This is a genomic window from Flavobacterium sp. AK-345 (assembly GCF_058310175.1).
On the sequence record NZ_JBZEER010000007.1, the window covers coordinates 115,343 to 230,685 of the forward strand.

At 32.5% G+C, this 115,343-nt stretch carries 103 protein-coding genes, 2 tRNA genes and 1 pseudogene (1 of these 106 cut by a window edge); 42 read left to right on the top strand and 64 right to left on the bottom strand.

The annotated features are described in order from the left end of the window. From mutL to AC4FQ3_RS14205, 3 genes are all read right to left on the bottom strand, one after another. Positions 1–1,917 carry the 5' portion of a DNA mismatch repair endonuclease MutL gene (mutL, locus tag AC4FQ3_RS14195; protein WP_491182256.1) on the bottom strand. 15 nt of this gene lie to the left of the window's left edge, so the window shows 1,917 of its 1,932 coding nt (coding positions 1–1,917); it begins with the start codon at positions 1,915–1,917; its stop codon lies beyond the left edge, outside the window. Between the two features lie 214 nt (positions 1,918–2,131). Further along, on the bottom strand, positions 2,132–2,704 hold the full coding sequence (gene ribH / locus AC4FQ3_RS14200) for a 6,7-dimethyl-8-ribityllumazine synthase (RefSeq protein WP_042566020.1): 573 nt from the start codon (positions 2,702–2,704) through the stop codon (positions 2,132–2,134). An 84-nt stretch (positions 2,705–2,788) separates the two neighbouring features. Then, the gene (locus AC4FQ3_RS14205; RefSeq protein WP_042566019.1) at positions 2,789–3,568 is read right to left on the bottom strand and encodes a tetratricopeptide repeat protein; all 780 of its coding nucleotides are present in this window, start codon (positions 3,566–3,568) and stop codon (positions 2,789–2,791) included. A gap of 399 nt (positions 3,569–3,967) precedes the next feature. Here AC4FQ3_RS14205 and recF point away from each other — a divergent pair, with 399 nt between their 5' ends. The 13 genes from recF to AC4FQ3_RS14270 all read left to right on the top strand — a co-directional run bounded on the left by recF (position 3,968) and on the right by AC4FQ3_RS14270 (position 14,755). Next, entirely contained in the window at positions 3,968–5,047 is a 1,080-nt protein-coding gene (gene recF, locus AC4FQ3_RS14210) for a DNA replication/repair protein RecF (RefSeq protein WP_463459923.1), read from the top strand. Positions 5,048–5,233: 186 nt separating this feature from the next. Continuing rightward, positions 5,234–5,911 (top strand): DUF2461 domain-containing protein, encoded by a 678-nt coding sequence (locus AC4FQ3_RS14215; RefSeq protein ID WP_491182257.1) that lies wholly within the window; start codon positions 5,234–5,236, stop codon positions 5,909–5,911. A gap of 158 nt (positions 5,912–6,069) precedes the next feature. After that, positions 6,070–7,125, top strand: coding sequence for a glycosyltransferase (locus AC4FQ3_RS14220; protein WP_491182258.1), 1,056 nt, complete (start codon positions 6,070–6,072; stop codon positions 7,123–7,125). Positions 7,126–7,179: 54 nt separating this feature from the next. Then, complete coding sequence (locus tag AC4FQ3_RS14225) at positions 7,180–7,989, top strand: hypothetical protein (protein ID WP_491182259.1); 810 nt, start codon at positions 7,180–7,182, stop codon at positions 7,987–7,989. Between the two features lie 95 nt (positions 7,990–8,084). Then, on the top strand, positions 8,085–9,098 hold the full coding sequence (murB, locus tag AC4FQ3_RS14230; protein WP_491182260.1) for a UDP-N-acetylmuramate dehydrogenase: 1,014 nt from the start codon (positions 8,085–8,087) through the stop codon (positions 9,096–9,098). A 27-nt stretch (positions 9,099–9,125) separates the two neighbouring features. Continuing rightward, entirely contained in the window at positions 9,126–9,629 is a 504-nt protein-coding gene (locus AC4FQ3_RS14235) for a hypothetical protein (protein WP_491182261.1), read from the top strand. Between the two features lie 4 nt (positions 9,630–9,633). Next, a complete protein-coding gene (locus tag AC4FQ3_RS14240) occupies positions 9,634–10,089 on the top strand; it encodes a GNAT family N-acetyltransferase (RefSeq protein WP_491182262.1) in 456 nt (151 codons plus the stop codon). A gap of 12 nt (positions 10,090–10,101) precedes the next feature. After that, positions 10,102–10,716, top strand: coding sequence for an FMN-binding negative transcriptional regulator (locus tag AC4FQ3_RS14245; RefSeq protein WP_491182263.1), 615 nt, complete (start codon positions 10,102–10,104; stop codon positions 10,714–10,716). 83 nt (positions 10,717–10,799) lie between these two features. Beyond that, on the top strand, positions 10,800–11,903 hold the full coding sequence (locus AC4FQ3_RS14250; protein ID WP_042566010.1) for a glycosyltransferase: 1,104 nt from the start codon (positions 10,800–10,802) through the stop codon (positions 11,901–11,903). After that, the gene (locus tag AC4FQ3_RS14255) at positions 11,894–12,445 is read left to right on the top strand and encodes an RNA polymerase sigma factor (RefSeq protein ID WP_042566009.1); all 552 of its coding nucleotides are present in this window, start codon (positions 11,894–11,896) and stop codon (positions 12,443–12,445) included. The genes AC4FQ3_RS14250 and AC4FQ3_RS14255 overlap by 10 nt, the downstream gene beginning before the upstream one ends. 157 nt (positions 12,446–12,602) lie before the next feature. After that, positions 12,603–13,427: an energy transducer TonB gene (locus AC4FQ3_RS14260; protein WP_491182264.1), complete on the top strand. Its 825-nt coding sequence runs from the start codon at positions 12,603–12,605 to the stop codon at positions 13,425–13,427. A gap of 145 nt (positions 13,428–13,572) precedes the next feature. Continuing rightward, on the top strand, positions 13,573–14,304 hold the full coding sequence (locus AC4FQ3_RS14265; protein ID WP_491182265.1) for a DUF4184 family protein: 732 nt from the start codon (positions 13,573–13,575) through the stop codon (positions 14,302–14,304). Positions 14,305–14,374: 70 nt separating this feature from the next. After that, the gene (locus AC4FQ3_RS14270) at positions 14,375–14,755 is read left to right on the top strand and encodes a PH domain-containing protein (protein WP_491182266.1); all 381 of its coding nucleotides are present in this window, start codon (positions 14,375–14,377) and stop codon (positions 14,753–14,755) included. 68 nt (positions 14,756–14,823) lie between these two features. Here AC4FQ3_RS14270 and AC4FQ3_RS14275 read toward each other — a convergent pair whose 3' ends face one another. After that, positions 14,824–15,693: a M48 family metalloprotease gene (locus AC4FQ3_RS14275; protein WP_491182267.1), complete on the bottom strand. Its 870-nt coding sequence runs from the start codon at positions 15,691–15,693 to the stop codon at positions 14,824–14,826. Positions 15,694–16,025: 332 nt separating this feature from the next. Here AC4FQ3_RS14275 and lipA point away from each other — a divergent pair, with 332 nt between their 5' ends. The 3 genes from lipA (at position 16,026) to AC4FQ3_RS14290 (ending at position 20,179) form a co-directional block, all read left to right on the top strand. Then, positions 16,026–16,892, top strand: coding sequence for a lipoyl synthase (gene lipA, locus AC4FQ3_RS14280; protein ID WP_042566004.1), 867 nt, complete (start codon positions 16,026–16,028; stop codon positions 16,890–16,892). A gap of 91 nt (positions 16,893–16,983) precedes the next feature. Continuing rightward, positions 16,984–17,982: a type I glyceraldehyde-3-phosphate dehydrogenase gene (gene gap / locus AC4FQ3_RS14285; protein ID WP_491182268.1), complete on the top strand. Its 999-nt coding sequence runs from the start codon at positions 16,984–16,986 to the stop codon at positions 17,980–17,982. Positions 17,983–18,007: 25 nt separating this feature from the next. After that, on the top strand, positions 18,008–20,179 hold the full coding sequence (locus AC4FQ3_RS14290; protein WP_491182269.1) for a tetratricopeptide repeat-containing hybrid sensor histidine kinase/response regulator: 2,172 nt from the start codon (positions 18,008–18,010) through the stop codon (positions 20,177–20,179). A 33-nt stretch (positions 20,180–20,212) separates the two neighbouring features. Here AC4FQ3_RS14290 and lpxK read toward each other — a convergent pair whose 3' ends face one another. From lpxK to AC4FQ3_RS14305, 3 genes are read right to left on the bottom strand one after another with little or no spacing between them, the layout of a single operon-like run. Then, positions 20,213–21,244: a tetraacyldisaccharide 4'-kinase gene (gene lpxK / locus AC4FQ3_RS14295; protein ID WP_491182270.1), complete on the bottom strand. Its 1,032-nt coding sequence runs from the start codon at positions 21,242–21,244 to the stop codon at positions 20,213–20,215. A 4-nt stretch (positions 21,245–21,248) separates the two neighbouring features. Then, positions 21,249–21,530, bottom strand: coding sequence for a Txe/YoeB family addiction module toxin (locus AC4FQ3_RS14300; RefSeq protein WP_302093441.1), 282 nt, complete (start codon positions 21,528–21,530; stop codon positions 21,249–21,251). Beyond that, positions 21,506–21,748 carry a DUF2683 family protein gene (locus tag AC4FQ3_RS14305; RefSeq protein WP_302093442.1) on the bottom strand — a complete coding sequence of 81 codons (243 nt, stop codon included), beginning with the start codon at positions 21,746–21,748 and terminating at the stop codon, positions 21,506–21,508. Before AC4FQ3_RS14305 ends, AC4FQ3_RS14300 begins: the two co-directional genes overlap by 25 nt. 193 nt (positions 21,749–21,941) lie before the next feature. On the opposite strand from AC4FQ3_RS14305, the gene AC4FQ3_RS14310 reads away from it, so the two are divergent. From AC4FQ3_RS14310 to AC4FQ3_RS14320, 3 genes are all read left to right on the top strand, one after another. Then, the gene (locus tag AC4FQ3_RS14310; RefSeq protein ID WP_491182271.1) at positions 21,942–23,036 is read left to right on the top strand and encodes a Nif3-like dinuclear metal center hexameric protein; all 1,095 of its coding nucleotides are present in this window, start codon (positions 21,942–21,944) and stop codon (positions 23,034–23,036) included. Positions 23,037–23,039: 3 nt separating this feature from the next. Further along, positions 23,040–23,819: a zinc ribbon domain-containing protein gene (locus AC4FQ3_RS14315; RefSeq protein WP_026982834.1), complete on the top strand. Its 780-nt coding sequence runs from the start codon at positions 23,040–23,042 to the stop codon at positions 23,817–23,819. Positions 23,820–23,998: 179 nt separating this feature from the next. Continuing rightward, positions 23,999–24,850, top strand: a complete 852-nt coding sequence (locus AC4FQ3_RS14320; RefSeq protein ID WP_491182272.1) for an alpha/beta fold hydrolase — start codon at positions 23,999–24,001, stop codon at positions 24,848–24,850. Between the two features lie 119 nt (positions 24,851–24,969). Here the strand turns inward: AC4FQ3_RS14320 and AC4FQ3_RS14325 are convergent, their stop codons facing one another. After that, positions 24,970–25,650 carry an ArsR/SmtB family transcription factor gene (locus AC4FQ3_RS14325; protein WP_491182273.1) on the bottom strand — a complete coding sequence of 227 codons (681 nt, stop codon included), beginning with the start codon at positions 25,648–25,650 and terminating at the stop codon, positions 24,970–24,972. Between the two features lie 75 nt (positions 25,651–25,725). Here AC4FQ3_RS14325 and AC4FQ3_RS14330 point away from each other — a divergent pair, with 75 nt between their 5' ends. The 3 genes and pseudogenes from AC4FQ3_RS14330 to rluF all read left to right on the top strand — a co-directional run bounded on the left by AC4FQ3_RS14330 (position 25,726) and on the right by rluF (position 28,241). Next, positions 25,726–26,880: a cytochrome P450 gene (locus AC4FQ3_RS14330; protein WP_491182274.1), complete on the top strand. Its 1,155-nt coding sequence runs from the start codon at positions 25,726–25,728 to the stop codon at positions 26,878–26,880. 45 nt (positions 26,881–26,925) lie between these two features. Further along, positions 26,926–27,234: pseudogene (locus AC4FQ3_RS14335) on the top strand (antibiotic biosynthesis monooxygenase family protein); the annotation flags it as partial. A 194-nt stretch (positions 27,235–27,428) separates the two neighbouring features. Beyond that, on the top strand, positions 27,429–28,241 hold the full coding sequence (rluF, locus tag AC4FQ3_RS14340) for a 23S rRNA pseudouridine(2604) synthase RluF (RefSeq protein WP_073396112.1): 813 nt from the start codon (positions 27,429–27,431) through the stop codon (positions 28,239–28,241). Between the two features lie 64 nt (positions 28,242–28,305). On the opposite strand, the gene AC4FQ3_RS14345 is transcribed toward rluF, so the two are convergent. The 16 genes from AC4FQ3_RS14345 to AC4FQ3_RS14420 all read right to left on the bottom strand — a co-directional run bounded on the left by AC4FQ3_RS14345 (position 28,306) and on the right by AC4FQ3_RS14420 (position 47,798). After that, positions 28,306–29,406: a glycosyl hydrolase family 18 protein gene (locus tag AC4FQ3_RS14345; protein WP_491182275.1), complete on the bottom strand. Its 1,101-nt coding sequence runs from the start codon at positions 29,404–29,406 to the stop codon at positions 28,306–28,308. Between the two features lie 97 nt (positions 29,407–29,503). Beyond that, on the bottom strand, positions 29,504–29,848 hold the full coding sequence (locus AC4FQ3_RS14350; protein ID WP_042565995.1) for a mannan-binding lectin: 345 nt from the start codon (positions 29,846–29,848) through the stop codon (positions 29,504–29,506). Positions 29,849–30,171: 323 nt separating this feature from the next. Continuing rightward, complete coding sequence (locus tag AC4FQ3_RS14355) at positions 30,172–30,918, bottom strand: LytR/AlgR family response regulator transcription factor (protein ID WP_491182276.1); 747 nt, start codon at positions 30,916–30,918, stop codon at positions 30,172–30,174. Next, positions 30,911–32,449, bottom strand: a complete 1,539-nt coding sequence (locus AC4FQ3_RS14360) for an ATP-binding protein (RefSeq protein WP_491182277.1) — start codon at positions 32,447–32,449, stop codon at positions 30,911–30,913. Before AC4FQ3_RS14360 ends, AC4FQ3_RS14355 begins: the two co-directional genes overlap by 8 nt. Before the next feature lie 222 nt (positions 32,450–32,671). Next, the gene (locus AC4FQ3_RS14365) at positions 32,672–33,178 is read right to left on the bottom strand and encodes a hypothetical protein (RefSeq protein ID WP_491182278.1); all 507 of its coding nucleotides are present in this window, start codon (positions 33,176–33,178) and stop codon (positions 32,672–32,674) included. 256 nt (positions 33,179–33,434) lie between these two features. Next, positions 33,435–34,823, bottom strand: a complete 1,389-nt coding sequence (locus AC4FQ3_RS14370; protein ID WP_491182279.1) for a DUF4153 domain-containing protein — start codon at positions 34,821–34,823, stop codon at positions 33,435–33,437. Between the two features lie 52 nt (positions 34,824–34,875). After that, on the bottom strand, positions 34,876–35,172 hold the full coding sequence (locus AC4FQ3_RS14375) for a winged helix-turn-helix domain-containing protein (RefSeq protein WP_042565991.1): 297 nt from the start codon (positions 35,170–35,172) through the stop codon (positions 34,876–34,878). 4 nt (positions 35,173–35,176) lie between these two features. After that, a complete protein-coding gene (locus tag AC4FQ3_RS14380) occupies positions 35,177–35,791 on the bottom strand; it encodes a hypothetical protein (RefSeq protein ID WP_073396094.1) in 615 nt (204 codons plus the stop codon). A gap of 538 nt (positions 35,792–36,329) precedes the next feature. Next, positions 36,330–37,256 carry a magnesium transporter CorA family protein gene (locus tag AC4FQ3_RS14385; protein ID WP_073396091.1) on the bottom strand — a complete coding sequence of 309 codons (927 nt, stop codon included), beginning with the start codon at positions 37,254–37,256 and terminating at the stop codon, positions 36,330–36,332. 394 nt (positions 37,257–37,650) lie between these two features. Then, complete coding sequence (locus tag AC4FQ3_RS14390) at positions 37,651–38,535, bottom strand: bifunctional 5,10-methylenetetrahydrofolate dehydrogenase/5,10-methenyltetrahydrofolate cyclohydrolase (protein WP_491182280.1); 885 nt, start codon at positions 38,533–38,535, stop codon at positions 37,651–37,653. A 124-nt stretch (positions 38,536–38,659) separates the two neighbouring features. Then, complete coding sequence (ffh, locus tag AC4FQ3_RS14395) at positions 38,660–40,012, bottom strand: signal recognition particle protein (protein WP_042565987.1); 1,353 nt, start codon at positions 40,010–40,012, stop codon at positions 38,660–38,662. Positions 40,013–40,266: 254 nt separating this feature from the next. Continuing rightward, on the bottom strand, positions 40,267–41,946 hold the full coding sequence (locus tag AC4FQ3_RS14400; protein WP_491182281.1) for an MBOAT family O-acyltransferase: 1,680 nt from the start codon (positions 41,944–41,946) through the stop codon (positions 40,267–40,269). A gap of 1 nt (position 41,947) precedes the next feature. After that, a complete protein-coding gene (locus AC4FQ3_RS14405; protein ID WP_491182282.1) occupies positions 41,948–43,279 on the bottom strand; it encodes a GDSL-type esterase/lipase family protein in 1,332 nt (443 codons plus the stop codon). Positions 43,280–43,361: 82 nt separating this feature from the next. Further along, complete coding sequence (locus tag AC4FQ3_RS14410; protein WP_491182283.1) at positions 43,362–44,843, bottom strand: SGNH/GDSL hydrolase family protein; 1,482 nt, start codon at positions 44,841–44,843, stop codon at positions 43,362–43,364. 235 nt (positions 44,844–45,078) lie between these two features. Continuing rightward, positions 45,079–45,705: an HmuY family protein gene (locus tag AC4FQ3_RS14415; RefSeq protein ID WP_042565982.1), complete on the bottom strand. Its 627-nt coding sequence runs from the start codon at positions 45,703–45,705 to the stop codon at positions 45,079–45,081. 26 nt (positions 45,706–45,731) lie between these two features. Next, positions 45,732–47,798 (bottom strand): TonB-dependent receptor plug domain-containing protein, encoded by a 2,067-nt coding sequence (locus AC4FQ3_RS14420; protein ID WP_491182284.1) that lies wholly within the window; start codon positions 47,796–47,798, stop codon positions 45,732–45,734. Between the two features lie 104 nt (positions 47,799–47,902). On the opposite strand from AC4FQ3_RS14420, the gene AC4FQ3_RS14425 reads away from it, so the two are divergent. After that, on the top strand, positions 47,903–48,805 hold the full coding sequence (locus AC4FQ3_RS14425; protein WP_073396073.1) for a DUF6607 family protein: 903 nt from the start codon (positions 47,903–47,905) through the stop codon (positions 48,803–48,805). 100 nt (positions 48,806–48,905) lie between these two features. Here AC4FQ3_RS14425 and AC4FQ3_RS14430 read toward each other — a convergent pair whose 3' ends face one another. The 7 genes from AC4FQ3_RS14430 to argS all read right to left on the bottom strand — a co-directional run bounded on the left by AC4FQ3_RS14430 (position 48,906) and on the right by argS (position 62,114). Beyond that, positions 48,906–49,391 carry a lipid-binding protein gene (locus AC4FQ3_RS14430; RefSeq protein ID WP_491182285.1) on the bottom strand — a complete coding sequence of 162 codons (486 nt, stop codon included), beginning with the start codon at positions 49,389–49,391 and terminating at the stop codon, positions 48,906–48,908. Between the two features lie 10 nt (positions 49,392–49,401). After that, a complete protein-coding gene (locus AC4FQ3_RS14435; RefSeq protein WP_491182286.1) occupies positions 49,402–50,037 on the bottom strand; it encodes a DUF5011 domain-containing protein in 636 nt (211 codons plus the stop codon). 12 nt (positions 50,038–50,049) lie between these two features. After that, positions 50,050–51,477: a SusD/RagB family nutrient-binding outer membrane lipoprotein gene (locus AC4FQ3_RS14440; protein ID WP_491182287.1), complete on the bottom strand. Its 1,428-nt coding sequence runs from the start codon at positions 51,475–51,477 to the stop codon at positions 50,050–50,052. Positions 51,478–51,491: 14 nt separating this feature from the next. Continuing rightward, positions 51,492–54,692, bottom strand: coding sequence for a SusC/RagA family TonB-linked outer membrane protein (locus AC4FQ3_RS14445; protein ID WP_491182288.1), 3,201 nt, complete (start codon positions 54,690–54,692; stop codon positions 51,492–51,494). Between the two features lie 567 nt (positions 54,693–55,259). After that, the gene (locus AC4FQ3_RS14450) at positions 55,260–56,708 is read right to left on the bottom strand and encodes a RagB/SusD family nutrient uptake outer membrane protein (RefSeq protein ID WP_042565978.1); all 1,449 of its coding nucleotides are present in this window, start codon (positions 56,706–56,708) and stop codon (positions 55,260–55,262) included. 4 nt (positions 56,709–56,712) lie between these two features. Beyond that, positions 56,713–59,901: a SusC/RagA family TonB-linked outer membrane protein gene (locus AC4FQ3_RS14455; protein ID WP_491182289.1), complete on the bottom strand. Its 3,189-nt coding sequence runs from the start codon at positions 59,899–59,901 to the stop codon at positions 56,713–56,715. 434 nt (positions 59,902–60,335) lie between these two features. Continuing rightward, a complete protein-coding gene (gene argS / locus AC4FQ3_RS14460) occupies positions 60,336–62,114 on the bottom strand; it encodes an arginine--tRNA ligase (protein ID WP_471732752.1) in 1,779 nt (592 codons plus the stop codon). Positions 62,115–62,427: 313 nt separating this feature from the next. Here argS and AC4FQ3_RS14465 point away from each other — a divergent pair, with 313 nt between their 5' ends. After that, positions 62,428–64,842 carry a TonB-dependent receptor gene (locus AC4FQ3_RS14465; protein WP_073396054.1) on the top strand — a complete coding sequence of 805 codons (2,415 nt, stop codon included), beginning with the start codon at positions 62,428–62,430 and terminating at the stop codon, positions 64,840–64,842. A 93-nt stretch (positions 64,843–64,935) separates the two neighbouring features. On the opposite strand, the gene AC4FQ3_RS14470 is transcribed toward AC4FQ3_RS14465, so the two are convergent. The 6 genes from AC4FQ3_RS14470 to AC4FQ3_RS14495 form a co-directional block, all read right to left on the bottom strand. Further along, positions 64,936–65,607: a copper homeostasis protein CutC gene (locus tag AC4FQ3_RS14470; protein ID WP_491182290.1), complete on the bottom strand. Its 672-nt coding sequence runs from the start codon at positions 65,605–65,607 to the stop codon at positions 64,936–64,938. Positions 65,608–65,709: 102 nt separating this feature from the next. After that, a complete protein-coding gene (locus tag AC4FQ3_RS14475) occupies positions 65,710–66,033 on the bottom strand; it encodes a GIY-YIG nuclease family protein (RefSeq protein WP_491182291.1) in 324 nt (107 codons plus the stop codon). A 405-nt stretch (positions 66,034–66,438) separates the two neighbouring features. Beyond that, entirely contained in the window at positions 66,439–67,446 is a 1,008-nt protein-coding gene (locus AC4FQ3_RS14480) for a 3-oxoacyl-ACP synthase III family protein (protein WP_042565974.1), read from the bottom strand. Positions 67,447–67,666: 220 nt separating this feature from the next. Next, positions 67,667–68,617 (bottom strand): ABC transporter ATP-binding protein, encoded by a 951-nt coding sequence (locus AC4FQ3_RS14485; protein ID WP_042565973.1) that lies wholly within the window; start codon positions 68,615–68,617, stop codon positions 67,667–67,669. 102 nt (positions 68,618–68,719) lie between these two features. Beyond that, positions 68,720–69,415 (bottom strand): YiaD family glycine zipper/OmpA-like lipoprotein, encoded by a 696-nt coding sequence (locus tag AC4FQ3_RS14490; protein WP_042565972.1) that lies wholly within the window; start codon positions 69,413–69,415, stop codon positions 68,720–68,722. 18 nt (positions 69,416–69,433) lie between these two features. Then, positions 69,434–69,934 carry a lipocalin family protein gene (locus AC4FQ3_RS14495; RefSeq protein WP_463459888.1) on the bottom strand — a complete coding sequence of 167 codons (501 nt, stop codon included), beginning with the start codon at positions 69,932–69,934 and terminating at the stop codon, positions 69,434–69,436. A gap of 201 nt (positions 69,935–70,135) precedes the next feature. Between AC4FQ3_RS14495 and htpG the strand changes: the two genes are divergently transcribed. From htpG to AC4FQ3_RS14525, 6 genes are all read left to right on the top strand, one after another. Further along, positions 70,136–72,019: a molecular chaperone HtpG gene (gene htpG, locus AC4FQ3_RS14500; protein WP_491182292.1), complete on the top strand. Its 1,884-nt coding sequence runs from the start codon at positions 70,136–70,138 to the stop codon at positions 72,017–72,019. 207 nt (positions 72,020–72,226) lie between these two features. After that, positions 72,227–73,492, top strand: a complete 1,266-nt coding sequence (locus AC4FQ3_RS14505; protein WP_491182293.1) for a patatin-like phospholipase family protein — start codon at positions 72,227–72,229, stop codon at positions 73,490–73,492. A gap of 86 nt (positions 73,493–73,578) precedes the next feature. After that, complete coding sequence (locus tag AC4FQ3_RS14510; protein WP_491182294.1) at positions 73,579–74,829, top strand: hypothetical protein; 1,251 nt, start codon at positions 73,579–73,581, stop codon at positions 74,827–74,829. Between the two features lie 123 nt (positions 74,830–74,952). After that, complete coding sequence (locus AC4FQ3_RS14515) at positions 74,953–75,774, top strand: hypothetical protein (protein WP_491182295.1); 822 nt, start codon at positions 74,953–74,955, stop codon at positions 75,772–75,774. Positions 75,775–75,907: 133 nt separating this feature from the next. Next, positions 75,908–76,624, top strand: coding sequence for a DUF4369 domain-containing protein (locus tag AC4FQ3_RS14520; protein WP_042565967.1), 717 nt, complete (start codon positions 75,908–75,910; stop codon positions 76,622–76,624). A gap of 229 nt (positions 76,625–76,853) precedes the next feature. After that, complete coding sequence (locus AC4FQ3_RS14525; RefSeq protein WP_491182296.1) at positions 76,854–78,113, top strand: hydroxymethylglutaryl-CoA reductase; 1,260 nt, start codon at positions 76,854–76,856, stop codon at positions 78,111–78,113. A 31-nt stretch (positions 78,114–78,144) separates the two neighbouring features. Here the strand turns inward: AC4FQ3_RS14525 and AC4FQ3_RS14530 are convergent, their stop codons facing one another. From AC4FQ3_RS14530 to idi, 8 genes are all read right to left on the bottom strand, one after another. After that, on the bottom strand, positions 78,145–78,492 hold the full coding sequence (locus AC4FQ3_RS14530; protein ID WP_124020476.1) for a hypothetical protein: 348 nt from the start codon (positions 78,490–78,492) through the stop codon (positions 78,145–78,147). A gap of 109 nt (positions 78,493–78,601) precedes the next feature. Beyond that, positions 78,602–78,675, bottom strand: a tRNA-Thr gene (locus tag AC4FQ3_RS14535). Positions 78,676–78,777: 102 nt separating this feature from the next. After that, positions 78,778–78,851, bottom strand: a tRNA-Thr gene (locus AC4FQ3_RS14540). Positions 78,852–78,929: 78 nt separating this feature from the next. Continuing rightward, positions 78,930–79,196, bottom strand: a complete 267-nt coding sequence (locus tag AC4FQ3_RS14545; RefSeq protein ID WP_026982865.1) for a hypothetical protein — start codon at positions 79,194–79,196, stop codon at positions 78,930–78,932. Positions 79,197–79,253: 57 nt separating this feature from the next. Continuing rightward, entirely contained in the window at positions 79,254–80,222 is a 969-nt protein-coding gene (locus AC4FQ3_RS14550; RefSeq protein WP_491182297.1) for a type I phosphomannose isomerase catalytic subunit, read from the bottom strand. Positions 80,223–80,278: 56 nt separating this feature from the next. After that, complete coding sequence (locus AC4FQ3_RS14555) at positions 80,279–80,737, bottom strand: peroxiredoxin (protein ID WP_073396035.1); 459 nt, start codon at positions 80,735–80,737, stop codon at positions 80,279–80,281. A gap of 3 nt (positions 80,738–80,740) precedes the next feature. Continuing rightward, a complete protein-coding gene (locus tag AC4FQ3_RS14560) occupies positions 80,741–81,151 on the bottom strand; it encodes a 6-carboxytetrahydropterin synthase (protein WP_491182298.1) in 411 nt (136 codons plus the stop codon). Positions 81,152–81,170: 19 nt separating this feature from the next. After that, the gene (idi, locus tag AC4FQ3_RS14565; protein WP_073396032.1) at positions 81,171–81,698 is read right to left on the bottom strand and encodes an isopentenyl-diphosphate Delta-isomerase; all 528 of its coding nucleotides are present in this window, start codon (positions 81,696–81,698) and stop codon (positions 81,171–81,173) included. A 296-nt stretch (positions 81,699–81,994) separates the two neighbouring features. Between idi and msrB the strand changes: the two genes are divergently transcribed. Continuing rightward, complete coding sequence (msrB, locus tag AC4FQ3_RS14570) at positions 81,995–82,555, top strand: peptide-methionine (R)-S-oxide reductase MsrB (protein ID WP_318801031.1); 561 nt, start codon at positions 81,995–81,997, stop codon at positions 82,553–82,555. Positions 82,556–82,563: 8 nt separating this feature from the next. Further along, positions 82,564–83,178: a peptide-methionine (S)-S-oxide reductase MsrA gene (gene msrA, locus AC4FQ3_RS14575; RefSeq protein ID WP_042565959.1), complete on the top strand. Its 615-nt coding sequence runs from the start codon at positions 82,564–82,566 to the stop codon at positions 83,176–83,178. Between the two features lie 61 nt (positions 83,179–83,239). On the opposite strand, the gene AC4FQ3_RS14580 is transcribed toward msrA, so the two are convergent. Further along, complete coding sequence (locus AC4FQ3_RS14580; protein ID WP_491182299.1) at positions 83,240–83,674, bottom strand: META domain-containing protein; 435 nt, start codon at positions 83,672–83,674, stop codon at positions 83,240–83,242. Positions 83,675–83,936: 262 nt separating this feature from the next. On the opposite strand from AC4FQ3_RS14580, the gene AC4FQ3_RS14585 reads away from it, so the two are divergent. Continuing rightward, the gene (locus AC4FQ3_RS14585; RefSeq protein ID WP_491182300.1) at positions 83,937–85,343 is read left to right on the top strand and encodes an aminopeptidase P N-terminal domain-containing protein; all 1,407 of its coding nucleotides are present in this window, start codon (positions 83,937–83,939) and stop codon (positions 85,341–85,343) included. 229 nt (positions 85,344–85,572) lie between these two features. Beyond that, positions 85,573–86,532, top strand: a complete 960-nt coding sequence (locus AC4FQ3_RS14590; protein WP_491182301.1) for a quinone oxidoreductase family protein — start codon at positions 85,573–85,575, stop codon at positions 86,530–86,532. 97 nt (positions 86,533–86,629) lie between these two features. Here the strand turns inward: AC4FQ3_RS14590 and AC4FQ3_RS14595 are convergent, their stop codons facing one another. Both AC4FQ3_RS14595 and AC4FQ3_RS14600 read right to left on the bottom strand, forming a co-directional pair. Beyond that, positions 86,630–87,721 (bottom strand): DUF6630 family protein, encoded by a 1,092-nt coding sequence (locus AC4FQ3_RS14595; RefSeq protein ID WP_491182302.1) that lies wholly within the window; start codon positions 87,719–87,721, stop codon positions 86,630–86,632. 9 nt (positions 87,722–87,730) lie between these two features. Then, on the bottom strand, positions 87,731–89,290 hold the full coding sequence (locus tag AC4FQ3_RS14600; protein WP_491182303.1) for an NAD(P)/FAD-dependent oxidoreductase: 1,560 nt from the start codon (positions 89,288–89,290) through the stop codon (positions 87,731–87,733). A gap of 252 nt (positions 89,291–89,542) precedes the next feature. Between AC4FQ3_RS14600 and AC4FQ3_RS14605 the strand changes: the two genes are divergently transcribed. Continuing rightward, positions 89,543–89,782: a hypothetical protein gene (locus AC4FQ3_RS14605; RefSeq protein ID WP_042565953.1), complete on the top strand. Its 240-nt coding sequence runs from the start codon at positions 89,543–89,545 to the stop codon at positions 89,780–89,782. A gap of 138 nt (positions 89,783–89,920) precedes the next feature. On the opposite strand, the gene recQ is transcribed toward AC4FQ3_RS14605, so the two are convergent. Further along, positions 89,921–92,116, bottom strand: a complete 2,196-nt coding sequence (recQ, locus tag AC4FQ3_RS14610; RefSeq protein ID WP_491182304.1) for a DNA helicase RecQ — start codon at positions 92,114–92,116, stop codon at positions 89,921–89,923. An 87-nt stretch (positions 92,117–92,203) separates the two neighbouring features. On the opposite strand from recQ, the gene AC4FQ3_RS14615 reads away from it, so the two are divergent. The 5 genes from AC4FQ3_RS14615 (at position 92,204) to AC4FQ3_RS14635 (ending at position 95,569) form a co-directional block, all read left to right on the top strand. Further along, positions 92,204–93,169: a KpsF/GutQ family sugar-phosphate isomerase gene (locus AC4FQ3_RS14615; protein WP_302093490.1), complete on the top strand. Its 966-nt coding sequence runs from the start codon at positions 92,204–92,206 to the stop codon at positions 93,167–93,169. Continuing rightward, positions 93,169–93,984 (top strand): twin-arginine translocase subunit TatC, encoded by an 816-nt coding sequence (gene tatC, locus AC4FQ3_RS14620; RefSeq protein WP_042565950.1) that lies wholly within the window; start codon positions 93,169–93,171, stop codon positions 93,982–93,984. The genes AC4FQ3_RS14615 and tatC overlap by 1 nt, the downstream gene beginning before the upstream one ends. Next, positions 93,977–94,330 (top strand): carboxymuconolactone decarboxylase family protein, encoded by a 354-nt coding sequence (locus AC4FQ3_RS14625; protein WP_007803834.1) that lies wholly within the window; start codon positions 93,977–93,979, stop codon positions 94,328–94,330. Before tatC ends, AC4FQ3_RS14625 begins: the two co-directional genes overlap by 8 nt. Before the next feature lie 197 nt (positions 94,331–94,527). Next, on the top strand, positions 94,528–95,268 hold the full coding sequence (lptB, locus tag AC4FQ3_RS14630; protein WP_029272155.1) for an LPS export ABC transporter ATP-binding protein: 741 nt from the start codon (positions 94,528–94,530) through the stop codon (positions 95,266–95,268). 79 nt (positions 95,269–95,347) lie between these two features. Continuing rightward, on the top strand, positions 95,348–95,569 hold the full coding sequence (locus AC4FQ3_RS14635) for a DUF5808 domain-containing protein (protein WP_491182305.1): 222 nt from the start codon (positions 95,348–95,350) through the stop codon (positions 95,567–95,569). Between the two features lie 30 nt (positions 95,570–95,599). On the opposite strand, the gene AC4FQ3_RS14640 is transcribed toward AC4FQ3_RS14635, so the two are convergent. Both AC4FQ3_RS14640 and AC4FQ3_RS14645 read right to left on the bottom strand, forming a co-directional pair. Next, the gene (locus AC4FQ3_RS14640) at positions 95,600–96,457 is read right to left on the bottom strand and encodes a glycoside hydrolase family 25 protein (RefSeq protein WP_491182306.1); all 858 of its coding nucleotides are present in this window, start codon (positions 96,455–96,457) and stop codon (positions 95,600–95,602) included. Between the two features lie 9 nt (positions 96,458–96,466). Then, positions 96,467–97,177, bottom strand: a complete 711-nt coding sequence (locus AC4FQ3_RS14645; protein WP_491182307.1) for a CDP-alcohol phosphatidyltransferase family protein — start codon at positions 97,175–97,177, stop codon at positions 96,467–96,469. Positions 97,178–97,434: 257 nt separating this feature from the next. On the opposite strand from AC4FQ3_RS14645, the gene AC4FQ3_RS14650 reads away from it, so the two are divergent. Continuing rightward, positions 97,435–98,499, top strand: coding sequence for a putative type IX sorting system protein PorV2 (locus tag AC4FQ3_RS14650; RefSeq protein WP_491182308.1), 1,065 nt, complete (start codon positions 97,435–97,437; stop codon positions 98,497–98,499). A 37-nt stretch (positions 98,500–98,536) separates the two neighbouring features. Beyond that, positions 98,537–99,673: a lipoprotein N-acyltransferase Lnb domain-containing protein gene (locus tag AC4FQ3_RS14655; RefSeq protein WP_491182309.1), complete on the top strand. Its 1,137-nt coding sequence runs from the start codon at positions 98,537–98,539 to the stop codon at positions 99,671–99,673. Here AC4FQ3_RS14655 and AC4FQ3_RS14660 read toward each other — a convergent pair whose 3' ends face one another. The 13 genes from AC4FQ3_RS14660 to AC4FQ3_RS14720 form a co-directional block, all read right to left on the bottom strand. Continuing rightward, the gene (locus AC4FQ3_RS14660) at positions 99,674–101,068 is read right to left on the bottom strand and encodes an exopolysaccharide biosynthesis polyprenyl glycosylphosphotransferase (RefSeq protein WP_073395989.1); all 1,395 of its coding nucleotides are present in this window, start codon (positions 101,066–101,068) and stop codon (positions 99,674–99,676) included. Positions 101,069–101,139: 71 nt separating this feature from the next. Beyond that, the gene (locus AC4FQ3_RS14665; protein WP_491182310.1) at positions 101,140–102,480 is read right to left on the bottom strand and encodes an O-antigen ligase family protein; all 1,341 of its coding nucleotides are present in this window, start codon (positions 102,478–102,480) and stop codon (positions 101,140–101,142) included. Positions 102,481–102,498: 18 nt separating this feature from the next. Further along, positions 102,499–103,587, bottom strand: coding sequence for a glycosyltransferase (locus AC4FQ3_RS14670; protein WP_491182311.1), 1,089 nt, complete (start codon positions 103,585–103,587; stop codon positions 102,499–102,501). Continuing rightward, positions 103,584–104,702 (bottom strand): glycosyltransferase family 4 protein, encoded by a 1,119-nt coding sequence (locus tag AC4FQ3_RS14675; RefSeq protein WP_491182312.1) that lies wholly within the window; start codon positions 104,700–104,702, stop codon positions 103,584–103,586. Before AC4FQ3_RS14675 ends, AC4FQ3_RS14670 begins: the two co-directional genes overlap by 4 nt. Before the next feature lie 2 nt (positions 104,703–104,704). Next, positions 104,705–105,688, bottom strand: coding sequence for a glycosyltransferase (locus AC4FQ3_RS14680; RefSeq protein ID WP_491182313.1), 984 nt, complete (start codon positions 105,686–105,688; stop codon positions 104,705–104,707). Beyond that, positions 105,685–106,686, bottom strand: coding sequence for a glycosyltransferase family 2 protein (locus tag AC4FQ3_RS14685; RefSeq protein WP_491182314.1), 1,002 nt, complete (start codon positions 106,684–106,686; stop codon positions 105,685–105,687). The genes AC4FQ3_RS14680 and AC4FQ3_RS14685 overlap by 4 nt, the downstream gene beginning before the upstream one ends. Next, complete coding sequence (locus AC4FQ3_RS14690) at positions 106,683–108,227, bottom strand: glycosyltransferase family 2 protein (RefSeq protein ID WP_491182315.1); 1,545 nt, start codon at positions 108,225–108,227, stop codon at positions 106,683–106,685. Before AC4FQ3_RS14690 ends, AC4FQ3_RS14685 begins: the two co-directional genes overlap by 4 nt. Beyond that, positions 108,227–109,399, bottom strand: a complete 1,173-nt coding sequence (locus AC4FQ3_RS14695) for a glycosyltransferase family 4 protein (RefSeq protein WP_491182316.1) — start codon at positions 109,397–109,399, stop codon at positions 108,227–108,229. The genes AC4FQ3_RS14690 and AC4FQ3_RS14695 overlap by 1 nt, the downstream gene beginning before the upstream one ends. Before the next feature lies 1 nt (position 109,400). Further along, positions 109,401–110,711, bottom strand: coding sequence for an alpha-1,2-fucosyltransferase (locus AC4FQ3_RS14700; RefSeq protein WP_491182317.1), 1,311 nt, complete (start codon positions 110,709–110,711; stop codon positions 109,401–109,403). A 24-nt stretch (positions 110,712–110,735) separates the two neighbouring features. Next, the gene (locus AC4FQ3_RS14705) at positions 110,736–111,617 is read right to left on the bottom strand and encodes a hypothetical protein (protein ID WP_491182318.1); all 882 of its coding nucleotides are present in this window, start codon (positions 111,615–111,617) and stop codon (positions 110,736–110,738) included. Positions 111,618–111,623: 6 nt separating this feature from the next. Beyond that, a complete protein-coding gene (locus tag AC4FQ3_RS14710) occupies positions 111,624–112,505 on the bottom strand; it encodes a hypothetical protein (protein ID WP_491182319.1) in 882 nt (293 codons plus the stop codon). Next, positions 112,505–113,938 (bottom strand): MBOAT family O-acyltransferase, encoded by a 1,434-nt coding sequence (locus tag AC4FQ3_RS14715; RefSeq protein ID WP_491182320.1) that lies wholly within the window; start codon positions 113,936–113,938, stop codon positions 112,505–112,507. Before AC4FQ3_RS14715 ends, AC4FQ3_RS14710 begins: the two co-directional genes overlap by 1 nt. Before the next feature lies 1 nt (position 113,939). Continuing rightward, entirely contained in the window at positions 113,940–115,337 is a 1,398-nt protein-coding gene (locus AC4FQ3_RS14720; protein WP_491182321.1) for a glycosyltransferase family protein, read from the bottom strand. Positions 115,338–115,343: the final 6 nt, after the last annotated feature.

The window sequence follows — 115,343 nt, forward strand, 5'->3', positions numbered from 1 at the left end:
TTTATCTATATCTTCCACACGCATTGTGATGAAAGTTGGTTTTTGAAAAGGTGAAATATTTGGATCTTTACAGGCAAACAATCCGTTTACTAAATTATCCTGTTCTTTTTCGGTTAAATAAGATCCGGTTTTAACTGCTAAACTTTTCGCCATCGACTTGGCAATTGTATCATTTTGGCTGTAACTGCTTGCCGGGATTCCGTCTTGCAAATCACTTAATAATTGTTCGATTACCATCGAAACTTCACTTTCTGTAATATTAACCGGAATTCCGGAAATCACGATATGGTCTGTTTGTGCTTGTTCAAAAACAAAACCTGTTGTTTCAAGAGAAGGTTTCAATTCTTCGATTAATGTCATTTCATCTGAAGAATAAAATAAATCTAACGGAAATAACAATTGCTGGCTTGAAGCCTGATTTACGGTCATGTTCAACAAGAATTGTTCGTACAAAATACGTTGATGTGCTCGTTGCTGATCAACGATTACCATTCCTGATTTTATTGGCGAAACAATATATTTTTTATGAATTTGATAGGTTTTCTGAGTCGCTTGTTCTACTTCATCGTCATTAAATAAAGAAGATGTTACTTCTTCATTTTCAAAATTAAAAGGCGAACTTTCTATGCTTTCTACACTTCCTGTATCTAAACCAACATATAAACTTTCCCAACTTGCCGTTGGTTCTACTCTTTTTGAATATCCTGAATAAGAATTGGAACCTGAACCTGAACTATAACCTGAACCTGAATTATAACCTGATCCCGATCCTGAACTTGCTTTAGAGTAATGCTGATTTGTTTTATCATCTGTAAATGGATTAAAAGTTCCATCGACCTGAATAGTAGGTGTTTCAGCTTCTAAATCTTTATAATGATATGGCGTATCTAAATTCGAATCGCGATCAAAATCTAAAACAGGCGCCACATTAAACTGACCTAAACTATGTTTAATCGATGCTCTTAAAATGGCATATAAAGCCTGTTCATCATCAAACTTAATTTCAGTTTTTGTTGGATGAATGTTGATATCAATTGTGTTTGGCGGGACTTGTAAATACAAGAAATAACTTGGCTGCGAGCCATCTTTCAAAAGTCCGTCGTAAGCCGCCATAACTGCATGATGCAGATAACCGCTTTTAATGAAACGATCGTTTACAAAAAAGAATTGTTCTCCCCTGTTTTTCTTGGCGAATTCAGGTTTGCAAACAAATCCCTGAACGTTTATAATTTCTGTATCTTCACTTACAGGAACCAGTTTTTCATTGGTTTTACCAGACATTATCCCAACAATTCGCTGGCGATAACCCGCGGCAGGCAAATTATACATTTCGCTGCCGTTATGATAAAAAGTAAAATGAATATTTGGATGCGCTAATGCTACACGCTGAAATTCATCCATAACATGTCGAAACTCAACTGTATCTGACTTTAAGAAATTACGACGGGCGGGAATATTAAAAAATAGATTTTTAACGGCGAATGAAGTCCCTTTTGGCAAAACTGCCACTTCCTGAGAGACAAATTTACTTCCTTCGATAATAATATGCGTACCAAGTTCGTCCTGATCTTGTTTGGTTTTCATTTCCATATGGGCAATTGCCGCAATAGATGCGAGAGCTTCTCCGCGAAAACCTTTTGTACATAAGGAGAATAAATCTTCGGCCTGACGAATTTTTGAGGTTGCATGGCGTTCAAAACACAAACGCGCATCGGTCACACTCATACCTTTACCATTATCGATAACCTGAACCAAAGATTTACCAGCATCTTTAATAATTAACTTAATGTCGGTTGCATTGGCATCAACAGCATTTTCGAGCAATTCTTTGACTACCGAAGCGGGTCTTTGAACCACCTCTCCAGCGGCAATTTGATTAGCAACGTGATCAGGAAGTAATTGGATAATACTCGACATTAAAAAATTTGGGTTTAAGGTTTATGCTTTGATTTTATTATATTGTAAAAATCTCAGATTGATACTATTAATTTATTTCTGGTTTTAAAATCCAAGGTCTACAAATTTAATGAATTTCTATTGGGTTTTAGAACTTCATCAGTCATAAAAAAAACAAAAAACCTATACTATTTTTACACAGTATAGGTTTTAATATTTTTAAAACAATTGTGTTTTATTCTTTATCTATTTTTCTAGGAGTTTCCTCTATTTGAATCGCGCCAGAAGTTAACAACGGCTGATTAAATGGATGCGACATAGAAGCTTGTTGACGAATGTACGCCATTTTTATTGCTGCGATTGCAGCCTCGGTTCCTTTGTTTCCGTGAATACCTCCACTTCTATCAATAGATTGCTGGATATTATTATCTGTTAATACACAAAAAATAACGGGAATATCTGTTTGAACATTCAAATCTTTAATTCCTTGTGTAACACCTTCGCAAACAAAATCAAAATGTTTGGTTTGTCCCTGAATTACACATCCAATCACAATTACGGCATCAACATTTTGTGTTTGCAACATTTTTTTTGCGCCGTAAATCAGTTCAAAACTTCCCGGAACATTCCAACGAATGATTTGTGTTGCGGGAACTTCGCAGTCAATCAACGCATCAAAAGCGCCATTGTAAAGTCCTTCAGTTATGTTTTCATTCCACTCAGAAACAACAATCCCAAATCGAAAGTCTTTCGCATTTGGGATTGTGTTTTTATCGTATTCTGATAAATTTTTATTTTCAGTAGCCATCTTTTATATTTAAGATTTTAGAATTTTGATTTCAGATTGTAAAAATACAAATCTAAAATCTAAAATCTGAACTCTACAATAAATTTATTGTGCTAATCCGATCAATGCATCAACAGAAGCAGCTTCCGGAGTTGTATCGTAGTTTTCTTTAATATCTGTTAAATATTTTAAAGCGTCTTCTTTTTGACCTAAAGCAATAGCTGTTTTACCGGCTTTTAATAAGAAACGAGGTGTTGTAAAATCGTTTTTATTAGACTCAGCAGCTTTTACGTAATAGTCAAGAGCTTCTTTTTGTTGATTTTTTTGAGAGTAAGCATCTCCAATTGCACCTTTTGCCAAAGCACTTAAAATTAAATCTTCAGATTTAAAATCGCCTAAATATTTAATTGCCTCGTCAAATTTACCAGTATTTAAATAAGCCATACCAGCATAATAGTTCGCTAAGTTACCAGCATCTGTTCCAGAATATTCTTCAGCGATTTTAATGAATCCGAATTTACCTTCAGAACCATTTAAAGCTAATTTATATAATGAATCGCTTGCCACACCGTCAGTCGCTTTTTGGAAATTTTGTTGAGCAACAAACATTTCGTTTGCAGCTTCATCTTGCTTAGGAGCTTCGATAAATTTTTGGTAAGCCAAATATCCAATAGTAGCAACTGCAATACCAGCAACTAAACCAATAATGATTTTTTGATTTTTAGCAACCCAATCCTCAGTTTTTGAAGCAGTTTCATCTAATTTTGAAAAAACACCAGCTGTTGTACTGTCTTTTTCATCAATAATTACCTGTGTTTCTTCATTTACTTCTTTAACTTCCTTTTCTTTTGGTGCTTTATATCCTCTTTTATTGTAAGTAGCCATTTAAAATTAATTTAGTGAACGGCAAAAATAAAATTTTTATTGAAACTGAAGTAAAAAAAATCAATTTTATATCTATTTAATATAAAATATTTTAGATAATCTCCGTTTTTTTCTTATCAATCTCGAAATAATAAAAACTAACACATTAAAAATGAATATTTTAAACACAATTTTCAACGATTTGAATGATCCTTTTTTCACTTTTCAAAATAGACTTTTTATTACCTCAGAATATTATTTCGCTATAGATTTTTAAGATTATCGCAGATTAAGCGTTTAAAGAATTAAATTTGCCTGACAAATCCTTTTTAATAATTTAATTCGTAGCAGAAAAACGTAATTAAAAAGAGAAATACTCATTATTAAACATCAAATTCTATCTTAGAATTCCTTTAAAAAATGCATTTAAACAAAATTTCTTTATTCAATTATAAAAATTTCTCCGAGGCAAGTTTTGATTTTGACATCAAGATCAACTGTTTTGTTGGAAAAAACGGAATTGGTAAAACTAATGTACTTGATGCTATTTATCATTTAGCTTATGGAAAAAGCTATTTTAATCCGCTTGCAGTGCAAAACATCAAACATGGTGAAGAGTTTTTTGTAATTGATGCCGAACTGGAAAAAAACGGCAGAACAGAACAAATTGTCTGCAGTTTAAAAAAAGGCCAGAAGAAAATTTTAAAAAGAAACGGGAAGGCTTACGATAAATTTTCTGATCATATTGGGTTTGTTCCACTAGTAATTATTTCTCCGGCAGATCGTGATTTAATTATTGAAGGAAGTGAAACACGCCGTAAATTTATGGACAGCGTGATTTCACAATTAGATTCGACTTACTTGCATCAGCTTATTCAATATCAAAAAATAATTGCGCAGCGAAATGCTTTATTAAAGTATTTTGCACTAAATCACGTTTTCGATAACGACACCTTATCTATATATAACGAGCAACTTGATGGTTTTGGAAAATCTATTTTTGAAAAGAGAAAAGATTTTCTGGAACAATTTATACCTATATTTAATACACATCATCAGGCAATAACAGGATCTGAAGAAACAGTGCAATTGGTCTATGAAAGTCATTTGTATGAAAAAGACCTGTTGACCATTTTACAGGAAAACATTAACAAGGATCGTGCATTACATTATACAAGTGCAGGAATTCACAAAGATGATTTATCGTTTGAAATTGATTCTCATCCGATAAAAAAATTCGGATCGCAAGGTCAGCAAAAATCGTTTTTAATTGCTTTAAAGCTCGCTCAATTTGAATTCCTGAAAAAACAAAGCGGTGTAAAACCACTTTTGCTTTTTGATGATATTTTTGACAAACTTGACGAAACCCGCGTTTCTAAAATTATCGAAATGGTAAACAGCGAAACTTTCGGACAGCTTTTTATTTCTGATACACATCCGGAACGCACCGAAGCTATCGTAAAATCAACACATCAGAGTTATAAAATATTTAATTTGTAATTTTTTTGTTTGCCACGAATTACAACTAATTTTCACGAATTAAAGCTTTGACAAAGTTTAAAACTTTGTCAACGCTACAACAATAAGTAATTTGAAAATTAGTGTGAATTCGTGAAATTCGTGGCGAAAAAAATCATTAATTTAGCTCCAAATAAAACTTAAAAACAACTGCAATAAATACCGAATATGCTAACGAAAGAATCATTGCAATTTTTAGACGATTTAAAGAAAAACAATAATAGAGAGTGGTTTCAGGATCAAAAAAAACGATACGAAATCTTCAAAAAAGATTACCATCAATTGGTAAGTGATTTTTTGGACGTGATGAAACCTTTGGATCCTTCTTTAGAATTACTGGAAGTTAAAAATTGTACTTTCAGAATCAATCGTGACATTCGGTTTTCTAAAGATAAATCTCCTTACAAAGCACATTTAGGCGTTTGGATGTCGTCTGGCGCAAAAGGTGCTAATCGTTCAGGATATTATGTACATATTGAAAAAGGTGCAAGTTTTATTGCCGGTGGATTTTATTCTCCAGAATCTGAAGATTTGAAAAAAGTCCGCAAAGAAATTGCTTTTTTTCATGATGATCTTGAAGCTATTCTGACTGATAAAAACTTCAAAAAAGAATTTGGAAGTTTGGATATAAATGAAAACAATTCTCTTAAAAGTATGCCGCGTGGTTACGAAAAAGACCATCCTGCAATTGAGTTTTTAAAATTGAAAAGTTTTACTGCGACACAAAAATATGACATCAGCGAAGTGACTAAAAAAGATTTCGTTGCCAAAATGAGTCAAAAACTAATTGCTTTAAAACCTTTAAACGAATTCATCAATCGCGCTTTAGAAACGGATGAATTTTAATTTTATCTGCCACAGATTTCACAGATTAAAGTGATTCATGGTTGAAGTTGCCACGAATTACACTAATTTACACGAATTTAATTAGTGAAAATTAGTGTAATTCGTGGCGAAATAAAAATCATTTTAATCTGTGAAATCTGTGGCAAAAAACCAATTCAATGAAAAGAAAAATACTTTTTCTGGGAGAATCTTATCGTGCCGATGCTATAACCTGGATGAAAGGTTTAAAGGAATTTGGCGATTTTGAAATTATAACCTGGGAACTCAAAACACCAAATAATTCAAAATTGAATCGTTTTAAACGTATTGCAGAATACCTCTTCTCTCCCATTTCGATTCGGAAAATCATTCGACAAGAAAAACCGGATATGGTTATTGCAGAAAGAACTACAAGTTATGGTTTTCTTGCCGCGCTATCAGGATCTAAAACTATTGCCATTGCACAACAAGGCCGAACTGATTTATGGCCGGAAACCTCTGTTTTCTATCCGTTTAAAAAATTCATTCAGAAATATGCTTTCAAAAAAGCGCATTTAATTCACGCCTGGGGTCCGGTTATGACGATTTCCATGAAAGAAATTGGCGTTGATATGAATAAAGTTTTAGTTATCCCGAAGGGAATTGACTTAACCCTTTTTTCTCCGTCCTTAAATAATTCAAATAAAATAGAAGCCATTGTAACGCGTTCGTTGCAACCGGAATATCGTCATGATTCTATTTTAAAAGCTTTTGCCATTTTACACCAAAAAGGAATTGATTTTTCGTTGACCATTGTTGGCGATGGAACCAGATTGCAGTTTTTGAAAGATTTAGCCAAAGAATTACAAATCGAAAATAAAGTAATTTTTACGGGAAGGATCCCAAATACTGATCTTCCTAAATTGTTACAACAATCAAATATTTACATCAGTATGCCTATAACCGAAGGCGTTTCGGCATCATTGTTTGAAGCAATGGCTTGTAATTGTTATCCTGTAGTTTCTGATATTCCGGGAAATCAAAGCTGGATCAAACATCGTGAAAATGGACAATTAATCGAAATTGATAATATCGAAATGCTTGCAGAAGAATTGGTTTGGTCTTTTGAAAATGTCGAATCTCGAAATAATGCGATTTTAGAGAATAGAAAATTTGTGGAAGAGAATGCGAACTATGATATTAATATGAAGGTTATTGCGGATAAGTATCATGAGATGTTGGATTCTCGAATCTAAGAGTAAAAAATCAAAAGAGATTATTGAAAAAAAATAGGAAAATTTAATTAAAAAATGGAAAAAATAACTGACGAATTAAAAACAAACCTTATCAATATTAACAACGAATTCAAGAACAAATTAAAATTACCCATATTTATAACATATTCGATAGTTCTAATTATCTTTAATTGGGATATTTTATTCTATTTAGGATTTGAAAATGACATTGCATTAAAGAAAATTCAATATGTAAAGTTAAATTTTATCACACAAAATTTTGAACGAATCTGGAAACCGATATTATATGCTCTCACATATTCTATTTTATTTCCCTTTTTGCAAGTCCTAATTAATCAAATAGTTCAGGTTTTTAAACGATACAATAATAAAATTATCAGAAAAGAAGAACTTGATAATGCTATTCATAATTTTAATGTACAACAACAACTAACGGGTCAACAAAGCTTACAACAACTGCAAAATAGAATTGATCAATTAATTTTAGAAAAAGATCAGCTAATCTCTACAAATAAAGACTTAATTGAACAGCTTAAAAATGATTCTAATGAATTACTTGATAGCAATTCAATTTTCAATTCAGAATATGAAAAAACTGCAAAAAAACTATTTACTGAAATCAATGAACTGGATAACGAAGAAAAATCAACTTTTCTTGAACTAATTAATTTCCTAGAAAGCTATAGGGATACATTTTCGATAAAAACATTTTTGTCTAGAACAAGTTATCCACAGCATGCCGAAAAAACAAAAGAAATTCTTTTAAAATACAACTTGATTGAAAATGCCTTAAATGGTTCTTTTAAAATAAGCACATTTGGAATAAAATTTATTCAGTTTTTCAAATCTAATTATATCAAGTAAGATTTCAATATTAAAACACTATTGGAAAATAAATAAAACTCAACCAAATAAATTATAATCCTTACTTTTGAATCAGATTATAAAGCCTTTTATGTATGGAAATCCAATCCAATTTTTCTTTAAAAAACTATAATACTTTTGGCATCGAAGCCAAAGCCAGACAATTTGTTGCCGTTCATTCAGTTACTGAATTAAAAACTATTTTAGAAGAAAACAAAAATGAGAAAAAGTTTATTCTTGGCGGAGGAAGCAATATGCTTTTAACCAAGGATATTGATGCATTGGTGATTCACATTGACTTAAAAGGCAAAAAGATCGTTAAAGAAGATGATGATTTTGTTTGGGTCGAAAGTCAGGCTGGCGAAACATGGCACGATTTCGTTATTTATACTATCGAAAACAATTTTGGCGGCTTAGAAAACATGTCATTGATTCCGGGAAATGTCGGCACTACTCCTGTTCAGAACATTGGTGCATACGGAACTGAAATAAAGGACACTTTTGTTTCGTGCGAAGCCATGAATATTGAAACTCAGGAAATGAAAACTTTCACAAACCCTGAATGTAATTTTGGATATCGAGAAAGCATCTTTAAAAATGAAGTCAAAGACCAATATATTATTACATCGGTAATTTATAAACTAACAAAACGCAATCATAAAATTAATACTTCTTACGGAGATATTACAGCTGAATTGGCTAAAAACAATGTTACAACTCCAACTTTAAAAGATGTGAGTAATGCTGTAATTGCTATCAGGCAAAGTAAATTACCCGATCCGAAAGAATTAGGAAACAGTGGAAGTTTCTTTAAAAACCCGATTTTACTGAAATCTGATTTTGAAAAAATTCACCAGAAATTTCCAGAAATGAAATATTATGAAGTTTCTGAAACCGAAGTAAAAGTTCCGGCTGGCTGGTTAATTGAGCAGGCTGGTTTTAAAGGAAAACGTTTTGGTGATGCCGGTGTGCACAAAAATCAGGCTTTGGTTTTAGTAAATTATGGAAATGCAACTGGTCAGGAAATTTTAGCCGTTTCAAAAGATGTTCAAAAAACCGTTTTTGAAACATTCGGTATTCATATTGAGGCCGAAGTGAATGTTATCTAAAGCTGGATTTTATCCATTAATTTCTAAATGAAAAAACTTAACTTCAGAGTAATTCTATTTCAAATAATTGGAATAATTTTCCTTATTCATGGCATATTGCAATTAAGATTTTACACCGTAGCTGAAAAGTTTATTTGTGCCACAAATTATTTTCAAAATAAAGAATTAGAATGCTGGAATAGATTATTCCCTAAAAAAGAAGATGTTATTAGTTTTTGGCCGAGTATTTATATCTGGATATTTTTAGGTTTTTTGCTTGGAATTTTTATAGCTTCTTTCCTTAATTGGAGAAACAGATTTTCATCACTAAACACAATTTTAGTCGCAATAGTGATGTACATTATTATGAGATTTAAATTTTTCAGAAAAGGAATATTATCCCGTTTATTTGATTCTTTCTTATCCGCATTTTCAGATGATTCTGCCACCCAATTTATCGTTGGCGGAATTATTTTTACTTTAATTGGCGTTACGATTTTATGGTTAAGTGTAAAACCAAATTTATTTAATTCCAGAAAAGATTTAATTTAAATATATGACAGAAACCATTTCCATAAAAATCACAAATCCAAATGAAAAAGTTGCAGCAATTATAGACGAATTGTCTGCAAATCTTTATCTTCGTTTTGGAAGCGATGGAAAGGATTCTTTTACCGACTGGCAACAAAATAATTCAAAATATATTTTTGTAGTAGCCGAAATAAACAATGAAATTGTGGGTTGCGGAGCGATTAGACCAATTTCTGAAACTGTTGGAGAAGTAAAAAGGATGTATTCTAAATATCCCCGAAAGAAAATTGGTAAAACAATTTTAGCTTTTTTAGAAGATATAGCCTCAAAAAGTGGTTATGAGGAATTAATTTTAGAAACGAGAATAAAAAATACTGAAGCTACACAGTTTTACGAAAAACAAAATTATAAAGTAATTCCAAATTACGGAAAATATAAAGATCGACCAGAAGCTATTTGTTTCAGAAAATCTTTAAAATAAAACTCACTAAAGATGTATACACCAGACTTATACAAAAACGAAGACCCGGAATCAATCAGAACCTTTTTGAAAGAAAATAGTTTTGGAATTCTGATCAATCAAACAAACGGAAAATTATGCGCCACACATATTCCGATAGAACTTGAAATTAATGCCGATGGAAAAGAAATTCTGCAAGGACATATTTCTAAACTCAACCCGCAAGCTGAAGGTTTTGCCGAAAATGATCAGGTTTTGGCTGTTTTTTCAGGTGCTCATGGTTATATTTCTTCATCTTGGTACGATCACGAAAATGTACCAACATGGAACTACATAGCCGTACATGTTTACGGGCGAATCAAAATTGTAGACGAAACAGCTACAATAGAACAACTTAAAAAATTAGTTGATAAATATGAGGCGGGTTCTGAAAATCCGGTTCGTGTTGAAGATTTATCAGCAAAAACAATGCGTGAGGCCAGAGGAATCTTTGGTTTTGAGATTGAAATTGATGAAATTCAGGCTACAAAAAAGCTATCACAAAACAGAGATGACCACAATTATAAAAATATAATTTCTGAATTAGAAAAAACTAAAAACCCTCAATCTGTCGCTCTTGCAGCCGAAATGTCAAAATGCCGAAAGTAAATAGCTTTTAATCATTGAAAATTAGGAATTCATAAGTACATTTGCATCGCAGATTCAAAAATTAAAAAGACAATTAAATTCAAATGCTTATATATATATTTTACTTTTTTATTGCTATAGTTATTATACAACTTTTTTATTATTTAGGTATTTTTGGAAAATTCGCTTTTAGCAAACCACAAAATATTAAGCAACAAAACATTCCTGTTTCAGTTATTGTTTGTGCAAAAAACGAAGAGGAGAATGTAAAAAAATACATTCCGTTATTAGCTGAGCAAAATTATCCTGATTTTGAAATTGTTTTAATCGACGATGCTTCAAGCGACGAAACGCTGGAAGTTTTTGAAGAGTTTGAAAAACAATATTCAAACATTCGTTTGGTTAAAGTGCAAAACAATGAAGCCTTTTGGGGCAACAAAAAATATGCTCTAACATTAGGAATCAAAGCTTCTAAAAAAGACTACTTATTATTTACTGACGCTGATTGTTATCCAACTTCAAAAGAATGGATTACAGCAATGACTTCACAATTTACCGAAGAAAAAACTATTATTTTAGGTTATGGAGGGTATGAAAAGGAACGTTCTTTATTGAATAAAATTATTCGATTTGAAACGGTTCTTACGGCAGTACAATATTTTTCATGGGCAAAAGCAGGATTACCATATATGGGAGTTGGCCGAAATTTAGCGTATAAAAAAGAAGAATTTTTTAATGTAAATGGCTTTATCGAACACATTCAGGTTCGTTCTGGCGATGATGATTTATTTGTAAATCAGGCAGCAAACAAAGCAAACACTACAATTGCTTATAATCCTGAAGGTTTTACTTATTCGAGACCTAAACAATCCTATAGCGAGTGGTTTATTCAAAAAAGAAGACACGTTACTACGGCAAATCATTACAAGTTTTTTGATAAAATTCAATTGTCATTATTTTACAGTTCACAATTATTTTTCTTCTTATTAGTTATAGTATTATTGTCTTTCCAATTTCAATGGATTGCTGTATTGGCTCTATTGGCGACACGTTATACAATTGCGTGGATCGTAATGGGATTTTCTGCCGGAAAATTAAGAGAAAGAGATCTTAAAATTTGGTTTCCTGTTGTAGAAATGGTGCTTATATTCACACAAATTAATATCTTTATAACTAATATCTTTTCAAAACCTGTACATTGGAAATAAATTCTAAAATAGAAAAAGCAAAAAAAGGCGATCAGATCGCCTTTACTTTTTTATTAGATTTTTATTGGAATGAAGTGTACAGTTTTATGTTAAAACGTACAGAAAACGAAACTACTGCAGAAGATATTACAATCGAAACTTTCTCAAAAGCTTTTGACAAAATTGGATCTTACAATTCTGAATTTCAATTTAATACCTGGTTAATTGCCATCGCAAAAAATGTCTATATTGATTTACTGCGAAAAAAGAAAACCAGCCTTTTTGTTGAAATTACAGATGCTGAAGATCAACAAGCCTACAACATTGCAGACACTACTCCATCTGCAGAAGATGCTCTGATAAAAGAGCAAAATCTATCGCGTTTACTACAATGTATTAAAGAACTGAAACCACATTATCAGGAAGTAATTCAATTGCGTTACTTTCAGGAAATGACATATCAGGAAATTGCGCTCAAAATTAATGAGCCTTTAAGCAATGTAAAAGTGAAATTACTTCGAGCTAAAAAATTATTAGCAGAAATCATCGAACGTAATAGATAATTTATTATCTTTAGATAAAGAATAAAAAATCCTCTTATTTATTCTTAAAACATTATCAATTTAACAAAAAAGTTCTTTAATTTTCCGTTCTTAGTTACACACTAATTCCATTTGGCTTATGATTTGATGTTTACTTAACCTTAAAATCCAATTAACTATGTCTAAATCCAGTATCTACGAATCCAAGTGGACCAATCTTGTTTTCGAAAACAAAAACAAAGAGTACGGAGCGTATCAATTACGCCAGGAGAATCCCAAAACAACTATTACAGCACTTTTTATGGCACTGCTATTAATAGCAGGATTAGGAAGCGTATCGATGCTGATTAGTAAATTTAGAACGGCGCCAGTTGTAGGGCCAGAAATTATTTGTTCACTCCCAATAACACCGGTAGATCTTAGTCCGATTGATGTGAAACCAGAGCCTCCTGCTCCAGTTACACCTGTTCAACAAACTGCTGCAGCATCGCCTGATGTACAATTGACTAATCCTGTTGTAGTAGCTACAGCTCAAGCAACACCAGATGTTATTGCACCTAACACACAGAATACTTCTGTAGTAGATAATGCTTCTACAGGAACAGGAACTTCTGCAAATGTGCTGCCATCAAATGGCAATGCTGGCGGAGATGCTGTTGAACCTGCAGATACAGGAAATTCGATTGTAAACACGGCTGTTTTAGACAAAATGCCTGAATTTCCGGGAGGAATGGCTAAGTTCTATACCTATGTGGGAAACAATTTTACAAGACCAGAATTAGATACTGAAAGAACTTTAAAAGTTTATGTTTCTTTTGTAATCGAAAAAGACGGCTCAATAACTGATATCATGGTAAGAAATGACCCTGGTTATGGAGTTGGCAAAGAAGCTATTCGAGTTTTAAAATCATTAAAAACAAAATGGAGTCCAGGAATATTAAACGGTAAAGCGGTCCGAACTGCATATAATCTTCCAATTACAATAAAATCGGAAGCTGAATAACAAAACAAAAAGCAGAATTTAGGTTCTGCTTTTTTTATGGAATTAAATTAAGCGATTAAGAAACTAAGAAAGTTAAGTTTTTTTTCAGATACAAATCTTTATTTAAAAGACTATTTTAGCAATACAAAATCTTTAAAGAAATTAAATGCCTTTTACTTTTTCCCATCCTGCAATAATCTTACCTTTAAGTTATTTGCCTAAAAAATGGTTTTCTTTAACAGGCCTTATTATTGGCAGTCTAATACCTGACTTTGAATACTTTATTAGAATGAAAGTTCAAAGCAATTATAGTCATACTTTATACGGAATCTTTTGGTTTGATTTGCCATTAGCAATTATTCTATCCTTCATTTTCCATAACATTGTCAGGAATCAATTATTTAATAATCTACCAGTAAATATTCGAACAAGAATTTTAATTTTCACTTATTTTGATTGGAATAATTATTTCAGGCAACATTACTTTATAATTTTAATTTCTGCTTTAATTGGAATTAGCTCGCATCTTTTTTGGGATAGTTTCACACATGAGCACGGTTATTTTGTAAATCATATTTCTGCTTTAAGAAATTCCGTTTGTCTTTTCAACAAACAAATTCCTGTTTTAAAAATTGCTCAGCATCTAAGCACGCTTATTGGAGCGTTCATTATTTTATTGACCATATTAAAACTTCCAAGAAATAACAACTCTGAAACTTCAATAAATAAGAATTATTGGATTTTGGTACTCTTTTTTATTTTAATAATTATACTAATTCGATTTTTAGGCGATCTAAGCTATAACGCATACGGACATGTAATTGTTTCTTTAATTTCTGCGACTCTGATTTCATTAATTTTAACTCCGTTATATATTAAATTTAAATCGAATTTCTAAAAAAATTAACAAAATCACTTACTTTTACAGTACAAAACAAATAATTCATTAAAATAAAAAATCAATAAAAATGGGAATATTTTCAGCACTTCTTGGCAACGCAGGCGCAGTTAGTCAGGAAGATTTAATTAATAAATACGGACAACTTTTAACAGATAACGAGCAAGTTGAAATGGGTTTTAAATTAATCCGCGACACTTTTATCTTTACAAACAAAAGATTAATCTTAGTTGATGTACAAGGAATTACAGGAAGCAAAACAGAATACAAATCAATCGCTTACAAAAGCATTACTCGTTTTAGTATTGAAACAGCAGGAACTTTTGATCTTGATGCTGAATTAAAAATTTGGGTTTCAAGCGAATTGCAGCCTAGTATTGTAAAGCAATTTACTAAATCGGTAAATGTGTATGAAGTACAAAAAGTTTTGGCACATCATGTTTTAGGTTAATCCACAAATTAAAAAACCCGACAAATTTTAAAAAACTTGTCGGGTCTATTTTTATTACTTCAAAACTATTATTTCTTTTTAGTTGTAGCTTTCTTTGTGGTTGTTTTCTTAGTCGTTGTAGCTTTAGCCGGAACTGTATTTACAATTTTTTGCTGCACATACGCTTTATACACACCATCTTTCTCAGCTCTGCTCTTAGCATCATCAGCTCTTTGTTTAGAATCCGGATGCGAACTCATCATTTTATCAATAAAAGAAGCTTCTGTTCCTTCACTCATTTTAGCCAGAATTCTAAAAGCCGATTCTTCAGCATTTACATTATAACCATTCTTTTTCAGGAAGTTATACGAGAACAAATCAGCATCTGCTTCTTGCTTACGACTAAATTTACTATCGATAATTGAGCTTCCTATTTTTCCTAACTGACTATCTGTAACACTTGCAACTGTTGTTGATTGAGAAGCTGCTGCATCCATTAAAGCCTCTTTTTTATAAACTGCCTTAATTGCATCTCTGGAATCATTGTTAGCAACGTGACCAATTTCGTGACCAATAACCGCCAATAATTCGTTATCATCCATAATATCCATTAATCCAGAATATACACGAACGCTTCCATCTGCAGTAGCAAAAGCATTTACTTCTTTTAATTTATAGACTTTATAGTTTAAAGTATAACCTTCACCAGCTGTATGTTTTCCAAAAACTCTGTTAAGTCTTATAGCGTATCCATCTGTTGCTGGAGCGATTTCATGTTCTGCATCCATTTTATCCACTGCGGCTTTAGATAATGCTGCAGCATCGGCATTACTAAAGGTAAAACCCGTAACACCTTTTTGAACAGCACCTATTGCTTTTTCTCCAAAATTAATCTGCGCATTCATTTTAGTAAATCCGAAAGCAGCAAAAACTCCCATTACAATTAATTTCTTTTTCATGTTTTTTAATTATTACAATTTAACAACAAATGTACTATTAAGAAAATATCATTTTACCCTTTGCAAACATATTTTTTAACAAATAAAGGTATAATTTTTAAATGACTAAAATTCAACCTAATATCATAATTATTCATTTTATAACCTTAAAAGAATAAAAAAGCAAGGCATTAAATCGCTTCAGCATTTTTTAAACGCAATATTTTAACACATTAACCAAACAATTAGCAAAATGATTTTCTTAAAATCTCTAAAATACAATTTCAAATTAAACTATAAACGAATCTCCAAATAAACTACATTGCTTATCTTTGTCTTTTGAATTTTGATATATGGAAACAGTCATTGAAAATATACCAACCGTAAAACCTAAATGGTTGAAGGTAAAACTTCCAATTGGACAAAAATATACTGAACTACGCGGTTTAGTCGATAAATACAGCTTAAATACTATTTGTACCTCAGGAAGCTGCCCTAATATGGGTGAATGCTGGGGAGAGGGAACAGCAACTTTTATGATTTTGGGTAACGTTTGTACACGTTCTTGCGGTTTTTGCGGTGTAAAAACCGGCAGACCTGAAACTGTAGATTGGGACGAACCTGAAAAAGTAGCCCGTTCTATAAAAATCATGAACATTAAACATGCCGTAATTACGAGTGTTGACAGAGATGATTTAAAAGATGGCGGATCTATTATATGGATAGAAACTGTGAAAGCTATTCGCAGAATGAACCCAAATACTACTCTGGAGACTTTGATTCCGGATTTTCAGGGAATTGAAAGAAACATTGACAGAATTGTAGAAGCGAATCCTGAAGTGGTTTCGCATAATGTTGAAACGGTTCGTCGTTTAACGCGTGAAGTACGTATTCAGGCAAAATACGATCGTAGCCTTGAAGTTTTGCGTTACTTAAAAGAAAAAGGAATCAACAGAACTAAATCTGGTATTATGCTGGGGCTTGGAGAAACTGAAGAAGAAGTTTTTCAAACCATGACTGATTTACGCAATGCAAATGTAGATGTTGTTACTATTGGCCAATACCTGCAGCCAAGTAAAAAACATTTACCTGTAAAAGAATTTATTACCCCAGATCAATTTGCTAAATATGAAAAATTTGGTTTAGAATTAGGTTTCCGTCACGTTGAAAGCGGACCATTAGTTCGTTCTTCATACAAAGCACAAAAACACATTTTATAAAAAAGGTTATTTATTTAATTGTTTATTCGTTTAATCGTCAAGATATTAAAACGAATAAACAGTTAAACGATTAAACAAATAAACGTAAATCTTGAAAACTAGAATTGCTATTAACGGTTTTGGAAGAATTGGCAGAAATTTATTTCGTCTTCTTTTAAACCACCCTGAAATTGAAGTTGTTGCGATCAATGACATTGCTGATAATAAAACCATGTCGCATTTAATAAAATACGACAGTATTCATGGTGTTTTACCTTTCAAGGTAAGTCACGACGAAGAAAGCATTATTGTTGATGGAAAACATTATTTATTTTTTCATGAAAAAAGCATTTCAAATTTAGACTGGAAAAGTCATAACATTGATTTCGTAGTAGAAGCAACAGGAAAATATAAAACGCACGAAGAATTAAATACGCATATTATTGCAGGAGCAAAAAGAGTAATTCTTTCGGCTCCATCAGAAGTTGACACTATAAAAACAGTAGTTTTAGGAGTAAATGAGCATATTTTAGACGGAAGTGAACTTATAGTTTCGAATGCAAGCTGTACGACAAACAATGCCGCTCCGATGATAAAAATCATCGATGAATTGTGCGGAATCGAGCAAGCATACATAACAACGATACATTCTTACACTACCGACCAAAGTCTTCATGACCAGCCACATAAGGATTTACGCAGGGCAAGAGGTGCAAGTCAGTCAATTGTTCCAACAACTACAGGTGCAGCTAAGGCATTAACAAAAATTTTTCCTAAATTGCATGAGAAAATAGGTGGCTGTGGAATTCGTGTACCGGTTCCAGATGGTTCATTAACCGATATAACATTTAATGTAAACCGCGCCGTAACTATTGAAGAGATTAACAAAGCATTCGAAAAAGCCTCAAATACAAATTTAAAAGGAATATTAGATTACACAGAAGATCCGATCGTTTCGGTTGATATAATAGGCAATACAAATTCGTGTTTATTCGATGCGCAACTTACGTCTGTAATTGATAAGATGGTAAAAGTTGTGGGTTGGTACGATAACGAAATTGGCTATTCATCACGATTAATTGATTTGATTTTACTGATGAGAAAAACATAAATTCATTGTAAAAGCATTGCAATACATGAAATACCACCTTTTAATTCTAATTAGTTTTTTTACTTCAATTTTGTATTCTCAAACTAAGCAGAATATAGATAGTATTTCCTATTACAACAAGTTGGCCAACACCAATCTTAAAACTAAAAAATACGATCAGGCTATTTTCTTTACACAAAAATCCATAGATTTTTGCGAGACCAATCACAAATCTGAGGGTTTAGCCAACCAGACTTTTAAGCTTGGAAAGATTTACTACAATCAACAAAAATATGAAGCAGCATTAAAAAACTTTCATAAAAGCGTTTCCTTGTTTGATAATTTTAAACCAACTTGCACCAAAGCTTTGGCATTACATTATATCGGAGTAACCAATACCGCCAAAGGCAATCATAAAACGGCTGAGATTTATTATAAAAAAGCCCATACGCTACTTAAAAGATTAAATATTGTTGATAGTGCCGAAATTTTAAACTATCAAAAAGCGATGGCATTTAAAACTAATAACGATTTAAAAGCCGCAACAAAAACCTTTCAGGCAATAATTAAAAAACCTGACAATTCTTCTGTTATAAAAACCAAAATCGATTCCTATTATCAGCTTGGTTTAATCGAAACTCAGCTTAAACAAAACGACTCGGCAATTATTTATTACGACAACGCCCTGGAACTTAACTCAAAAACAACTGATTTGATTCAGAAATCAAAAATTGTTTTAGCTATAAGTCAGTATTACAAAGAAAACCGAAATTTTGATCTCGCCTATTCTTATCTGGACGAACATTATCAAATAGAAAACTATATTTTAAAGCTGAAAAATGCCAAAATTGATTTGAATGAATTCGAAAGATTCAAAAAAAATCAATCTTTAAACAATACTTTGAAACGGGAAAGTGAAGAAAAAATCCAGTTAAAAACCTATCGCTATTCTAAGCTTGTCAGCATTTTGGCAATTGCCCTGATTTCTATTTTATCACTTTTGAGTTTGGCTTTGTATAAAAACAATATTATACGAAATCAGAATAATTTACTTTTAAAAGAAAAAAACAAAGAACTTATTCTGGCCAAAAACAAGGCAGAAAAAGCATCAAAAGCCAGATCTGAATTTTTATCTACCGTAAGTCACGAACTTAGAACGCCACTGAATGCTATAAACGGAATCACACATTTACTTCTTGAAGATCGTCCGAAGAAAAAGCAATTAAAATATCTTGAATCATTAAAATTCTCCGGAAATTATCTTACTACTTTTATCAATGAAATTCTGGAAATAAACAAAATAGATTCTACAAAAGTCGAAGTCGAACATATTAGTTTTAATTTGAAAGAATTACTTTTTAATATTCAGGGTTCGTTAAAAGAATTGGCAACTGCCAATAAAAACTATTTTAATCTTGAAATAGACAAAGAAATTCCTGATAGCTTAATTGGCGATTCAACAAAAGTTTCTCAAATTATATTGAATTTAATTAATAACGCTTTAAAATTCACACAAAACGGAAACGTAAATGTGATTGCAAAATTATTTCATAAAAGTGAAGAGAATGCAACCATTTACTTTGAAATTGTCGATACCGGAATTGGTATTCCTGAAGATAAATTACAAACTGTTTTTGAAAGCTTCTCGCAAGGTTCTGTAGAAGTTAACCGAAAATATGGCGGAACCGGTTTGGGACTTACTATTGTAAAAAAACTTATTGAGCTTTTAGGCGGAGAAATTAAATTAAAAAGTGAAGTAGGTAAAGGTTCTACCTTTACTTTTAAACTAGATTTCAGCATTAACAATGAACCAATTGAAAAAGCTGAAGAAGTAAAATCATACAACGATAAACAACTAAAACACAAATCTATTTTATTGATTGAAGACAACAAAATCAATCAGATGATTACTCGAAAAATGCTCGAAAATAAAGCTATTTATTGCGAAATAATCGATAATGGCGAAGATGCCGTAGAGCTTTTAAAAGTAAAACATTTTGATATGATTTTAATGGATGTTCATCTGCCCGGAATCAACGGAACAACTGCCACCAAACAAATTCGTGAATACGATAAAACAACTCCAATTATTGCATTAACAGCTATTTCACTTGACGAAAACAAGGACATGCTTTTAGCTTTTGGAATGAACGATGTTATCACAAAACCTTTTGTGCCTGATGAATTTTACAGTACAATTGCTAAATTTTTCGATTAGTCTTTTTTTAAAAGATTCTAAGATTCTGAGAGGCTAAGATTCTAAGGTTTTTAAACACTTGTCTAAGTATTCTAAAATCGTTGCATCAAAATTTTGTTTGTTATTGATGAACGTGCTTTTTATTGGTAAATAATACAACTGCGAAATCAGTTTTGAATCTTTTAAGCGAACATAATCTTTTTCTGTTGTAATGATCTTTTTGTTTTGAGCTTTATTCTGAATCATTTCCAAATCTTTTTCAGAAAAATGATGATGGTCCGGAAAAGTCAGACATTCGTCGTTTTCGTTTTTTAAGTAATCAAAAAATGGAGTTGGTTTTGCAATTCCTGCCAAAAGTAATTTTGACTCATTTTTAATTTCATTTACAGCAATCTTTTCGTTTTTACCATAGATTGCATCATCATAATCTATAAAAGTAAAATACAATTGCTGGGAACTGCTTAGCTTTAATTTTTTCCAGATTTCACTTTGCTTTTCGTCAGATAATCTTTTCGGGCATTTTGTTACAATGACGATTTTGGCACGACTGGCTCCGCTCCTGCTTTCACGTAAATTTCCGGTTGGCAGCATAAAATCATCAGCGTACAAATCATCGTAGGAAGTTAGTAAAATATAAAAACCAGCTTTTACTTTTCGGTGTTGATATGCATCATCCAGTAAAATTATTTGAGGTTTTATTTTTTGAGAAAGCAATTGTGTAATTCCGTTTGTTCTGTTTGCATCAACAGCAACCTGAACATTTGGAAATTTTTGATAAAACTGAAAAGGTTCGTCGCCTAAAATTTCGGCATTTGAAGTAGCATCTGCCAAAACAAAACCTTCAGATTTACGCTTGTAACCGCGGCTTAAAGTGGCGACTTTATATTTGTCAGATAATAATCGAATTAAATATTCAATTTGAGGAGTTTTCCCTGTTCCGCCAACACTCAAATTCCCAACCGCAATTACGGGAATATCAAATGAAGTTGATTTGAGGATTCCTTTATCAAAAAGGAAATTCCTGATGGAAGTAATAAATCCGTATAAAACGGCGAAAGGAAAAAGTAATATTCGAAGTAATTTCATAAAGTTATTTATCAGAATAATGTCCCATGGCGGAGATTACAAACACGGTTACAATATCATCTTGTACTTTATATATTATTCTGTCTTTAGAATTTATTTCTCTCGACCAAAATCCAGTAAGTCCGTGTTTTAATGCTTCAGGCTTTCCAACACCTTCATAAGGCGTTTCGCTAAGTTCATCTAATATCTGATTGATTTTTTTAATACTAGCCTGATTACCAGATTTAAAATGTTTTTTAAAATGTGACTCTGCCAGTTTTTCTATTTTAAGCCTAAACTTCCCCATACATCTTTTGGATCAACTTCTGTATAATCACCTCTTTTAGCTGAATCTAAAACCATTTTTACAAATTCAGGATTATAAACATCGTCTTTTTTCTTTGCTTTTTTTGAATCAGTTTCAATAATTTCTATTCCATCAACACCCTTAAAACTATCAAACATGGCGATAAAAGCTTTACCAATTTTAGTACGTTCGTTTATTTTTACCGTTAGCGTTTTCATATTCTTGATTTAAATACAAATATACAAAATTCGACTATTTGTAATACTAGTAATATTGGTAATACTAATTATGTATTGAACAATATCATCCAAATATTTTAAAATTGATACCTTTATTCGTTAATTTGTTCCAATTTCGGTTCTCATACTGCCAAGAAAACCTAAAACTTTGAAACTTGAAACAAAAATTCAAATGAAAATCAAAAATATAATAGAAGTTCTAGAAGAAATGACACCTTTAGCTTACGCCGAAGATTTTGACAATGTCGGGCTTTTAGTCGGAAATTCAGAAACCGAAAGCACCGGAGTTTTAGTTTGTCATGATGCTTTGGAAAATGTAATCGAAGAAGCTATTGCTAAAAACTGTAATTTGGTTGTTTGTTTTCACCCTATTTTATTCTCTGGAATTAAAAAAATCACCGGTAAGAATTATGTCGAACGTGCGATCCTGAAAGCTATTAAAAATGATATTGCAATTTATGCTGTTCACACCGCTCTTGATAATCATTCGCAAGGCGTTAATAAAATTTTCTGTGATGCCTTGGGATTGATAAATACAAAGGTTTTGATTCCGAAACAAAATTTCATTCAAAAATTAGTTACTTACACAACTCCTGAAAATTCAGATAAAGTTCGAAATGCAATGTTTGAAGCTGGTGCAGGAACTATTGGTAATTATGATAACTGCAGTTTTAATACCGAAGGTTTTTTTACTTTTCAAGGAAATGAAGACAGTAATCCAGTTATTGGAGAAAGAGGAAAATTACATACCGGAACAGAAATAAAAATCGAAGTTATTTTTGAAAAACACTTGCAATCCAAAATTTTAAAAGCATTATTTGCCAATCATATTTACGAAGAAGTTGCTTATGAAGTTTACGATCTTCAAAATTCGCATAAAAATATTGGCCTGGGAATGATTGGTGAATTTGAAACTGAAATGGATGAAAAAGAGTTTTTAAAATTCGTAAAAGATAAAATGATTGCTGATGGAATTCGTCATTCTGCATTTTTAGACAAAAAAATCAGGAAAGTTGCCGTTTTGGGAGGTTCTGGAAGTTTTGCCATAAAAAATGCAATTCAGGCTGGAGCCGATGCCTTTTTGACCGCCGATTTAAAATACCATCAGTTTTATGAAGCCGAAAACAAGTTACTTTTAGCCGATATTGGTCATTTTGAGAGTGAACGCTATACAAAAAACTATATTGTTGATTATCTTCGAAAAAAAATCCTTAATTTTGCAATCATTTTATCAGAAGAAAATACAAATCCAGTTAAGTACTTATAGAATATGGCGAATACGAAAGAATTAAGTGTTGAGGACAAGTTAAGAGCAATATACGATTTACAGCTTATTGACTCTAGAATTGACGAAATCAGAAACGTAAGAGGGGAACTTCCTTTAGAAGTGGAAGATTTAGAAGATGAAGTTGCAGGTTTGAGCACTCGTTCAGAGAAACTGAAAAGTGAACTTGAGGTTATTGAAGATCTTATCAAAGCTAAGAAAAATGCTATTGATGAGCATAAAGAGGTTATCAAAAAATACACAAAACAACAAGAATCAGTTCGTAATAACAGAGAATTTAATTCTTTGACAAAAGAGGTTGAATTTCAGGAATTAGAAATTCAATTAGCTGAAAAGCAAATCAAAGAAATGAAAGCTTCTATCGAACATAAAAAAGAAGTTATTTCTAATTTAAAAGAAAAACTTGACGCTAAAAGTTCGCATTTAAAACATAAAAAATCTGAATTAGATGCAATTATGTCTGAAACTCAAAAAGAAGAAATCTTCTTATCTGAGAAATCTGCTGAATTTTCAGGTCAAATTGAAGAAAGATTATTAGCAGCTTACAACAGAATCAGAAGTAGTGTTCGTAATGGTTTAGCGGTTGTTTCTATCGAAAGAGGAGCTTCTGCAGGATCATTCTTTACAATTCCGCCTCAAACTCAGGTAGAAATTGCTTCAAGAAAGAAAATCATCACTGATGAGCACTCTGGAAGAATTTTGGTTGACAGCGCATTAGCTGAAGAAGAAAAAGAAAAAATGGAACAATTGTTCTCTAAATTCTAAATAATAAGATCCCGATTTAATCGGGATTTTTTTTACATAAAATTTTTCGCCACGAATTTCACTAATTTCACTAATTTTTATCTACTAAGAATAAAAATTCGTGCTAAATTTGTGAAATTCGTGGCGATACTTTTTGATCAGGTTTCGAATAATTATATTTTATCATTAAACTATTGGTTTTGGGAATTAAAAAAGGAATTCGCTTCATTACATTGAAATCAGTTGGGCAATATATTAACTTCCTGAGTTATGTGCGTCCGCAAAAAGCTGTAGAACTTTCATATGCACTTTTTAGTCAGCCAAGAATTGGCAGATTACAAAAAGATACTTTACCCAAAGTTTTAAAAAATACAGAAACAGAAACGTTTCATCATAACGAACATTATTTTCAAACCTATATCTGGAAAGGAAATGAAACCAAAATACTTTTGGTTCACGGATGGGAAAGCAATGCTTCGCGTTGGAAAAAAACGTTACCTCATCTTCAAAAATCAGGAAGCACTATTATCGCTATAGACGCTCCGGCACACGGACAAAGCAGCGGAAAGGAATTTAATGTTCCGCTTTATGCCGAATTTATCAACAAAGCTGTCGAAAAATACCAACCCGAAATTATTATTGGTCACTCTATTGGCGGTGCAGCTTGTGTTTACCATCAATATTTGTTCCCGAATACCAGCATTAACAAAATGGTGATTTTAGGAGCGCCATCAGATTTGAAAACATTAATTGATAATTATGTTTCGATGTTGAGTCTGAATACTAAAATGTTTTCACTTTTAGAAAGCAAATTCATGAATCGCTTCAACTTTAAACTCGAAGATTTCTCCGGACAAAGATTCGCTTCAGAATTTAATGTTTCCGGTTTAATTGCGCACGACACATCAGATAAAATTGTTGCTTTTGAAGAAGGTAAAAAAATCGCCAGTAACTGGAAAAACAGTCAATTTATAGAAACCAAAGGTTTAGGCCACGGTATGCACGATGATGAATTGTATGATAAAGTAATTGATTTTTTATTTTCTTCTTAAGGTTCAAAGGTGCAGAGCCTCAAAGGGACAAAGGTTTTTTAATTAAGTTTTCAGGTAAATGACAAACTTTATTATAAATATAAGTCTAAGCAAGTCTAAAATCTAACAATCTAAGAAGTCTAAATAACAATCTTAAAATACTTTAACAACTTCTTCTCTCCTTTTCCGGTAATAATTATGGCTCTTGAATTTTTAGTTTTTCTGAGCCAGTCTTCGGTTATCATTTTATTTAAAAGCAGCGCACCAATTGAACCTGTCAAATGATTTCGCCTTTCGCTCCAGTCCAGGCAAGGTTTTAAAAATATTCTTTTTTGTTTTTGGGCTTCTTGTATATTAATTCCAAAATCTAAAAACCATTTTTCGCCTTCAGTACTAATTTGAAAAGTATCGTTCTTGTTCAGAATTATTTTTTGTTCTAATAAACTATCGGTTAAAGCAACACCGATTTTCCCAGCCAAATGATCGTAACAGGTTCTGCAATATTTTATGGGAGGATAAGTGTCCTTTTCTTTTTTTAGTCGAAGTTCTGGCTTAGGAATAAGATTTGCCATTGCTTCTATAGCGTAAGCTACTTCTTTATTTGAAAATCTGTAATATTTATGACGTCCTTGTTTTTCTACAGAAAGCAAATCTCCTTCTAAAAGTTTGGTCAAATGCATACTTATATTTTGCGGAGAAGTATTGGCCACAATAGCGAGTTCGGTTGCTGTAAAAGCTCTTCCGTCGAGCAATGTCCACATGATTACCGCACGCGTTGGATCGCCAATTAAAGTCGCTGTTTTTACAAATTGATCTTCCATATAGATTTCATAGTTAAATACAAACTGAAGTATTCGCTTGTAAAGTTAAATAACTTTGCTAAAAACAAATCAAATATGTCTTCTAGTTTATTCTTTCAATCTGATGTTAAAGATCCTTATTCTATTTATAAAGTAATGTTGGATAAAAATCCGGTTTATTGGGATGAAACCAATCAAATCTGGGCAATTTACTCTTACCAATATTGTGCTGAAATTTTGAAAAATTCTCAAGTTGAAATTCCGATTGTAAATCCGAATAATGAACAAAAACTAAATAAATCTGCTTTAGAAATCCTGAATAATCTAACTCGTTTATCAAACGGTATTCAACATGAAATTACGCGTGAAATTGCTGTTTTGTTATTTTCAAACATAAAATCAATCGCAATTGATCAAATTATTTCTCAATTGATTCAAAAGGATTTAATCAATAACAAAATTGATTGGGTAAGTTCTATTTGCAAAAAATTACCCATTGTTAGTGTTTTAAAAAGTTTTGGTTTTGAAGAAATAGATTGTGATTTTATTATTGAAAAAATAGATTCGTTCAGCAAAATAATGCTTCCAAAAAAGACGGAGGAACAAGTAAAGTTAATTAATGAAAATGCAGAAAAATTATACTCCATTATAGAAAAACATCTTTCTTTATTACCGTTTTACAAGTCTTTATTAATCAAAATTTCAGAAAAATACAGCATTATTGCTGAAGAAATTACTGCAATGCTAATTAGTAATTTCATTGGTTTATGCATTCAAAGTTATGATGCCGGGCGCGGAATCCTGAGTAATTCTTTATTACACATTTTTCAGAATAAAACTTTTTCAAATAAAACAGAAATAGAAAAATCGGTGATAGAAACTTTGCGATTTGACCCGCCAATTCATAATACAAGAAGAATTTCGATCGAAGATTTTTATATCGGCGAAAGCCAAATTAAAAAAAATGATTCGATATTGATTGTTCTGGCTTCGGCAAATCGTGATTCTCAGAAATTCGAAAATGCAATGGATTTTAGTATTGAAAGATTTAATAATCATGAAAACCTGACTTTTGGAATTGGCGGACATATGTGCCTGGCTAAATATTTTTCTATCAATTTAGCAACAGAAGCTTTATCTTATTTAGTAAATGAGTACAAAACGATTGCATTATTAGAAAATAAGATTGAATATGAACCTTTAATCAATGCCAGATTGCCAAAAAATATCTGGATTACAATAAATAATTAAAATACAAAATATGATAGCTGTAATTTTGAAGTAGTTCCGAATGAAGGAAAAAAAGAGGAATATCTTGACATCGCTGCCAATTTAAAACCTGAATTAAGTCATATTGATGGATTTATTTCGATAGAGCGTTTTCAAAGTTTTACCGATCCCGAAAAAGTTTTGTCTTTATCATTTTGGAGAGATGAAGAGAGTATTCAACAATGGAGAAATCTTGAAATGCATCGTTATGCCCAAGCAAAAGGAAGAAATGAAATTTTTAAAGATTACCATTTGAGAATCGCACATGTTGTTCGTGATTACGGAATGTTTGACAGAAAAGAAACACCTCAGGATAGCTCTGAGTTTCATTCTTGAGAAAGATTCAAAGCTGCAGAGGCTCAAAGGGACAAAGGTTTTTTTAAGGTTCTGAGATACTAAGGTGCTAAGGTTTATTCTCTTTGATTAAAAAACTAATCTTAATTCTGAGAAATGTGTAAATTCTAAGAAGTCCAACAATCTAAAATCTAAATTCTAAAGTCTAAAATTGAATTTTTCCTTACTTTTGCAAGATGGAAGAGAATTTAAAACGTCTAAATAAATTTATTGGTGAAACAGGTTATTGTTCCCGTCGTGAAGCCGATAAATTAATTGAAGAAGGACGTGTAACAATAAATGGCGTTGTGCCGGAAATGGGAACCAAAGTTTCGCCAGATGATGAAGTACGCATTGATGGAAAATTGATTGTTGAGAAACATGAAAAAATGGTTTATCTGGCATTTAACAAACCCACCGGAATTGAATGCACGACCAATTTAGAAGTTCGAAATAATATTGTGGATTATATTAATTATCCTAAACGTATTTTTCCGATTGGAAGATTGGATAAAGCCAGTGAAGGATTAATTTTTATGACGAATGATGGTGACATCGTAAACAAGATTTTGCGCGCCAGAAATAATCACGAAAAAGAATATACGGTTACGGTAAACAAACCTATTACGGATCGTTTTATTGAGCGAATGGGAAATGGTGTTCCGATTCTGGATACTGTTACACGAAAATGTAAGGTAGAGCAGATTAGTAAATACACATTTAAAATTATCCTGACGCAGGGATTAAACCGTCAGATTCGTAGAATGTGTGAATATTTGGGTTATGATGTAACGGCTTTAAAACGTATCAGAATTATTAATATTTCATTAGATATTCCGGTTGGCCGCTATCGCGATTTAACCGATGCAGAAATTAAAGAATTAAATCGTTTAATTGAACCTTCGAGCAAAACTGAGGAAGCGAGTTTACCAAAAGAAGAAGCCCCAAGACGAAGAACAGAATTTATTTCAAAACACGATCCCCGATTTAAGAAAAAAGGAGATTATTAGTTTTAGAATTTCATATAAAACCCCGAATAATTCGGGGTTTTGTTTTTGATTACCGGCAAGTAAATTACGGGCAATTTGGTGTTTTGTTCCAGTTTCCTGCTCCGTTCCAGTTATTTACAAGATCTCCTAATAAATCGATATTAGACTGCTGCTGAAAAGCATACACCATAACACCTTCATAGCCATTTTCTTTTAACCAGGAAACATCTTGTGAGGGAGAAGATGTGTGTGAAGGCTGTCCTGACCAAAAACCGCAAACAAGCGTATTTTTTGCCATGCCAAAAGTGGTATAAACAGGAAGACGATCTTTTGGTTTTCCACCATAACCCATTTCCCAGCCATAAGTCAGGTTATCTGCCAGTGTTCTGTTTTGATATTTTGGCGTAAAATAGGCTAAATCATCCCATAAAGCTTTTGAAATAATTTTATCGGGCATAATTTCCTGCATTTTTGTAGTAACCGTCACTAACGAAGACGGATTTGGTTCCGGATTATCGCTATACTCATCATCAATATCTATTCCGTCTAAACCTATTCTGTCTACCACTTCTTTTAATTGCTGGGCAAAATTGATTGCTGTTGCTTCATCTGGAAACTCAGACCAACCTGTTCCATCATGATTATTTAATACAGAAAGTAATACTGTAATTCCTTTATTTTGCAATTTTTGAATATCTGCAGCTGTAAGTGCCGCATAATCTGAAGTTCCTACTATATATGGATATCCGGCAGGAACTTGTGTTTTTGGAGCCAATTCTACCTGTCCTTGCGGAAAAGGTTTTTTATTAATATTTGCCGAAAAAAGACAAACAACATCAACTGCTGCGCTACCATCTGCCATAATGTAGCAACCCGCTGTTTGAAATTTTTCTATGCTTACATATGCAACAGACATTCCTGTTTTTTCGTACGAATCACATTGAGATGCGCTACCGTACCAAGGTTCACCACTAAAGAATACGGCATCTCCGGGGTTGAAAATCCCCTTATCTCCTAAAGTTTCAAGAACCATATATTCTCTGCAAAAGAAAAAGAAGCTAATTTTCGGGTTTTTAACTGCAATACGCTTGGCTTGTTCTGGCGAGCAATTTGGAACTCTTTCAATTAAGGTATTCCAATTGGCACCTTTAAACATTGCTACATTTGGTTTTTTTATCCAGGCCATTTTATAAATTTTTAAATTATTTTTGGTTAAACAAAAAAACTAGAAATACAATAGAAGCATTTCTAGTTTTATTTACTCAAAATGAGTGTAATTGAGATTAGAATGTATATTTAATCTCAATTACACTCATTTGCCCTTCTACAATTGTAGACCATTGTCCTGTAAATTCAGCACCATATGATGCAGCAATTACAGATCCTACTTTTTGAGCCTCATCATTACTCCATAACGGACCAGCCAAAACGTTGGTTTTGTATTCGTTTTTACCTCCGTTTTTAACGTTTAGTTCTAATTCAACTACACTCATTTGACTGTCTACAACAGTATTCCATTGTCCTGTCCATTTTCCTTGGTGTGCAGCTGCTACTAAAGGAGCTTTTTCGTTTGCGTCTTGTTGGCTCCAAATTGGGCCTGCCGGGATATTCACTTTAAATGTTGCCATGATATTAAATTTTAATTTATTGATTTGTTTGTTCCTACTCTTTTGGCTTTTCAGATACTCCTCGTTTTTTTTGTGGTTACAGAACTCCACTTTTACAAATGATTAATTTGTAATTAACTGATTACTAGTAATAAAAATCAAACACGCTAGCTTTATTTAATTTCTGTAGTAAAAGTATTGCAGAACTTTATCTAGCATCGCAAATATGTTACAAGATTGATAATCAATGTCATAAAAAACAAAAACCGAGGTATGGGAGCAAAAAAAAAACCTTCGCAGATGCGAAGGTTTTTTCATTGTAAATCAGCAATTTAAATAATTTATTACTTTAAGATTCTGAAGTTTTTCACGAAATCTTTGTATTTATCACTTAAGGTAACTTTGTGATTTCCTTTTAAGATAACCAAATTATCATTCACTATTATTTCTTCTATTTTACTTATGTTCACGATATAATTACGATGCGTTTGGCAAAATTTAGCCGGATCCAAAAGATGGATAATTTTAGTCAATGAAATTAGAATTACAAATTTCTCAACATCTGTAATAATGTTACAATAGCGATCTTCAACCTCGATGTAAACAATATCTTCGATTTTGACTTTCTTTAAAGATTTATTTTTTTTGATAAAAAGTGTGTCATTACTTATTACGGTATTCTGATCTTCACTGTGAAAAACATTGGTTTGCTCGTAAAATTTTTCGACAGCCATTTCCAATGCATACAAAATCTCAAGTTCATTAAACGGTTTCATTAAAAAACTAAAAGGTCTTGTCAATTTTGCTCTTTCAAAAATTTGACGGTCTTTTGAACTCGTTAAAAAAACAAAAGGCTTTACACCGTTTGGAACAATATTTATAGTTTCTGCAAAAGTAATTCCGTCTGGTTTTCCATCCAGAAAAACATCAATAACAACGATGTCTATTGTGTTTTGGTAAAACATGGTGAGTGCTTCCTGATAAGCTCGCGCAATTCCAACAATGTTATAATTATTTTCGGTAAGTACTTTTACAAGCGCATCACTTTCTGTAACAGTATCTTCGATGATAAGGACATTAATATTATCCATGATTTTTAAACTTAGGCAATATTATAATCATTTTAGTTCCAACATTTTCTTCACTTTCTATTTCGAGTTTTCCTCCATTTTTACGAATCAGGCTTTTGCACAACTGCATTCCTAATCCCGTACCTATTATGTCGTCATTTTTCTTTTTCGAAAGCAAAAGTGTTTCTTTTAATAATTCTTGTCGCGTTGTTTCATTCATTCCCAATCCGGTATCTTCGATCACTAAATAACAAAATTCTTCAGATGAAGCTCTTGTGTAAATTGAAATTGTACCGTTTTCTTTTGAGAATTTAATGGCATTGTCTAACATGTTTCGAATAATTATTTTAAGCGAATCCATATCTGCAAAAACATAATCTGTTTTTGAAACATCGCTTTTAAAATTGAGGTTTGCATTTAACATCAATGGTTTATAATTGTATTCTACATGCTGTACAATTGTAGACAAATGCAATGATTCCTGATAAAAATAGGCTTGTTGGGTTTGCAATAAAGCCCAATTAAGCAAGTTATCCAGCAAATTATAAGCTCCATTTGCAATTGTACTATTATTATGCAGCAAAACATCGAGTTCTGTGAAATTTTTATTTTCCAGATTCTCCATCAATTTGCCGTTACTTGTTTTAAGCGCATTTACTGATGAGCGCAAATCGTGGCTTACAATAGAAAATAGTTTATCTTTTGTTGCATTCAATTCATCTAACTCATTTTTCTGAGCCAGAATGATTCTATTGTTTTTAATTTTCTGTCGGTAAAAATAAACTCCGGTTCCAAACAAAATGAAAAGCAAAACCGAAGAAATGAGAAACCCATTTCTTTCGGCAATTTTTACTTTATTTTCGGCTGCAAGAACGTCTACTTCTTTTTGTTTTTGTTTTACAGCGAATTTCTTTTCTAAATCTGCAATTGCCCAAACTTTATTTTGATCGTTTAGAGAATCTTTCCATGTTTCGTATTCTTTTCGGTAGGTTAAAGCCAATGGGAAATTTTTTCGATTTTCTTCTACTGCCGCCATATTTTTGGCTGCAGCTCTTTTTAAATCAAATGAATTTACTTTTTTAGACAAATGATATGCTTTTTCAAAATATGGAATTGCTTGATTGTCTTTGAATTGTGTATAATATAAATTGGCTATATCCATGTAAGAACCGATTAACAACAACGAATCTTTCTCGATCTCTTGTAGTTTGACACCTTTAAACAAATATTTTTCTGCATCATCAAATTTCTCTAAGTGTAAATAACATAATCCCATATTATGGAAAATTGTACTTTTTTTAAAATCATACAAATCTTCATTTAATTTCTCAATTGTATTAAAATGTGACAATGCTGTTTTATACTTATTTTGTTCTAAAGCGATTTCGCCTAAAGAAAAATTGACTTTATAATAAAACTTAAAGTCAACAGAAATGAGATTAAACTCTTTTTTTGCTTCCTTTAAAATTTTTTTTTCAAAGAAGCTAATTGCTCTAAAATAATGGCAATAATTTATTAATTCAGCAGCATTTCTACTGCTGAGTTGTTTCATTGAATAAACTAATGTAGAATCCCAATCTTTCTTTAAAAAGAAATGATGAGCTTTATTAAAATTGATCTGCCCACTATATTCTAGTGCCTTTTTTTTTATTTCGAATTCTAATAAATTATCATTATTTTTTTTTTGCGAAAAAAGAAACAAAGGATTGAATATAAAGAAGAAAGCAAGAAAGAAAACACCTCTAATCATTGTCTTTTTTCATTTATAATATTTCTAGTTGTGTTGTACAGTAGTTTCTGTCCCTCTCGAAGTTTCAGGATCTATATCCCACAGAAAAGTTTGAATTGTTTCTATTTCAGCAAATGTATCTGTTCCATAAGGGTATGGTTCAGCTTTAAAACTTGCTTCATAAACATCAAACTCTTTTTCTGGATCATCCAGTATATCATAAGCTATAAAAAACTGCAGCTGGCGCTTTCCGTGAAGATCTACATACCAATTTTGATAAATATCAAAATCTAATTCGCCTTCTTTATCGTCCTCAACTTCTTTTTGTCCTTTTGGTTTACGGGCAACCAAAAAAACTGCCCTAACCTGAAACGTTCCATCCTTCTTTAATGTAGCCTGAACAATTGGAGCAAAAGGAATTGGTGATTCATTCTCAGGAAAACTTATAGGTGTTTTTTTTGTTATTCTACTTTGGCTTTCAGGTTTCATGCATTTACCTGGTGGATAAATTTTGCCTTCTGGTCCTGGTCCTGTAAGAGTAGTTTTTGTCATGGGTTTTGTTTTTAGGGTTAGATTTATTTATTGATTAATTATATTTTTAAGAAACATCTCACTTTATTCAATTAAAAACATATAAAATTTCAAGTTTTTGGAAACCAAATATAGTAAACATTTTCTTAATAAGTTTTAAGCCTTTGTAATAACTGTATTAATTAACAATTATTAGCCGCAAACCTTTATAAAACTTGACTTACAATTATAAGTATCAAAAAAAATCCCATTCAAAATTGAATGGGATTTGGTGAACTTATTTTTTCTCGTTTAAAAATTCGTAATACAATATCTTCGATAAAACAGTTTCGTTTTGATATCTCTTAATTTTATTTTCTCTTACATTTTCATTGTATTGTTCTTTCACATTATGAAGTAAGAAATATTCTCTACGGGTTTCGTCATTAAAATTTAATTCGCTTAAAAATTTTGGTTCGACTCCCTTGTTTACAGCGATGTTATAATTTGTAATCAGACCTCCCCAATTAAAAAAGCTGCACAAAAGTACCGTTCCATAAAAATACCAAACCATTTGATTGAAAAGATAGGCGTTGGTTTTTTGTTTGGCAATTTTTAAAAAGGCGTATATTAAACCAATAATAGCCAGTATTAAAAATGCATAAACGCCCAATCGTTTATAAGTCAATCCGAAGAATGAAACGTATTCTGAGTTTTTTACGACTGTACTCAAAATCAAAGCTCCGTTTAATACAATCCAGATTTTAGACAGGCGTTTTAGATTTGTTGCTTTTTCATCAAAATTGAATCCGCCTTTAAAGTAAAACAGAATTACTCCAACAGCCATAATGATAGAAAAAATGATTGCATTTACTCTTTCATGTGTATCTGCACTTAATTTTGAGGTTTCGATTACTTCAAAAAATTGTTCGTAATTATACGTTACGATAAAAATTAAGAGCATTACGTTTAAAAGTAATAAAGTGATTTCGCCGCTTTTTCTCTCGAAATTTAAATCCAGAAATAAGAATGTGTTTTCGTTTACAGCTTTCTCATCGTTAGAAAACTCATTGTTTAATTTTGGATTGAGATCGTAACAAACTTCGGGAATCCAGTAATTCCAAAAAGTAAACGAAATATAAAATCCTAAAACAGTAATTACGAGCAACTGCCAAATATCAAGATCTAATTGATAATCTGTAAACAGAGAAGAAAAATGATCACTTCCAAAAGAATAGACTGTAAAAAATAGCGCTACAAAAACAACCGGAATGATAAAATAGGCTATTAATTTTTTGGCAAAATTATTATGTATTTTCTTTTCTGGAAGCCATTGACTAAACATAAAAACACGCCCTAATGAAGTAACTCCGTTTACAAATACTAGCGGAAAAACCTGCATTATTTTGAGCTGCACATCATGCGTTTTAAACTGTAAAAAAACGATGGACATAAACATCGCCAAAAATGACACAAAATCTCCGTACCAGGCAAAAGCAAAACAAGACAAAACAGATGTAATCACTAAAACCAAATGTGACCGGTCTGTAAACCGATCCTGAAAGAAATAACAAATTAAACCTGTTAAGACCAATCCAAAAATAGCGAGGTTTACTCCTATTGATTCTTTGTAAAAAAGCAGTGTAAAAATGATACTGCATGCTAAAATAAAATGATGTTTTTTCATAATTCAAATTTTAAAAGTACTTTGTATTTCAAAGCATTTAGATAAAAAAATTTTACTTGTTAGATTTCATTAATTTTTCAAGACTCGATAAGTGTTCATTAAAGGCCGCGCGCCCTCTATTGGTCACTCTATATGATGTTTTGGGCTTTTTGCCCACGAATTCTTTCTTTACTTCAATATATTCTGATTTTTCTAATGCCGAAGAATGGCTTGCCAAATTACCATCTGTTATATCCAAAAGGGTTTTCATTTCGGTAAAATCAATCCAATCATTGACCATCAGAATGGACATAATTCCCAATCTGACGCGGCTTTCAAAATCCTTATTTAATTTATCAATGATTCCCATTGGATTATTTGTATTTTTTGAACATGATTAGCCCGTACAAGATATGCAAAATTCCAAAACCTATGATCCAAAAAATTAAACCATATCCAATGAAAAACAATGAAATGCATCCTAAAATAAGTTGGCTAAAACCAAGATATTTAACATCTGAAAATGTATATTTTTCTGCATTTATCAAGGCTAATCCGTAAAAAATTAAAGTTGTTGGCGCTACCAGAATAAAAATTTTATGATAGATAAGTGCCAGACAAAAAATACCGCCAACCGCTAAAGGAATCGCCAAATTGAAAAGCATCTTTTTTGTTGCGGTTGTCCAGATTGGCAAATTATACTTTTTACTTTTTCTGATGGTAAAAAAGATTCCGAAAACAAAAGCAAATATCAAAATGATTAATCCGCTTGAAATTAATTCTGAAACTAAGTTGCCGTCCAATAAAATATGTTCTCCATCAAGATAATTTATCCCGTTTATTTTGAATAACTGATAAACATACAATCCGCCAATTAAAGCAGACAGTCCGGCAAAAACTCCTGAGAGTCCGCTTAATGATATAAATCTGGAAGAACGCTCCATCATGGAACGAATATGTGATAAATCTTCTTGATGCTTCTGATTCATGATTAAAGTACTTTGAGTTACAAAGTTATTATTTATTTTGGATTGACAAATAAAAAAAGTGATTTTTTAAAGATGTATTTAGTTTTTAATTCAAATATTATAAATAATAAGCTCCAAAGGAGCGTAATATTTATAGTAAATATGTTCGCCAGACAAGAGAGTTCCGTAACGATATATTATTCACCGCATTTAACTTAAAGATGTCACCCCGCTGGGGTTTGTTATTCTTTACACTGAAAAATTCTATAAATATTGCATCCCTCTGGGATTTGAGATTATAAATAATTTGGGAATGATATTATGAATAAAAGGTTTTGAAAACCATACAGGAACGAGATTTGTTATTACCGGAGAGCCGCGTGAGGGATAGGAGCTGTCCGCCGCGGCGGAGCGGATAGCCCGACCGTATTTGCAAAAGGCGCACATATGCGGCAAGATTGGAGCGCCTTTTGCAAATACGGTCACGCCCAATGCATAAAAACGAAAAAGCCTAATCGATTGAATAGGCTTTTGTATATGAATTAGAAATTTTAAATTATCAGAACCATCTTCTGCGTTTGAATAAAAACACCCCGAAAGAAGACAAAATAACTGAAACAAAAAGAAGTATCCAAATACCGTATTTACTTTCTTCTAAACCGTTTGGCACGTTCATTCCGTACAAACTTGCGATTAAGGTTGGAATCATTAAAATGATCGAAATGGATGTCATTTGTTTCATAATATTGTTCATATTATTGGATATTACTGAAGCATACGCATCCATCATTCCGGTTAGGATATTGCTGTATATATTAGCAGTATCCTGCGCCTGGCTTAATTCGATTTCGACATCTTCGAGCAAATCTAAATCGTAGTTTGCTTTATATGCTTTTAGGTTTTTTATGCGATGAAACAAAACATCGTTGGCTTTTAATGAGGTAATAAAGAAAACCAAACATTTTTCGATTTGAAGCAATGCTTGTAATTCTTCATTTTTGATTGACTTTTCTAAATTGTCTTCGGCCAATTTTATCTTTTGATTAATTTGCTTTAGGTATTTTAAATACCAAACACTTGAAGAGAGAAGCAATCTCAAAACCCAGTCGGAATTATCCTTAACCTGAATATTTTTTCGTCGTGAATACAACATAAAATCATGTATGATTTCTGTTTTGTAAAATGTAATGGTTACGCAGATATCATCTTTAAAAATGACACCAAGCGGAATGGTTTGAAAAGGAAGTTTAACATCGTCGCTTTTTATAGGAACGCGCATGATGATAAGCGTCCAGCCATCTTCGATTTCGATACGGGGTCTTTCGTCAATATCTTCAATGTCGTTGTAAAATGCTTCGGGAATTTGAAGTTCTTCCAGTAAATATTTTTTTTCTGTTTCTGATGGAGATTCGATGTTTATCCAGCAGTTTGGAGTCCATTTTGAGATTTCGATTAATCCGTTGTTGTTTGTGTAAAAGGCTTTCATTTCAAAATACAGGGTTTTATCGCAGCATTTTGAAATTTTCAAAAGCTGTTTTTAATTTAATACTAACGAATAATAATCGTCCATTTGGAGAAGTGTTTTTTAAGTGTGGCAAAAGTATCCTTTATTTTTAAGAACCAAAACTTTAAAGTATTAATTAAATATTAAAAGGATACTTAAATTCCGAATTTAAAAATTCCAAATTCCAACTTTTCAACCGCAAAAGAACACAAGTCCTTTGTTTTTAATTCCTTGCACGTTTTAAGTTCGCAAGCTTTGAGGTTTAAAATTGTTTTAGAACTTAGATTTTATCTATCTATGTTTTGGAAAATTTTTAGTTGTGTAATACAAAAAAGCCTGTTCAATAGAACAGGCTTTGTATATATTAGAAAGAGAATTATTTTCTTGCGCTTCTCATTTTTCTTGCTAAAAGTGTGTTTTGAAGCAACATAGCAATTGTCATTGGTCCTACTCCGCCTGGAACTGGTGTAATGAATGACGCTTTTTTGCTAACTTCGTCAAAATCAACGTCGCCTTTTATTACATAACCTTTTGCGTTTGATGTATCTTCAACACGAGTAATTCCAACATCTACAATTACAACTCCGTCTTTAACCATATCACCTTTTAAAAATTCAGGAACTCCCAAAGCTGTAATAATGATATCTGCATTTTTAGTAAATTCTGCTAAGTTTTTAGTACGGCTGTGTGTCAACGTAACGGTTGAATCTCCAGGATTTCCTTTACGACTCATTAAGATACTCATTGGTCGGCCTACGATGTGGCTTCTTCCAATCACTACAGTATGCTTTCCGGCAGTTTCTACTTTGTAACGCTCTAACAATTGCATAATTCCGAATGGAGTTGCCGGAATAAAACTTTCCATTTCCAAAGCCATTCTTCCAAAATTTGTTGGATGAAAACCATCTACATCTTTATCCGGATCGATTGCTAATAAGATTTTTTGTTCGTCTATATGCTTTGGCAATGGCAACTGAACGATATACCCGTCAAGATTATCATCTTCGTTTAGTTCTGCAATTTTAGCTAATAAATCTGCTTCGGTAATATCTTCTGGTAAAGCGACTAAAGTTGAATCGAAGCCAATTTGCTGGCAAGATTTTACTTTACTTCCTACGTAAGTTAAACTTGCTCCATTTGTACCAACTATAACGGCTGCTAAATGAGGCACTTTTCCTCCGGCTGCTTTTATTAATTGGACTTCGGCTGCAATTTCGTTTTTAATGTCTTCAGATGTTTTTTTACCGTCTAGTAGTTGCATTTCTTAATTTTTCAGGTTTAATTTTTGTTTCAGGTTTCAAGTTGGGGCGAAACTATTTTATCGAAAAAAGTTTCAAATTTCTGTCTCATAAACTGAAACCTGAAACTTGAAACTTTTAATTTTATTATCTCGGCATTCCGCCTGGCATTCCTTTCATGCCTCCCATCATTTTCATCAGGTTTTTTCCGCCCGGACCTTGCATCATCTTCATCATCTTGCTCATTTGGTCAAACTGCTTCATTAACTGATTTACTTGCTCGACTTTCGTTCCGGAACCTTTTGCGATTCTGGCTTTTCTTTTTACGTCGATTATGGCAGGTTTACTCCTTTCGATTGGCGTCATCGAGTGAATGATGGCTTCAATATGTTTAAAAGCGTCATCTTCTATTTCTACATCTTTCATGGCTTTTGAAGCTCCCGGTATCATTCCTACCAGGTCTTTCATATTACCCATTTTTTTCACTTGTTGAATCTGTGTTAAGAAATCATCAAAACCAAATTCGTTCTTAGCGATTTTCTTCTGAAGTTTTCTCGCTTCTTCTTCATCAAATTGCTCCTGAGCTCTTTCTACAAGCGACACAACGTCTCCCATACCTAAGATACGCTCGGCCATACGATCCGGATAGAAAACATCAATTGCTTCCATCTTCTCGCCTGTACCCACAAATTTAATTGGTTTGTTTACAACCGATTTAATCGAGATTGCAGCTCCACCACGAGTATCTCCATCTAATTTGGTTAAAATAACTCCATCAAAGTTTAAGATATCGTTGAAGGCTTTTGCTGTATTTACAGCATCTTGTCCTGTCATTGCATCAACAACGAACAATGTTTCCTGAGGCTGAATTGCTTTGTGAACACGTGCAATTTCGTCCATCATTTCCTGATCTACTGCTAAACGTCCGGCTGTATCGACAATAACGACATTAAAACCATTTGCTTTGGCATGTTTGATTGCGTTTTGAGCAATTTCTACAGGATTTTTATTTTCTGGTTCTGAGTAAACCTCAACACCTATTTGGTCTCCAACAACATGCAACTGATTGATCGCCGCAGGACGGTAGATATCACAAGCAACAAGAAGTGGTTTTTTATTTTTCTTTGTTTTTAGAAAATTAGCTAATTTTCCTGAGAAAGTAGTTTTACCAGAACCTTGCAATCCTGACATTAAAATAACTGAAGGAGTTCCAGAAAGATTAATTCCTGCAACATCACCACCCATTAATTCGGTCAACTCATCTTTTACCAGCTTCACCAATAATTGTCCTGGCTGAAGCGTAGTTAATACGTCCTGACCTATTGCTTTTTCTTTTACTTTGGTTGTAAAATCTTTGGCAATTTTAAAGTTAACATCGGCGTCTAATAAGGCACGACGAACTTCTTTTAAGGTATCGGCAACGTTTACTTCTGTAATTTTACCGTGCCCTTTTAATATATGGAAGGCTTTATCTAACTTATCACTTAAATTATCAAACATACTATTTTCTTTATTTGAAGTGCAAAGATAATCTAATTAGATATTTTAGGCAATTTTTATTTAAGGGCATTTTTGCCATTAAGACACTAAGGCGCGAAGTTTTTTTTGCTCGTAAAGTTTATTGGTTTCACGCAGATTTAGCAGATTAGGCAGATTATTTTTTAGATTAAGTATGAAAAAATCAGCGAAATCTGTGTGAAAAAAAAGCGCAAAGAAATAAATCCTTGCGCCTTTGTGCCTTCGTGGCAATATCATTAGAATTGGAAATAGATAAATGGTTGCGAACCTGCAACGGCTGTCGCATAAACTATCCAATAAACGAATCCCAGTATTATTGCTTTTGCTACTAATGGTGTGTTATCGAAAGCCCATTTCATTTTGTCGGTAATAGTTTCCGGTAAAAAATGCCAAACGTAACCAAACAGCATTAATAAAAACACATTTTTGTATCCTAAAGCTATCACTTTCCATTGTTCTGGTTCGAAAGTTAACTGACCAATATTATTGATTACCTGCAAAGCTGTTTCGAAATCTCTGGCGCGGAAAAAGATCCAACAGAAAACTACAAAATGAAATGTTATTACGATTGAAAAGAATCTCCATAAAAAATTAGAACCTTCTTTTTTGGAAGGGAATAGTTCCATAAATATTTTATGAACCGCTAATGCTAATCCGTGTAATGCTCCCCAAATAATGAATTGTGCTCCGGCTCCGTGCCATAATCCGCCCAAAAGCATTGTGGTGAACAAATTGAAATTGGTTACAAGCGTTTGATTTTTTTTCTTCGAAAGTAAAAATGTCAAACAGAAAACTCCAATTGATCCAATTGCTATTGTTAACGGAATAAAGCTTTCGTTTACATTTGAAATTCCCCAAAGTAATAATCCGAAGAAAAATAAACTTGGGAATAAATATCCAGCGAATGTCCCTTCTCTGTTTCCTCCAATAGAAATATACAAGAAATCCTTAAGCCAGGTTGATAATGAAATGTGCCATCTTCTCCAGAAATCTGTAATCGATACTGATTTATAAGGCGTTCTAAAGTTGGCCGGTAATTTAAATCCTAATAACAAAGCGATTCCGATTGCCATATCTGAATATCCAGAAAAATCACAATAAATCTGAATGGCATATCCGTAAGACGCCATTAAATTTTCGAAAGAAGTATAGGTCATCGGTGTATCAAAAACACGGTCTACGAAGTTTATTGAGATGTAATTTGAAATTACCGTTTTCTTAATTAATCCGCCAATAATAAGAAACAAAGCGTTGTTTACATCTTGTTTCGTCAGATTTAATTTTTGGTAAATCTGTGGTAAAAAATCTTTTGCCCTAACAATTGGTCCTGCCACTAATTGCGGAAAAAACGAAACGAAAAATAAATATTCGATGTAGTTTTTTGTTGGCTTGATTTCTTCGCGGTAAATTTCGATAATATAACTCATCGACTGAAAAGTATAAAACGAAATTCCGACAGGAAGAAAAATATTATGCAAAGCAAAATGACCGTTGAACATGTCATTGTAAGTGACAATCATAAAATTCATATACTTGAAATAACCAAGCAATCCTAAGTTCAGGATCACACTTATAACCAGATATATTTTCTTGGTGCTGTCTTTTGTTTCTCTATAAATAATCTGACTCAAGCCATAATCTACGACCGAAGAAAGCAATAAAAGTAAAAAGTAAATTCCGCTTGACTTATAGTAAAAGAAAAGCGAGAACAGAATAACGTAGGTTAATCGTAAATAAAATGTTTTACGTAAAAAGGCGTAGACAAAATAGAAAACTAAAAACAATCCAAGAAACAATCCTGTATTGAACAATAATTTTTCATCTGGATTATATATGAACCAACTTTTGACCTGCTCTAATGTAATTTCTCCAAAATTCTGAACAAACCAATTATTTATGCTATTACTTGTTATCAACTTACTTTTTTGATTTAAAATTATCGTATGCTTTTAAAAATGCTTCGGCAAACAATTTTGCTTGTTTTTCGTATCCTTTTTTAGAATAATGAACAAAATCGGGACCTATCAACCCTTCTGCTCTTAATTTCCGAACTCCTGTTATTCCACCAAATTCATCGTACAAATCCCAAACTGCAAAATCATCTTTTTCTGCAGAACTATTAATTCGTTCTGCATAATCTTTAACATACACATTTGGTTTTCTTCCTCTGTGCAGTGATGGCGGAGGCGTCATAACAATTATCGGAACATCAATTTTTTGATCTTTCAGATTACTTATAAATTCACGTAATTGTCTGATATAAGCCGAAGCTTCCATATTGTCGTAACTTTCATTTGTTCCGAGAGAAAAAATCAACAAATCAGGATGTAAAGATTTTAACTGCTCAAAAAACAAAGGATATTTATTGTAATCAGAGAATTTAGCCCCGTTTACACCAATTCCACTATAGGTTATTCCCGGAGCATCTTTCTCTAAAATAAGTCCGTTAAGCTCAAATTCTGATGCCTCTTTGTTTGGAATCAGGTAAATTTTATCTAATGCTTTCTCTGATTTATAATAATGAGAAAATGCGTCAGATTCCAGATTTAACGGAACAAATTCAGAGTTTTTAATCTCTTTCGGTTTTGTTTCGTTTGTTGGAATTTTTAAAGTTCTTCCGGCACGAATATTATTTGATTTCAGATTATTTGCTCTTTTTATTTCGGCTACTGAAATATTGTATTTGTCTGCAATTACCGAAATTGCTTCTCCTTTTTTAATTTTATGTGTGATTACTTTTCGCTCTGTCGACTGAATAATATTGGTTTGAGATGATATTGCCAAATCAAACATATTCTGGTTTTGAGGCGTAATAATATGGATCGAATTGAATTTGTAAGCCGCATCTTTTATATTTAATTGCACAGCAAAACCACCCGTATCTCTCCAAAGTCCGATTCCGCTTAAACCGATGGGCCTGTTTTTTACCGGATAAATATTTCTGTAACTTTCCCAACTTCTGTTCGAATAAAATCGTTCATTATAAGATCCGTTTGTTTTTGCCAGTTGATACGGAAAAACAAATCCTCGTCCTGCATTTCCGAATTGCTGCTGCAAAATTTTTCTAATTTTATTGGTCATTAAATCTCCCTGAATGTGAGAGTCGCCAATATGTACAATATTTATTTTTTGTTTATTATCGCCTTCGTTTTCTTTTAATTTTTCAAAAACACTTTCTAATACTTTTGCATTATAAATGTGATTACCCATGTAAGATTCAATCGTTGCGCTATCGATTTTACTAATCATATTTTTAGTTATTAAAAGTGAGACTGACTTTTGCGCCTGATTATTTATTGAGAAAAAAAGACAACAAAAGAGGATAATAAGTTTATTCATTTACACTATCTTTTTTAACAGATACAGAATCTGCTTTCGCTCTTCTGACTGTTCTGGGTTTAGCGGCAACATCGCGTTTTTCGCGCAGCGCTTTATATTGTTCGTATCCTTTGTTTAGCTGATCATACAATAAATTACCAATTGCTTTTGCACCGCGTTGATTAAAATGTGTGTAATCTTTATTGGCTTTTGCCGGAGCTTCATCAACCCATTTCACCATCGATCCGTCTCCGCCCATTAGTGTGTATAAATTTACAAATCCCGACTCAGTTTCAAGTGAATATCTTTTTTGTGCCTTCATTAAAGGAACAACGGCCGAATCTGTTTTCATTTCTAAATCATATTTGGTTGATTTATCAGCTGTTGAAACAATTAAAATAGAAACTCCAGGAAAAGATTCTTTGATTTTATTTACGGTTTTTTTCATTCCTTTTTCGTACCATGAATAATTTTTGGTTCCGTAATTTAACACATTTGTTCCGTAGTGCAGTACAACCAGATCATACTTTAAATGGTTGTTAAAAGCCTGCATTACATTGGCATCAAACATAGAAATTGGCAACCCGGAATTTCCTCTTTGCGAGAAGTTATCTACATGAACTCCGCTTCCGTTATCAAAATTAAAACCATAAATAGGAATTGAATCTGCCTGAACGAAATTGGCTTTAAAAGCTTTGATACTTCCTGATGTTACTTTTAGGGTATTGACTAAGTTATTCGGAACTAGATTTTTTCGCAATGTATCTTTTCCTATAATAAAATTGACATTTCCTTTTCGATGCGATTTTCCGTAAAACAAGGTTGGATTATCTAACACAGATACGTGTTTGTTAAGTCCGGCTTCGTATTGCACCCAGGTTGGATTTGTTTTATCATTTGCAAAGAAAACGTGCCCGTTTACGCCAAAAGGATTTATTGGATGTTTTACATTGAGATACGATTGTGTTTTCCAATTTTTAGAATAAGATGATTTTACCGAGCCTCTGGACGCAGCAGATTCTGAAGTTATAGAAACGAAACCAACTCCGTTTCCGCCAAAACGTTCCTGATAATTATTTCGAACATCCTGAACAATTAAATCACCATCGGTCATCGAATCACCGTAATAAGCAATTCTCACTTTGGCTTGTGGATTTTTTTCTAACTGATATAATTTCTCGTAAAAAGAGATCAGGTATTGGTATCCTTTATAGTTTTCAAAAGTTTCTGTTGGAAATTCAATTCCTTCTGTTGCATCAAAAACAATTTTTTCCTGAGCTTCCTTTTTCTCAATTTCGGCAATACTGTCACTTTCTTCAGATAAAGAATCATTTGCAACCGACTCCAGAAGTAAGCTGTCTATAAGTATACTTTTAGAATCGATCTTGCTGTCCGGAAATATCTTATTCGGCAGCACTTGTTTAAATCCTATAAAAGCTATAAATGCTAATGCAACAATGGCAAAAGACTGAAAAAAATATGATTTTGTGTTCACTTAGTAATTATAAATTTTGAAGAATAGACTCACAAAAATTTCATCTTAATTTTTGTTAATTCCTTATAAAAAATACCTGCAAAGATAGAATTAAACCTTAATTTATTATTCTTTTTAACAATAAAAAAAGAGGTCAGATAAATCTGACCTCTCTCAAAAAAAAATAAAAAAACAAAGCTAATGATTAACTGAATTTTTGAATGTTGTTTATTATTTCACTACAACAAAATATTTCTTAGAATGTAGTTGTGCTATTAGCCTGGTAAGCAAAATTGAATGTGAAATATCTTGCTACAGCTGTTGCTGGATCTGGATTTGCAGGTGCACCTTGATAGTAGCTTAAAATTTCGAATTTTGCATATTTACCATCATGTGTTTTTACTACAAATACTTTTCCTGCAAGTGGAGAAATAATGTTTGTTGAAGTATTATAGTTGTACCATCCGTTTCCACTGCCTGTCGGAATTGCATAAACAGTCGCACCATCTTGTTGGAAAGTTGTTGCTGCTGGAAATGCAGTTACACTAGCAAATGTACCAGAAACGATACTTACAGCACCAGATCCTGTTCTTGTTGGTTCATCTGTAATACCAATTTCATCTCCTCCATTTACAATAATTGTAGTTCCGCGGAAAGCAATATCCCAATTATCGTTTGTCACGATTTTGTTTTCAGAAAAACTGAATTTTGTAAATGCACCACCAACTGCTTGTCCTTGTCCTCCTGTTTGTGGAGCATAAAGATCTGAAACTTTTACAGTTTCAACTGCTGGAATTGTATCGTTTTTATCATCATCACTACTACAAGATGCAGTAAAAATCATTAATGCTAAAAGAGAAAGTTTTAAAAATTTTGTTTTCATGGTAAAGGTGTTTAAATAAATGTTTATTAAAAATTATATTGAATTCGTGCAAAAAGCTGCCTTCCTGCCACATTAGTAATTTCACCCGGATCTGTAAAATCAAGTAAATTATTAGCTCCGGCCTGAAGTATTAATTTATCGGTAATGTATTTTGAAATTGACAAATTGGTTATAAAATAATCACCAACAAATTGGTCGTACTTGTCAAGAATTTGATTTGCATTACTATCAAACATCCCGTATTTACTTCTATAGAAAATACGCAAATTGATATCTGTTTTTATTTTTGAAATATTGTAATCAAATTTAATGTTGGCCGTATGCTTGGATCTATTGTATAATCCGAAATAATCTGATTTATTAATTTGAATTGTTTGCAATTGGTCATTGCGGATATATTGATAATCTTCAAAATTGTCAATAACAGATTTATCTTTAGCTATTAAATATTGATATCCCAGTGATACTGAAAATTCTTTCGTAAAATCGTAGGTAGAATTATACTCAACACCGTAAGTAAAAATTTTACTAATGTTGAAGTAACTAAAAACATTTTGTCCATTTGTTTTTTGTGCTACTACTCTAGTATCAATTAAATTAGATATTGAATTATAGAAAGCATTTATGTCTAATCTTAATTTATTTTTCTTGTAAAAAGTTCCAAAATTAAAGTTAACAGAACTTTCTGCTTCCAATGGTTTATTAAAACTTATGCCTTCAACTCTATATAAAAGCTGACCTTGCGTATCAAGTTGATTCAGACGGTCTTCAGCAACGTTGTAACCTAATACAGTATATCCCACTGATGGATTTGTAAAATCAAAAAACAGCTGACGGAAATCTGGCGCTTTATAGCCATATCCTACCGAACCTTTTAAAGAGAAGTTATTGTTGAATTTATAGTTTACTGCTAATTTTGGACTTAACTGCGATGCGTATTCACTATGACTATCATATCTAAATCCAGCAAGAATATTTATCTTATCTGTTGGATTAAAATCGTATTGTAGAAAAACATATTGAGAATTAAAATTCACATTTTTATCAAAATAGGTTCTATCCAAAGTTTCATAATTTAGCCCAATTCCTCCCGTTAATTTGTCATTTTTAATTGACCATGTAGTTCTAGCTTCTGGTCGAAAAAGCCATTGATTGTAATATGTGTTTTCAAAAAGCACATTGTTTTCATCATTTAAAAAAGCATTATTTTTATAATTTGTAGTGTACAATTCATATTCAGAATAAAACTTAGAATTCCATTTATGCTCTAACTTAATTTGTGAATTCCACTCATTTTCTTTTGCATCTCCTTTATAATTTGCAGATTCAATAATAGCCACATTATTCATGTTCTGGTTATAAAAACGATTGCTTACTGTTAATTTTAAATTTTCTGAAAAATCATAATACAGTTTTGGCTGAATTGTGGTATTATAATATCTTTCTACGTTTTGTAGTGGAGTACTTTTATCTAAATCATATCCATCAGATGAATAAAAATTTGCGAACAAATTGGCTGCAAATTTTTTCTTCTTCCAAAGTAAATTAGCGTTTGCATCATTGGTATTGAATGTAGCGTAGCGATAAGAAAGATTGCCTGAAAACATATCTTTCTTAGGTCTTTTTGTAATTACATTAATTACTCCACCCATAGCTTCTGAACCATATAAAGCAGATGAAGCACCTTTTACAATCTCAATTCTCTCTATATTTCCAACAGAAACCCGTGATAAATCTAAAACTCCAGAACTTCTTCCAACAAGCGGAACTCCATCAATAAGAATCATTGTATACGCCGCATCTAAGCCTTGCATCTGAACCCCTTCAAATCCGCTTTCGTCTGGAATCAAAATAATTCCTGTCTGTTCATTTAGAATTTCATTTAATCTTGTAACACCTGTTTTTGCAATTGCCTCAGATGTAATAACTGTCATCGGCAGTGGCAATGACGAAAGTACCCTCTCAGTTCTTGTTCCTGTAACAACCTTAACTTCAGATAATTCATTTGTGACAGTACTATCTTTTTTCTCTTCCTGAGCAAAAGAAATTTGATAAAAAACAAAGGCAATAAACAAGGTAATTTTTATTTTCATTATTTTTATTCAGTCTTAATAATGGCGCAAATATATAAACTATTTTTATTTGTTCTAAATAAAATTTATATATTTGCGAAAATTAAAAACAAAATAATTAAGTTATGATTTCAAAAAGTCTTTATTTTTCAGCCGTAATGGCTTTGGCGTGCAGTCTTGGCTTTAGTCAGGATAAAAAGCAACAAGACATTAAATCGATTAAATCGATGTGTGGTTGTTATGAAGTAAAATTCAATTTTACTGAAACTTTTCAATACCCAAAGGATTCTCTTACTTATAAGCCTTCAGAAACTAAACACGAATCTGCATTGGAATGGGTAGAGTTACTTGAAGACACTCCAAACAAAATCGTAATGCAACACTTATTGATTGTAAGTGACGACATGATTATCAAACACTGGAGACAAGACTGGCTTTATGAAAACACAGACTTATATTCATTTGACAAAGGCACCTCTTGGAAATATAAAAAATTAGACAAGAAAGCCGTTAAAGGTCAATGGACTCAAAAAGTATTTCAAGTAGACGATAGTCCAAGATATGAAGGATCTTCAACTTGGGTACATGTTGATGGAGAAAATTACTGGTCAAACGTTGCTGATGCTCCTCTGCCAAGAAGAGAACAAACAAAACGTAACGACTATAATGTATTAAAAAGAAGAAACATTCACGAAATCACTGCTACAGGTTGGAACCACGAACAAGACAACGCTAAACTCATTAGAGATGAAAGTGGAAAAGATGTTTTATTAGCAGAAGAAAAAGGAATGGATATTTATACTAAAGTTCCGGACATTAAATGTATTGCCGGTCAAAAATGGTGGAAAGAAAATAGTGCCCTTTGGAAAAATGTTCGTGACAAATGGCAAACTCTTTTTGACAGACACCAAGACCTAAACCTGGAAGCTAAAGTTGACAGAAAAGCACTTTATTCTCTTTTGTTTGATTTGAAACCAAATGCTACAAAAGCAGAAACTGATGCAATCATCAACAAGTTTGTAAAATAAAAATATTTGTGTTAGTTGTAAAAAGCCGATAGTTCTGGAACTATCGGCTTTTTTTATTTAATGAAAATTAAAACTTTGCAATCTCAAAATTTAACCCATATTATTCATCTTCACTAAAACCAGTTCTTCTACTTCCTTCATAAGAATAGAGTACTCCTGGCTCATTACTGAATTCTGCTTTAAAGGAAATCTTATCAACTTTATGACCTCCTTTGGAAACAGCAGCTTCTTTTTCAACTTTACCATTTGTAATAGTTACTGTTACTGAACCATATTCATTTGAAGCAGATGAAGCTGAAAATGAACCGTCTTTCTCAAAAGTAACTTTGATCTTGAATTTTTTAAATGAATTCTGATCGTCTAACCACAAAGTATTATTGTTGGCCGCCGTATTATAAGTAGAAAATAATTCGTGTTCTGAAACTTTTCCAGATGTGTCAGACGCATCAATAAACCATTCACCTGCCAAATTTTTAGCTGATGTTCCTCCCGTAGTAGTTTCACCAACTTCGTCACAAGCCATAAATGAAGAAAGTATAAGTACTGTTGCAATTATGCTTGTTGTAAATTGTTTTATTTTTTTCATTTTAAAAATTTTAATTTGATCGTGTAAATTTTCTATCTGCTGTTCCAAAGGTTGATGAAGCAATAATAGACCATTGCCAATGGTTCGGGTCTGTTATAATTCCGTTGTTGCTTTCTGCAGAAATACCAGATGTAGAAGTTTTTTCCTGATATGGCGCATAAATTTGTTTATCATCTATATTATAGAATTCTAAAGTTATTTTATTATCATTAACATCAAATCCCGTAGCATTATCGCATTTGTACTTTCTATCACCCAGTTTTGTGACAATATTGTTGTTACCGCTTCTCACAAAAGTGCCGGATAAATCTATTGAACTGGGTTGTTCACTTAAAACAATTACGGTACGTGTTATATAAGCTGGAAATCCATCACTATTTATTGCAGCGTATTTAATTTTATATACAGCTGGTTTACTTGTATCAACTGTACCATCAATTTTAACATCTAATTTTTCTCCACCAGATTCAGCTTGAGCGCCTATTTCCGTATATGTTTCCCCTTGTGTCAGTACAACAAGTGCATCGCCATTCATCGACATATTTGCGTAATGCGTTATTTGCGATACGTGGTCTGTAGAATCTGTTTCACAAGAAGTAAACAATAGTCCGGAAACTATCATTCCTAGTATAAATATTTTTTTCATTTTTTACTTTTTTTAGTTAACATTCCACCATACCGGAGCCGTTATCGGCTGTAAAGCCGGTGCATTTGGATTTCTTGATTTTACGATACTAGGCAAAACAATCCTTTTTGGAAACCTTCCTCCTGTTACATTTTCTACAGATACTGCAAATTGTCCGGGAACATAAGATTCGCTAACTTGAGAAATATCAGATATTCTCGGGTATCCGGTTCTGTTTTGCTCCAGGAAAGATTCATATCCATTTCCGGGAAAACTTGCAATCCATTTTTGAGTAATAATTGCCTCAATTTGCGCGGCAGTTCCTGTTGCAGGAAATTCGTATTTACCTCCGGCAGCAACAAATGTATCTGCGTTTCCACCAAATCTTGTTATTGAGGCCTGAACGCCTAGATCATATTTAGCTTTAGCTCCTGCTCCATCATAATATCTTGTAAGTGCTTCTGCTTGTAAAAAACTGCTCTCTTCCTTACTGATAAAAAATACAGGTGTTAGCGGACTTAATAATACTTGAGAAAGATTGGTTGCTTTATTTTCAAAATCACCTTGATTATTTGGACTTCCGGCTCCATAATATTTATTCAAACGAGGGTCAGCGTTAACTTGTAGATAAGAGTACAATGTTTTACTCGCTTTCAGGTTTAAAGTACTATTTAATTTTCTTCTGTCAGACTCATATAATGGATTACTTTGATCGGCTGCATCTACAAATTGAGTCAATGCGGCGTCAACATCTAAAAACTCTGCACCTGAATCGATTAATGCTTTTATTCCTGATTCGGCTAGTGCCGGGTCAGCTGCTGTTAATCTCATGTGTAATTTCAGCAATAAAGTATTACCAAATTTTGTCCAGTTAGCCATTTCACCTTTAAAAAGTAAATCATCAGCTGCAGGTGCAGTTCCCTTGGAAGAACTTAGATCTTTTGACAGCGCTAATTTTAAATCCGCAATCATCAAATTGTATGTTTCTTTGCCTGTATTGAATTTTGGCTGCAAAATATTTATATTATTTGCTTCAGCGTACGGAATAGCATCATATAAATCGGTCATTACCTGAGAGCCTTCTACTTCAAGAATTGTTGCCATTAAGTAATAATTCCAGTTTTCTTCTGCTAATGCCTGTGTTTTTACAACTCTGATATCATTCAAAGCATCGTACATAGCAGTCCATGCCGGTTGATAATCGTTTGTTCCAATAGTATAAGAATCAACATTTTTATATTGATTGGAAGTATTATTTTGTGTCCAAAATTGAGACCAAAATCCGCCAATTAAAGCGTAATAAGATCCTTGCGCACCTGCAAGACCAACTATACCTGCAGGAAGGATAGTACTATTTGCTTGTCCGGAAGGCAAAGTATCGGGATTTCTATTAATATCAAATGTTTCATCACATGAGACTAATAAGAATAGTACTGTAATTAATGTTGCTATTTTTTTCATTTTTCTATATAATTTTAGAATGATAATTTTAAAACCCCACCTAAAGATCTTTGTGAAGGGTTAGATCCAAATTCTCCAAAGTCTGAAAGTACACCAGTTCCATAAGTTCCTACTTCAGGATCTGTATATGGATTATCTCCCGGAGTCCACATAAATAAATTTCTTCCATAAATACCAAGTGACATTTTGTTCAATCCGATATTTTTGGTAAAATCAGAAGAGAAGTTGTAACTCAAATTAATTTCTCTTAATCTTATGTAAGTTTTATCAATTACATGAGTTGGTTCAATGCCCGGATTATTTGAGGTATTGTAAAAGGTAGATACTTTATCCCAAGCGATTGCCGTTGTGTTTTCCGTATAAGTAACATCTTTTGTTACAGCATCTACATGTTCATTAACAGAATTAGGAACAATAAATGGATTTCTGTCGTTATAAGTAGTTTCAATACCATTTCCTGTGAAATGGGATAGTCTTTTGGTATATGAATAAAATTCACCTCCTTGTTTCCAGTCTAATGAGAACCCTAGATTAAAGTTTTTGTATTTGAAAGTATTTTGAAGTCCCATTACAAAATCACGCTGTGAATTTCCAATTTTTTGAAGATCACCACTTACTTCATACAATCCTGTATCAGCATTTACAACATATTGTCCTGCAGCATTAATTTTTGGAACTTGAGAATAAAATGTACCTATTGGCTCTCCTTTAGCAGCCGAATAAGTAATACCATAAGCAGTTGCTAAATCAATTCGGTCAAAACCATCAGCTAATTTAGTAACTTCATTAAGGTTTTTAGTGAAAGTGTAAGTCACGTTCCATGAGAAATTTGAGTTTTTGATCGGGCTTGCTGTAATAGAAAGCTCAATACCTTTATTTACAACATTTCCTGCATTAATAGCTTTCGTTAAATAGCCTGTTGAAGGATCTAAAGGTAATTTAACGATCAGGTCTGAAGTTGTTTTATGATATACAGCAATATCATAACTGATCCTGTTTTTAAAAAATGATCCCTCTGCTCCAACTTCATATTCAATTGTACTTTCTGGTTTTAATTCCGGATTACCAAGTTGTCCGTTAGCTTCATAATAACTAATTCCTCCAAGCGGAGACAAAATTTTACCAAAATTGGCAGCTGCATCTCCTGAAACATATGAGTTTTCTGTTGAGTAAGGAGTAGTATCATTTGCAATTTTAGAAACAGAACCTCTTAATTTTAAGAAAGTTTCCCCATTATCAATTACGATAGCACCTAAAGATAAAGCCGGGTAAAAATAGGCATTGTTACCAATCGGTAAAGTAGATGTAATATCTTCCCTGCCTGTTAAAGTAGCGAAATATTTATTTTTGAAAGCAAACTCTGCAGATGCATAAACCGCCCCGGTTTTTCTTAAAGTGTTAGTTTGCAAAATTTTTGCTCTAAATGGAGTGTTTGAAAGCTCATAGTAATTAGCAACTCCAAGATTTGTTACTGAATTCGTTAATTCATCAGATTCCCTTTTGTTATAGTTGAAACCTCCTAAAAGATTAAAATTCCAATTCTCTCCTAAATTAGTGTTATAGTTAACATTGAAAAATGTATCAAACTCACTATATTCAGATCTGCCTTCTGTAACTCCACCTACAACTTTATTCGTTTTTGCAATAGCCTGCGGAGTTCCTGGAAGATAATCTACAATAGCTCCGTAACTTTTCAGTCTTTCTTGTCTTAAGTTACCGCCCACTTGCCATGAAGCCGTAATTTTATCAGTTATTTTATAACTTAAATTTACGTTTCCAAAAATATTATTTCCATATATTTTTGTGCTGTTCTCATTAATTGAGAAATAAGGATTTGAAGAATAAGGAGTGAAATAATAATCAGGAGTATTAAAAATATTTCCTTTATAATCTCTTAAATCTACTACACTAATATCTCTCGGAATTTGCAGTAAATCCTGTTGTAATGTAGACCCTTGGCCAGCATCATCACCTTGTCCTGTGTTTACAGCACTTTGATTTTTGTAAACATAATTCAACGCGGTTCTCAATGTGAATTTTTTCGATTTCAAACCACCATTAAAACCTAACGATTGTTTTCTGTATAAATCAGCATCAGTTGGTATAATTCCATCACTATTTACATTTGAAAACACCAAAGAGAAATCTGAAGCATCTCCTCCACCGCTAAGATTTATCGATTGTGTAGATAATAAACCTGTATCGTAAAAATCTCTAATATTATTTTTTAATCCAACATAAGGTTTAATTTGCTGACTGTTATTATATACTGTTCCCCAAGGTCTCACTTCTCCATTAAATGCAGGTCCCCAAGAACCATTTTCATTACTGTATGTGTTAGTTCCTGAATATCCAACGCCATTCCAGCCTTGTCCAAATTGATTTTGTAAGTGAGAAACTCTTGCTGCTTCGCTTAATTCTGTTGAAGCAAGCATATCAACTTTTATTCCTGAATTAGATTTTCCTTTTTTAGTTGTAATGATAATAACTCCGCCACCTGCTCTTGAACCATATAAGGCAGATGCTGCAGCTCCTTTAAGAACTGTCATGCTTTCTATATTATTAGGATCAATATCACTTACACCATTTCCTGAATCATAAGATCTTTTAGAAGAAGCAACTCCGTCATTACTCGTTCCTGTTGCTGTATTATTAATTGGAGATCCGTCAACAATATATAGAGGACCTGAATTTCCTGTTATGGTATTCAAACCACGAATAACAACTTTAGTAGAAGCTCCAGGCTGCGAGGGTGCAGTAATATCTACCCCGGCAATTTTTCCTGAAAGTGTTTCAAATGGATTTGTATTAACTACAGCCGTAAGCTGTTCTGATTTTAAGGTTGTCGTAGCATAACCCAAAGATTTTTTTTGTCTCTTAATACCAAAAGCAGTTACAACAACGCTTTCAAGTTCTTGTGCGGCAGCATCTGCTAATTTTACATTAATAACCGAGGAACTTGCCGCAATTTCCTGCGTTTTCATTCCGATATAACTAAATATTAAAATTTGATTTGATTCCGCTTTAATTGCATATTTTCCATCAAAATCAGTTTGCGCGCCAGTTTGAGTTCCTTTAATTAATACAGTTACCCCCGGCAACGGTATGCCTGTATTGTCTGAAACGGTTCCTGTAATTTTTTTCTCTTGTGCAAATGTAAGCTGCATAGCAAAAGCAAAAAAAAGCATCCCGAATACCTTCATTTTTTGTTTCATTATTTTATCATTTTGATTAATTGAGCGCAACTTATCAAATTAATATAATTTTAACAAGAAAATATTATCATTTAACATTTAAAAAAGTAACTAAAATATTACTTTTTATTTTGAATTTTGAGTAGCGTTTATGGTAACATATTTTCAGCAAAATAGTTATGTCATAAATAAGGATTCTGCTTTGTACGAATATTTTTTTAACCAACAAATTCTATTAAAACTAAAAATGATAGTTTTTAAGATTTTTTATGTCGAAAAACAATTAATAATTTTTAGAAAATCCCATCTTACAAACTTTAAAAAAAGACATAAAAAAAACCGTCCAAAAATCAATTCAAACGGTGGTCCTTTTATAATCTTCACTAAATAGGGTACTAATTCAAAATAGTTAAAAATAAATATAAGGAGGTATTTTTAACAGACTGAAATCTGTATTTATTTCTATAATAAAACGCAAAAGTAATATTAGACTGAAAGTATTTGTAGGGATAATACGTTTAAAGAATAACAAATAAAGCCGATAGTTTTTAAAACTATCGGCTTTCTCTATTTAAAAATAAATGTGTTTTATAATGGACTTTGATCAATTAATGGATTGGCATCTATTTCTGCCTGCGGAACCTGAAATATGAACCTGTTATCTCCAACAGGAATATTAAATTTTCCAAAGGTTGCATGATTTGAGCCTGGATAATCTCTTGTCAGCGGCACCTTTAATCGTTTCATATCAAACCAGGCATATCCTTCGCCCCATAGTTCAATCCTTTTTTGAAGTATGATTTCATCTATTAAAGCTGTTCCACTATTTGTAGACAGGACATATGATGGATCTCTTGTTATAGTAATATCATATAAAACTTGTCTTGCACCAGGCTCATTTCCTGATTTTGCAAGAGCTTCAGCTTCTATATAATACATTGCAGCAGATCTTAAATAAATATAATCGCCGGCATCAACCGTTGGATCTCTAAATTTTATATTGGCATATTCCGGTAATGAAGGATATATTGTACTTCCGCCCGGTGCAACAAAAGCAGTTTTTCTATAATCAGTATCTGATATGCTATTATACAGATTTTTGTCAATGTTTTTATAAATTTCTAATCCTCCCGCATATCCATCAGCGTTTGTATTGTCAAAATGAGAAAAGAAACTGGCCACAAAACTACTTTGTGCAGAAGTTATCGTTGCACCCCACATGGTATCTCCGTTAAGTGTAAGATCGTAAAAACCATTTAACCATACACTTTTTGACAACAATGGATAATTTTGTCTGGCGGCGTTAGCAAGTGGTGCAGCTTCAGCATATTTCCCCATTTCCAGGTAAACATCAGCCAAAAATGCTTGCGCAACACTTTGATTTACAGCAGCAACACCTCCACTGGGAATTCCTTCTAACAATTGAATAGATTCTAATAGATCCTTTTCAATGACAGCATACACTTCTGCTACAGTTGATCTTGGTGCACCTTCTAGAGTCACCTGAGTATAAAGCGGCACAGAAAGTTCATCTTCATTTCCAATATATGTTGGTCCATACATGCGGGCCAACATAAAATAAAAATAACCTCTTAATGCCAAAGCCTCTCCTCTAATTTTCTTCAGCTCATCGTCGGTCGCAGCATCGGCCGGAACCGCAGTCAATACCACGTTTACTGTTTTAATTTGTGGATAGTAGATACTCCACGCTAATCTCGATCTGCTGTTTGTTTGTTGTCTTCCCAAATAATTATAAAAAGAACCATACCAGCTTGATTTGGTCATTAGCATATCATTCGACATCATGTCTGTTGCTGCAAGTATTGATTTATGTCCATAATCTTCATGGTTTCCAGACACCGATAATCCATAAGATCTAAGTGCAGAATAAACTCCGTTTATAATCGCTGCATTTGCAGCAGCAGATGTGGCAAGTTGTTCATCATTGATAGTTGACTCAGGCACTGTATCTAAAAAATCGTCAGAACAACCTGTGAATATGAACAATGACAATGTAAGTATAATTAATTTTCTCATGTTCTTAAAAATTTACTGTTAAACCAAAGGAAATAGTTTTCATAACTCCATATACATTTAAGGATTGCCCATTATTGGTTCTTGACCCCAGATTATTTAACCTTGGATCCATCCCTTTTCTTTCTGACCACAATGCTAAATTGGAACCCATTAAACTAAATTTAGTAGATTGAATTCCGATATCTTCAAGTCTGCTATTTTTAAAATCATATGATATGGAAACATCCTGTATGCTTAGATAATCTGATTTTATTAAGAAATAATCTGAAGCTGACATTTGTAAGGTTGAAATATGATCAATTCTCGGAATATCAGAATTTGGATTATCAACAGACCATGCTTTTTGTACATCTTTGTGATAATTTTGTCCAATATTGTCTGAACCTGAATACATGGCAGTTTGATAAACACCATCAAACATATACCCTCCAAATTGATAAGCAAAACTAGCCTGGAATGTTATGTTTTTATATCTAAAGATTGTTCCAAACCCACCATATACATCCGGATTTGCATCTTTATCGCTTAAATATTGCGTTGAATTTCCGTAAACATTTGTTGTGGTTCGACCAGTTACGTTTCCGGAAGTATCTTTTACATCCATATACCATAGTGCATCTCCATTTGTTTTATCAACGCCTGCAAATTCTCTCAAATAAAATGCGTAAGCCGGAGCCCCCTCTTCAAAACGAAAAATTCCGTTTGTAAATGGACTTGGCAATGATGTCACTTCATTTTTATAATGAGTTCCGTTAACCCAAATATTAAAGTCAATATCTTCTGTTTTAATGGCATCAATTCCTATATTAACCTCTACACCTTTATTATTCATGTCACCAACATTCTCAGTAACAAATGAAACCCCTGTTGAAGGCGAATTTGGTTTATTATAAATTAAATCACTCACCTTTCTTTCAAAATATTCAGCTTCTATATTCACTCTGTTGAATAATTCAATTTCAAAACCAACATTCATATTGGCTGACTTTTCCCATTTAATATCCCTATTACCCTGATATACTGTTAGAACACTTGCATTTCCATCAGCGTCTGGTACAATTTCATACTGGGTTTGGTAAGCGTAATAATTTCGTGCACTTCCAAAGTAAGAACGATGGCTTATTTGTGATGTTCCCGGATAAAATATATTATCGTTTCCTTGTTCTCCGTAACTTCCTTTTATTCTTAAGTTTGTAATCACTTTTGACTTAGGGAAGAAAGATTCCTTCATTATCGACCAGGCAGCTCCAAAACCATAGAAATTACCCCATCTGTTTTCTGGTGCAAATACAGACGATCCGTCTCGTCTAAAACTGGCATTGATAAAATATTTTTCTTTGTAATTATAGTTTAACCTTGAAAAATAACCTTCAACATTATACAAATCGTTATATCCATCTACGTATACATATTTTGTTCCGTTGCTTAAAATAGGCAAATTTGGAATAACCGCACCAGATTTTTGACCCGCCAACATTTTTGATTTGTAATCAGATGATTCATGTCCGACAAGGATATCCAGTGAATGACTTCCGAATGTTTTTTTCCAGGATAAAAGCTGCTGGTTTGTAATAGTGTAATCGTTTGATGTTGCGGTAGAATTTCGACCATTCACACCTTCATCATCTCCTCCTTCTCCGGTAGTGATATTTAAATAATATCCGGACAATAAATCATATCCAAGATTATATCTAAAATTAAAATCTTTGAAAAAATCGATAGAAACATATCCTCTCGCTCCAAATTTATTCTCTTCGTTTAAATTTGTATTTAATAATGTTGTGGCATAAGGATTAAGATTTGCTCCATAAGGACGATCTCCTGAATCATTAAAATCATAAACCCTATTACCATCCTGGTCATTTACAAAATTTCCGCTGGCATCTCTTTCCCAAACAGGATAAATTGGCGCAATATTTCTTGCCCAGCTAAATAAATTGCTATAAGTAGCAGATCCCACCTGAGATATTGGTGCATTTTGATCTGTATTGGCAAAGTTTAAATTTGTTCCCACTTTTATTTTACTGGTAACATTGTAATCGACATTTGCTCTAACGGTTGCGCGTTTAAAATTTGAATTAATTGTATATCCTTCATCTTTAAGATAGCCCACAGATAAATAGGAACTAAGATTATCTGTACTGGATGATAAACTTAAAAAATGTTCTGTTCTTGTTGCATCTCTAAACAATTCTTTGGCCCAATCATCGTGATATAATAATCTGGCATTAGGATTAAGTTGTCCTGTGGCAGGATTAATGACCTGATCATTAGGCACATTGTAATTGTTATATCCTAAAGAATAAGTATCCCCAGTAATTAAGGTTTGTGCGGCAATTGTTGATGCATCTGCAGCTGTTTCGCCATCGTAAATTAAACCATTTCTGATGCGGTTATAGACTGTTTTATAATAATCTCCTGGATCAGTAATCATATCATATTCAGGAACAGCTCTTGAGTTAACCCCAATTTTAGTTTCGTAAGTAACTTTTAATTTCCCTTTTTTTCCTTTTTTTGTTGTAACAATAATAACTCCGTTTGCTCCTCTGCTACCGTATAATGCGTTTGATGAGGCATCTTTCAGGAAACTGATAGATTCAATATCCTGAGTGGCTATAGCATTTATATCTCCGTTGTACGGAAAACCATCTACAACATACAATGGCGTATTTGAGGAAGAAATTGATCCGATACCTCTAAAACGTACTTGAGGCGGATCTCCGGGTTGTCCTGAGTTTGCACTAATTTGCACCCCCGAAACTTTACCGGTTAAAGATTGAATTGCATTTGAGGCCTGAGTATTTTCTAAAGCTGCGGCATCAATTTTAGTAACCGCACCGGTAATCTCAGATTTTTTTTGAGTTCCGAAAGCTACTACAACCACGCCTTCGAGTTCCATAGCGTCTCCAAGTAGTTTTGCATTCACTGTAGTAGATGATGCAGGTTCTTCATTTGCTTTCATACCGATGTAAGTAAATAGCAAAATTTGATCTGGTGAAGCCTTTATGGAGTACTTACCATCAAAATCAGTTTGTGTTGCATTATTTGTTCCCTTAACTGATACGGTAACACCCGGAATTGGCATACCTGCATTATCAGAAACGGTTCCCGAAACAGTTCTTTCTTGTGAAAATGCTAATTGAGATAGCATTAAAAGAAATACTATAAATCCTTTTAATTGTTGTTTCATCATTAATATTGTTTAAGGTTATTCATGCAAATTATTAAAAAATAACAATTTTAACAATATTTTAGCAGCGTTTAACAAATTAAAATGATGAATTTACTTGTTTAATTAGAAGAATCAATTTGTGTTAACAGAATTTACAGGAAGAATTTATGAATATTCGATGTTTAAAAAAAATAAAAAAACCGTCTAAAATCCCTATTTCAGACGGTTTCACCTTTTATTTTTACTAAAAGCTTACTAATTCAAAATAGATAAAAATAAAAAATAAGTTCCCTATCCTAGAACTATTTAGTCATATAATAAATTTACTACAAAAAAAATAAATTTGCAAAATTAATCAACTAATTAACAGTATTTTACAAGTAAATTTTAAATTATTAAGCATAAAAAAGCCGATAGTTTTTCAACTATCGGCTTCAAATAAAATTATTTTATTTCTACATTCTTTCCGGAACTTCGATTCCTAGCAAAGTAAATGCTGCTTTAATTACCTCAGCCACTTTTTGAGAAAGCTGTACTCTGAATATTTTTTTTGTTAAATCTGTTTCACCTAAAATATGGACTGACTGATAGAATGAGTTATATTCCTTTACCAAATCATACGTGTAATTTGCAATTAAGGCCGGACTATGATTTTGCGCCGCATTTTGAATTACTTCCGGGAAAAGTTCAATTTGTTTTACCAATTCTTTTTCTTTTTCATGAAGCTCTTCTATTGCTGTTTTAGCTGAAAAATCAAAATCAGCTTTACGAATAATGGATTGGATTCTCGCGTATGTATATTGTATAAACGGGCCTGTATTTCCGGCAAAATCAACAGATTCTTCAGGATTAAATAAAATACGTTTTTTTGGATCTACTTTTAAAATATAATATTTCAAAGCACCAAGACCAATCGTTTTATATAGTTTTGCTTTTTCTTCTGCAGAATAACTATCCAGTTTTCCTAAACCTTCAGAAATTTGTTTGGCTGTATCTGTCATATCCTGCATCAAATCATCAGCATCTACAACAGTTCCTTCACGGCTTTTCATTTTTCCTGATGGTAAATCCACCATTCCGTATGACAAATGATATAAACTTGAAGCCCAGTCAAAGCCAAGTTTTTTCAAAATTAAAAACAAAACTTTAAAGTGATAATCCTGTTCATTACCAACTGTGTAAACCATTCCACCAACATCCGGCATGTCTTTTACACGCTGAATTGCAGTTCCAATATCCTGCGTCATATAAACCGCAGTTCCATCTGAACGCAATACAATTTTACGGTCTAAACCTTCATCTGTCAAATCAATCCAAACTGAACCATCCGGATCTTTTTCGAAAACACCTTTATCAAGCCCAACCTGAACAACATCTTTTCCTAATAAATAAGTATTGCTTTCGTAGTAATATTTATCAAAATTGACTCCAAGATTGGTATAAGTGGTAGCAAAACCATCATAAACCCATTGGTTCATCATTTTCCAAAGATCTATTACTTTTTCATCACCAGCTTCCCATTTTTTCAGCATATCTTGTGCTTCAACAATAATTGGCGCTTGCTTTTTTGCTTCTTCTTCGGTTTTACCTGCTTGTATTAATTGATTGATTTCGGCTTTGTAAGCTTTATCAAATTCAACATAATATTTACCAACTAACTTATCACCTTTTAAATTCGAACTTTCAGGAGTTTCTCCGTTTCCGAATTTTTCCCAGGCAAGCATTGATTTGCAAATATGAATTCCACGATCATTGATAATTTGCGTTTTATAGACTTTTTTACCCGAAGCTTTAATGATTTCGGCAACAGAATATCCTAATAAATTATTACGAACGTGACCTAAATGCAAAGGCTTATTAGTATTTGGCGAAGAGTATTCCACCATAATTGCTTTTTCATTCGGATTCGGCGCTACATATCCAAATTTTAAATTGTCTTTGATTTCATTAAAGAAATTCAAATAATAACTATCAGAAATTACAATATTCAAAAAGCCAGACACAACGTTAAAGCGCGCCACTTCGGTTACATTTTCAACCAGATAATTCCCAATTTTATTTCCTAATTCAGCAGGATTGCTTTTAGTCATTTTTAACAAAGGAAAAATTACCATTGTAATATCGCCTTCAAACTCTTTTCTGGTAGTTTGAAATTCGATTTTATCAACAGTAACATCAAATAGTGCTTGTATTGATTTTTGTATAGAAGGTGTAAGAATTTGTGATAATGACATGTAAACTTATTTTTAAAGTGAGCAAAGATACTGCTTATTCACCAATTACAGAAAACGAAAAAGATATAAAATAACATATCCCGATTCGAATTTCTCAAAAAATGAATTGTTTTAGTTGTTAAAATTATCAAAAAATTAAAACGCTAATCTCTTATAAAATAGAGTATCTACGAAAATTTTAATTTTTAATTAATATTTTCCTGTAACAAATCGTTAAGGAAAGAGTCTTACTTAGAAAATCAAAAATAATTATACAAAGAAAATTACAAACAAAAATCATCATCAATCAATCAAAATAATCATTTACTAAACTATGAAATTAAAATTCTTTCTGTTCGTATTACTAGGGGTAATAACAACAGCACAAGCCCAAAATTCAGGAACAGTCTCGGGAAAAATTATCGAAAAATCGACTAACACACCAATTTCTTATGCTACAGTTTCGATTAAAGATAACGGAAAAGTAGTTTCCGGAGTTAATACCGATGACAATGGAGATTTCAGTATTAAAAACTTAGCCTTAAAAAGTTATACTATCGAAATTCAATACATCGGATTTAGAAAATATATTGGCTCTGTTATTTTAAGTGATAACAAAAAAACAGCAACAGTAAACATCTCTCTTGAGGAAGAAGCAACTCAGCTGAAAGGTGTGAACATCGTTAGTGAACGCTCAACAATTGAACAAAAAATCGACAGAAAAGTAATTACTGTTGGTAAAGATCTGACTACTGCGGGAGCTTCAGCATCAGACATTATGAACAATATTCCTTCTGTTAATGTTGATCAGGACGGAAAACTTTCACTTCGTGGAAATGATAATGTGCGTGTTTTAATTGACGGAAGACCATCAAATATTGATCCGGCACAATTGCTAAAACAAATTCCATCAACTTCAATCAAAAAAATTGAATTGATTACAAACCCAAGTGCTAAATACAATCCGGAAGGAATGTCCGGAATTATCAATATCATATTACACAAGAATGCCAATACCGGATTTAACGGAAGTTATAGCGGTGGAATAACTTTTGGGGAAACTGCAAAATACAATCAATCATTAGATTTGAATTACAAAACAGGTAAAGTAAACTTCTTCGGAAATGTGGGGCAAAATTTCGGAACATATTATAATGATGGATTTATAAAAAGAGCAGATCAGGATATCGTTCAAAAAATTGATGTTGTAAATGATAATGATTCTTATCTGTATAAAATTGGAATGGACTATTTGATCAACGATCATAATACGCTTTCAATTTATACGAATCAAAATAAATCGAATGGAAAAGGTTTTGTAAACACCGATATTGATTACAATAATGTAACGGATACTGATATATCAAATATTTATCAAAAATCAAAATATACAGGTCCTGATCAGGTAGGAACTTATAATTTAGCTTTCAAACACATCTTTAAAAAAGAAGGTCATACTTTAGATTTTGAAGCAAATTACAGCGACAATAAAGAAACTCAAAATGCTTCTTTTGATACGCAGTCAACAAAAATTGACAATACTGTCAATAGCGTAATTTATGATGATTATATTAAAGGAACTCGTAAATTAAGCACTGTGAATATTGATTATGTAAATCCGTTAAACGAAAAAACTACTCTTGAAGCCGGTGCCGAAGCCAGAATTACAAGAACAGGTAATGATTATATTACCGGAAACCCACTTGCTGCACTTGCGGTTTCTGACTACACTTACGATACTGATATTTATTCTGCATACGTAACATTTGGTCAGAAATACAAAAAATTCAGTTATCAGTTAGGTGCTCGTTTTGAAAGTTATAAAGTAGCCGCCAATTTAAATCATGGTCTTGAAAAATTTGATGATGACTACATTACTTTATATCCATCAGCCTATTTTACTTATAACCTGAATGAAAAAAACACACTTCAATTTAGCTATAGCCGTCGTGTAGATCGCCCAAGTTTAGAGCAGACAAAACCTATTCGTGAGTTTTCTACACCATTAGTAACTTCATTAGGAAATCCTGAGTTAAGACCTCAGTTTACAAACTCTGTGGAAGTAAATTATACTAAAACTTTAGAAAAAGGAAGTTTTACTGCAGGTGTTTTCGTTAGAAGTATCAATGATCAGATTAGCAGAATATTATACCCTGATGAAACAGATCCTAGCCAGGAAAAACAGATTATGACCTTCACCAATTATGATCATAATACAGCTTATGGTTTTGAGGTTTCATTTAATTATAAAATTACAAAATGGTGGGATATACAGCCATCTATTGATTTCTCAAGCATTAACCAACAAGGTGTTGTGTTTTTATATGATCCTCTGACAAAAACAAGTAGTCCTTTAGAAAGAAAAATTACTGTGTCTGCTTTTAACGGGCGTATGAACTCAAACTTTAAAGTAAATAAACGTTTAAGCTTTTTATTATTCGGTTTTTACAGAGGTGCTGTTGACGGATTGCAAAATAATAGCCATGAAATGTACAAAATGGACATTGGTTCACGTTATACATTGTTAGACAACAAGATGAATATCAGTTTACGTTTCAATGACGTATTTAATACAATGAAATATGCGTTTGACACTATGTATCCTTATCCACAATCTGGACAATTTAAATGGGAGAGTCAAACTGTTTATTTAGGATTAACATACAACTTTGGAGGTGCAACAATCAAAAACCTGCAACGTAAACAAAGAGAAGATAACACTAATAAAGGTGGTGGTGGAATGTTTTAAATCCGTCTTTTATTAGTAGATTTTAATAGTTCTTGTAGAAAAGAAAAGCCTGGAGTATGCCAACTCCAGGCTTTTCTTGTTTTACTAATCGCCTTATAAAAAATTCTTCAGTTCTTTTATTTCTTCCGGATTGGCGGTTTCAGTCTTTCCGGTAATGGCAGATGAATGATAAAATGTAGGTTCTAATTGTTCCTGCAATAATTCAATATTGGAAGATCGCAAACCTCCTCCTGGCATGATTTCAATTCTGTCTTTTGCTAATTGCTGAATTTTGGCCAAAGTAAAAATCCCCTCTTCTACATTTATTCCCTGTCCTGAAGTTAAAATTGTTTTAAAACCACAATCAATTACATCTTCCAACGATTTTTCAATATCCTTAACTACATCAAAAGCCCGATGAAAAGTACAGGAAAGTGGATGTGCTAAATGCACTAATTCTTTATTTTGTTTTTTGTTGACACTTCCATCCTCTTTTAAAATTCCAAAAACAAAACCATCAACGCCTAGTTTTTTATACTGTTTAATGTCTTGCTTCATCTCTGTAAGTTCCTCATCAGAATAAACGAAATTTCCACCGCGAGGTCGTATAATGACATGAATTTTAATACTCAGATTTTCGCGTACTTTAACAACCAAAATTGAATTTGGGGTTGTTCCGCCAAGCTGCATGTTTTCGCACAACTCAATTCGATCTGCTCCGTTTTCCTGAGCAATTAAAGCTGATTCATAATTAAAGCACGCTATTTCTAGTTGATTTTTTTTCATTTTAAATATTTAAAAGCTCCTCAACTTTGCTCAGTCCAACCCGAATCTCACTTATTTTTAACCCGATTGTCACCCTGAGCGGAGTCGAAGGCTAAGTTACTACTAAACATTCTTTTTAGAAAAATTTTTATGAGTCGTTTTATTCAAACATTCCGAAAGCTTTTTCAAATCTTCCCATTTATCATTTATAATAGCTTCTTTCTTTTTTCTACTCCAGCCTTTTAATTGCTTTTCAAATGAAATAGCTTGATTTACATCATTAAATTCGTTGCAAAATACCAATTCTAAAGGTCTTTTATTATAAGTATAACTTTCTTTGTTTAACCCAAAAATGTGTTCGCTTAATCTTCTATCAATATCATTTGTAACTCCTGTGTAATAACTATTATCTGAGCATTTTAAAACATAAACGTAATATCTTTTCATTTAATTTTTTTAATAAAAGTAAGAAAAATAATTCAAAATATATTTCGAAGATTATATTTTAAATTACTATTGTCACCCTGAGCGGAGTCGAAGGGCGCTCCAATTGGAACGTGGGCTTCTCCCGAAGTTTCGGGACGATCAGCCTGAAGCTTTGCTTAATTATTTTTTCTTGCTATTGTCACCCTGAGCGGAGTCGAAGGGCGCTCCAATTGGAACGTGGGCTTCGACTCCGCTCAGCCTGACAAGCTTTGCTTATATTATTTTCTTGCTATTACCACTATGTGCGGAGTCGAAGGGTGTACCGATTGGAACGTGGGCTTCGACTCCGCTCAGCCTGACAATGGGGTATAAAAAAACCTGCTCCATTCCAGAGCAGGTTTTAAATATTATTTCAAACGAATCAAACTACCATTTAATAATAGCACTTGCCCACGTAAATCCACTACCAAAAGCAGCTAAGACAACTGTATCTCCAGATTTGATTTTTCCTTGTTCCCAAGCCTCTGTTAAAGCAATCGGAATAGAAGCTGCAGTCGTATTTCCATACTTTTGAATATTATTGTGCACCTGATCATCCGATAATTTGAACTTATTCTGAATGAACTGAGAAATTCTCAAATTTGCCTGATGCGGAATCAACATGTCAATATCTGAAACCTGTAAGCCATTTGCTTCTAAACCTTCATTAATTACCTCAGCAAAACGAACTACAGCATTTTTAAATACAAACTGACCGTTCATATAAGGATAATAACTTTCATCATTTGGGTCATTATCAGCCAAAATATCAGTTACCCAGCGCGCTCCCATTCCTGGTGCCTGCAACGCCAATTCTTCGGCATGCTGTCCTTCTGAATGTAAGTGTGTAGATAAAATTCCTTTTGTTAAATCTTCTTCACGGCTTAAAACGGCTGCTCCTGCTCCATCTCCAAAAATTACCGAAACACCACGTCCGCGGGTTGTCATATCCAGTCCTGTTGAATGCACTTCAGAACCAATTACCAAAATATTTTTATACATTCCGGTTTTAATGTATTGATCCGCAACTGAAATTGCATAAACAAAACCTGAACATTGGTTTCTAACATCTAATGCTCCTACAGTTCTTAATCCTAAATCACGTTGCACTAAAACTCCGGGGCCAGGAAAATAATAATCAGGGCTTAATGTGGCAAAAACTACAAAATCAATATCTTCTTTGGCAACGCCAGAACGTTCTATTGCAATTTTAGCTGCTTTTACACCCATTGAAGTCGTGGTATCTTCTCCACGAATAATATGTCTTCGCTCCTGAATTCCGGTTCTTTCCTGAATCCATTCATCATTGGTATCAATTAACTTAGACAAATCATCATTGGTGACAACATTTGAAGGAACATAATATCCTAAGCCCGCTATTTTTGAATGATACATATTCTTTTTATTATTTGTTAAAAATTTGGATTGCAAATTTAAGTATACTTTAAAACATAAGCGTACAAATTACTATTTTTTTCGTTATTAGCAATTTAATTAAGTTTAATTATAAAGTAGATACTATTCTTTTATTGAAAGAATAGCAGATTTTGGGACAAAAAACAGCAATAAATTAAAAAAGCCACAAACATCTTTTAATGTTTATGGCTTTTGTTTCTTATAAATAATTTAAGGCAAGGAAAACATTCTCTTCAAGCGGTAAATCAATTTCACTTTCAAAAAATACTAATTGTCTTTTATAAACTGATTCTATCAAATAATGATTTCCCCTAAAGTAAGTTCTTCGAATTTTTACAGGTAATTTAGATTCCGGAACCATTTTAAATTGGTGTGGATAAACCAGCGTTTTATGCGTTTCATCTTCGTAAGAAACTAACAAATGAGTTGCAATTTCGTTTACTTCTCCAAAAAGCGAGGCTACATATTTAGTTTCGGGGTTCTCGTAAATTTTTGTTGGATTGTCTTTTATGACAACTTCACCGTTTCGCATTACAATTGCTTCATCAGCAAACGATAAAGCGTCTGTACTATCGTGGGTTGCAATAATAACAGTAATTCCTTTTTGTTTTAAATATCGAAACAAATTTCTTCGTAAAGCATTTTTACGAAAAGCATCTATTTGACTAAATGGTTCATCGAGTAGAATAACTTCCGGCTCTAAAGCCAAAACACGAACCAATGCTACTCTTTGCTGTTGTCCTCCACTTAAAAACTTTGCTTTTACATTAGAGAATTGATCCATTTCAACCATTTCCAATAATTCCTGAACACGAAGTTTTTTCATATTTGCAAAACCATTCGAAAGAAACTTTCCAACATTTTCTGCTACGGTTTCAAACGGAGACAAATCAAAATCCTGCGCCAGATATTTCATGAATGGCATTCCCGGAACTAAATTATATTTTGGACCTAAAATAGGTTTTTCATTATAGAAAATCTCACCTTCATCAAGATCATATAAACCATACATAAGTTTAAGCAGCGTACTTTTTCCGCAGCCGCTTTCGCCAATAATAGCAATATTCTGACCTTTTTCTATGGTAAAAGAAACGTTATTAATAACCGATTTATCTGTATACGAAAAAGAAATATTTTTTATGTCGAGCATGAGTTATAATTGAGAGAGCAAATTTACAATGTTTAATTTCTAATGTCAAAAAAAAGCTGCTTCAATTGAAACAGCTTTTTTAAAATTATATTGTGATGGAAATTATTTTCCAGCTTCTGCTTTCGCATCATTTACCATCTTGTCGTTTGCAGTAATTGAAAACTCAACACGACGGTTTTGAGATCTTCCTTCCGGAGTATCATTTGTTGCAATAGGATCTGCAATTCCTAAACCTGAAGTTTTGAAACGGCTTGATTTTAAACCTTTTGAAACCAAATAAGCCTGTACAGACGCAGCTCTTTGTCCAGAAAGTGTCAGGTTATATTCTGGTTTACCAGTATTATCAGTATAACCAAAAATTTGAATATCAGTATCTCCGTAATCATTAAATACAGGAACTAATTTATCTAAATTTGCTTTTGCCTGAGTAGTCAAAGTAGATTTATTTGTATCAAAACGTACAGCATTTTCATTCAAAGTTAAGTGAATTCCTTCTCCTACTCTTTCTACATCTGCACCTGGTAAAGCCTGATCAATTTCACGGGCTTGTTTGTCCATTTTGTTTCCAATAAGAGCTCCGGTTCCACCACCAACGGCAGCACCAATTGCAGCACCTAAAGCAGCGTTACCGCCTTTTCCTAAATTATTCCCTAAAATACCACCAATAAGTCCACCGGCTACTACACCAATTCCTGCACCTTTTTGGGTATTATTTGCATTTTTAACTGAATCGCAACTTGCAAAAAAACTAACTAACACAAGTAAACTGCTCAATCCTAAAACTGTTATCTTTTTCATCTTTTATTCTTTTTAATATTAATTAGCTCTTTGAAATTGGTAAGTTACATCTTTAGTTTGTCCGCCAACGTTAATGTTGTCTATTAACTGAAAAGAGTTATCAGTTAATCCTGCTACTTTTAGCAAATATCCAGATTTTACATTTTTTGCTTTTAATCCCGGATCTACAATTTTAAGAACAAAAAGTCCCTGATTGTTAATACTCCATACAATTGGAGATGTAAATGCAGTACAACTTGGAGCATTTAATGTCATCGTACCTTTATTATTATTTGAAATAAAATTCCAGGTACTACCAATGAAACATTTAGAATCTGCAAGATCAAAAGAATTTACCTTGATATAGTCAGAACCTGGGTAAGAAACATTGGTAAGAATCCAATTTCCTTTAAGCGCTACCTGAGTGGGTCTGTCAAGTTTAGTCGAAAGCGTAGTTGCCTCATTTGAAGCAGTTGACGAAGATGATTTACACGCAAAAAACATCGTGGCGATCATGCAAATGAAAATGATTTTCTTCATTTTGTACATATTTTTTAAGTTAATACTTACACATTTAACAATTATTGTACCACAAAGATACAATTCATTGAAATAAGTTGGGTTTTAAAATCTAATTATTTTCTTTCAAAATTAACACTTACGCCATTTTGTCACCTTAAAAACAATTGGTATTCTATTTGAAGAAATGGAAATCATCACGTTAAACTAAATTTATAAAATATGACAACAGGTAAAATTAATGTTTCAGTAGAAAACATCTTTCCCTTAATCAAAAAGTTCTTATACAGCGATCACGAAATTTTCTTACGTGAATTGGTTTCAAATGGAACCGATGCTACTTTAAAACTAAAACACCTAATAAGCATTGGTGAAGCTAAAGTAGAATACGGAAATCCTATTATTGAAATCAAAGTTGATAAAGAAGGTAAAAAGATCCACATCATCGACCAGGGTTTGGGTATGACTGCTGATGAAGTAGAAAAATACATCAATCAGGTTGCTTTTTCAGGAGCCGAAGAGTTCCTTGATAAATACAAAGATTCTGCTAAAGATTCTGGAATTATCGGACACTTTGGTCTTGGTTTCTATTCTGCTTTTATGGTTGCTGAAAAAGTAGAAATTATTACAAAATCATACAAAGACGAGCCGGCTGCACATTGGACATGCGACGGAAGTCCAGAATTTACTTTAGAGCCAGCTGACAAAACTTCACGCGGAACTGAAATCATATTACATGTTGCCGAAGATTCTTTAGAATTTTTAGAAGATTCTAAAATCAGTGGTTTATTAAATAAATACAATAAATTTATGCCTATTCCGATTAAATTCGGAACAAGAACAGAAACACTTCCTAAACCGGAAGATGCTCCTGAGGATTACATAAACGAAACTGTTGAAACAGATAATATCATCAATAATCCAAGCCCGGCGTGGACAAAACAGCCAACTGAATTATCTGACGAAGATTATAAAAACTTCTACAGAGAGTTGTATCCAATGCAATTTGAAGATCCGTTATTCAACATTCACTTAAATGTAGATTATCCGTTTAACTTAACCGGAATTTTGTATTTCCCTAAGTTAGGTTCTGACATGCAAATTCAGAAAGATAAAATTCAATTGTACCAAAACCAGGTTTACGTTACAGATAACGTAGAAGGAATCGTACCTGAATTTTTGACAATGCTAAAAGGTGTGATCGATTCTCCGGATATTCCATTGAACGTTTCTCGTTCTGGTTTACAGGCAGATGGTGCGGTTAAGAAAATTTCAAACTACATTACCCGCAAAGTTGCTGACAAATTAAAAGCATTATTCAACGAAAACCGTGCAGATTTTGAAGCAAAATGGAACGATATTAAAATCGTTTTAGAATACGGAATGCTTTCTGAAGATAAATTCTACGAAAAAGCGGGTGCATTTGTTTTATACCCAACTGTAGATGATACTTACTTTACTCTTGAAGAATTAAAAGAGAAATTAAAAGAAAAACAAACCGACAAAGACGGAAAATTAGTAGTTCTTTATGCAGGAAATAAAGATGCTCAGCACTCTTATATCGAAACTGCAAAAGATAAAGGATATGAAGTATTGCTTTTAGATTCTCCAATTATCTCACACTTGATTCAAAAAATCGAAGGTGATAATAAAGATGTAACTTTTGTACGTGTTGACTCTGATCATATTGATAATTTGATCAAAAAAGACGAAAACACAATTTCTAAGTTATCTGATGAAGAAAAAGAAACGCTAAAAACTTCATTAGAAGCTTATATTCCAAAAGCATATTCTGTACAGTTAGAAGCTATGGACAGCCAGGCAGCTCCGTTTATTATTACGCAACCTGAATTTATGCGTAGAATGAAAGAAATGAGTCAGTCTGGTGGCGGCGGAATGTTCGGAATGGGTAATATGCCTGAAATGTATAATTTAGTAGTTAATACCAATTCTGATTTGGCTAGTAGTATTTTGAATACTGAAGACAAAACACATCAGGAACATTTGGTAAAACAAGCTTTAGATTTAGCTAAATTATCTCAAAATTTACTAAAAGGAGAAGCTTTAACAGCTTTCGTAAAAAGAAGTTTTGAAATGATCAAATAAGATTTTTTAAATCTACTTAAATACAAACCTGCAAGTAATAACTTGCAGGTTTTTTTGTTTATAAAAAGCTAACAACCAATTATTTAACAATACTACACCTCTAAAAAAAGGGTGTTTATACTCTATTTTTTAAATAACGATTTCTCTAATTTTATTTCTTCAAAAAAAACACAAGTAACTGATTATCAATATTTAAATACAAAACTCATGGATAAGAGAAAATTTACTGAAAATGGAGAAGTCTTAGCAATATTAAGAGATTTGAGAAAGGAAATAAATGGTAAAAAATTTTCGGATATTATTGATCTCAATAACAACCAATATGTTGATCTGGTTCAAGAAGGAGGTGGCGTATTAGGAATTGCTTTAGTTGGCTATGTTTATGTTTTAGAACAAATGGGTATTCGGTTTTTAAGTTTGGCCGGCACTTCTGCCGGAAGCATTAACACCATGCTTATGGCCGCTGCCGGAACTTGCGATATCGAAAAATCAGAATGGATATTAGACTGTTTATGCAATAAAAACTTAAATGATTTTGTAGATGGAGATCACGATGCACGCGAATTTATCGATGCTTTACTAAGTGATTCGGGAAACTTAAAATTAATTATGAAAGGATGTCAGGTAGTGGATAATTTTAAAGATGATCTTGGATTGAATCCCGGCAATAATTTCTATCAATGGATTTCAAATCTTCTTTCACAAAAAGGAATAAAAAATTATGCCGATTTAAAGGCTTTACGTTTGAAAGGTGTTTCAGATCAAAATAAATTGTACTTAATCAATAAGGTTCAACAAGGCGACAGAGAAGAATATACCAGAGCGGATCATTGGAGTAATATGGCAATAATTACTGCTGATATTACTACCGAAAGTAAAATTGTATTCCCTAAAATGATTGATTTGTTTTACTCAAATCCTGATGTTCAAAACCCTGCCGATTTTGTGAGAGCCTCCATGTCAATACCTCTTTTTTTTAGTCCGTTTAGAATTAAAAACATTCCAACAGGTGTTGAATCCTGGGAAAAATGGAATGAAGCCACAGGGTTACGAACTTCTGTACCATCTGAAGTTATTTTTATGGATGGCGGTATCATTTCAAATTTTCCGATTGATATTTTTCATGAAAATTCAACTGTGCCGGCCTCACCTACTTTTGGCGTAAAACTGGGTTATGACAAAAATGAAGTTAATAAAAATGAAAAAATAACCAATATAATTAGTTCCATGTTTGACACAGCAAGATATGGTTACGATTCAGAATTTTTAATAAAAAATCCCGATTTTCGAAACCTAATTGGATACATTGATACGGGCGGTCATAATTGGCTTAACTTCAATATGACCGAAGATGCTAAAATTGATCTCTTCATTCGAGGTGCCCAAAAAGCCTCAGAATTCTTAACCAAATTTGACTGGGAGAAATATAAAGATATACGAAAAGCAAAGAGCAAATACTATAGAACTGTTTAATTTTCAACCAGTATAGCAAAATTTGGTTGAAAATGATTTGCAATTTTCCTGAAACCTGAAGTTTTCATAAACTTAAAACAAATCCAATGTCAAACAAAATAGGAATTTATATTACAGGTCTCGGTCAATCTATTGACAACGAAACAGTCGAAAAATATGTGGAAAGACTTAAAAATGAATTAAGTTTTAAAACAGATGGCACGTTTTATTATCTTAAAATCGAAAAAAAAATCTATCCCATAGATAAAGAATGTACAGTCGTTAATCTTTACAGAAAAAGCAGAAAGGATAAAGACAATAAAAACATTGAAGGAGATCTAATTTATAAAATGTATGATTTTCAGTACCATCAAATTCTAACTAACAGATTTGAACGTCATAATATCATTATAAAAAATCTACTCTTATTTACGTTAATTATAAAAAAACTCCCTCAGATCACGTTACGATTATTCAATGGAGATGGTTTTAGCAGACCCTATCAAACCTTGTATGCTTTTCTAATGTTATTTACAATCTCATTATGCATACTTTTTTTAGTCCCGGCATGCATTGAAATAATCCTAAACAGCACAAATAATGATACCTTAGTAGAAAAAACTAATGCCGCTCTCGGCTTCTTTAATATAAAACCATTTTGTGTTACTGAAAGCACTAAAACCCTGACTGCTATTGGAAAGACGATACTTTCAATAACTACTTTAGTCCTTTTGTTTGCACCAAGATCTAAAACAATATTAACTTCACTTGCCACCGAATTTTCCTGTGTCGACAGTTATATTACAAATGGAGACCAAAGTCAGATATTATTAGGGAATCTGGATCAGTTAATTGAATACATTGCAGAGAACGAACCTGATCCTGAAATTCATTTTCACACCTATAGTTTTGGATGCATACTTGCCATTGATGCCCTTTTTCCTATTGCAGAAATTCCTCCATCTGATAATATTCAAAAATTAACGAAACTTCTTATCACCATCGGAAATCCATTCGAATTTATTAATGCTTACTACCCAATATTTTACGAAAGAAGATGCAGTGTAATGAAAGACAAACTGCAATGGATAAATGTTTATTCTATTTTGGACGTTTTCTCGACCAATTTCAGAAGGGATGATAAACGCGGTGAAGCCGAATTTGGTATAAAAGATATTGCACTCACTCCGGAAAACATCAATTATGAAATCACATCAGATCGTTCCGGTTTAGTGACCTTTTTTTCATTAAATAGTATTAAAATGCATAAATGTTATTGGGATTACAGCACAATAGGACAAAGCTGTATGAAAGTAATATTACCTAGTTTGTTAGAAAAAAAATCAATTCCTTTATAAAATATTTTTACATAAAATCACTATATATAATCCTGTAAATAAGCCAACAGGATTTTTTTTAGGCTAATTTCTTTTTTTTCTTATTTTTGATGGCCCTTATTTCTAACTTAAACCAAAATCATTATGAGGAAAATTATTCTTTTAACCCTAACTATTTGTACAACAGCACTGATTTATGTTTCCTGCTCCAGCAGTGATGATATTGTTAATCAAACAGATCCATCTGCCGTTGGCGCTTCTGTTGCAATTGACGCAGCAAACGAAATGGATGTTAAAACGGGTTTATCAGTAACTGCTTCTGCCGAAACTGCAAAAACAACTGAAACCGGGCCAATAACCTGCGCTACAATTACGGTAGAAATGCCAAACGGAACAGCCTATCCAAAAGTATTTACCGTAGATTATGGTGCAGGCTGTACTATCAATCAGCTTGAAAGAAAGGGAAAACTAAAAATCACTCTTACCGGCCCGATTATTACAACTGGAAGTAAAATGACAATCGAAAGAATCAATTACTCTCTTGCAGGTTTAAAACTTGAAGGAACAATTGAGTATACCAACACAACAACTATTGCGACAGTACCACAATGGACAAGAAAAGTAACTAACGGAAAATTTACTGATCTGCAAGGAAGAGTTTTTTTGAATTCAGGAACGTTTACCACAAAACAAACAGCAGGTGTTGATACGCCATACGTATTAGAAGATAATATTTATGAAATACCTGATGGAACCCACACAGTAACCACCGAAAAAGGAGGAACTTTGACATTGACCGTTAAAGAAACATTAGTTAAAAAATACTCCTGCGAGTTTATTTCAAAAGGAGAATTGCAAGTTGTGGGAGGTTATTTGAATGGAATTGTTGATTACGGAAAAAACGAATGTGACAATAAATATACTTACTATCACGAGAACGGAACTGCCTATAATTTATCGATGTAACAGATTCATTTTTAAAAAAATAAACAAATCCCAATTTAGAAATAGATTGGGATTTTATTTTTAGTAAAAATTAAACAGCTACATCTTCACATTCAAACTATTTTCTTTATTTTGCAGCAAAATCTAAAAACCAATGAAAAAATCAATTATTGCCTTTGCTGCGATTGCACTTTTAGCATCATGCAGCAAAAAAGAATCTACTGACGGTTTACACTTAACAGGAAATATTAAAGGATTAAAAAACGGAACTTTATATATTCAAAGAGTTGTTGACACTTCACTTATTGCTATTGACTCTATTAAAATAGATGGAAACTCTTCTTTTGAAAGTAATATTAAATTAGAATCACCAGAAGTACTATATTTATTCCTTGATCGCGGAGTAACCAACTCATTAGACAATAATATCTTATTCTTTGCTGAGCCAGGCGATATGAATATTGACACCAACCTTGACAATTTCATTTACGGGGCTAAAATTACAGGATCTAAAAATCAGGAATTATACGAAGAATACAAAAAAATCAATTCACGCTTTAATGACGAAAATCTTTCTTTGGTTGAATCAAAATTTAATGCAATAAAAAGACAAGACCAGAAAGCAGTTGATAGTATAGACACAAAACAACAGTCTAATATCAAAAGAAGATATCTATACGCTACCAACTTTGCAATAAACCATAAAGATCACGAAATAGCACCTTATATTGCTTTGGCAGAAATTTATGACATCAATGTAAAGTTTCTTGATACTATTCAAAAATCAATGACTCCAAAAGTTGCACAGTCACTTTACGGTAAAAAATTAACCAAGTTTGTTGCTGAAATAAAAAAAGAAGAACAAAAATAATTTTGCACAACGTTAAAAATCAGTAATTTAACTAAAAAACAGCTGTTTTATTTATACCTTTTCATCCTGTTCTTATTAATAGAACAGGATTTTTTTATTGCCTTTTTTTAATATTTTAATATAAAAATCATAAATACCTGATAATTAAATAATTATATGTTAAAAAGTAAAAATCAATAATTATTTTATTTTTATTTTGTAGTAACTTAGCTTCATAAAACAATAAATTATGAAGAATCCACTTAGTATTATCAGTTATGGAAAATATGATTTTATTAATTCATTAGCTATTGAAAAACTAGAATCCTATCATCCACAATCTAATTTAGAATTAGAAAAAGTTCCTATACAGGATCCGTACTCAAAAAACGGACAGGAATTACGTTTAAATTTTATTCGACAGCACTTAAAATCAAATGTTGATTATTTATCTGGAGAAAAAAAATTCAACGATAATCAAAGCTTAAAAGGCAATATTGAGAATTATATCGGGATGAGTCAGATTCCTACAGGAATTATTGGTCCATTATTAATAAATGGAAGTTCTGCTCAAGGCCCGTTTTATGTTCCTCTTGCCACCACCGAAGGAGCTTTAATTGCATCCTATAACAGAGGTTCAAAAGCTTGCAGAGAATCTGGAACAATTACCGCAATTACATTACAAGAAGGCGTACAAAGAACACCAACATTCAAATTTAAAAATTTAATTGATCTGGCAAAATTTGTTGCCTGGGTATTAGAAAACAAAGAGATATTCTGTATTTTAACCCGCGAAACCAGTAATTATGCGGTCCTTAACGATTTGGGGATAAGTATAGAAGGAAATATTTTAATTCTCAAATTTGAATATACTTCGGGAGATGCATCAGGTCAAAATATGGTTACTATTTGTACAAATAAAATTTGCAAGTATATTCTAAGTAATTGCCCAATTGAACCTGTTTATTGGACCATTGAAGGAAATACATCAGGAGATAAAAAAGTAACTCCATTAACCACAAAAGTTCGAGGAAAAAAAGTCACTGCCGAAATCACATTAAAAAGAGATGTCATTGAATCGGTACTTAAGACAACTGCAGAACTATTATGCCAACAATGGAAAATAAGCTCATCTGGGTGTTTAAAAGTTGGCGCAAGTGGTATTGCAACACAGACTGCTAATGCACTTGCTGCTTTATTTATAGCATGCGGACAAGATGTTGCCTGTACCGGCGAGGCTGCTACTGCAATTACAAGAATGGAAATCGATGAAAATAACGATTTGTACTGTTCAATTACCATGTCTAACATAATTGTAGGTACTGTTGGCGGTGGAACTTCGTTTCCGACACAAAAAGAATGTCTTGAATTAATGGATTGCTATGGTCCCGGAAAAAGCGGGAAACTTGCCGAAATAGCAGTTGCTGTATGCTTGGCAGGTGAAATTTCAATTTTATCAGCAATGTCATCGGGGCATTTTACATCTGCGCATCAAACACTTGGAAGATAGAAACAGGTGTAGATTTAAGTAACAAACTACCTTAAAATCCTTTTACAACTTTTATCACAAGCTTGCAATACAAATATAAAAGCAGCACAATTAAACAAACAAACCAAAAAGCAGCAAACACAAGTGCAAAATAGTTTACCAGCCCGGGTAGTGCAACAATTTCTGTAGATGATGTCAGGGTTTCTATTAAAGGTCCTTGCAACATTAAAATAAGTGCAGTAAAAATCATTATTCCGAAACCTGTAAAACCAACAATAGCAAGAATATTACGCTTTTTAGGCAATACTTTTACATATTCATTGACAGAGTTATCAATCTTAAATTCACTTTTCTCAAAAACCGAAACATTCCCCATTTGTATATCTGCATAAAAATACAAATGTAAGAATTTTATTTCAAATAAAAATTATCTAGAATTGTAAAAAATAAAAATCCCTTGTAGTATTTAAACAAAAAAACCATCACTTTTCAGTGATGGTTTTATGTTGAGCCGGCGGAGGGACTCGAACCCACGACCTGCTGATTACAAATCAGCTGCTCTAGCCAACTGAGCTACGCTGGCGACTCATTACGGGTGCAAAGATAAAATGGTTTTTTATATTTCCAAAATAAATTTACAAGTATTTTAAAGAAAAAACCACCACTAAAAGTGATGGTTTTGTTGAGCCGGCGGAGGGACTCGAACCCACGACCTGCTGATTACAAATCAGCTGCTCTAGCCAACTGAGCTACGCTGGCGACTCATTACGGGTGCAAAGATAAGCCTGTTTTTCGTTTTTCCAAATAAAAAATCAAACTTTTTATACTTTTTTTTGCTTACAATTCGTTGATTTTAGCAATCAATTGATTAGCAGTTTCTTCCAATTCAACATTTATTTGTTTGAAGTGTGCTTTTTTGTTCTCAACGTTCTTTGCATTCACTTTTGTGATCAAAGTATCAAAAGCAGCTATAGCCTGGTCGATCAAAGCATTCGTTTCCGGAGTAGGATTTCCTGTTGTAGACATTTCAAATAAGTAAATTGCCTCAATAATATCTCCTAATACGAAATTGATGTCTTTCTTTAAATTCTTAACGTTTGCCATTTTTATTTTTATTTTAATTTGCGACTGCAAAAGTACATATAATCTTTTTATTACGTGCTATGAAATGTAAATTTCTAAAATTGAAGCATTTCCATTCAAAATAAATGCATTAATCTCAGCCGGAACCAAAATAGTATCTCCTTTTATATAAGATTGTTTAAAACCATTGTATTCAATTTCAAAACTTCCTTCAATACACATATAAACAGTAAAAGTTGCTCCTGATTTAGAAACTTCCAATTTATTTTCTAAAGGAAGAAAATTGGTGGTGAAATAAGGACAATCAACTACAACATTTGATGTATTTGTTTTTGTCTCGTATTTCTTCTGTGTATCTACTTTATTATAATTAATAGCATCAAGTGCTAAATCTACGTGAAGTTCTCTCGTGTTTCCCTGCGCATCTTTACGATCAAAATCATACAAACGATACGTAATATCAGATGTTTGCTGAATTTCGGCTACAACCAAACCTGCACCAATCGCGTGAACGGTTCCTGTTTCTAAAAAGAAAACATCTCCCGGCTTTGCTTTTACAGTATCTAAAATAGAAACTAACGTTTTATCATTTAAGTGTTTTAAATATTCCTCTTTACTGGAATTTTCTTTAAAACCAACAATAATTCTTGCATCGGCATCAGCTTGCGTTACATACCACATTTCGGTTTTACCAAAAGAATTATGACGCTCTTTTGCTAATTTATCGTTTGGATGAACTTGTATCGAAAGATCTTCTCTTGCGTCTAAATATTTAAAAAGCAACGGAAATTGTTTTCCAAAACGTTTATAAACTTCTGTTCCCAGAATTTCATTTGGTGATTCGTCAATAAGTTCCATTAACGATTTCCCTTTTAATTCACCATTCGCCACAACACTCACGTCTCCTTCTACAGTTGATAATTCCCAGCTTTCGCCAGTTATTTTAGAAGTAATTGGTTTGTTAAGAATAGTTTTTAGTTTTTCTCCTCCCCAGATTCTTTCTTTTAAAATTGGTTCAAATTGTAAAGGGTACATTTTTGGTTCCATAAGTTTTCTTTTTTGGCAAATATTTTAATTAATTATTGTTGTGTTCTAATTGTATTTTATGATACTAATTCTTTAATGGTCTCTAATGCTTTCGGAATGTGTTTTGCTGCATTCATATTATCAAAAATATAAATTACAACCCCATTTCTGTCAATAATATAAGTAACTCTTCCCGGCAACAAACCAAATAAATTATTCTTTACTCCAAAAAGCTGTCTTAATCTTTTATCCTGATCAGACAACAAAATGAATGGCAATTCATGTTTTTTGGCAAATTTGTGATGTGATTTTACACTATCACTGCTTATCCCGATTACTTCGGCACCTAAATCTTTAAAATCTTCGTATTGATCTCTAAAGCTGCAAGCCTCAGTAGTACAACCCGGCGTATTATCTTTTGGGTAAAAATAAATCACAAGTGGCTTTCTTCCTAAAACATTTCGGCTTTCAAAAAGTTCACCATGACTATCTTTTGCAGTAAAATTCGGAACTATATCTCCTATTTTTAATGACATTTATTATTCTCCTTTATAAGTTACAAAATTGCGGTCCGTTTCATTCAAAACGATTTCTAAGTCAAAATCAGGCTGAATTCTTTTTCTAATTTTATTCCATATCACAACCGCTATATTTTCTGCTGTTGGATTCAAATCCTGAAATTCCGGAACATCCAGATTCAGGTTCTTGTGATCAAACGGAATTTCTACCTCTTCCAGTATAATATCCGCTAATACTTTCACATCTAAAACAAAACCAGTTTCGGGGTCAATTTTTCCTGTAACACTTACTGTTAAACCATAATTATGACCATGAAAATTGGCGTTATTGCATTTTCCAAAAACAGCATTGTTTTTTTCAAATGTCCAATCTTTTCTGTGCAATCGATGTGCAGCATTAAAATGTGCTTTTCTTGATATGGTTACTCTCATTTAGGTTTGGTTGGTATAATTAAATTTTATGGTCTTCTAAATAATGATAAAATTCATCAAAAATTATTTTAAACCATACAGTATAAATTTCAGGCTTTTGTTCAATATCTGCTTTAATATCTTCAATTTTCATCCATTTCCAATCTTCGACTTCCTCTAAATTGATGGCAGGATTGTCATTATAATAGCCTATCATAACATGATCGAGTTCGTGTTCAGTCAAACCATTATCAAAAGGTGCTTTATAAATAAAATGAAAAAGTTCTTTCAACTCTGCTTTAAAACCCATTTCCTCAAACAATCTTCTGCTTCCGGCTTCTATATTTGTTTCGCCTTCACGTTGATGACTGCAACATGTATTCGTCCAGAGTAAAGGAGAATGATATTTTTGATGCGCACGCTGCTGCAACATGATTTCATTTTTACTATTTAAAATAAAAACCGAAAATGCACGGTGTAAAAGTGCTTTTTCATGCGCTTCTAATTTTGGCATTAAGCCAATTTGTTCATCGTTTTGATTGACTAATATTACGTTTTCTTCTATCATATGTAGTTTTGTACAAACAAAAATACGAAAAAAGAAATGGCTTGAAAATCCTAAAAAAGATTGTGAAAAGTTTAACGAGCTGCCATTCTTCACAAGCATTTCATATTCAAAACTTTATAAATCTATTTTAATTTTAAAACACCTTAAAAATAAGTCTAAAAAACTAAACCGATTGCTTTTACGTAAATAAAAAAAAGTTAAAACATACTTAAAAAAAACTCAATTGTAAATTAGCCGACATTTCGAAGCCAACTCTCGTCGTATCTTTGATTTACAATTAAAAAGCCTCATAAAACATGAAAACAAGAACTCAATTTTTCAGTCTTTGCTTTTTGCTTCCGCTATTTATTTTTCAGGCATGCGGGCAATCATCAAAAAAACAAAATACAAAAACTGTTGTTATGGAAAATAAAATCGATAAACCCGGAAATCCTTATTATTCAAATACAGATACCACAAAACTAAACGTAAGTGATGCCGAATGGAAAAAAGTACTTCCGGAAGATGTTTATGCCGTTATGCGCCAAGCAGATACAGAAAGACCTTTTACAGGAAAATATTGGAATACCGATGAAAAAGGAACTTATTACTGCGCTTCATGCGGAAACCTGCTTTTTAGATCGGGAGCCAAATTTTCAAGCAGCTGCGGATGGCCGAGCTTTTTTGAACAGGACAACAAAAAAAGTGTCGTTTATAAAAATGATAATTCACTTGGAATGGAAAGAATCGAAGCGCTTTGCGGACGTTGCGGAGGACATTTAGGTCATTTATTTGATGATGGCCCTGCACCAACCGGAAAACGTTATTGCATGAACTCAATCGCTCTTGATTTTATTCCTGATTCTCAAAATAAATAATTCTTAAAATGAAAAATACAATTTTAATTTGCCTTTTTGCATTATCCCTTAGCGGATTTGCACAAACAAAAAAAGCTTCGAATCTTGAAACCATCACCGTTGGCGGTGGATGTTATTGGTGTGTAGAAGCCGTTTATGAAAATTTAAACGGGGTAAAATCTGTAGTTTCGGGATTTTCTGGAGGAAAAGTAGCTAACCCAACTTATGAAGAAGTTTGCACAGGAACAACCGGTCACGCCGAAGTAGTACAAATTACGTATGACAAAAGTGTAACAGACCTCAACGAAATTTTCAAGGTTTTCTTTACCGTTCACGATCCTACGACTTTAAACAGACAAGGAGCCGATGTTGGAACACAATATCGTTCTGTGATTTTTTATAAAAACGAAGAACAAAAAAAAGCCGCTCAAAGTATTATCGCAGAGCTAAATAAAGCAAAAGTTTACGATAGCCCAATTGTTACCAAAGTAGAACCTTTTACCAAGTTTTATAAAGCCGAAGATTATCATCAAAATTATTATGCAAACAATAAAAATCAGCCGTATTGCAAAATGGTGATTCAGCCGAAAATAGAAAAATTCGAAAAAGTCTTTAAAGACAAATTAAAAAAGAGTAAAGCATAAAAAAATAGCGAAATGAATTAAATCATTTCGCTATTTTTTTTAGTCAATTTTTGAATTTAAATTATTTCGCTGCTTTTTTAAATCTCATCATCGGCACATCACCTTGAATTAAATTTAGTTTTCCGTCTTTGTCAATAGAATAACTTGTGATTTTTTTCATCTGCTGCAAAAATTGCGCTTCTCCTCCACCATCACAAAACATCATTGTAGTTGGTCCCGGCTCTCCAAAAGTCAGAGAATTTCCATTTAAAGTAAATGGCGCACTGTAGCCATTACATCCATTATTCCCAAAAACATTTTTTTCTTTCTGATCAAAAGTAATTTGTGGTTTTTTATTCGGATACAATCCTTCAAAAGCAATTCTTGGTCCTGAAATATATTCTAATTCCCAAGTTGTATCATAAATACTCGCAGCGCTTTTGTTTTCTTTTGATGCCATACATGAAGCAAGTAATAAGGTTAAAACCGAAACGATTGCAATGGTATATTTTTTCATAATTTGTTTTTTTTTGAATTAAATATTTTGTTTTTTTTGAAGATTAAAATTAGCCCCTAACATTCCTTTCTCAATATTCATGCCCGTTTTTAAGTTTTAAATAGAAAAACTTTAACCATTAAGTTGACATATTTTCATCTCTAAGTTACATATTTTTCTTAAAAACAATAATAATACAAGATTTAAATTCCATTACTCAATTGTATTTTTTTTGTAATTTGCATCACATAAAAAACAAATTCATCATCAAAAAATCAAAAAAATGAAGCGACTGCTCTTACTTTTTGCCTTCTTTATTACAATCAATCAAGTACAATCTCAGAAAAATTTACCAACCGATTATCTTTCCAAAGAATTTCATAAAGGCAGAAGAGAGGCTTTTAGAGCTTTAATGCCTGCAAATTCTGTAGCGGTTATTTTTTCATATCCTGAAAGAGTTTTTTCAAAAGACGTAAATTATAATTATCATCAAAATCCTGATTTGTTTTATTTAACAGGTTATAAGGAACCAGATGGTGTTTTATTGCTTTTTAAAGAAAATCAGGGAAGTGGCGAAAAATATAACGAAGTTCTTTTTGTGAGAGAAAAAAATGCCAATCGCGAAATGTGGACAGGAAGACGTTTAGGAACCGATGGAGCAAAATCTAAATTAGGTTTTTCAACAGCTTACAACGGCAAGGATTTTAAGGATTTCGCTATTGATTTTAAAAAGTTTGATAAAATTATCTATGACAAAATACCAACAGATCTTGGAAAAGACAAAAGTGGCTTTGATCTTTTTGGTTTGCTTGATACTTTTAAAACTAAAGCAGGAATTACTACTGAAAGCGAAGCTTCATTAGAACTTTTCAGAACAATTACAAACTCGCTTAGAGAAATTAAAACGCCGGAAGAAATGGTTTTAATGCGTAAAACCGTAAAACTTTCCTGCGTTGCCCACAACGAAGTTATGAAAGCTGTTGGTCCCAATATGAGCGAAAACGAAGCTGACGGAATTCATGCATACATTCACAAACACTATGGTGCTGAAGGCGAAGGTTATCCGCCAATTATAGGCGCCGGAGCAAACGGATGTATTTTACATTACGGAGAAAATAATGCCACAAAAATCGACAATCAATTGTTGTTGATGGATGTTGGTTCTGAGTATCACGGTTATTCTGCCGACGTTACAAGAACAATTCCGGCAAACGGAAAATTTACCGAAGAGCAAAAAGCCATTTATCAATTGGTATACGACGCGCAGGAAGAGGTTTTTAAAATCTGCAAAGAAGGAACACCAATTCAGGATTTAAATAAAAAATCGAAAGAAGTTATTGCTGCCGGATTAATTAAACTGGGAATCATTACTGATCCTGCAGATGTAAAAATTTATTATCCGCATGGCTGTTCGCATTTTCTTGGTTTAGATGTTCACGACAAAGGAAATTATATGGGCAGCTTAAAAGAAAACATGATTCTTACTGTTGAACCTGGAATTTATATTCCGGCAAACAGTAAATGCGATAAAAAATGGTGGAATATTGGTGTCCGTATCGAAGATGATATTCTCATCAAAAAAAATTCATACGAAAATCTATCAGCTGAATCTCCAAGAAAATGGGATGATATCGAAAAATTGGCAGCTCAAAAAAGTACTTTCAACGAAATGAAATTTCCTAAAATATAATTGATTTTTTGCCACGAATTTCACGAATCTACACTAATTAATTCGTGAAAATTCGTAAAATTCGTGGCGAACTACTCCAGATTTAAAATCATTTTAATCTTTTAATCTGTGGCTTAAAAAACCAAAACCTCGTTTCATCTGAACCGAGGTTTTTTTGTTTACTTTAAAGACAAGCTTTAAAAACTTAACCTGAATTTTCACGTACTTTGTATTTCTAAAAATATAAAAAATGAAAGCACTTACCTTCTCTACTTTCGGAGATTCAGATGTTTTAGAATATATAGAAATTCCAGGCCCGGAATTAAAAAGCGATGAAATTTTAGTCGAAATGAAAGCCATCGGATTAAATTTTGCCGATGTTTACAGACGAAAAGGAAATTATCACTTAAAAGGAAATCCACCTTTTATTGCCGGTTACGAAGGCGCCGGAATTGTCGTTGACACAAACAATCATCCAGAATATAAAGTGGGAGATCGTGTGGCTTTCGCCGATGTTCCGTTTGCAAATGCAGAATTGGTTGCCGTAAATACCAATCATGTTTTGCCGTTGCCTGAAGCCATTTCGTTTGAAACTGCAGCTTCTATTTTACTACAAGGTTTGACAGCACATTATTTAGCAACCGACAGTCATAAAACAGCAAAAGGCGAAACGATTTTAATTCACGCCGTTGCGGGTGGAGTTGGTCAGATTTTAACTCAAATAAGCAAATTGTTAGGCGCCAATGTTATTGGTTTAACCTCATCTTCAGACAAAGCAAAGGTTGCTTTTGAACAAGGCGCAGATCATGTTTTCCTATATAATAATGATTGGAAATCAGATGTTTTAAAAATAATCCCAAATGGCGTTGATGTCGTTTACGATAGTATCGGAAGCACATTAATGGATAGTTTTGAGGTCACAAAAGAATGCGGACAAGTTGTTTTCTTTGGAATGGCGGGTGGCGATCCAGCACCTGTAGATCCGAGAATGTTAATGGATGGTTCTAAAACTTTGACCGGAGGTGATTTATGGAGTTATTTAAATTCGAAAGAAGAAAGAATCAAAAGAGCCAATCAATTATTTCAATGGATTATAGAAGGAAAAATAACACTTTCAACACCAACGTCTTTCAAATTATCCGAAGGAAAATTGGCGCATGACTATCTTGAAAGCAGAAAAAGTACAGGGAAAATAATTTTGATTCCGTAAATCAAAGGTTCATATAAAGTTTTTCGCCACAAATTCACGAATTAGTTTTGAAATAATTCGTGAATTTGTGGCGATTATTTTTTTTTTAAGCCTTATTCTACAACTGATTAACCTCAATTTTTGTCAACTGAGACAAGGCTAAAATCCTACCTACATCACTTTTATTTGCCACAAAAAACAAATAATTATCTCCATGTGTATCGTAAGTCATTAGTTCCAAATCTAATTTCTCTAATGCTGATTGAATATAAGGAAACAAATTATGACTATAGGTTTCTTCCGGATAGGCAAAATTAAGATCCTGCCCAATCATTTCTGAAATGAAATGCTCAGCATCTTCCGGATCAAATTTCCAATCGCTGTTCCAGCAATCCACACTATCAAAAAGCCCCCAGTGTGCTTCAATCGATTCGTGATAATTATCCGGTCCTTTTTTAAAATTCTTTAAAAGCTTTTTCGATTGTTTTTTAACCAGTTTATCTTCTGCATTTCCTCTTGAAACAAGATTAATAAATTCTTCAAAAGTTTCTGCCGTAACCTCTTCATCAACTAATAAATTTTCTTGAGAAGGAAGTTCTACACCTTCCGGAATTTCAATATTTACATATTGGCAAATTCCCTGTAAAATTGTCTTAAACTCATTAAAACCTATTTCTTGAATGTCGTTTTTAGGTGTATTTATATCAATAAATTCAGCTTCCAGAATCCCTTTTATATAATCAAAAAAATGACCAAACTTGTACATAATCCTGAAATCATTAGTTTCCAAACTATTTGTACAGCAAAAAAAGATGTAAAAATTATGAAAAATATATTTCATTTCTTTTTTGATACGCTCCGGTGGTTTGGTATAAAACTGAATATGCAAATAATCAAATTCTAATTCCTGCTCAATCTTATCCGGGGTAATTGGATCGATATTTATTTTTTTGTAAAGCTCATTTAAAACTTCATACAAGTTTTTAAACCCATTTTTTTCAAGTTCTTTTTGAGTTTCTTCATAACCATCAAAGGAGGTTGGAAAAGTAAACAAATTGACAGAAACTGCGTTGTGTACATTTTTCATTTCAAACTCAAATTGACTTTCGACATAGTATAAATGCGAGTATAGCGCATCCATAACATCAAAAGAAACAATTGATTTTGGGTCATTGTTTCTACCAAACAAATTAGAAAAGAAATCTTTCATAGGCTTATATTATTTTAGTGTTTCAGCAATCATTAAAGCGCATTTTTCGCCATCGATAGCAGCAGATATAATTCCGCCGGCATAACCTGCACCTTCTCCACACGGATACAAACCTTTTATTTGTAAATGTTCATATGTCAAAGGATCTCTTGGGATTCTAACCGGTGATGAAGTTCTGCTCTCCGGAGCATGCAAAATAGCTTCGTTAGTTAAATAACCTCGCATTGATTTTCCAAATTCCTTAAAACCTTCGCGCAAAATCTGCGATAAAAAACCGGGAAAAACCTGTCCCATTTCAACCGAAGTTGTTCCGGGAACATAAGATGTTTTTGGAATATCTGCTGAAACTTTATTTTGTGTAAAATCGATCATTCGCTGTGCCGGAACTTTTTGAGTTTCTCCAGCCAAATGCCACGCTTTTTGCTCTATACTTTTTTGAAATTCCATTCCGGCCAAAGCACCAAATTTTGCAAAAGGTTTAAAATCTTCCAATTTTAATTCAATTACAATTCCTGAATTTGCAGTTGCCTGATCTCTTTTTGAGGGCGACCAGCCGTTTGTAACTACTTCACCCGGACTTGTAGCACAAGGTGCTATTACACCACCAGGACACATACAGAAAGAATACATTCCGCGGCCGTTAACTTGTTTTACAATCGAATATGGTGCTGGTGGCAAATGTTCACCACGATAATCACAGCTGTATTGAATACTGTCGATTAATTCCTGTGAATGTTCTGCACGAACTCCTAATGCAAAAGGTTTTGCCTCGATGAATATTTTCTTTTTATCTAATAATTCAAAAATATCACGCGCCGAATGCCCTGTTGCTAATATCAATTTACTAGCAAGAATGGTATCTCCATTTTGAGTTACGATTCCTTCAACTTCATTATTTTTTACTAAAATATCAGTTACTCTGGTATCAAACAAAACCTGACCACCAAATTCGATTATCTTGTTTCGAATGTCTTCAATGATTTTTGGCAATTTATTTGTTCCGATGTGCGGATGGGCTTCTACCAAAATATCTTCAGAAGCTCCAAAAGCTACTAAAAGCTCTAAAATTCTGGTAACATCGCCACGTTTTTTAGAACGCGTATATAATTTTCCGTCAGAATAGGTTCCTGCTCCTCCTTCACCAAAACAGTAATTCGAATCTTCGTTTACCAAATGATCTACGTTGATTGCTTTTAAGTCACGACGGCGTCCGCGAACATCTTTTCCGCGTTCGATTACAATTGGCTTTAAGCCTAATTCTATCAATTGCAAAGCTGCAAAAAGTCCGGCTGGACCAGCACCAACAACAATCACTTCCTGCGCCGATGAAACGTCATTATATATAGGTAGCTCAATTTTGGTTTCCTGAAAAGGTTCGCCTTTTAAATATATAGTAACTTTCAAATTGATTTTTATTGCTTTTTGGCGCGCATCAATTGAACGTTTTAAAATGGTAATATGCTGAATTTCCTGTGGAGAAACTTTTATTTGTTTAGACAAATAGTCTTTCAGCAGCGATTCGTTTGCTGCAATATCGGGAGAAACTTGTAATAGAAGTTCTTTTGGCATTGTATATTATTTATCAATTAGCTTTTCTATTTATGAAAAGAACATGCAAAAATAACATTTTGAAATGAGATTACATCAATTGCAAATCTTATATATGACATCATTACATTCGTTTTGCTCAGGATAAACCTATGTCGAAATACAAATGCGGTTCTCGACTCCGCTCGAACTGACAATAGAATAACTTCAGAGTAAAATTTCAAAGTAACCTTTGTACCTTTGCAACTCTGAACCTTTGCACCTTTAAAAAAAATGTCTAGAAAAATAAAACTAATTTGGGATTTTCGTGGTCCTGCTTCGGCAAAAACAGCCGAACATCACGAAATTCATTTGAAAGAATATATCGCTATAGAAAAACTTCCGTTGAATATTACGGGGTTTAAAATCATAAACGACATGCAGGCAATTGCTTTTATGGTTGTCACCGATGAAAATATGATTCAGGTACGAGATGCTTTGAAACCGCATCGTGGGGAAGTCTTTGAAGGATAAATTACAATAAACCTGAAGTAAATTCCAATAAAAAAATTCCAAATTCCAAACTATCGCTAGAAATTGGAATTTGGAATTTATATTTTAGTATTTGTTTTTGTTTTGGAATTTGGGTTTTAAAAAATTGGAATTTATTTTTTAATTCGCAACCTCGCTAATAAACTTAATACGCATCAAACGTAATTCATCAATATCATAATCGCCATCGAATTCCTTAAGAGCGTCTTCTATTTTATCTGATTCTGATTCCATGAAATAATCGTGAATTTCTTCCTGCTGATCGTCATCAAGTAAATCGTCAACCCAATATTTAATATTTAATTTAGTACCGGCATAAACGATCTGCTCCATCTCTTTAATCAAAGCATCCATCGTAAGTCCTTTGGCAGAAGCAATATCATTCAAAGATAATTTCCTGTCAATGTTTTGAATAATATATAATTTATTGGCAGAATTTACTCCGGTAGATTTTACCACTAAATCGTCTGGACGAATGATGTCATTATCCTCAACATAACGATTAATAAGCGTTACGAAATCGCCACCATATTTTTTGGCTTTTCCTTCACCAACACCATGAATGTTGTACAATTCTGTTAAACTAATTGGGTATTTTAAAGCCATGTCTTCAAGAGAAGGATCCTGAAAAACGACAAACGGAGGAACTCCTAATTTTTTAGCAACCTTTTTGCGCAATTCACGCAACATTCCCATTAAGACTTCATCTGCAGTACCGGATGATTTTGATGCTGTTACGATTGCTTCATCTTCAGATTCGTTATATTCGTGATCTTCAGACATCATGAATGAAACCGGATTTTTAATATAATCTAATCCTTCCAGAGTAATTTTTATGATTCCGTACGTTTCAATATCTTTTGATAAATAACCGGTAACTAAAACTTGTCTTAGCAAAGCCATCCAGTATTTTTCGTCATGATCTGAACCTGAACCAAAAAACGGCTGTGTATCTGTTTTATGTGCTTTAATTACGGCATTTATACGACCTATTAAAGTAAAGACGATTTCTTTTGATTTGTAAATGTGTTTCGTATCGCGAACAATTTCCAGCAATTTAACAACCTGTTCTTTAGCTTCGATTTTATTTTTCGGATTACGAACATTGTCATCCATGTCTGCACCTTCGCCTGTTTCGCTGTCAAATTCTTCACCAAAATAATGCAATAAGAATTTTCGGCGTGACATTGAGGTTTCGGCGTAAGCCACAACTTCCTGCAAGAGAGCAAATCCAATTTCCTGTTCTGCAACCGGCTTTCCTGACATAAATTTCTCCAGCTTTTCTACATCCTTATAAGAGTAATAAGCCAAACAATGTCCTTCTCCTCCATCACGACCGGCACGACCGGTTTCCTGATAATAACTTTCGAGTGATTTTGGAATATCATGATGAATTACAAAACGAACGTCTGGTTTATCAATTCCCATTCCGAAAGCGATTGTTGCCACTACAACATCTACATCTTCCATCAAAAACATATCCTGATGTTTGGCTCGGGTTTTGGCATCTAAACCTGCATGATAAGGTACGGCACTAATTCCGTTAACTTGTAAAACTTCGGCAATTGACTCTACCTTTTTACGGCTAAGACAATATATAATTCCTGATTTTCCTTTGTGTTGTTTGATAAATCGAATAATATCCGATTCTATATTTTTAGTTTTTGTACGAACTTCGTAGTATAAATTTGGTCTGTTAAATGATGCTTTAAAAGTACTTGCATCAGACATATCCAGGTTTTTAAGAATATCTTCCTGAACTTTTGGGGTTGCAGTTGCGGTAAGTCCTATAATAGGAACCTGTCCCAATTGTTTAATAATGTTTTTCAGGTTTCTGTACTCCGGCCTAAAATCATGACCCCATTCTGAAATACAATGCGCTTCATCAATAGCAACAAATGAAATAGGCACGCTTTGTAAAAAAGCCACATATTCTTCTTTTGTTAAAGATTCGGGCGCGACATATAAAAGCTTTGTCAAACCAGATGTAATATCTTTTTTAACTTGTGCAATTTCTGTTTTGGTAAGAGAGGAATTTAAAACATGCGCTATTCCGTTTTCTGAAGAAAGGCTTCGAATGGCATCAACCTGATTTTTCATCAAAGCAATTAAAGGAGAAACAACAATAGCTGTTCCGTCCTGAATTAAAGCGGGTAATTGATAACAAAGAGACTTTCCACCGCCAGTTGGCATAATTACAAAAGTATTCTTTTTACCTAAGATACTCGTAATGACTTGCTCCTGCAAGCCTTTAAATTGGCTAAAGCCGAAATACTTCTTTAATTCCTTGTGTATTTCAATTTCGTTTGAATTCATTCTTTATATTAATGGATATTTTGTATAAATTTGCAACACATAAAGATACAACTTTCTTTTATACATACAAATTTTAAATATTCTGTTTTGATCACAAAAGAAAATATATTGGCAATCGCCAAAAAAACAATACTCTCTGAAAGTGAAGCAATTACAAAGCTAATTGATTTTCTTGACGAAAATTTCTTCGAAGCAACCCAACGCATTTACGAAACCAAAGGCAGATTGATCGTTACTGGTATCGGAAAAAGCGCAATTATCGCACAAAAAATGGTTGCTACTTTTAACTCAACCGGAACACCTTCTATGTTCCTTCATGCTTCAGAAGCCATTCATGGCGATTTGGGTATGATTCAGAAAGAAGACATTATTATTTGCATTTCAAAAAGCGGAAACAGCCCTGAAATAAAAGTTTTGGTTCCGTTATTGAAACGTTTTGGGAATATCTTAATTGCTATTACAGGAAATATAACTTCAGCATTGGCCAAAGGTTCTGATTATGTTTTAAACACAACAGTAGACATGGAAGCGTGCCCGATAAACCTGGCACCAACAAACAGCACAACCGCACAACTTGTTATGGGCGATGCTCTTGCAGTTTGTTTAATGGAAATGCGTGATTTTAAACCTGAAGATTTTGCCGTTTATCATCCGGGCGGAGCTTTAGGAAAAAAATTACTGCTTCGCGTAAAAGATATGATCGAACACTCGTTAAAACCAATGGTTACGCCAGATACCTCAGTTAAAAAAGTTATTTTTGAGATCTCTGAAAAAAGATTAGGTGTTACAGCAGTAATCGAAGACAATAAAATAATTGGAATTATCACTGACGGAGACATCCGAAGAATGCTAAATGACGTAGATACTATAGCTGACTTAACTGCAAAGGATATTATGTCAAAAAACCCTAAATTAGTATCATCTGAAACTATGGCTGTTGACGCCTTAAATATTTTGGAAGATTTTTCGATAACGCAGCTAATTGTTGCAGATAATGGTGAGTACAAAGGAGTACTACATTTACATGACATTTTAAAAGAAGGAATCGTATAATGGCAAAAAAGAACCTTGGCGAGATGTCATTTTTAGACCATCTTGAAGAACTAAGATGGTTATTAGTAAGAAGTACAATTGCAATATGTATTATGGCATTTGTTACTTATTTTATAAGTGATTATTTGTTTGACCAAATTATTTTAGGTCCAATCAGACCCACCTTTTTTACTTACGTCTGGTTTTGTGATCTATCTCATCAATTAGGTTTTGCTGATAGCATTTGTATTACCGAGCTAAATTTCATTATTCAAAATACGGAAATGGAAGGCCAGGTAAACATTTTTGTATGGATGTGTCTTTTGGCAGGTTTCATCTTGAGTTTTCCTTATATCCTATGGGAACTTTGGAAATTTATTAGCCCTGCACTTTATGAGAAAGAAAGAAAAAATGCTAAAGTATTTATTTTCACTTCTTCATTACTTTTTTTCTTAGGAGTATTGTTCGGGTATTATATCGTAATTCCGATGTCGGTAAATTTCGTTGCTACTTTTTCCATTAGTGATGTTGTAAAAAATCAATTTACCCTTGAATCTTACATGGGAATGGTAAAAACAAGTATTCTTGCCAGCGGATTGTTTTTTGAATTGCCTATTATCATTTATTTCCTAACTAAATTGGGACTTGTAACTCCTGTTTTTTTAAGAAAATATTGGAAATATGCAGTAATACTTATTTTAATTATTGCGGCAATCGTAACACCTCCCGATGTTGTAAGTCAAACTATTGTAGCAATTCCAATGTTGATTATTTACGAAGTGAGTATCCTGATTTCAAGAGTTGTTTATAAAAATAAATTAAAAGAAAATGTCTGATATCATACAAGAATTTAACGACTATCGTTCTAAAATGAACGAAAAATTACTAGCTGACAATAACAAAATTGTAAAGCGAATATTTAACCTTGACACTAACGCATACGCACCAGGCGCTCTTGATGTAAAAACAAAAGAGCTTTTAGGGTTGGTTGCTTCGGCTGTTTTACGTTGTGATGATTGTGTAAAATATCACTTAGAAACAAGCCATAAAGAAGGCGTTACGAAAGAAGAAATGATGGAAGCTATGGGAATCGCAACTTTGGTTGGAGGAACAATTGTAATTCCACATTTAAGAAGAGCTTACGAATTTTGGGAAGCTTTGGAAGAAGAAGCCGCAAATTAGAAAATGGGTCAATTAGATAATTAGATAATTGCTCAAATTGTAATTATCTGATTGTGAAAGCGCAATATTTTGTTAATTCATTTATCTGATTGATTATTTTACTTTTAATTTGTTTCTTCTAATCAATTTTAAAATTGAATGTGAGTTAGTTTTTCAATTATCTCATTTTCAAATTATCTAATTATCTAATTAAAATAATGAAGCTAAGAGCCGATAATTTAATCAAAACCTATAAAGGGCGCAGTGTTGTAAAAGGAATTTCTGTTGAAGTAAATCAGGGAGAAATCGTTGGGCTTTTGGGCCCGAATGGTGCCGGAAAAACAACTTCTTTTTATATGATTGTGGGATTGGTAAAACCAAATCAAGGAAACATTTACCTTGATGATTTGAATATTACTGATTATCCGATGTACAAACGTGCACAACAAGGAATTGGTTATCTGGCACAGGAAGCTTCTGTTTTTAGAAAACTAAGTATTGAAGATAACATTCTGAGTGTTTTGCAATTGACTAAACTTTCTAAAGAAGAACAAATTGCCAAAATGGAAAGCTTGATTGAAGAATTCAGCTTAGAACATATTCGCACCAACCGAGGTGATTTACTTTCGGGGGGAGAACGTCGTCGTACAGAAATTGCCCGTGCACTGGCAACAGATCCAAAATTTATTTTATTGGATGAACCTTTCGCCGGAGTTGACCCTGTTGCGGTTGAAGATATTCAGAGAATTGTAGCTCAGTTGAAAAATAAAAATATCGGAATTTTAATTACCGATCACAACGTTCAGGAAACTTTAGCCATTACCGATAAAACATACTTAATGTTTGAAGGTGGAATTTTGAAAGCCGGAGTTCCGGAAGAACTGGTTGAAGATGAAATGGTTCGCCGTGTTTATCTTGGACAAAACTTCGAACTTCGTAAAAAGAAACTTGAATTTTAATAAAAGTTATATGTGAATGGTAAAAAGTTAAATTTTAAGACTTTTTACCATTTTCTTTTACATCTTATATTAATTCTACATGAAATCAGAAGAACCAACTCAGGAAGACTACGACAATTGGCACAAAGACCCAAATAATTGGTATTTGGGATGCTTTTATTATAATCCGAAGGATAAACGATTACTTCCTCCAAAAAGAATTCAATGGATGGGGTACACTGTAAATTTTGCTAATCCTTATTCTGTTTTAATTTTAATAGCTGTATTGTCTTTAATTCCGATTGCCCTTTTATCAAAATAAGAGTTAAAACTGAAAACTGAGACTGAAAACCTACTCAACTGTTATAAACTGCAATTGTTCTAAATCACCATTGTAGATATTTACATCAACGCGATGGTTTATTCCGGGCAAAGATGCTTTCTCTGTAAATTGCCAAAAAAGCCAGTCGTCTTCAATTTTTTCTCTGTAGAAATTATAGTTTGCTATCCAAAATAAATATTCACCGAACTCTTCTTTTAAAAAATCGCTGTAATAGCGTTCGCCTGTATAGATTATGGGACGAACCTGATAATGTGCTTCTACTTTAGTCAGCCAGCGTTTTAAGCCTTTTTTCAAACTATCCAAAGATTGATTTTTTGGTAGTTTTTCGATATCTAAAACGGGAGGCAAATCACCTTTTTGCAATTTTACCGTTTTAATAAAAAGGTTTGCTTGTTCTATAGAATTTTCATTCGGACGATAATAGTGATAAGCACCACGCATGATCTTATTTTCTTTGGCTCCATCCCAATTTTGAATAAATTGCCTGTCTACCTTGTCGTTTCCTGCAGTTGCACGAATAAAAACAAAACTTACGGGATATTTTTCTTCTAAAATTTCAACTTCTTCCCAATCCACTTTTCCCTGAAATTCAGATACGTCAATACCAATCACTTTTCCTTTGTGATTTTCTAAAACCTGAATATTTCTAACATCAGAAAGGTGTTTATCTACCTCATCTTCTTCTAAAACTTTCCCTGATTTAAATCCAAGGTAAAAAGCTAATCCTGCACGATAATGATAAATCGTACCTAAAAAAATCAGCACTAAGCAAGAATAAAAAATAAAGCTAATGGCGCTGCCAAAAACAGATTTTTTAGGTTTTGCTTTAGAATAAGAATTTCTTCGTGTAGTGGTTTTTCTTGCCATTCGAATAAACTACTTTTTCAAAAACATATTATTCACTACCGATAACAGCACATAAAAAATGATGATTAACGGAATCGCGATATATTGAAGTAATACTACCAAAACCAAAGAAACTAATAAAAATACTATTTGAAGTGCATTATCTTTCAGATTGAACTTTTTAACTTTTAATGCAAACAACGGGATTTCTGCATTTAAAATATAAGCACTGCATAAAGTAATTACCAACAAAACCCATTGGTTCGTTAAAATCTCCAGCATCAGCAATGAATCTGAGAATTTTAAAACCAAAGGCAGGCTTAAAACAAAAAGTGCATTTGCAGGAGTTGGTAAACCAATAAACGAATCGGTTTGACGGGTATCTATATTGAAATTTGCCAATCGATAACAAGATCCCAATGTTACAATAAATCCTAAAAAAGGAATTGCAGGATTTGTTCCTAATTCATGTGCGCTGTTTGTAAACAAAGTGTACATTACATAACCCGGAGCAACTCCGCTGGTTACCATATCTGCCAAAGAATCTAACTGTAATCCAAGCGGACTTGAAACTTTAAATAATCTGGCAAAAAAACCATCAAAAAAATCAAAAAAGATTCCCAGACAAACCATGTAAAAAGCCATTTCGTAATTGGCTTCTGAAATGAAAACAACTGCGATACAACCACAAAACAGGTTAATTAATGTAATTAGGTTTGGAATGTGTTTTTTGATATTCATGTTTTATAAATTTGATTATGGTTAGCGCAAATTTCGCATAATATGTGACAAAATTTACATCATTAGTGTAAAAAAATTTAAATTAAATTAAAACGAACAATTTACTTGATTGCAATTTCATTTAAATTAATTTCCAAGAGTTTTTTATTTCAAAATTTCTCTTTTGCAATATTTATGAAAAGGAAGAAATTAGATGAGTAAAATATTATATTTTTGATGAAAATTAAAACAGACTTCGGTTTGCTAAAAAAAATCCGTTGAAGAAACTTTTTGGGCTTTTATTATTTTGGAGTTTTACACAATATGCACAAACTGTTCGAAAATATTCGAATGAGTTTATGAATATTGGTGTTGACGCCGCTGCATTAGGAATGTCGAGCGCTGTAGTTGCTTCTACAGAAGACGTAAATTCAGTTTATTGGAATCCAGCAGGTTTGACACATCTTGAAGATCATCAGATTTCATTAATGCACGCCAATTACTTTGCTAATATTGCACAATATGATTATATAGGATATGCAAGCCCGATTGATGAGAGAAGTGCCTGGGGAATTTCGATGATTCGTTTTGGTGTTGATGATATTATGGACACAACCGAATTGATCGACAGTCAGGGAAATATTGATTATAACAGAATTAGCTTATTTTCAACCGCTGATTATGGTTTTACTTTTTCATACGCAAGAAAATTGCCCGTTGAAGGTTTTCAATATGGCGTAAATGCAAAAATAATTCGACGTGTTATTGGAAAATTTGCCAATTCATGGGGATTTGGTTTTGATTTTGGTTTGCAGTTTGAAAAAAACGATTGGAAATTTGGTTTAATGCTTCGTGATATTACAACGACTTATAATGTTTGGAATATTGATGAAGAAGAATACGAAAAAATTGCGAATGCAATTCCGGGACAAAATACTGAACTCCCTGAAAGCACTGAAATTACCTTACCAAAAGCACAATTAGGGGTTTCAAAAAAGATAGAATTTCATAATGATTACAGTCTTTTGGTTGCTACAAATTTGAATATGCGTTTTGAACAAACAAACGATATTATCTCATCAAAAGTAGTAAGCATTGATCCGGCTGTAGGTTTTGAATTTGGATATACTGAGCTTGTTTTTTTAAGAGCCGGAGCGGGAAATTTCCAAAATGTTACACAATTGGATAATACTGAAAAAATAAATTTCCAGCCCAATATTGGTTTGGGATTCAAATACAAAGGCATTCAGGTTGATTATGCCCTGACTGATTTAGGAAACCAAAGTACTGCTTTGTATTCAAATATTTTTTCTTTGAAAGTAGATTTAGGTATCTTTAGATAAAAATTAAAAACCATCAAACTTCTTAAAATTTTTAATCATGAAAAAAGTCAATTTTAAAACACTTTTTAATTTATTAGTATTACTAAGTTTCAGTATTGGTTTTGGCCAAAGTGTTCCTCTATCAAAAGATGCAAAAATTAGCATTCTTACTTGTGGTTTAGGAAATGAAACCTATTCCTATTTCGGACATACGGCGATTAGGGTTTCTGATCCGGCAAATAATCTTGATGTTGTTTATAATTATGGTGCTTTTGATTTTAGAACTCCAAATTTTGTTGCAAAATTCACCAAGGGAGATTTACAATACTTTGTAATCACACACTCTTTCTCTGAATTTATGGAGGAATATAATATTGAAAAAAGAAGTGTTTTTGAGCAGGAATTGCTTATTTCGCAGGATTTAAAACAAAAGCTTTTTGATAAATTAAATGCCACTTTACTTTCTGAAGATCGCTATTACACCTATAAATTTATTGATAAAAATTGTACTTCGATGGTTGTTGATATTATCAATAACACTTTGAATGAAAATGTAATTGTGAAAAAAGGCGACACAGACATTACTTACAGATCTATTTTATACCCTTATTTTGATGGTCATTTTTACGAAAAATTAGGCACAAGCATTATTTTCGGAACAAAAGTAGACCAATTGGGGACGAGAATATTTTTGCCATTTGAATTAAAGAACAGTTTAGAAAAAGTAAGTTTTCAAAATAAACCTTTGGCTGCCAAAAGCAAAACACTTCTCTTTTTCGAAAAAGAAACGCCGGCTTCATGGTGGAACAATATTTATTCTTACCTCATCATTTTGGCTTTTATAGTTTTAGCACACAACAAAATTGTAGACAAAATTTATCTTTTAGTTTTATCTTTAATCGGAATCTTTTTTGTTTGTGTTGGTTTCTATTCTTTCCACCTGGAATTATCAATGAACTACAATGTGCTTCTATTTAGTCCGCTATTGCTTATTTTGATTTTTCTCTCCATTGCAAAAAACAAAAAATGGACATATCGATTTGCAGTTTTACATTTGATTTTCTTAGTAATCTACAGCATCTTTATGATCAATAAAGCTCATTTTATAATTGTTTTACCAATGATAATTACAAGTGGTTTTGTTTTGGTAAGAGTAGCAATACGAAACAAAAAACGTATTCCTATCATTATCTAATTATTGCCCGCGATAAAAAACAATTGTTGTAATTGTCTTGAAGGTGATACTTAAATCCAGAAATATACTTCGGTGTTTGATATAGTATAAATCATATTGTAATTTTATCAAACTCTCTTCTATCGATTCTCCATAAGAGTAATTTACCTGTGCCCAGCCTGTAAGTCCTGGCTTTATGACATGTCTTGTTTCGTAAAACGGCATTATCTGTGCAATTTCAGTAACAAAAAACGGGCGCTCGGGTCTTGGCCCAATTACTGCCATATCGCCTCTTAAAACATTAAAAAACTGTGGTAATTCGTCAATTCTCGATTTACGCATAAACTTGCCAAATGGTGTAATACGTTTATCTGAAGCTGTTGCAAAAACGGCACCGTTTGCTTCAGAGTTTTCGACCATCGTTCTAAATTTGTAGATTTTAAAAACATCACCATTTTTACCTACTCTCTCTTGTGTGTAAAATAACTTTCCTTTGTTTCCTAAAAGATTTGCAAAAGATATAAAGGGTATCAAAACCATGCATATCAACAAACCTACAGACGAGAAAAAGAACTCAAGCACTCGCGCCAGCAACAGATACAATTTATTATTATTGCTACGGCTAAAAGGGAAAAAACGGTAAAAATCTCTGGCAATATACTGTACCGGGATACGCTGTGTTTTGCTTTCGTACACTTGCGTATACTCCCGAATAATATTTCCTGATTGCAGCAAATGGAGTAATTGCTGGTATAAATCGGCTGTAATTCCGTCTGTTTTTTGAGAAGCAATGACAATCTCGGCAACATTATGGTTGATTACAAAATCTTCCAGATTTTCCTTTTTAATTTCTTTTACGTAATGAAAATCTAAATCTTTTTCACAAACAGAATCTGAATTTACAAAACCAATTATTTTATAATGCGGATCAACATTTTCGAGTCCTAAAACCAGTTCTTCAACCTGGTTCTTATCACATATCAAAACTACATTTTGAACAAAACGATGAGAAGCCAGAAAAAAAACATATATGTATCTCCATGCTAATAAGGCAAACAAAACAGCAAAATAAAATATTACAATTGCAATTCTGCTTTTGGGTAATTCCGGAGATAAAACTGGTGTTAACAGATAAACTGACACAGTAGTTGTTGCGGTAAAAACAGTACTTTTAAGAATTTGAAACTGATTACTTGCAACCTGCAGGTTATACATCTCGAAAATGGAACCGAAAATGTATATATAGGATATTAGAACAATCTCCCTGTAATAATTTGTAATTGAAAATTGGAAATACTGAAAATCAAAAAGCAGATTTAAGAGATATAGCGTAAACAGGACAAAAAAAGCATCGAAAGCATGTAGCAACACTTTTCTTTCCGATATCTCGAAATGAATTTTATTTTTTGTAAACATTGGTTTATTTGGTTTTGGTTTGGGGCTAAAACGTAGAACAAATGTATTATAAAAAAAAGAATATAAACTACCTAATTTTCAGGTTTTTCAGGAATCTTCACTTTGACCGATAATAATGTCAAAGCATAAACGAAAGCTGGGGCTGCCGTACGCATGGCAGCGTGGTTTATAGTAAGAAGCCAAAAAACATAAAAGGAAAGAAAATATAAATGCTGTTTGTTATCGAAGTAAAGAATAAATGGTGTAACAAATAATATAAAAAGCCCCATAACACCAAATAAACCATGCTCACTTAACATACGTGAAATTTCATTATGAGAGGCAGCTTCCATACCAAAAGATTCCTCTCGCGCCTGTTTTCCCATACCTGCGCCTACCCCAAGAACAGGATTATCTACAAAAAGTTTCAATTCTGTATCTATGATTTCTTCTCTTCCACCAAGACGATCTTTTTTGGTTCGTCCTTTGGCATCTTTATTTGCGTAACGTTTCTCTATCAACCCGCCAGTTTGCAAATAACTGTAGGTCCAGAGTCCAATTCCCATTAAAATCGTTACGATGAAGACTGTTGTAAATTTACTTTTGCCTCTTGGACTTGAAAAATAGTACAATAAGAACAATAAACACATAATCATAACAACCGCAGTAATTACACCACCTCTCGAAAAAGTAACTATGGCTCTAAAGCTAATTAACAGTAACAAAGCCCCATTTAAAAACATTAGTTTTTTTGATTTTGAAAATAAAAGCAGCTGTGCAAAAAAGATAAATATTCCTAATCCCAAAACTGTAGAAACCTGATTAGGACCAAATCCCCCAGAAGTTGCAAAATTAGATTGTGTTCCCGTCACTACATCTTTCACACTTGGGTTGTATAGAAATAAGTAAATTGCAGTTGTAAATATTGGAAACCCCATTGCCATAACTATATTTTGCAGATCTGAAAACAAAACATTTCGTTTAAACATATAAACAGCACAAATGGCTAAGCAAACAGGGCCAGATAAATTAAAAACCAATGCTTTTCTGATGTCTGTATTAAAATTAGCTACTGCGACTGCCATCAATATACCTGGAATTAAGAGTATTAAAAAAAACCAAAAGACAAAGGCCTTTGTTGAAAAATTACTATAAATCATTCCCAAAAGCATGAAACCAATAATATTAAATTTAATAAATTCATTATTAAAATTTCCTCCTGTCATTCGCAAAAAAACCTCCACTCCAACCATATAGGCTGCTACTAAAAGAACTTCATTGTTTTTATTCTGCTTTTTGACAACAATTAAAAAACCAATTACGGGTACTACAATGGCATAAATTTTTGACAAAAAAGGAAGTACAAAAACTGCTAAAGCAATTAATGCATGGATCAAAATTATATAACCATATGATAATGAGGTTTTTTTCATCTATTTTTAAATACTATATTAAATCTCAAAATTAGTCAAAGAATGCAACCATAAAACATAATCTTTAAGAATTACTTCCTGACTGTAATTTAAAAGTATTTTTTTTTTAAAATTCAATCCCATATCTATTCGATAACTTTCATTATGTATCAATTTTTGAATAAAATCTGCAAATTGGTTCAAATCGTTGGATTCTGCAATTAATCCTTCTTTTTCATTACTAATTACCTTTGAAATTTCGCCAACATTTGTTGCAACAACTGGTAATTTATGTAATCCATATTCTAAAACAGCTAATGGAAGCCCTTCTGATAATGATGCTAAAACACCAATCTGGCATTGTTTTAATGCCGAACTTACATTATTTGTTGTTCCGTAAAAATAAACGGTATTTTCAAGTTTTAAATCAATAATTTTTTTCTTTAAATCCTCAGAATAGGCATCTTTAAAATCTTTCCCAAATAAATGAAAACTCCAGTCAGGAAATTTATCTTTAAATAAATTCGCAGTATCTACTATTAAATTATGATTTTTTTGGGGACGTAAATTGGCTACACAAATAATTCTTTTTCCTTCAATTCCTTTTAAAACCAACTCTTCGTTTGAACTAAAAGAGTCTTCAATAAAATTTGGAAAATAAATAACATTAGAACATGATAAACTATTTATTGCCCATTCTTTTAAAGCTGAATTCACAGAAATAATACCCAAAAAAAAGAATGATCCCAACTTTAAACCTGTTTTTTTTCTGGAAGACAAATCCTGGGAAATGCCATAGTGATCGTGCCAAATAATTTTTATTTTGGGATAGGTTAATTTTACTAAAACAGCCGTAAAAAAAGAAGAACTATGTGCCTGAATAACATCAATCTTATTCTTTTTAATATAACTTCTTAAACGAAAAACAGACTGAAAATCAATAGCTTTTTTCTTTTCTAAAAACAAGTAAGAAACCTTCGAATCGATTTGACTTCTTAATGTTCCTTCTTTTCTTGTGGCTATTAAACCTGAAAAAGATATTTTTTTAGCTAAAGCATTTGCGTAATTTACCGCCATTCTTTCAGCTCCGCCAGCTTCAAGGGAATCTATAATTTGTACAATTCTCATTTTCCTAAAAGCTTTTTAATTTCAGATTCGAAAACATCAGTTGTATATTTTTGCGACCATGCTGTAGCTGATTTACTTTTATTAAAAAATGCTACCTCATTTGCCAGTATTTCTTCCATATAAGCCACATCTTTATCCAGATCCATGTCTAACAAAACACCTCTGTTTCCATTATCAAGCATAAAGGGAACGCATGAAACTTTTGTGGCAACAGGAACACATCCCCAAAACATAGCTTCGGCAACAGCTTTTGGCCAGCCTTCACTCTTAGAAGGCAATAGTACAAAATGACTCTTTTGATAAGCCTTTTTTATTGTTTCCTTATCCTGATTACCATGCAGGATGATATTTTTTTCGAGTTTGTTTTCCTGAATATATTGTTCTAAAACACTTCTTTCAATTCCTTCTCCGTACAAATTCAAAATCAGGTTTTGTCTTTTTTTAATTAGTTGCTCCACTAATTTTATAGTATACATTGGATTTTTACCGGCAACTAAACTTCCAACAAAAACAAATTCTATAGTTTCCTCAAATGCTATTTTTTGAAAAGTCTCTTTCTCAGATTCTGAATATGTCGCGGTAAAAAAGGGCTTTATGTTTTTGGATTGGTTTTCCCAATTACCATAAACCAAAACCTGCATGTTTCGAGTTAGAAAAGTGTTGCTCAAAATCCATTTTTGCAGTTTGTATGTCCAGGGCTGCTTACTTTTTGGATCCCAATTTCCGGCATATTTAGCCGTTTTTATTTTATTTGGGAAAAATATTTGCGCAATACACCCCACTAAACCAATATTTCCCGGACAACGCAAATGAATATGATCTGCATCTTTCATTGCTCCGAATATTCTCCAAAAAATTACCGGTAATTTAAAAATTGAAATTAAATTATTTTTTAAACTGGTAAAACTAAAACTTGGAACGCTGACAAAATCAATTTTTTGATGCTTGTATGCTATATCAATTACTGTTGGAGTTTTTTTTATTAATGACCCAACAATTTTTACTTCATCAACGTATTTTAGCCAGATATTCATTTCAGAAATATAAGGTCCATAGCCCAAATACTGATTGTTGTCCTGAATATGTATGACGTGTGTTATTATTACAAATTTCATTTTTATATCTTTTCTAACAATCTTGTAATAACTTTTTCCGGAGCCAAATATTTATCAAAATATTCCCTGCTTTCAAGTTCTAACTTTCTTTTTAAATCAACATCTGTTGTTAATTTATTAATTGCTTCTTTTATATCATCACTATTATTCACATAAAGTACGTGCTTATTAGCTAGCAATTCTGCCGGTAATTTATTGTAATGATGTGTTGTAATTATTGCTTTCCCTAAGGCTAGAAATTCGGCCAATTTCCAACCGTGACATGAAAGTACGGCAGGTGTATTAAACACAAATGCAGACTTTTTAATTTTTTGAAGGTAAATTTTTAAAGAAATACGTTGGGAGTAAACTAAATCATCTAATCCTAAATTATTTCCATCTTTTCGAGCCGCAAATCCGCCTTCAAAAGATACTTTTGTATTGTCTTTGCAGGATTTTATAAACAATGCACGATTATTATTTGTTTCAGGTTCTTGTTTCCAAATACTATTCATAAAAAAAACATAATTATCTGAAGACGAATCATTTTTATATTTTTTTAAAGTAAATCTTTTATACTGCCTCCAATAATTGGCAATAAAACCACGCTTATAGGGAATTGAATCTCTAAACCTGCTAAAATTTAAAATTAAATAATAAATTGTTTCTACGAAATTCCAAATTTTAATACCAAAGCTTGGACCAATTGCTATAACTTTATCCTTGTTGATACTCTCTAAATTTTCTATATTATAGTTTACCTTGCCGTAAACAGAGCACCAATCCAAAGCTTTTTCATCAATTTGAGATGAATCTCTGGAATCTATTATTACGTTTTTAAAAGCCCCATTACCATCTTCAATTATAAAAGCAAAAGTTCCCTGCGTGAATCGTGGAAACTTTGAAACGCTATATTCTACTTTTCCAAATACTTCGCTTAAACCTTTAATATAGTATCCGTCATAAAAAACATCACACAGGCCGTAAATATAAACTTTAGGTTTCATTTCGTAAATTTTGGTTTATTAAACAGCAAACTCCACCAGCCAACGATTCTGCCCATTGCTTCTGTAAACGCTTCTTTTTTCTTTGTTTCTGTAATTACATTACTCAATCTAATGACAGTTAATAATATTATAATGGCATTCCATTTAAAACGATCATTAAAACCGGGTGTTGGATTTTTTATTCTCCAAACATACCAGCCGTTTCTTACTACCATTATACCATATTTATATTTATTTGGTCTTCCTGATTCGGCATGAAAATGTGACAAATGTGCTTTTGTATTAATTACATTTTTACCAAATTGCAAAGCTCTTAAACTAAAATCTGCATCTTCGTATAAACCGTAACCTTCAAAAAATCTTGAAAAATTAATCTTATCAAAAACACTTTTCCTGAAAGACATCGACATGCCAATCAGCAAATCTACTTCATACGTTTTTCCTGTCATTGGAAACCCACATGTTCTGCCATGTGAATAATCCGGCATTTTTCCGGGTCCTAAATTTGAGGCAAGGCCAAGATAATTTCTCATTACATTACGCAGGCCTTCTTTATAATAGTAACCTTCAAACAAATAAAATTTGTTTTTATTATATAAAATATTTTGTTCCTGAGGTTTCCATTTATATTCATTAATAGCAACTCCACCAACTCCTGAAACATCCTTATTTATTTGAAATGTTTTTATAATTTCCTCAAAATAATCCGATTCTAAAACAGTATCATCGTCTAAAAAACAAACAATTTCTGAGTCATTTGCCACTTTAGAAATTCCGAAATTTCGTTGTTTTGTAAGCCCTCTGTGCGCATCAGAAACTAAGAAATATTTAAGATTCTGAAATTCTTTATTATTTAAAGCCTTTTGTGTTTCTCCATTTACAGAACCATCAACAATTACTATTTCATCAGGATAAAGTGTTTGATTTTGAACCGAATGCAATAAATTAAGCAACGACTCTGGACGCATATATGTGCAAATAATTAACGAAAATTTCATTTTTTATTATTTAATTCATTAGCCCAATATACACTTTGTTTCCACTGTTTATTGAAAGTAGAGAAGTATAAAAATGGATTTTTAATGGCTTGCGCTTTATAAAACTTAAAAAACAATACTGTTCTATATCCATTAATTTGCTGCTTACTCAGATTTAATATTTTGTACAACATCACTGTTGGAGATGGCTTAGGCTGAATTGCATCTTTTTGCCAGGCTAAAACCGGTTTTGTTCTAAAACCTCCCATAGGAGCTTTAAGATGAAGAATTTCCGGATTTGGCGCATAAAGGATATCAAAACCTGAGTTTCTTAGCTGCATTCCAAAATCAGTATCTTCACCATATCCAAATTCAAAACCAATGTTATAAAATATGTCTTTTATATTTTTTGATTTTACAATGCTGCAACCGGAACCAAAATTTGGCCATTGAAATTTTTGCCCTATTTTTTTATTCTGAGGATATCCCGGAGCATAACACCCAAATGTAACCTGTTCTGCTCCAAAATTTTCTATAAAGGAAAAGCAAAGTTCTAAAAAGTTTTTTTCCAGTCGAATATCATCATCTGCCATAAAAACCCACTCATTTTTTATTTCGGCTATAGCCAAATTCCTTGCATTACAAGCGCCAGGCTGATGTGTGAAAATGTGTTTTATAGAAAATGGCCACGATTGACTGGTAAGATAATCGAGTTCTGATACACTTTCTGGTTCTGGGTTTTGCTCGACAATTATAATGTTTTTTGGTAAATGTGTTTGCAAAGACAAATCTGTCAATACATCTTTGAGGTATTTTTTCCTCCCAATGGTCGGTATTATAACATCTATATTTCCATTCTCAATTACTTTTCTGGCAGATTGTATCTTAATATCATTCAGGAAATTTTCATTTATTTTTATTCTGGAATAAAAGAAACTAAAAATAAGCGGCAGGAACTTTATTTTTTTCTCGTACAACAAAAAATTCAGGAAAAGCAAAAAAATCCAACTTGTTTTATAATGTTGTTTTACAAATCTAAATAATAGAAATGTACTATTTTTTTGTTTCTGAATTATCTCTGAAAAAGCTATCAGTAAATCAGGCTCAGAATAACACAATAAGCCTTTTGGCATTAGTAGTTTTGCTATTGAATGCAAGAAATAATCAAAATCTTTGATTGCATCAAAATTACCTTGTAATGCTGTTAAAACTGAAGTGTGAATACCACCAACGCAACTGCTCATTTGCCAGGTTGGATATGCTACTTTTTTATTGACTTTTATAAACGGTGATTCTTCAACATAACCAATCGCTCCCGGTAAATACGAATTTTGAAAAGGATTATAAGACGCCATTATTTTTGAATGGTGAAATATATCCTGAATCTTAGAAAAATTCAGATTTGATTTAAAATCGATATGACACCAAATTAGTAAGTCGTCCGGATATTGAGAAGCAATCTCCAAAAGTGTTTTAACAATACTTGCCTGAGAAAAAGGAATACTTTTCCCTTCACGTTCTATTGCTACAACTTTATTATATTGATGATAAATAACAATCATTAGTGCTTTTTGTTTTGATCGATTATTTTTTCATAAAAAGCTATATTCTCAAGCACTACCTTATTAATATCAAATTTGGTTTCGACTCTTGTTAAGGCTTGCTGACCAATTTTTAAACAATATGCATCATCTTTTAGCAGCTGGATAATTCTTTCGGCGTATAAATTATGATTTTCCGGATGCACTAAAAAACCACTTTCTTCATCAATAATAAGTTCCTGCGCCCAGCCAATATTGCTATTCACAACGGCTTTTTGCATCGCCATTGATTCTATAGTAACCATTCCTAAAGTTTCTGCAAAAGTTGGAAAAACACAAATATTTGCTTTTCTAATATGGTTTTGAACTTCGTTATATGGAATTTTACCTAAATAACTTACATGCTCTAAATCATCAGCTTTAAACTGACTTTGCATTAATTGCCATGTAGAATCTGAGTTTGTTTTTATATCAGAAGCATCGCTGCCAATTAATACCAATTTAGCTTCCGGAAATTCTTTTCGCACTTTATTAAAAATTTCGGGTAATTCTAAAACTCCTTTTTTTCTAATTAATGTGCCTACATAGAGAATAATTCCTTTTTCATAAATTAAAGGAGAATCATTGGTGAATTTTTTTAATTCTAATCCGTAATGAATCGTTTTTATCTCTTTGTTTTTTATTTTAAATAGTTCTTTTGATACTTCACCGGCAAAGCTAGTTGGGGCAATAAAAGCTTTTGCTCCATTTATGGCTAATTTTTCAAACCAGAAATTTTTAGGCTTTTGTTTTCTGTTTTCGAGATGGCAAAAGTAAGCATCACTTCCGTGAAAACGAATTACAAGCGGAATCTTAAAATTCATAAAAGCAGTAATTCCTGTCCAATCCGGAGCTTCAATAATATTGATATTCTTTTCCTGAATTTTATTATTGATAAACTTTTCTATCTTTTTTCTGTTAAAATAAAATTTAAGCAATTTCACTTTACTATCAGTAAGACTATAAATCGTTACATTATTTTCTTCCAGAACAAACTCGTTTTTTTGTCCGTATACAAAAACAGAAACCCGAACATCGCTCATTCTAAGTTTTTCAACTAAGTTGTAAACGCTGGTTCCTAATCCGCCATCGTGGCCAAAAGCTTTATGAGGATAATGAGATACAATGTATGCGACATGTAGCTTTGCTGCCATATTATTTTATTGAAAGTATTTTTTTAATAGTTCTTTTTAATTCTATTTCTTTTCTTTTCGCTAACTTTTTAAAACTATAACCATACGCTCCGATTGCACAAAATTGTCCTGCTGAAAAATGCAATATTGATTCTTTTGGTTCAAAAAATGCATTGCTATTTCTTTTTAAATAAATGTCGGGATTTTGAGTTTTTGAGTTTTCTTTGGTTTTCGAAAATGAAAAAATAGTCGAAAACAAACCGAAATCTTTTTGTAAAAGAAAATCTTTATAGTTTAATGGCTTAGAAACTTTAAAAGATCTAACTATATTATTGACAACTAAAGTATTTGAATCTTCTTTCAATTTTAAATAAGACGAATAAATTACTAAAGGAGGTAAAAAATAATCTTTCTTTAAAACATAAGTGTTTTTGGAGGATTCAGTTTCACTCTGGTTTAGATTCATTTCCACATCAAAATAAGTCGAAATATATGCTGCAACTTCTTGGCTATTTTTTTTGCTTTTTATATCAAAAACGACATCTTCAAGTTTAATTCTCTCTTCTGTATGATTGTATTTTATCCATCTTTCCGGGAAATAATCTTTATCATTAAGTTCCTGACTTTTTGCGCCATCAAAATTCTTTAATGGTCTTATTACTTTGGAGTCTTCTTTTTCCCCCAGCCAGGCTGTCCACCACGAAAAAGTAGAATTACTTATTATAAAATCATCGCACAATGAACCCAGGCAAAGCTGCTCTATACCATTTAAATCTTCTCCAAAAAAGACATTTTCTAAAAAAGAAAAATGAAATTTACAATATTTAATATCGTCACTTAAAATGATCAAATTGCAAGACTGCCAATTTGGAAAAAATTGCGCTAAACTATTTAAATAGTAATTAATTGGCAATTGAAAATAATCCGGATGATTTACGAAATCGCCTCTTCTTATTGAAAGAAGAATGGTTCGTTTCGTAAAAGCACTTTCGTATTTTTTTTTAATATGATTAGTTAACGAATCAGAGAACTCAAAATGATGTTTGGTTAATCCTTTGTCAAAATATTTTTCAGTTTGAAGCCAACCGGAAAGATTATAATCTCCATCTCTTATATCCCATTCATGAAAATTATATTCCTTCTCTTCAGCATTTATAAAGTTTGAAAAGTCGGATGTTAAAAGTGGTAATTTATTTTTAAAATACTGCTGATATTTCCAATCTAAAAAAGCATATTGCTGTTTATTTGCAACACTCAAACCAATAGTAGATGCAATTTGAAAAAGCTGATTTCCCAAATTTCCTTTCTTTCCTATTTTAGAGTATGTTATCATCTTAAAAAGATCTTTTTACTTACGTTATTTATTAAAAAAATCTTTTAGAATTCTGGCTGTAAAGATTTTGGCTCCCTCATCACTCATGTGGCCACAAGAAGAAAAATATTTATCATCCGTTACTGCATTTTCATAATTATGAATTTCAGGATATGCTTTTTTTACTTTATCAAAATAATCCATCCCTTTAACATTCTCGCACATAGGAGTCATTACAGCAATCAGATTAATGTTATTAGCTTTACATATACTTTTAATTTCTTCGTAAGATTTATTGTGAGGCAAAGGATTTAATTTGACAATATTGTTTTTCATATTACCATTTTTATTTTTTTGCAACGGATAAAAACCAAGATTTTCTAAAGCGTTAGTTTTTTTATGAATGAGCGTAAAAAACACCTCTCTAAAACCTATTTTAGAATCGTATTTTATATATCTGTAAAATGGCAGATAATACATTTCATTAAAGCTTTCTTCATCTTTAAAATGATCTCTTATTACAGTTGAATTATGAATGTAAGGCAAAAACTTTGATGAAATTGGTTTAGACCTATGACCAATTGCAAGATTAAGATCTGCTTCAACAATAACATTTTTAATTTTCCATTTTCTTTCGACCATTAATTTTAACATCAGAGAAGCTTCAAATAAATGCGCGGCGCTCATTCCATAATTAAACGTTTTTAGGCCTTTATCCTGAAACATTTGTGGTATAAAATGATTATTTGCTCTTGATGAACCTAAAATAACCACATCATAGTTTTCAGCCTTTGAATTAAAAACGGTTTCAATTTTTCCACGATCCTTAGATCGCATAAAAATTGCTGTATAAATTCCGTCTAATACAACTGAAATCAAAATTGTAATAAGAATTATTTTACCTGTAAAAATTAAAAACCGTTTCATAAATTACTATTTATTAAAAAAATCTTTTAAAATTCTGGCAGTAAACATTCTGGCTCCTGTATCATTCATGTGTCCGCAAGACGAAAAATATTTATTCTCGACTACTGCATTTTCATAATTATGGATTTCAGGATATGCTTTTTTTACCTTTTCAAAATAATTCATGCCCTTTACGTTTTCACACATTGGCGTCATTAAAACAATCAGGTTTATGTTATTTGCTTTGCAGATACTTTTAATTTCTTCATAGTATTTGTTATGCGGCAAGGGATTTAATTTGACAATATTATTTTTCATATTACCATTCTCAACTCCATCCAGAGGATTATATCCCAAATTATTTAAATGAATTGTTTTTTTATGAATTGCATTAAAAAACATTTCTCTAAATCCTATTCTTATTTCATATTTAATATATCTGTAAAATGGAATATAATACAATTCATTAAAATGTTCTTGTGTTTGAAAATGCTCTTTAATAACATTTGAATTATGAATATAAGGCAAAAATCTTGAAGCGATTCCTTCAGATTGATCACTGCCGGAAAGATTTAAATCAGCTTCAAGAATAACATTCTTAATTTGATATTTTCTTTCTATCATCAGTTTTAGCATTAGAGCGGTTTCAAATAAATGTGAACCGCTCATGCCGTAATTAAAGGTTTTTAATCCTTTTTCTTCAAACATTGGAGCTACAAAATGATTGTTTGCTCTTGATGAACCCAAAATCACTACATCATATTTCCTTCCTTCTGAATTATAAATCTGATCTATCTTTCCCCGGTTTTTACATTGTATGAACATTGCACTATAAAGTCCGTCTAAAACAATAGCCAGTAAGATTGTTACAAGAATAATCTTGGCTATATAAATTAAAAAATTCTTCATTAGAATTGAAAATATATGAATTCTTTATAATCTGAATAAGTTCCGAATGCAAGTATTGCCGCAATAGCAAGGCTCAATTTCAGTAAACTTTTTTTACCCGAAAGAGGTTCGACTTTGTTACGATTATTCCATTCAACCAAAACAAAAACGCCAATTAATAGTAATAATTCATAATTATAACGTTCATTTTCCAGGTATTGAGAACCAAAATGCCTGTCTGTAATAATACGTTTTAAATATAAAAAAGCATCAGTGATTGTGTTAGCTCTAAAAAATATCCAGGCGATACAGGTTAATAAAAATGTGTACAAAATGCTCATTATTACTTTTGCAGAATCAAAATTCCACTTCAATACAATGGCATCCATATTGTTTCTATTACTATTTGACAACAGTAAAGGCAAAAAGTAAACTGCGTTTATAAAACCCCATACAACATATGTCCAATTGGCTCCATGCCAAAATCCGGACACCACAAAAATGATAAAGGTATTTCTGATTTTCATCCAAAGTCCTCCTTTACTTCCTCCTAAAGGAATATATAAATAATCGCGAAACCAGGATGAAAGTGAAATATGCCAGCGTCTCCAAAACTCGGCAATATCTCTTGAGAAATAAGGATAATTGAAGTTTCGCAATAAGTCTAAACCAAAGAGTTTTGAAACTCCTAACGCAATATCCGAGTAACCTGAAAAATCGCCATAAATCTGGAATGCAAAATAGATGGCTCCCATAATTAATGAAAACGAGTTCATTGATGTATAATGATCAAAAATGGCATTGGCATAAGTTGCACAAGTATCTGCAATGACCACTTTTTTTACTAATCCCCATATAATTTGATAAACTCCTTCTTTTGCCGTTTCAAAATTAAATTCTCTTTTAACTTTTACCTGTGGCAATAAATGGGTTGCTCTCTCAATTGGTCCGGCAACTAAAAGTGGAAAGTAACTTACAAATAAGGAATAATCGACAAAGTTATATTCTGCTTTTATTCGTTTGTAATAAATATCAATGACGTATGATAAACCGTGAAATGTATAAAATGAAATTCCGACAGGAAGAATCACATTTAATAAAATTGGGCTCGCTTTTATTCCTGCTGAATTTAATAAATCAGAGAAAGAAGAGGTGAAAAAGTTATAGTATTTAAATATTCCTAAGAATCCTAAATTGACTATAATACTAAGCCAAAACCAAAATTTCCTGTTTTTTTCAGATTTACCTTTTTCAATCTGGATTCCGGTATAATAATCCAGAAACGTAGAGAAAACTAATAGAAACAGAAATCTCCAATCCCAACAAGAATAAAAATAATAACTCGCTATAATTAGTAAAGCGTTTTGAGTGCTTTTTGTTTTATTAAAAACGAACCAATACAGAAAAAATACAATTGGCAGAAAAATAGCAAATGCTATAGAATTAAAAAACATATTATTTATTTATACATTGATTGATTGTATCCCAAATCGCTAAAGATGCTTGTGTTGGGTTTTTTCCCACTACAATTTCGTACCATTTTTTGCCATCTGAGACATTCGATAATTTCTTGTCTAAAATTTGTTTTACCTGATCTTCCAAAGTTGTCTTATCTGTACAAAATACTGCCGCTTCCTGAGAAGGCATGCTTCTAAAATGAACATATTTATAATTCTGACCGATATCTCTGATTCCTTTTTTTAGTTGTGGCTGCTCGTAATTGAAGTAAATACAAGGTTTATCATGTGCAACAAAATCAAAAACGGTAGAAGAGCATACATTTGTAACGAACTCTGAATGTGCACAAACGTTATGTAATAATCCTAAATCTTCTTTGGTTGGTAAAATTTCGTTCCAATTTTTACCTGCAGGTTTCCATAATGGGTCAAGAACAGTTATTACATCTTTGTTAGCATCAATAACTGCGTCATATCTTGTGCTGACATCTACAGGGCATTTACGATAAATAATAGCCGCATTTTCGCCTTTTGCATTTAAATTTCGTACTGCTTTTGCCAGATCCTCCAGATAATATTGGTCTAGCGGAGAAGTTGTTTCGTCATCGCCAGAGAAACAAATATATCTTTTAGAAGTATCTAAATTGTTTTCATTAAAAAACTCTTCTCTGCTTTTAAACAAATTTTGGTCGTAATGAGGTTCAAACTGTGGCGTACCCGTTACAAAAACCTGAGATTTTTGTACAAAAGGATAATATTTCAGGACTTCTTCTTTCATTAAATCACTCCACACAAAATAAAAATCAGCTTCGACAACCTGCATTGCTTTTGGCACATTATCCCATGAATATACAAAAGACACTACGGGAATACCCAGATCTTTGGCTGCTAATAATGCACTAATAGATTGTGTTGCCCTTTGTGTGGTACAAAAAACTAAATCAGGTTTATGTTCTTGTAATTGTGCTTTACAATATTGATATTTTGTCGTTGAACGTTCCAGGGCATTGATACGCTTTCTGATTCTTACAATCCCTTTTTCTGAAGAATTAAAACCAATTAGCAATTTAGTGTATAAGGTTTTTAAAGTATTTTTGAAACCTTTGTAACTAAATGGAAATTTATAGGTTTCATAGACTTTATCATTAAATTTTTTTTGAGAAACATTTAATTCAATATGTTTTCTTATTCTGGAATAAACAGGCGTTAAAGGATGCGTTGTATGATTTTCGATTTTAACCTCATCATATCCTAGCTCCTCTTTTAAAGAAAAAACAGTATTATTCCAATAAACGATTTCATACCCTTTTTCTTCTCCTATTTCTTTAAATTTTGTAAAAGCAAAATTGCGTAGTCCTACACCATCCGGAAAAAAAACAAATACTTTTTTACTCATAACCTA

Excerpts from the sequence above, each read along its gene's own strand:
- AC4FQ3_RS14515 (WP_491182295.1), top strand. The coding sequence starts at position 74,953 with ATGAGGAAAATTATTCTTTTAACCCTAACTATTTGTACAACAGCACTG.
- AC4FQ3_RS14590 (WP_491182301.1), top strand. The coding sequence starts at position 85,573 with ATGAAAGCACTTACCTTCTCTACTTTCGGAGATTCAGATGTTTTAGAA.
- ribH (WP_042566020.1), bottom strand. The coding sequence starts at position 2,704 with ATGGCTACTGAAAATAAAAATTTATCAGAATACGATAAAAACACAATC.
- AC4FQ3_RS14305 (WP_302093442.1), bottom strand. The coding sequence starts at position 21,748 with ATGAAAACGCTAACGGTAAAAATAAACGAACGTACTAAAATTGGTAAA.
- AC4FQ3_RS14555 (WP_073396035.1), bottom strand. The coding sequence starts at position 80,737 with ATGTCATTAAAAATAGGAGATATAGTTCCGAATTTTACTGCAAAAGAT.
- AC4FQ3_RS14370 (WP_491182279.1), bottom strand. The coding sequence starts at position 34,823 with ATGAAAAAACATCATTTTATTTTAGCATGCAGTATCATTTTTACACTG.
- AC4FQ3_RS14375 (WP_042565991.1), bottom strand. The coding sequence starts at position 35,172 with ATGGGAATCATTGATAAATTAAATAAGGATTTTGAAAGCCGCGTCAGA.
- AC4FQ3_RS14480 (WP_042565974.1), bottom strand. The coding sequence starts at position 67,446 with ATGTATCATTCAAAAATAGCGGGCTTAGGATATTATGTTCCTTCAAAT.
- AC4FQ3_RS14355 (WP_491182276.1), bottom strand. The coding sequence starts at position 30,918 with ATGGATAATATTAATGTCCTTATCATCGAAGATACTGTTACAGAAAGT.
- AC4FQ3_RS14215 (WP_491182257.1), top strand. The coding sequence starts at position 5,234 with ATGCTAACGAAAGAATCATTGCAATTTTTAGACGATTTAAAGAAAAAC.
- AC4FQ3_RS14220 (WP_491182258.1), top strand. The coding sequence starts at position 6,070 with ATGAAAAGAAAAATACTTTTTCTGGGAGAATCTTATCGTGCCGATGCT.
- msrB (WP_318801031.1), top strand. The coding sequence starts at position 81,995 with ATGAAAACAAGAACTCAATTTTTCAGTCTTTGCTTTTTGCTTCCGCTA.
- AC4FQ3_RS14700 (WP_491182317.1), bottom strand. The coding sequence starts at position 110,711 with ATGATAACATACTCTAAAATAGGAAAGAAAGGAAATTTGGGAAATCAG.
- AC4FQ3_RS14290 (WP_491182269.1), top strand. The coding sequence starts at position 18,008 with ATGAAATACCACCTTTTAATTCTAATTAGTTTTTTTACTTCAATTTTG.
- AC4FQ3_RS14720 (WP_491182321.1), bottom strand. The coding sequence starts at position 115,337 with ATGAGTAAAAAAGTATTTGTTTTTTTTCCGGATGGTGTAGGACTACGC.
- recF (WP_463459923.1), top strand. The coding sequence starts at position 3,968 with ATGCATTTAAACAAAATTTCTTTATTCAATTATAAAAATTTCTCCGAG.
- AC4FQ3_RS14595 (WP_491182302.1), bottom strand. The coding sequence starts at position 87,721 with ATGAAAGATTTCTTTTCTAATTTGTTTGGTAGAAACAATGACCCAAAA.
- AC4FQ3_RS14560 (WP_491182298.1), bottom strand. The coding sequence starts at position 81,151 with ATGAGAGTAACCATATCAAGAAAAGCACATTTTAATGCTGCACATCGA.
- AC4FQ3_RS14605 (WP_042565953.1), top strand. The coding sequence starts at position 89,543 with ATGTCTAGAAAAATAAAACTAATTTGGGATTTTCGTGGTCCTGCTTCG.
- AC4FQ3_RS14440 (WP_491182287.1), bottom strand. The coding sequence starts at position 51,477 with ATGAAAAAAATAGCAACATTAATTACAGTACTATTCTTATTAGTCTCA.
- AC4FQ3_RS14250 (WP_042566010.1), top strand. The coding sequence starts at position 10,800 with ATGCTTATATATATATTTTACTTTTTTATTGCTATAGTTATTATACAA.
- argS (WP_471732752.1), bottom strand. The coding sequence starts at position 62,114 with ATGTCATTATCACAAATTCTTACACCTTCTATACAAAAATCAATACAA.
- AC4FQ3_RS14405 (WP_491182282.1), bottom strand. The coding sequence starts at position 43,279 with ATGATTAGTAAAATCGATAGCGCAACGATTGAATCTTACATGGGTAAT.
- AC4FQ3_RS14465 (WP_073396054.1), top strand. The coding sequence starts at position 62,428 with ATGAAATTAAAATTCTTTCTGTTCGTATTACTAGGGGTAATAACAACA.
- AC4FQ3_RS14235 (WP_491182261.1), top strand. The coding sequence starts at position 9,126 with ATGAAAAAACTTAACTTCAGAGTAATTCTATTTCAAATAATTGGAATA.
- AC4FQ3_RS14470 (WP_491182290.1), bottom strand. The coding sequence starts at position 65,607 with ATGAAAAAAAATCAACTAGAAATAGCGTGCTTTAATTATGAATCAGCT.
- AC4FQ3_RS14505 (WP_491182293.1), top strand. The coding sequence starts at position 72,227 with ATGGATAAGAGAAAATTTACTGAAAATGGAGAAGTCTTAGCAATATTA.
- AC4FQ3_RS14625 (WP_007803834.1), top strand. The coding sequence starts at position 93,977 with ATGTCTGATATCATACAAGAATTTAACGACTATCGTTCTAAAATGAAC.
- AC4FQ3_RS14475 (WP_491182291.1), bottom strand. The coding sequence starts at position 66,033 with ATGAAAAGATATTACGTTTATGTTTTAAAATGCTCAGATAATAGTTAT.
- AC4FQ3_RS14695 (WP_491182316.1), bottom strand. The coding sequence starts at position 109,399 with ATGGCAGCAAAGCTACATGTCGCATACATTGTATCTCATTATCCTCAT.
- AC4FQ3_RS14350 (WP_042565995.1), bottom strand. The coding sequence starts at position 29,848 with ATGGCAACATTTAAAGTGAATATCCCGGCAGGCCCAATTTGGAGCCAA.
- AC4FQ3_RS14580 (WP_491182299.1), bottom strand. The coding sequence starts at position 83,674 with ATGAAAAAATATACCATTGCAATCGTTTCGGTTTTAACCTTATTACTT.
- AC4FQ3_RS14670 (WP_491182311.1), bottom strand. The coding sequence starts at position 103,587 with ATGAGAATTGTACAAATTATAGATTCCCTTGAAGCTGGCGGAGCTGAA.
- AC4FQ3_RS14550 (WP_491182297.1), bottom strand. The coding sequence starts at position 80,222 with ATGGAACCAAAAATGTACCCTTTACAATTTGAACCAATTTTAAAAGAA.
- AC4FQ3_RS14665 (WP_491182310.1), bottom strand. The coding sequence starts at position 102,480 with ATGAAAAAAACCTCATTATCATATGGTTATATAATTTTGATCCATGCA.
- AC4FQ3_RS14445 (WP_491182288.1), bottom strand. The coding sequence starts at position 54,692 with ATGAAACAAAAAATGAAGGTATTCGGGATGCTTTTTTTTGCTTTTGCT.
- AC4FQ3_RS14525 (WP_491182296.1), top strand. The coding sequence starts at position 76,854 with ATGAAGAATCCACTTAGTATTATCAGTTATGGAAAATATGATTTTATT.
- AC4FQ3_RS14415 (WP_042565982.1), bottom strand. The coding sequence starts at position 45,705 with ATGAAAACAAAATTTTTAAAACTTTCTCTTTTAGCATTAATGATTTTT.
- idi (WP_073396032.1), bottom strand. The coding sequence starts at position 81,698 with ATGATAGAAGAAAACGTAATATTAGTCAATCAAAACGATGAACAAATT.
- AC4FQ3_RS14545 (WP_026982865.1), bottom strand. The coding sequence starts at position 79,196 with ATGGCAAACGTTAAGAATTTAAAGAAAGACATCAATTTCGTATTAGGA.
- AC4FQ3_RS14240 (WP_491182262.1), top strand. The coding sequence starts at position 9,634 with ATGACAGAAACCATTTCCATAAAAATCACAAATCCAAATGAAAAAGTT.
- AC4FQ3_RS14270 (WP_491182266.1), top strand. The coding sequence starts at position 14,375 with ATGGGAATATTTTCAGCACTTCTTGGCAACGCAGGCGCAGTTAGTCAG.
- murB (WP_491182260.1), top strand. The coding sequence starts at position 8,085 with ATGGAAATCCAATCCAATTTTTCTTTAAAAAACTATAATACTTTTGGC.
- AC4FQ3_RS14390 (WP_491182280.1), bottom strand. The coding sequence starts at position 38,535 with ATGCAACTACTAGACGGTAAAAAAACATCTGAAGACATTAAAAACGAA.
- lipA (WP_042566004.1), top strand. The coding sequence starts at position 16,026 with ATGGAAACAGTCATTGAAAATATACCAACCGTAAAACCTAAATGGTTG.
- tatC (WP_042565950.1), top strand. The coding sequence starts at position 93,169 with ATGGCAAAAAAGAACCTTGGCGAGATGTCATTTTTAGACCATCTTGAA.
- AC4FQ3_RS14380 (WP_073396094.1), bottom strand. The coding sequence starts at position 35,791 with ATGAATCAGAAGCATCAAGAAGATTTATCACATATTCGTTCCATGATG.
- AC4FQ3_RS14420 (WP_491182284.1), bottom strand. The coding sequence starts at position 47,798 with ATGAAAATAAAAATTACCTTGTTTATTGCCTTTGTTTTTTATCAAATT.
- AC4FQ3_RS14600 (WP_491182303.1), bottom strand. The coding sequence starts at position 89,290 with ATGCCAAAAGAACTTCTATTACAAGTTTCTCCCGATATTGCAGCAAAC.
- AC4FQ3_RS14680 (WP_491182313.1), bottom strand. The coding sequence starts at position 105,688 with ATGAAACCTAAAGTTTATATTTACGGCCTGTGTGATGTTTTTTATGAC.
- AC4FQ3_RS14425 (WP_073396073.1), top strand. The coding sequence starts at position 47,903 with ATGATTTCAAAAAGTCTTTATTTTTCAGCCGTAATGGCTTTGGCGTGC.
- AC4FQ3_RS14510 (WP_491182294.1), top strand. The coding sequence starts at position 73,579 with ATGTCAAACAAAATAGGAATTTATATTACAGGTCTCGGTCAATCTATT.
- lpxK (WP_491182270.1), bottom strand. The coding sequence starts at position 21,244 with ATGAAATTACTTCGAATATTACTTTTTCCTTTCGCCGTTTTATACGGA.
- AC4FQ3_RS14310 (WP_491182271.1), top strand. The coding sequence starts at position 21,942 with ATGAAAATCAAAAATATAATAGAAGTTCTAGAAGAAATGACACCTTTA.
- AC4FQ3_RS14345 (WP_491182275.1), bottom strand. The coding sequence starts at position 29,406 with ATGGCCTGGATAAAAAAACCAAATGTAGCAATGTTTAAAGGTGCCAAT.
- AC4FQ3_RS14495 (WP_463459888.1), bottom strand. The coding sequence starts at position 69,934 with ATGAAGAAAATCATTTTCATTTGCATGATCGCCACGATGTTTTTTGCG.
- AC4FQ3_RS14205 (WP_042566019.1), bottom strand. The coding sequence starts at position 3,568 with ATGGCTACTTACAATAAAAGAGGATATAAAGCACCAAAAGAAAAGGAA.
- AC4FQ3_RS14455 (WP_491182289.1), bottom strand. The coding sequence starts at position 59,901 with ATGATGAAACAACAATTAAAAGGATTTATAGTATTTCTTTTAATGCTA.
- lptB (WP_029272155.1), top strand. The coding sequence starts at position 94,528 with ATGAAGCTAAGAGCCGATAATTTAATCAAAACCTATAAAGGGCGCAGT.
- AC4FQ3_RS14435 (WP_491182286.1), bottom strand. The coding sequence starts at position 50,037 with ATGAAAAAAATATTTATACTAGGAATGATAGTTTCCGGACTATTGTTT.
- AC4FQ3_RS14265 (WP_491182265.1), top strand. The coding sequence starts at position 13,573 with ATGCCTTTTACTTTTTCCCATCCTGCAATAATCTTACCTTTAAGTTAT.
- AC4FQ3_RS14710 (WP_491182319.1), bottom strand. The coding sequence starts at position 112,505 with ATGAAGAATTTTTTAATTTATATAGCCAAGATTATTCTTGTAACAATC.
- AC4FQ3_RS14715 (WP_491182320.1), bottom strand. The coding sequence starts at position 113,938 with ATGTTTTTTAATTCTATAGCATTTGCTATTTTTCTGCCAATTGTATTT.
- AC4FQ3_RS14485 (WP_042565973.1), bottom strand. The coding sequence starts at position 68,617 with ATGCTCGACATAAAAAATATTTCTTTTTCGTATACAGATAAATCGGTT.
- AC4FQ3_RS14660 (WP_073395989.1), bottom strand. The coding sequence starts at position 101,068 with ATGTTTACAAAAAATAAAATTCATTTCGAGATATCGGAAAGAAAAGTG.
- AC4FQ3_RS14430 (WP_491182285.1), bottom strand. The coding sequence starts at position 49,391 with ATGAAAAAAATAAAACAATTTACAACAAGCATAATTGCAACAGTACTT.
- AC4FQ3_RS14300 (WP_302093441.1), bottom strand. The coding sequence starts at position 21,530 with ATGGGGAAGTTTAGGCTTAAAATAGAAAAACTGGCAGAGTCACATTTT.
- rluF (WP_073396112.1), top strand. The coding sequence starts at position 27,429 with ATGGAAGAGAATTTAAAACGTCTAAATAAATTTATTGGTGAAACAGGT.
- ffh (WP_042565987.1), bottom strand. The coding sequence starts at position 40,012 with ATGTTTGATAATTTAAGTGATAAGTTAGATAAAGCCTTCCATATATTA.
- AC4FQ3_RS14275 (WP_491182267.1), bottom strand. The coding sequence starts at position 15,693 with ATGAAAAAGAAATTAATTGTAATGGGAGTTTTTGCTGCTTTCGGATTT.
- htpG (WP_491182292.1), top strand. The coding sequence starts at position 70,136 with ATGACAACAGGTAAAATTAATGTTTCAGTAGAAAACATCTTTCCCTTA.
- msrA (WP_042565959.1), top strand. The coding sequence starts at position 82,564 with ATGAAAAATACAATTTTAATTTGCCTTTTTGCATTATCCCTTAGCGGA.
- AC4FQ3_RS14330 (WP_491182274.1), top strand. The coding sequence starts at position 25,726 with ATGTCTTCTAGTTTATTCTTTCAATCTGATGTTAAAGATCCTTATTCT.
- recQ (WP_491182304.1), bottom strand. The coding sequence starts at position 92,116 with ATGAATTCAAACGAAATTGAAATACACAAGGAATTAAAGAAGTATTTC.
- AC4FQ3_RS14385 (WP_073396091.1), bottom strand. The coding sequence starts at position 37,256 with ATGAAAGCCTTTTACACAAACAACAACGGATTAATCGAAATCTCAAAA.
- AC4FQ3_RS14450 (WP_042565978.1), bottom strand. The coding sequence starts at position 56,708 with ATGAGAAAATTAATTATACTTACATTGTCATTGTTCATATTCACAGGT.
- AC4FQ3_RS14245 (WP_491182263.1), top strand. The coding sequence starts at position 10,102 with ATGTATACACCAGACTTATACAAAAACGAAGACCCGGAATCAATCAGA.
- AC4FQ3_RS14675 (WP_491182312.1), bottom strand. The coding sequence starts at position 104,702 with ATGAAATTTGTAATAATAACACACGTCATACATATTCAGGACAACAAT.
- AC4FQ3_RS14640 (WP_491182306.1), bottom strand. The coding sequence starts at position 96,457 with ATGGCAAGAAAAACCACTACACGAAGAAATTCTTATTCTAAAGCAAAA.
- AC4FQ3_RS14585 (WP_491182300.1), top strand. The coding sequence starts at position 83,937 with ATGAAGCGACTGCTCTTACTTTTTGCCTTCTTTATTACAATCAATCAA.
- AC4FQ3_RS14520 (WP_042565967.1), top strand. The coding sequence starts at position 75,908 with ATGAAAAAATCAATTATTGCCTTTGCTGCGATTGCACTTTTAGCATCA.
- AC4FQ3_RS14490 (WP_042565972.1), bottom strand. The coding sequence starts at position 69,415 with ATGAAAAAGATAACAGTTTTAGGATTGAGCAGTTTACTTGTGTTAGTT.
- AC4FQ3_RS14225 (WP_491182259.1), top strand. The coding sequence starts at position 7,180 with ATGGAAAAAATAACTGACGAATTAAAAACAAACCTTATCAATATTAAC.
- AC4FQ3_RS14360 (WP_491182277.1), bottom strand. The coding sequence starts at position 32,449 with ATGAAACAACTCAGCAGTAGAAATGCTGCTGAATTAATAAATTATTGC.
- AC4FQ3_RS14645 (WP_491182307.1), bottom strand. The coding sequence starts at position 97,177 with ATGAATATCAAAAAACACATTCCAAACCTAATTACATTAATTAACCTG.
- AC4FQ3_RS14655 (WP_491182309.1), top strand. The coding sequence starts at position 98,537 with ATGAAAAAAGTCAATTTTAAAACACTTTTTAATTTATTAGTATTACTA.
- AC4FQ3_RS14705 (WP_491182318.1), bottom strand. The coding sequence starts at position 111,617 with ATGAAACGGTTTTTAATTTTTACAGGTAAAATAATTCTTATTACAATT.
- AC4FQ3_RS14260 (WP_491182264.1), top strand. The coding sequence starts at position 12,603 with ATGTCTAAATCCAGTATCTACGAATCCAAGTGGACCAATCTTGTTTTC.
- AC4FQ3_RS14690 (WP_491182315.1), bottom strand. The coding sequence starts at position 108,227 with ATGATTGTTATTTATCATCAATATAATAAAGTTGTAGCAATAGAACGT.
- AC4FQ3_RS14685 (WP_491182314.1), bottom strand. The coding sequence starts at position 106,686 with ATGAAATTTTCGTTAATTATTTGCACATATATGCGTCCAGAGTCGTTG.
- AC4FQ3_RS14365 (WP_491182278.1), bottom strand. The coding sequence starts at position 33,178 with ATGACAAAAACTACTCTTACAGGACCAGGACCAGAAGGCAAAATTTAT.
- AC4FQ3_RS14325 (WP_491182273.1), bottom strand. The coding sequence starts at position 25,650 with ATGGAAGATCAATTTGTAAAAACAGCGACTTTAATTGGCGATCCAACG.
- AC4FQ3_RS14635 (WP_491182305.1), top strand. The coding sequence starts at position 95,348 with ATGAAATCAGAAGAACCAACTCAGGAAGACTACGACAATTGGCACAAA.
- AC4FQ3_RS14315 (WP_026982834.1), top strand. The coding sequence starts at position 23,040 with ATGGCGAATACGAAAGAATTAAGTGTTGAGGACAAGTTAAGAGCAATA.